Raw genomic sequence first — 115,343 nt, 5'->3', positions numbered from 1 at the left:
CTACTCCGTATGCTGCTTATACTCAGATGTATGTAAAAGATCATGAAGACGGTACATACTCTATCCAGTCTCGTGAAGCTACAACTGTTGCAACTTCTACAGGTTTAAATGGCGAAACTCTAGGTGAAGCAATAGCTCCTGTATATAAGAATAAAGAAGTTCTTTATGTTGTAAAAGATGCTGCTGCCGGTGTTTATAGATTAGGCACTGACACTGTATTGTTCACTAAGTTGGATGTAGACATGGCTGACAAGAGCACTGGTTACAAGTTCTATACGAAAGAAGAAATGGGTTATGGCTCAATCGCGTTCAGATTGATCTCTAAAGCTGCAGACGATGTTTATATGTCTACAGTACAGGATTCTATCATCAACGGTGCTAAATCTACATTCGAAGATGCATTGCAATTGCGTCTGTCTTCAGATGGTTATAACAACCTGGCTGATACGGTTCTTTATGGTGCTCGTACTTTGGGTGATACTTTGATGCGTGTTTCTTATTCAATGGAAAGACCTTACAAAGCAGATTCTAAGTTCTTTGCTACAAACACAGGCGTTACTAAGATGGCTGTAGATGCAGATAGCGTACAGCGTTATTTCTTCGTAGCTGATATCAACGGTAATGGCTACCAGATTGTAAAATCAAACATCAACCCTGTAAATACTACTACTTGGTTGGCAGATAGCTCTATCGTAATGAATGCTTCTACTCTGGACGTAGCTTATGACAAGTTAGTTGCTGCTAAGCAAACAGTATTCGCTATCGAAGGTGGTCAGGCACCTACTTACGCAAAGGTTGCTCGTGGTCATTATAATATCAGTATGGGATATGACATGTTGACTAATGTGGAAGGTGCTGCTAAGTTCATGCGTGTAAACGATGAATTGAAAGCTGCTTTGACTGCTGACGACTTTGCTTTGTATATCGATACTGCTTATGTAGACAGAGGTAGCGACAATACAAACTATGGATATTATATCTATAAAGGTGCAACTGTAGACAATGACACTGTTATTGGTAATGCGTTGACAATTGGTGGAGCTGCTCAGGGATTATCAGTTGTTGGTGATAGCGCATCATTCGTAGCTACTCGTGTTGTAAAAGATTCTATCTGGTATGCTGCTACAAAGGCTAACGAACCTATCCAGGTAACTAGCGCAAACAACAAATCAGTTATGATGTTCAAGGTTGTAGGTGACGCTTATGTTATCACTCCGATGAATGTTCCTTCTAAGACTCTGTCTGTAGTAAACGGAACAGTGATCTTCTCTTCAAATGTTGCTGCTCAGCCTATCACATTCGAAACAGCTTCAACTCCAACAGGAAATGAAGGTATCGATGCTGACAACACCATCAGTGTAGTAGCTGGCGAAGGTAACGTAACTGTTTACGGTGCTGCTGGTAAGGCTGTAACTGTATCTAATGTATTAGGTCAGAAGACTACAATAGTTGCAACTTCAGACAGTGAAGTGATTGCTGCTCCTCAGGGTGTTGTAATCGTAGCTGTAGAAGGTGAAGCAGCTGTTAAGGCAGTTGTTAAATAAGAATACAAAGGATTATTCAAATAATCTAATTAATCATTCACGCGGAAAGCGTAGGGGCAATTTTTAATTGCCCCTTGATCTCCAATTACCCTGAGACAGGCGAACAAGTGAATGTTATATTAGTACTAAAGTAATAAAATTAAAAGTTCTGACTGTTTGTAGTTCCGTGAGGAGTGAAGACGGTTAAAAAGTTAAAAGCCTTCCTGGTTCAATTCAGGGAGGCTTTTTTATGATACATAAGAGAATGCTTTATTTTATACGGGCTACAATCATTACATAATCGCGTTCATGCACCTGCGGGTTATCCAGAAAACGGAGCAATTCTTGCTGGCGGGCGGAACCGGTACGTTTGACCGTTTCGCGCATTTCGGTAACACTACGGATCATATAAAGACAATCATCAGTCTGTCCGTCAGGCCAGAATGCCAGTCCGTCGTCTATGTCGTTGATGAAACCACCCGAGTTACGGGGTAAGGCGTACGTTTTTCCATCTTCTTTCAGATATACTATCCGGTGGGTCAGGGCAGGCTTGTATTCGTCGGTATGGCCTAGCCAGTTTGTTATTTCGGGTGCTCCTTTCTGGCGAAGTCCTATACATACGCTTTTCGGGTTTTCGTAGCAAGTACGGAGCCATATTTTGCCATTGGCTACCGGTTGAGTGAGCTGATCGCCGGAAATGCTCTTTTCTCCTAAATTAAGAGCATATAACGGAGAAATGGTGCGACTGTCCAATAATCGGTAGATCGTGTCGCAGAAGGGAATTATAAAGGTCATTTTATTTTGTTCGTTATTCCAGAAAAATGTCTGGAACGAAGGAATACTGTCGGTTTGCCAACGTTTGGCAGTGGAGGCCGGCTCCTTAAGAATGAACTTGCAGAGCGTATCTCCTTGCAGGTTAAAAGTGATTATGCCGTTAGGCTCTCCTGCATCGCCTTCGTAATGGCAAAGGCTATAGCCCGAGGAGGAGAAACCCAATAAACGGTCTTGTGTCAGGTGTAGAGGATACTTGATTGTTATGTTTTCCGGAAAGATATAGTTTTGTATTTTGAGCAGGGTATCCAGCGGAGGGAGTTTGCCGATGTAAGGAGCGGCTTTTTCTTTATTATTCTGATCTAATCCGCTTAAGGCGCAATACATGCGTGTTGTTTTCTTATCGTAGAACAGGTTGGTCTTATTCATATCGTTATTCCATTTATAGGCTAAGGCTTTGAAGCCGTACCGTTTGCTGGGTACATCCTGTTTGCGGTAATAGATACGCGGATAGTTGAAGGTAATGAAAGCATTGTTGTCCGGTATCTCGATTGCTTGTGTAACCGGAAAGCGGGCATCACCTACGGTATAGTATTCTAGTTGGGAGGCAATCTGGCTTAATTTTAAATTGGCCGGATGTTGTAACGATTGTTCTATCTCTATTTGTAGCGGTGCTGTAGAACGATCATAAACAGCCTCATACTGCGGGGAAGTGGGCTGGTGGCACACTTTGTTGTCTGTCTGCTTGCAACCGACAACGGCGCTTGTAAGCAGAATGGAGATAAGGACGGGTTGGTTTGTTTTCATAATTATATATTTATGGGTTCTTTTTTCGAATAAAAACAAAATTTCACGGGGCAAAGATACGTTTGCAGGGGGAAGGGATTATTTCTCTTCTCCGGTTAAATCTCCAGAGTTATCCCGATGGAGGGAAGTATGGTTCCTCCCAGATCGTTGGGCAAGTCTTGCATCAGGTAATATCCCGGACGGTTAGGATCGGGGAGGCTTTGGTTGTTGGCATCGAATTGAGGGAAGAAATAGTTTTGTCCGCGCGATTTGTAGTTGTATATGTTCTGTATGTCTACATAAAATCCGAGCCGCCATTTGTTGAAGTACCATACTTTGTCTACACGTACGTCAAGCTGATGATAGGCGGCCGTGCGTTCCGTGTTATACAGGGCATTGTTTGCGTATGGACGGCGGCGAGAGTCCCAGGCATCAATTTGCGATGACAGTTCTTTGTCGTAAGGTGTGTAGGGCATGCCTCCGGTAAGATACCATTTGGCTCCCAGCGTCCAGTTGTGCGGGAACTTGTGGATGGCCGAGATATTCAGGATATGCCGTACATCCCAACTGGATGCCCAATACTCATTCTTTATAGGGCGCAACTCTGCGTCCATCTTGTTTATTTCGGAGCGCAGAAGGGTGTATGAAAGGTTTACAACCGTGTTGAAGAAGTTCAGGTGGCGGTAAGAAAGTTCCATACCATACGCGCGCCCTTTGCCTGCGGATAATGCAGGCGCATTGCCTACAATATAGTCCGTAAGGTCTCCTGTAGAGATCGGCAGCGAATCATTAAGCGATACAGGCAGATGCCCGTATTGCTTGTAAAAGCCTTCTGCAGAAACAGACGATTCCGCACTGGGCGAGAATTTAACTCCTGCTACATACTGGTTTACATTCTGATAGGTCAGACCGTCTTTCTGGTTGAGAGTGGAGCCATCGGCAGGCGTATAACCCAATGTGGTGTATGTGGGTTCCTGATAATAACGGGCTACAGTGGCGTTCACACTCCATTTGTCTGTAAACTTATACGCCATACTCAAACGGGGCGATAGTTGCTTGAGCGGATTACTGGTTTTGCCTGAATAATTCATACCATCCATTCTCAGTCCGAATAATACCGACAGGCGGTCGTCCAGAAAATAGCGGCTCAGCGTGGCAAAGGCATCGTAGCGCCACAGGTCTACCTTGCCGTGTGTGGAATGGTCGGCATAGTTGTTGCCTGTATAAACGCGTTGCATGGCTTTGTTGTCATACGAGCCATAACCACCTCCTATACCAGCACTGAAACGGAATCCTCCCAGGTTCCAAAGATCCACAAGGGCACGGAAACGATAGTTGCCCTCTCGACTGCGGATGTCCAGCGTTTTATCTTTTGATTCGTCATTGCCGGTGTATTTAAACAGATCGTTGCGGAGGTAATCGCGGCTTAATGTCGTTTTAAACTGACCTCCTTTAAATCCGCGACGGTAACCCAAACCAAATACGTAGCTTACCTGATCGTTGTTGGGTAGGTATCCTAATATGTAGCGACGCGATTCTTCGGGGTCTTTTATGCCGAGGTTGAGGCGGTTGTTATCGAACGAACCTAGTCCGATAGCGTATATTTCGTCATCGTCACTCAGGTGCGAACTGATCTTGAATTGATAGTCGTTGTAGGTAGGAAGAAAGGTTAGTCCCAGCATATCAAACAAAAATTGCAGGTAACTATGGCGATAGGAACCGATAAAGGTGGTCTTGCCGTCTTTTGTCAGAGGCGTGTTGATAGTTGCACCTACATCGGAAGCTCCTACTATTACTTTGCCATGAAAACGATCGTCATTGCCATTCTTCATTTTCATATCCATCACTGAGCTTAAACCGTTGGATAAAGCAGCCGGGAATGCGCCTGTGTAAAAATTTACCGAGCGAAGCAGGTCTGTGTTGACCAGTGATGCGTATCCGCCCGAACCTCCTTGAACGGAGAAGTGGTTTAGTACCGGAATTTCAATATCATCCAGAAAGTATTTATTCTCATTCGCACCTCCACCTCGTACCAGTACATCGTTGCGGTTGTTTTGCGATACGGTTACTACGCCGGGGATGGATTGTATTACTTTGGATATATCGCGGTTGGCTCCGGGCGTGAGGTCTATCTCTTCCCGTTCGATACGGCGTAGGGATACGGGCGATTCTACTGTCGAACGCAATGGTGCGGCAGCCGTTACCGTGACGGCCGATAGTTGTACATCATCCAGTTGTACATTTATAACAGTCGGGATCGAGGCTATTACCTCAAAAGATTCGGAGACGTAGTTCAGGTATTCATCTGCCGATACGTTCAGTGTGCGGTAACCAGCGGCTACTTTGTTGAACTCAAAGCTTCCGTCTGCCGCAGTATAGCGAATAACCGTATCACCCAGTATGATGACTTCGGCACCTGCTACGGGCGTTTTGGCTGCCGTTGCGGTAACCACACCACGCACAATTCCCGTCTTTCCTTTTGCCGTCTCCTGGGCATTGATTGCAGCTGATGCAATGAAAAAACAAGCGAACCAAACGGTTGTGATATTATAGGCCCTTATTGTTCCTTGTATTCTGTTTTTTGAATTATCAATTATCATTTTTGTGTGTATTCTGATTTTGAGTATAAATATAGTAATTAAAATGTAGTACATAACTAGGATATTTAAAGTCTGTTTTTTACACTGCTTTCCAAGAGAGAAGGATTGTTATTTTGCCGGCAAAATAACTCAAGAAACAAAACAGCTATAGACGTGGAATTTATATCTTTACAAGATACAGAACAGGAATAAAAAACAAAAATCCCTGAAATATTTAATTTTCAGGGATCTGTTTAATTTTGAAGTCTTTTAAAAGTGGTGCCACCAGGAATCGAACCGGGGACACAAGGATTTTCAGTCCTTTGCTCTACCAACTGAGCTATGGCACCTTGTTTTGATTACGGGTGCAAAGATACGGAGTTTTTTGATATATGCAATAGGAGGATGGTTTTTTTTGAAAAATATAGAGAGTAAATGAAAAAAACGTGATGAATATTCTTTTTGCGAAAGGAATCATCACGCTTTTACTATATTAATTTAAGGAATTCCATCCTTGTGCTTTCAGTTCTATTTCTCCGCCGTCGCGCCCGATAAGATAATTGCCTAACTCGGGTTTGGTGATGTGCCCGATTACTTTTATGCCTTTCATCTGTGAAATCTTATCATGTTCGGTTAACGGTACGGTGAATAACAGTTCGTAGTCTTCTCCTCCGTTTAGAGCTGCTGTGACGAGGTTCATGTTGAATTGTTCAGCCATGGCTGCCGTTTGGTAATCGATTGGAATGCGGTCTTCGTAGACCTGGCAGCCTACTTTGCTTTCTTTTGCTATATGCAGCAGTTCGGATGAGAGGCCATCGGAAATATCCATCATGGCAGTGGGTACAATTCCCGCCTGGGCTAGCGCCTTAATGATGTCTTTGCGGGCTTCTGGCTTTAACTGACGTTCCAAAAGATATTCTTTGCCGGCAAAATCGGGCGTGAAATCTTTCTGGCCTTTAAATACGTTTTTCTCACGTTCCAGTAATTGCAAACCCATATAAGCTGCTCCCAGGTCGCCTGAAACGCATATCAGGTCGGTTTCTTTGGCACCGTGACGGTAAACCACTTTTCCTTTTTCTCCTTCGCCAATACAGGTGATGCTGATGGCTAACCCGGTCATAGAGGCTGAGGTATCTCCACCAACAAGGTCTACCCCGTAAATGTCGCAAGCCAGTTGGATACCACTGTACAATTCTTCCAGATCTTCTACGCTGAAACGTTTCGAAATGCCGATAGAAACGGTAATTTGCTTGGGTTGCCCGTTCATGGCATATATGTCAGAGAAGTTAACAATGGCAGATTTGTAACCCAGATGTTTGAGGGGTACATAGGTAAGGTCGAAATGGATACCTTCCAACAAAAGGTCGGTAGTTACCAGTGTCTGTTTATCGCCGTATTCTAGTACGGCGGCATCGTCGCCTACTCCTTTTATTGTACTTTCGTTTTTTAACTCGATTTTGTCGGTTAGGTGGCGGATTAAACCGAACTCACCTAAAGAAGATATTTCTGTTTTCTGACTCATATATTATTGTTAACGTAATATGCTGTTTCGTTGAACGGTGATAATGTGTTTTTTTATCATCTCATTAAATACATCCTGTTTGTTTGTACAAAAGTCGATAGTTATGGGCAGGCAATACAAAACTTTTTTCCATTCTTCCGGCAGATGAGGGTTGTTTTGCAAACGGGCCGCATCTTTTTCGGTAACCAGGATAAACTTACCGGTAGATGTCATTTTGTCGAATGCTGCTTTTATCCGTTTAATATCTTTTTTTCTGAAAGAATGATGATCGGCAAACGTCAGTGCAGTTACTTTATCCGAATATTTTTCTGCCTCTTTTATAAAATGTACCGGTGAGGCAATGCCTGCCAGTAATAATATTTCGTCTTCTTTTTGTATGCTGTCTTTGGTTTTCGGCATGGCTTCCGAGGGGAATACCGGTTTGATATCTGCATAATGGATACCGGTGAAGAAAAGCCATTGATGTGCCATCAACTTCATATCTTCTTCAATGATACGAAATTCTATCGGTTTTAATCCTTCGTTGCATTTGGTTACGATAACTACATCGGCACGCCGGATGCTGGTAATAGGTTCACGTAATCGTCCTACAGGCAATAACTTATCGTAATAATACAAACGGTTGTAATCCGTTAATACGATAGATAATGAAGGAGATATGTACCGGTGCTGAAAAGCATCGTCGAGTATTATAACATTAGGCCGCCCTACTTCGGGTAAGGCCAACAGATTCTGTATTCCGCGACGACGATTTGAATCGACAGCTACAAGTATATTGGGAAATTTTGTTTTTATCTGATATGGTTCGTCTCCTATTTCGGCACTGGTGCTTTCCGGTCTGGCCAGTATGTAACCGGACGTTTTCCGTTTATATCCCCGGCTTAGCACTGCCACTTTGTACTGATTGCTGAGTAGTTGGACAAGGTATTCCGTATGCGGGGTTTTTCCCGTACCCCCAGCGGATAGATTGCCGACGCAAATGACAGGTATTGGATATTGTTCTGACGGAAGCAAGCCCCAACTGAATAATTGATTCCTTAATCTTACTCCTAAACCATACAGGAAGGCAAAAGGAGAAAGCAGGTGATTTAGCTTTATTGCATTGTCTGTCGGCATGTTTTAACTATATCGTTTGTATTTTGAGTGTATTTAGGTGCAAATATAGGTAACTTATTATTGATGACCACTTTTTTTACCTGTTATTTGTCTGTTGGGCTATGTTGAAAGCGATTGTTTCAATTTCTTTGTCGTTAAAACATACCTGGTTGAAAACATTGCAAAGCAAATCCGCATTTATCTTATCGAAATCTTTTTTTAAAGGAGTAATGAAAAGTCCGCCTATATCGGCTGCCCCCGGGCTGGACAGAAGATGCTGTTCGCCTTCTGCTTTATATTGCCACGGACGGTGCTGGCGGCGCGGTATGATGATGATAGTCCAGATACCTTTTTTGTAATGGGCGAAAAGATTCATACGCGGTTCTGTTTCATTCGGTTTGATTTCCAGATTACTATATATTTTCCCAAATAAGGATTGGGCGGCATTTAATGTCGCTGCTTTAATAATAAAGCCGTTACGCAGGTAGCCGGATAACAGGAAAAGGGTGCCATCCTTTTCTTCATGGAGTAGGCGGGTAAATTTAATGGGGTAAGCATCCAGTTCGTTGTCCATAGGCATGAAGGAACGGGTGCCTGCCTGAAAATGGGCGTGATCGGGGGCTGAAGCTCCGCATCCCGGACCATTATAAAATACGGTGAAATCATCCAGCCGACGGGCCAATTCCAGAAAATCCAAGAAACGGCATAGAATACTTTGCGGCGTGTGTTCGCGCGAAGGAATAGTGAAATGCTGCGGGAAGATGGGATAAGGATTACTTAATACCAGATAATTGGCGCCGAATGGCAAACGTTCTTGTTCGGCCGGGAGATTATCAGGGCATAAGAAGCATTTGCGCTCTTGTATGGAGGTTGCATCCGTTTTGGCAGCCGATGATACGATACGGGAAGGATTATATTGTACACGTATAGTGAATCCTCCCATGTCGAAAGACTTTATCTGAGCTTTTTCCAGTGCTTTATAGTTGGCTTCAGCCAACGGCCATGTAGCTAATTGTTTAGCCAGTAGTTCGGAGGCCTGCGATGAACTGACCCATGCGTTTGGTTTCATTATTTGCCAAGTTGTAAACGGGCTTCTAATTCCCAGGTTCTTATTTTGTCTTTGTACGTGTTGTAGCTGTTCATCTTCACAATATCGAGGGATGCGTCGGAATTGTCTTCCCAACGGCGGCAAAGGTAAAGGACATCGTAAATCCGTCCTATCTGATATTCCCTGCTTATGCGCAATCCAACGGCATAATCTTCCCCATAACTGGTATTGGGCAGGTTTAGTTTTCGGAGGAGCGGGGTGTAAAAAGCACGTGGTGCACCCAAACCGTTTATACGAAGGGCATTATTGCGTCCGTTTTCCGGTGTCCATTCTTTATGGTCTATGATGCCCGGCGGAATCATTTCCATCCCGAAGTTGGTCATCATATATGTGCCTACTACCATTGCACATTGTTGGGCGTAAAAAGCATCTACTATTTTTTGTAAGGTGTTTTCGTCACTATATACATCATCGCTGTCCAGTTGTACGGCAAACCTGCCGCACAACGGATGATGCACACCCAGATTCCAGCAACCTCCTATGCCCAGGTCGTCTCGCCCGGGCAGGATGTGGATTAACCGTTTGTCGTGCCCGAAACTTCTGATCTTTTCCGTTGTACCATCTGTGGAATGATTGTCTATAACAATGAGGTTGAATGGAAATGATGTCTGTTGTTTTAATACCGAAAGGATCGCATCTTCAATTGTGCGTACCCGGTTGCGTACCGGGATGATAACGGACGCTTCGGTTTCGAAATCGTACTTGCCGAAGTCTATCTTTTTGAAATGTGGCGGCAGATAGGCACCAATCATCTTGAGATGGTCGGTACAGGCTGCTTCCATTTCCAATTGCACGGCTCTGTTTTTCGGATCTACGTAATCAAATATCTTTTCTCCCGATTTACGGAGATCGTTTTCTGCTTCGGTATATAGATATTCGTTGATGTGTACTAACGGGTATTGTTGCGATACTTTGAGGCGCAAGTCATAGAGCCCTGCAAAATGGTAAGTATCGGCCATGCTTGAGACGGAATTTTTTAGCGCATCGCTTTTGTAGAATAACAGAGAGCCAAAATTAAAATCATCCCGTAAACTTCCCTTTTGGTAGTCGATGACAGGATGAGGTGTCCGTTTGTCTTCCTTTAATTGGTAATAGTCTGAATATACCATACCTGCTCCGGTGTCTTCAGCAATAGCAACGAAACGTTCCAGGGCGAAAAGGCTTGTTTGTAAAGTTCCGGTTTTTGTATAGATCAGCGAATAACCGGTACTGGCATAGCCGGCAATCAGACGTATTGTTTCGGTGCTCCATAATTCGGGAGTAAGTAGGTTATGGCACGGGTGAATCTCTTTTGCATGCGGATCGCTTGTCAATAAATAGATTTTATCTACTAAGGCAGACTGGCTCAATTGGGAAATAGTTTGCCGGGTAGTTTCCGGTTCGCCGTATGGAATAAAGCAGTTAATTTGTGTCATAACCTAATTTTTTCTCTTTACGCAAATATACTTCCTTTCGGAAGAAGTTTCAATCCCTTTCGAAAGAAATTCCATTTTCTTCCGGAAGGGTGTTTTTTTCATCCCGATCATTTCAGGAAATGATCGGGATGATTTATTACCTTTGTGAAAAATAGGGTGTGACAGCAAATTAGGTAAAAAAGCTCGTCTTAACCTTCCCTGAATAGTATGGTATGGTATTTAAAAAGAAGAGTTAAGACGAAACTTTTATAAATCTTCAGTTTTAGTTATTGGAAAGGGTAATGTCTTCTACGTGATACACAGCCGACCTGTCAAGCGGCAGATAAACATACATCTTGTTTTTTATATTGATGATAAAGTATTTTTTGTCTTCTATAGCTACGTCTATAATATCTTTGTATATGATCTCTAAACCATTTATTGTGCAACAGGTTGATTTGCAACGTATTTTTACCTGGGGGGAAAAAGTTGGTAAAACAAATTTGGTAGTTTTCCAGCATTGTTTTGTAACCCTCTAACGACATAGTTTGCACTGTTTTCATAATTATAGTAATTAAGCGTAAATAAAATTTAGAAAGATTGGTGATTGTCTTGGTTTTCATATGAATATCCAAATCGTCCTTAAGCAACAAAAGGGCGCAGAAACTGAACTTTATCATAGTAAAGGCCTGCAACAGCCCTGGATAAATAAAGTCAGCTCTACACCCCCTTTACTGATTATGTAAACAGGATATGTGTAATAGTTACACATATAACCATTTTGCACGCAAAGGGTTTGCAGAACCTTCTTATATATTCTATCCAAAGTAATGTGTTGCAGTTCTTACCACGAATATATAATATGTTCTACAATCTAAGGTTGTCCGTGTGGCAACCATACCGTTTGCAAAGGTATATAATAATTGCGGATGTGCAAACTTGTCGCTTTTTATATGCTTCTTAACATATAGGTCAGCCTTGTTGTTACCGAAGAAGATAGCTATCTTGATGCCGTCTTTTACAGATATAACCTTACGAACAGTAAGCGCAATTTTAAACTAAAATATTATGAAAGTTCACCTTAGTAATTGCTTGCCGGAGTATCCTTCGTTTGTATCCGGCATTCGTCGGGCACCCGACCGTGGTTATACCTTGACACCTGCACAAACAGAAACAGCATTGAAAAATGCGCTTCGATATATACCGGAGGAATTGCATGCAACGTTGGCCCCCGAGTTTATGGACGAATTGTTGACCCGCGGGCGAATCTATGGTTACCGCTACCGTCCCAAAGGCGATCTGAAAGCTAAACCCGTTGATCAGTATAAAGGCAATTGTCTGGAAGGTAAAGCCTTTCAGGTAATGATTGATAATAACCTCAGTTTTGATATTGCATTGTATCCGTATGAGTTGGTTACTTATGGCGAGACAGGGCAGGTTTGCCAGAACTGGATGCAATATTGTTTGATAAAGCAGTATCTTGAACTTCTTACAACAGAGCAAACTCTGGTTATTGAATCCGGCCATCCGCTGGGGTTATTTAAATCCCGCCCGGATGCACCGCGTGTGGTTATTACCAATGCGATGATGGTTGGCATGTTTGATAACCAAAAAGACTGGCACATTGCCATGCAGATGGGTGTTGCCAATTATGGGCAGATGACGGCCGGAGGCTGGATGTACATCGGGCCGCAAGGCATTGTGCACGGTACATTCAATACATTATTGAATGCAGGACGCCTGAAGCTGAATCTTCCGCCTGCCAAAGATTTACGGGGATATATGTTTGTCTCTTCCGGACTGGGAGGAATGAGCGGTGCACAGCCAAAAGCTGCAGTGATAGCAGGAGCAGCCTGTATTATAGCGGAAGTGGATATATCGCGCATAGAAACCCGCAAAGAGCAAGGCTGGGTAGAGCATGTTACAACAACCCCGAAGGAAGCTTTTCTATTGGCAGGAATGGCTTTGCAGTCTTATAAGCCGGTTTCGGTGGCTTATCATGGAAATATAGTTGATCTGCTGGAATATGCCGAAACTTACCGGTTGCCTATCGACCTGTTGAGTGACCAGACTTCGTGCCATGCCGTTTACGACGGAGGATATTGTCCGGCAGGTATAACGTTTGAAGAGCGTACCTATTTGTTGGCGCATGATCGTGAAAAGTTCCGTTCTTTGGTGGACCAGTCGTTACGCCGTCATTTTGAGGTGATTAAAAAGCTGGTGAGACGAGGTTCCTATTTCTTTGATTATGGAAACTCGTTTATGAAGGCTATTTATGATTCGGGTGTGAAAGAAATTTCCCGGAATGGAGTAGATGAAAAGGATGGTTTTATCTGGCCTTCATATGTAGAAGACATCATGGGACCTGAATTGTTTGATTATGGTTACGGGCCTTTCCGTTGGGTATGCCTTAGTGGTAAACACGAGGACTTAATCAAAACAGATCAGGCTGCGATGGAATGTATTGATCCTGGCCGGCGAAGCCAGGATATGGATAATTACAATTGGATTCGTGACGCGGAGAAAAATCAATTAGTGGTTGGTACACAGGCGCGTATTTTGTATCAGGATGCAGAAGGCCGCTTGAAAATAGCACTGCGTTTTAATGAAATGGTTCGCGAAGGAGAAATTGGCCCTGTCATGTTGGGGCGGGACCATCACGATGTGAGTGGTACTGATTCACCTTTCCGTGAAACATCAAATATCTATGATGGCAGTAACATAATGGCTGATATGGCTGTGCAATGTTTTGCGGGAAATGCAGCCCGGGGAATGAGCCTGGTTGCTTTGCATAATGGCGGCGGCGTAGGGATCGGTAAAGCTATTAACGGAGGCTTCGGAATGGTTCTTGATGGCAGCAGGCGAGTGGATGAGATACTTCGTTCTGCGATGATCTGGGATGTTATGGGCGGGGTAGCCCGCCGTTCGTGGGCGCGTAATAAGCATGCTGTTTCGACTTGTGCCCTTTTTAATGAAGATCATGAAGACGGCTATCACATAACAATGCCTTATATTCCACAAGATAACTTAATACGCGAAATAGTGAATACATCATTAAACCAAAAGATATGAGTAACTGGAATAAAATTATGGAATGTGTCCCCAACTTCAGTGAGGGCAGGGACATGGCAAAAATAGAAAAGATTGTAGAATCGTTTCGTGCAAAACCGGATGTGAAATTGTTGGATTATAGTAATGATGAAGATCATAACCGTCTGGTTGTAACTGTGGTTGGCGAACCCGAAGCCTTGAAGAAATCTATAATTGAAGCGATTGGTTGTGCTGTTCAACTTATCGACCTGAACAAACATGCCGGACAGCACCCTAGAATGGGGGCGGTGGATGTTGTTCCGTTTATTCCTATTAAAGGTTGCACAATGGAAGATGCCGTTGCTTTATCGAAAGAAGTGGCTCGTGAGGTGTCGTTCCGTTATAACCTGCCTGTCTTTTTATATGAAAAATCGGCTTCGGCTCCGCATCGCGAGAACCTGGCGGCTATTCGTAAAGGTGAATTTGAGGGAATGGCAGAAAAGATAAAACAGCCCGAATGGAAACCTGATTTCGGTCCTGTAGAACGTCATGCTACAGCCGGAGCAGTGGCTATCGGTGCCCGTATGCCGTTGGTTGCCTATAATGTTAATTTAGGGACAAACAAACTGGATATAGCCATCGATATAGCAAAAAAAATTCGTTTTATAGGCGGTGGTCTCCGTTATTGTAAAGCAATGGGGGTGGATCTGCGGGAACGGGGTATCGTACAGGTATCTATAAATATGACAGATTATACCCATACTGCTTTGTATCGTGCCTTTGAACTGGTACGGGTGGAAGCCCGCCGTTATGGTGTACCGGTTATCGGAAGCGAAATTATCGGATTGGTGCCTATGGAGGCATTAATTGATACGGCTTCTTATTACCTGGGATTAGAAAATTTCTCAATAGATCAGGTTCTCGAGTCAAGGATAATGGAATGAGCAGGGAAAGGGAAAAAATACTGATACGGAACGCTTCACAGGTTGTGACCTGTTCCGGTTTTGCCGCTAAAAAAGGAACCGAGATGTCCGATGTCGGTATAATAGAAGATGGTGCGGTTGTGATTGAAAATGGTATTATTACACAGGTAGGGACAACAGAAGAGGTTCTGAAACAATTGGATATTAATGATTACCTGGAGATAGATGCTCGCGGGCGGGCTGTACTTCCCGGTTTTGTGGATAGCCATACCCATTTTGTTTTTGGCGGTTATAGAGAGGAAGAGTTTAGCTGGAGAATGAAGGGAGACAGCTATATGTCGATTATGGAGCGGGGCGGCGGCATTGTAAGTACAATGCAGGCAACGCGCCGTATCCGTTATGATCATTTGTATGATATGGCTTATGACCGCCTTGATACAATGATGGATATGGGAGTGACTACGGTGGAAGGCAAAAGTGGTTACGGGCTGGATTTGTCTACGGAACTTATTCAACTCAGGTTAATGAATGAATTGGATGGAGAGCATCCGGTAGATGTGATTCCTACATTTATGGGAGCGCATGCCGTTCCACCCGAATTTAAAGGTAGAACAGACGAATATATAGATTATATAATAGAAACGGTTCTTCCCAGTATTCGGAGTGAGCATTGTGCTGTGTTTTGTGATGTGTTTTGTGAACAAGGCGTTTTCTCGATTGAACAAAGTGAACGGTTGCTGAAGGCAGCCAGAAGTTATCGCCTTAAACTCAAACTTCATGCCGATGAAATAGTTTCTTTAGGTGGTGCCGAACTGGCTGTTAAGATGAAAGCTGTAAGTGCCGATCATCTGTTGCATGTATCTGATGCCGGAATCAAACGCCTGGCCCAGTCGAACACGATTGCTACGTTGTTGCCGTTAACGGCCTTTTCTTTAGGCGAACCTTATGCTCCCGCACGTAAAATGATAGATGCAGGTTGTGCAGTGGCTCTTGCTTCCGATTTTAATCCGGGAAGTTGCTTCTCATGTTCTGTTCCATTGCTGTTTTCTTTAGCCTGTATACAGATGAAAATGTCTCCCGAAGAAGCATTGACGGCTCTGACGATTAATGGAGCTGCTGCCGTAGGCCGTGCTAATAAAATTGGTAGTATTGATGTTGGGAAAAAGGCGGATATGATATTGCTTCAGTTTCCATCGTATAAATTTCTTCCCTATCATGTAGGAATGAATATAGTGGGAACTGTTATTAAAGATGGTATGCTTTATATTGTTTAAAAGCGTGCCTTCTTTGAATCACAATTAAGATTTGACCAGAGATATGTAAGGAGAAGAATAAGATAAATAACTTAAAGATTAAAAGACTATGTTAGCAGACTTGGCAATTAAAGAATTTTTGGCAGAGACGGCCGGTAATGCTCCGGTTCCCGGAGGTGGTAGTATCTCTGCGCTGAACGGAGCTATAGCAACAGCTCTTACGGAAATGGTGGCTAACCTTACGATAGGGAAAAAGAAGTATGCCGAAGTGGAGGGGCAAATGAAAACTATTGCCGTAGAAGCAGCTATGATCCGTGAACGTTTAACTGGTTATATCGATGAAGATAGCGAAGCGTATGACCGTGTTTTTGCCGCCTTTAAACTTCCAAAGGAGACAGAAGCCGAAGTTGCGGAACGTAACCGTGTTATTCAGGACGCGACGAAGGAGGCAGCTCTTGTCCCGATGAAAGTTGCCGAAGAGGTGGGATCGGTGATGGAAACGATAATTTATGTGGCACATAAAGGAAACCGTAATGCGGTAACAGATGCTTGTGTCGCGATGATGACGGCACGCACATGTGTGTTGGGGGCCATATTGAACGTGCGTATTAATCTGTCGTCTATACAGGATGAGGCATTTGTAAAACGAATGACGCAAAAAGCCGATCATCTGGAGGCGGAAGCTATCCGGATTGAAAAGAAGTTGATGGATTGGGTTAAAACGGTATTATGATATGGGGAATGTCTATTATGTGGGTTCGGAGCCGTTGACGTTTGAAGGGATCGAGAAGATACTCACGCAAAATATGAAACTGGAACTATCAGCCGACGTAAAGGATCGCATCCAGCGTTGCCGCGATTATCTGGATCGGAAAATACAACAGGCAGACGAGCCTATTTATGGTATCACGACAGGTTTTGGTTCTTTATGTAATAGGAATATCTCATCAGATGAACTGAGTACGTTGCAGGAGAACCTGGTGAAGAGCCATGCTTGTAGCATAGGCGATGAGGTAAGTCCGGTTATAGTACGCCTGATGATGTTGCTCAAGGCGCATGCCTTGTCGTTGGGGCATAGCGGTGTGCAAGTGATCACGGTACAGCGCATTCTTGATTTCTTCAATAATGATGTTCTGCCTATTGTGTACGACCGCGGATCGCTTGGGGCAAGTGGCGACCTGGCACCGTTGGCGAATTTGTTCCTGCCTCTTATTGGTGTTGGCGATGTCTATTATAAAGGAAGGAAACGTGAAGCAATCAGCGTTTTGGATGAATTTGCCTGGAAGCCTGTCCGTCTGAAAAGCAAGGAGGGGTTGGCGTTACTTAACGGCACGCAGTTTATGAGTGCAAATGGCGTGTTCGCCTTAATGCGTGCCTTCAGTGTTTCCAGGCGCGCCGATTTGATTGCGGCTCTTTCCCTTGAAGCATTCGACGGCAGGATAGATCCTTTTATGGATTGTATTCAGCAGATGCGTCCGCACCAGGGGCAGATCGAGACGGGTACGGCTTTTCGCAAGTTGTTGGAAGGTAGTGAATTGATTAGCCGGAAGAAAGAACATGTACAAGATCCGTATTCGTTCCGTTGTATTCCGCAGGTGCATGGTGCAACAAAAGATGCAATTCGATATGTTTCCGGCGTACTGCTTACCGAAATTAATTCGGTGACGGATAATCCTACTATTTTCCCTGAGGAAGATAAGATCATTTCCGGTGGCAATTTTCACGGACAACCGCTTGCTATCTCTTATGACTTCCTTGCTATAGCATTGGCCGAACTCGGTAATATTTCCGAACGTCGTGTGGCGCAGCTAATTATGGGATTGCGCGGTTTACCCGAATTCCTTGTGGCTAATCCGGGATTGAATTCCGGGTTTATGATTCCGCAATATGCCGCCGCCAGTATGGTGAGCCAGAATAAGATGTATTGTTATGCTGCCAGTAGCGACTCTATTGTTTCCAGTAACGGACAGGAAGACCATGTGAGTATGGGCGCTAATGCAGCCACGAAACTATTCAAAGTTATGGATAACCTCGATCATATTTTGGCTATCGAACTGATGAATGCGGCACAAGGTATCGAGTTTCGTCGTCCGGCTAAAACATCGCCTGTTTTGGAGAAATACTTGAAACAGTACCGTAAGGAGGTCCCCTTTATAGACGAGGATATTATAATGTATACCGAGATACATCGTACGGTGGCGTTTATCCGCCGGAATGATTGTACGTATTGATTCATTCCAAAGAGTTTGGAGTTGTGCTTGCAGAGTGTTGAGAGTTATGCTTCCAAACTCTTTAGAGTTATGCTTGCAGAGTGTTGAGAGTTATAACTCAGGACTCTTTAGAGTTATGCTAGCAAGGTCTTTGAAGTTATAACTCCAAAGTGTTTGGAATTATATATGGGTATTTTTCCTCTTATATCGGGGAAAAGTGCCTGCAAAAGAGGTTATTTCCTTGTAACCTGTACCCGCTGCGTGGGGGCAAGGTTTTCGTTGCGGAAATTGATCTGTTCAACAATATTTTCAGCCAGCCGGCGGAAAGCGTTTCCGGTGATGCTATCCGGGTTCAATGCTACCGGTTCGCCGTTATCTCCGCCTTCGCAGATGCTTTGCACAATAGGTATTTGTCCGAGTAGTGGAACATTCAGTTGTTCGGCCAGGCGTTTGCCGCCTTCTTTGCCAAACAGGTAGTATTTATTTTCCGGCAGTTCGGCCGGCGTAAACCATGACATATTCTCTATCAATCCCAGTACAGGCACATTAATCTTCTCGCCCATGAACATACTGATACCTTTACGTGCATCGGCCAGTGCTACTTCCTGTGGAGTGGAAACAACGACTGCTCCTGTAATAGCCAGTGTTTGCACCATTGTAAGGTGAATATCACTTGTTCCGGGCGGCAGGTCGATTAAAAAATAGTCCAACTCTCCCCAGTTTGCATCTGCAATCAATTGTTTTAAAGCGTTGCTTGCCATGGCACCGCGCCAAAGTACGGCATCCTCCTTGTTTACGAAGAAACCGATTGAAAGAAGCTTGACACCGTAATTCTCTGCCGGCTGGATCAACTCGCGTCCACCTACTTCTTCCAATACCGGGCGGGCGTCTTCAACATGAAACATTTTAGGTTGTGATGGACCGAAAATATCGGCATCCAGCAATCCTACCTTATAGCCAAGTCCGGCTAATGCTACTGCTAAGTTGGCAGCTACCGTACTTTTACCAACGCCACCTTTGCCGGAAGAAACGGCAATGATATTCTTCACCTGCGGTAAAAGCTTGTCCGGTTCGGGACGTGCTACCTGGCGGGTGATAACTTTGATGTTGCCTTTGATGTCTACATCCTTATCTACATAAGTGAGGATTGCTGTCTCGGCTGCTTTTACAACGGATTTGATAAACGGGTCGCTCGGTTTTTCAAACAAAAGTGAAAAGCTCACTTTGTTGCCTTCGATGCGGATGTTGTCTTCCACCATTCCCATATCCACCAGATTCTTTCCGGTTCCGGGATAACGCACGGTGGCGAGTGCGTCCATAATCAGTTTAGGATATATTGCCATAGCTTCTATGTTGTATTTTATTCTTAACTACTTATCTGCTTTTTTTCTTCCTCATTTTCCCGATGCCAGCGCACTGCGTTTACTACGGTTGAAACTGCGGTACGGATCGTATTCGATTTCTACGTCCGGTTCAATGAGATTCGCCCGTTCTTCACAAACAAATTTGATATATTTGATGTTCAGTCCACGATCCAGCCATTGTTGTTCGTAATAAGTCTGGATGGAAAGGATTTCGTCGGCCAGACCGGAATGGTAAAGGTCGTCTGTGGAGAACAATACCGGATAGTGGTTGGCTTTTACCATTTCACAGGTATAGGTATACATAAAGTTGCTGTCCGTTTTGAGGTGAACAATCCCATCGCCTGACAGAATTTCGCGATACATTTTCATGAACCGTGTAGAAGTAAGCCGTTTGTTTACTTTCTTCATTTGCGGATCAGGGAAGGTAAGCCATATCTCTGCTACTTCTCCGGGGGCAAAGAAGTGGGCTATCAGTTCGATGCTGGTGCGTAGAAAAGCTACGTTTGTCATTCCGTCCTCCAGGGATTCCTTTGCGCCGGTCCACATACGTGCCCCTTTTATATCTACACCGATAAAGTTTTTGTTTGGGAAGAGTTTGCCCAAACCAACCGTATATTCGCCTTTGCCGCAACCCAATTCCAGTACAATCGGATTATTATTATTGAAGAACCGCTCATGCCAATGCCCTTTCAGGTCAAATCCTTTTTCCTGAAGCGTGGCAAACGGATATTGAAAGACATGCGGATAACCCGCCATGTCGTCAAACTTTGCTAATTTATTCTTTCCCATGCTGCAAAGATATTACAATCTCTCCATCTTAGCAACGAACTGGTCGAAGAAGATATCCCGGTAATTTCTTTGGATAGAAATGAAAACAGGAAGTAAAGCTATTCTATCGGTTTCCCCGTACTGTCGAAGTTTATTTTTGTTCCATCGCTTAGTTTGAATACAAATCCTTCCCATGATAGATACTGAATGCCTATATCTTTGGGATAGGTATAGCGAACGTATGTATATGCCTTGTCGTAAGGAGCAGGGCTATGTTGTCCGTCGTAGTTACCATCCGCATCATATTGGAGATAGTAATTACCGATGAGGTTTATATAATAACCGTTTTCATCACGGCGAATAGCTGTGATGTATTTCTTGATCCTGCTGTCGGTAAGAATCTTTTCGGGAACAAGTGCAAGCAGTTTTGTTGTGAATGGATAACCGTGTCCGTCTATCAGGTCCCATTGTAATGTATTGTCCAAACGGAAGTCGAAACCATTCGGGAGCCGAACGTGATAATAAGGGTCTGCTACATGTGCAGGAACGGTGAGCCTGTAGCTGCTTTCTGATTCGAAGTAGGTATCTATGAATTCTTTAACTTCCTTTTGATGCAAGTCGGTAGGAGGTATTACTTCTGTGGTATAAGTTTTGATGTCGGTGCGACTGGTTCCTATCTCGTACAGTGTTTCATTTTTTTTGTAGATAGTGACCAACTTGGTTATACTTGCCACTTCTTTTCGAATTTTTTCCGGTAAAATGTTGATAAGATCAAGTGGAAGCGAATTGTCAGTTTCATTGGAAAGGCTGGTTATGTATTTCCAGTTGCCATCCACATCAAACCATGCTTTGTAACCTTTGTCTAATGATATCCGGTATTTATAGACCGATGTTTCATTAGCTTGCTGGTCTACTGTGACATATTTGTAACCTGCACCTATGAAATACTCTTTGATAAAGGATTGAATGCCTGGGGGAAGAGAAGAATATCCTTCCTGACCTAGTTCTTCTCCAAGATAGAACTCTTCACTGAATGCCACTGTTTTTTCGTTATCTAATGTGGCAAACTGCCCATAATCGGTACGGGTAATGCTTTTTATACGGTTTGTTTGATAAACAGTATTTGTATAGTGTACCATTTCTTGAAAATGCTTACTTATTCCTTCCGGTGTTTGTTCGCCTGGAATATTGATTAGTTTCCACCCACCGTTTTCATCAAAGCAGATTGCAACATCATCGGGATAGGTTACCCGGAAACTGTAATTATTTTCTTCTTTACTTGCTTTTTCTACCAGGACAGGTTCTTGGTTGGGGAAGATATCAAGCAGGAAGTAACCAGCCTTGGAAGGCAGTTCGCTCAGTGAAATTTTGTTTGGGTTTGCTTCGTTGTCTTTTGTACATCCGCTTAAAGTTAACATGGTGAGTGCAGAAAATAAAAGGCACAATATTAAATAGATAGGTTTCATCAAATTCTATTTTAAGATTATTGGCGGTAAAAATATGAATCCTTTTTTTATACATGAAGCTATAATCGTTAATTAAGGCTAACTTAATCGTGTTGTAATAAAAAAGAGATACCCCGAATGAAGTATCTCTTTTTCTAAAGCTCTTCCTCTTGGACTTGAACCAAGGACCCTCTGATTAACAGTCAGATGCTCTAACCAACTGAGCTAAGGAAGAAAATATGTCTTTCAGTCTTTCCCGATGTCTTTTTGAGCTCTTCCTCTTGGACTTGAACCAAGGACCCTCTGATTAACAGTCAGATGCTCTAACCAACTGAGCTAAGGAAGAATATGTTTTTCAGTCTTTCCCGATGTCTTTTTGAGCTCTTCCTCTTGGACTTGAACCAAGGACCCTCTGATTAACAGTCAGATGCTCTAACCAACTGAGCTAAGGAAGAATTTTGTTGCATCTTCCGGAGTATAACTTATACCCCTTCTGAAATTGCACTGCAAAAGTAGAGGATGTTTTTGAAATATGCAATATATTTGCAGAAAAAAATGAAAAAATGAATACGATCGGTTTAGGAAATGCATTGGTAGATGTACTGTTGAAATTAGATAATGATAATGTACTCAGTGAAATAGGAATTAAGAAGGGAGCGATGGATATGATAGATCAGCAACAAATGCTTGCTATTCGTAAGGCTCAGGAACACTTGGAAAGAAGCCAGGCTCCCGGCGGTTCGGTTTGCAATACTATGCGTGCCATGGCCTTTTTGGATGCAAAGACTGGTTTTATTGGTAAAATCGGTTCAGACTCCGTAGGTAAATTTTATGAAAAGGCATTGGAAGAAGCCGGTGTAACTCCATACTTTATTAAGGTAGACGGTGTGTCCGGCAGTTGTACTGTTCTGATATCTTCTGATGGCGAACGTACTATGGGTACGTTTCTTGGCCCGGCAGCAACTATTACTCCCGACGAAATCAGTGAAGAAATACTTTCCGGATATCAATGTATATATATAGAAGGCTATTTGTTAGTGAATGAACCTTTGGTTCGCACCACTATGCAAAAGGCAAAAAAGCTAGGTTTAAAGGTCGCTTTGGACTTGTCTAATTTTAATATTGTAAATGCCTTTAAAGGTTTCCTTGAAGATATTATACCTAAATATGTGGACATCCTGTTTTCAAACGAACCGGAGGCTGAAGCTTATACAGGGCTGAAAGCATGTGATGCAGTGAAGGTACTTTCCGAAATGGTAGACGTTTCTATTGTAACTTTAGGTAAAGAAGGCGCTATTGTAGGCTGTAAAGGACAGTTTTTCACAGTTCCGGCCGAAGGAGGAAAGCCGCTTGATACAACGGGAGCCGGTGACAACTTTGCTGCCGGGTTCCTGTATGGCTGTTCTGTTGGGGCAACTTTGGAACAATCCGCACGCATAGGGTCTATGCTGGCCGGATATGTTATTGATGTGGTTGGCCCACAAATACCGATGGATAAATGGGAACAAATAAAGTTAAAAGTAAAAGCAATATTGGCATAAGACGCTGTATTATGCATACATTTACATCGTTAATTAACTAAATAATTCTATGTGTAGACTGATTCAACGAAAGAGAATTATAGGATTGCTAAGCTTGCTACTCATTGCCGGAAGTATATTTCCGGGGCAGGCACAGAATGATAATCGTTTTGAAGTAAGTAAGAATCTTGATATTTTCAATGCTCTTGTGAAAGAGATGGAGATGTTTTATGTAGATTCTGTGGATATAGATAAAACAGTTCGCCGCGGTATAGATGCGATGTTGGGTGGCTTGGATCCATACACCGAGTATATTCCCGAACAGGAAATGGAAGGATTGAAGCTTATTACTACGGGCGAATATGGTGGTATAGGGTCTTATATACGTCAGCGTGATAAAGACGGAGGCGTAATTATTGTTGAGCCGTTTGAAGGAATGCCGGCGGCATTGGCCGGACTGAAAGCGGGCGACCGTATTTTGGCAATAGATACGATAGATGTCTCTAAAGCTACGAATGATAAAGTAAGCGAATTGTTGAAGGGCGTTCCCAATACAAAAATTACATTAACCATTCAGCGTCCGGGCGAAAAGAAACCCCGCAAGATCGATATCGTGCGTAAACAGGTTGTTGTAGACCAGGTTACCTATTATGGAGTTCGCAATGATAGTGTAGGTTATATCTACTTGAAAGGTTTTACAGACAAGAGTGCTCAGGAAGTGAAGGCTGCTTTTGAAGATTTACGGAAGAACCATAACATCAAATCCCTGATAATCGATTTACGTAATAATGGCGGCGGTGTATTGGAATCTGCAGTTCAGATAGTAAGCCTGTTTGTACCGAAAGGCAGCGAAGTAATCTCTACGAAAGGCAAGATAAAACAATGGGATCGTACTTATCGTACTTCGAGCGAGCCTTTGGATACGGTAATGCCTCTGGCTGTTTTGATTAATGGCAACTCGGCTTCGGCATCAGAAATCGTTTCGGGTTCTTTGCAGGATTTGGACCGTGCCGTATTGATTGGTCAGCGCTCTTTTGGAAAAGGTCTGGTTCAGACTACCCGTGATTTGCCTTATGATGGCAAGTTAAAGGTGACTATGAGCAAATATTATATACCAAGCGGCCGTTGTATTCAGCAGTTAGACTATACGCACCGTAAAGAAGACGGTAGTGTGAACGCTATTCCTGATAGTTTGACTTCTGTGTTTTATACATCCAAAGGCCGTCCGGTCCGTGATGGCGGTGGCGTTCGTCCGGAATTTGAAATGAAAGAAAAGAAAATACCTTCATTGATGTATTATCTGGCGGCAGACTATGTTCTGTTTGATTTTATAACAGATTGGGTACAGAAACATAAGACTATTGCACCAGTAGAAGAATTTGTGGTTACGGATGAAGATTATGAAGCTCTGAAGCAATATGCAAAGGAGAAGAATTTTACATACGACCGACAGAGTGAAAAAGCATTGAAGAGTCTGAAAGAAATAGCAGAGTTTGAAGGCTATTTGGATGGCGACTCTACCACTCTTAAAGCGTTGGAAGAGCAGTTGACTCCGAATCTTGATAGGGATTTTGACCGTAACAAGGATGAAATCAAGAAGTTGATGGCAGCAGAGATTGTAAAGCGTTACTATTATCAGAGAGGCGAGTTGCTGCAAAACCTGAAAGAGGATGAAGTCCTGGATAAAGCATTGGAGGTTCTTGCCGATCATGAGTTATATACTAAAACATTGAGTGCTCCGGAGAAGGAGAAAGAAACACCTGCGGAGAAATAAAAGCTGTTCCGTCGGATAACGATATACCGGAGAGGGCTGAATGACAATCAAAGTTATTCAGCCCTCTCTCTTTATGTTTTTCAAAAGTCATAACTATGAGTTTCAGGAATCATAACTATGAGTTCACGAATCAGTAGTTAAAGTAGTTATCAGTCACCTTACGCTGACTTAGCAGTCAGGCAGAAATAGCCTGTTGTTCTTAACTTCAAACCAATACTTGCCTTTATACGACATCGGTTCAAGGGTTATACCCGGATAATAAATTACTTGCTTGATGTTTTAAACTTTACATGTATAACCACCAGTTCCGATTGTGTGCCAACCCGGTAAGGAGGACCGGCTATTCCTATGCCCGAAGATACGTAAAATTGAGTCGGTCCTTTCCGGTAGTAACCGTAAGCACATTCATATACGAATTTCAATACGAGAGGATAAGGCCATAGTTGGCCGTTGTGTGTATGCCCATGTAGTCCCAGGTCGGCTCCATTCATTTCCATTTCTGCAAACGACCAGGGTTGATGGTCTAAGACAATGACAGGTTTATTTTTATCCACTCCTTTTATAAGTGCCTGCAGAGGTTTGCGTTTCTTGTTTATATTGTCATCACGGCCAATCAGATAGAACGAAGAATCGGGCATGGCTATAGAATCGATAAGCAATGTAGCTCCTGTTTTTTTCAGCCAGCGGTATTTGGCATTACGGTTGGCTCGATATTCGTGGTTACCATAAACAATGTAGACTCCTAGTGGAGCTTTTAACTGTTGTAGATCTTCTTCTATATGCGCTTTTTCGGCAAAACGGGATTCGTAGTCTATAACGTCACCCACAATGACGACCATGTCCGGATGTTGGGCATTGCTGAGTGCTACATATTTTTGTACAAGTTTTTTGCCTATTACTTCACCGATATGCAGGTCGCTCATCATAACGATAGTAAGACTGTCCCGGTTATTTCCTGCTTTTTTGTCTAATGTTACATAGACGTTCTTTACAACCGGATTTTGTACTTTATGGTAAGCATGGAACATAAGAGCAGCAACGCCTATAAGTATGATAAAGAAAAGAGAAAGCTTGGTCTGTTTCCAGTATGTTGTAACTATTTTAGGAAACCAATGCCGCCAATGGTTAGAGAGTCGCAAGACTTCCAATGTTAATAAAGATAAGGTGATATAGATCATCGAGATGTACCATGTATTACAATAATATTGAATGGCAATCATCAGATCGTCCGGTAGTTCATTCCGGAAGAAAAAACCGAAAAGGTAAACGGCCAGCTCTATTATGAAGAAGAGGGTATATGGTATCCGCCAACTTTTCCTGGCTGGTATGGCCTGATATCCCCGCCAAAAGATATATGGATTTAGTAATAGCTGTGCTACTATAGACTGGATGAATACTTTCATGTCGTTCTTATTTGAATGTAATATTGAATACTACAAGCTCGCTGTCTGTTCCGATTCTGAAAGGCGGTCCCCAAAGCGATAAACCGGAGGAAACATAAAAATGAGTATTCTTTATCTGTTTGTAACCGTAACTTAATTCAAACAAATGGTCGGTAACAAGGTTCATAGGCCATATTTGCCCCCGGTGTGTATGGCCACTGAATTGCAAATCGACATTAGTGGAAGCTGTTTTGTCCAATTCGTAAGGCTGGTGGTCCAGCAAAAGAACCGGTTTTGTAGGATTGGTTGTGTGAATCAGTTCTTCAATCGGTTTTCTGTTTTTGTTATGCCGGTCGTCTCTTCCTGCAATTTGGATGCCATTGGGTAGTGTGACAATACTATCCTGCAGAAATACGATAGGAGTTGTCTGAACAAATGCTTTACTTTCTGTTATACCGCTTATATATTCATGGTTGCCCGGAACCATATAAATGCCGTAAGGCGCATTTAGCCGGGACAGTTCTTCATGCATTTGTTCGGAATACAGAGGAACTACACTATTATCTATCAAGTCGCCTCCAATTAAAATAAGGTCGGGTTTCTGGTCGTTTATTAACTTTACATATTTTTGAAGCATATCTTTGTCAGTTGCATATCCCAGGTGAATATCGCTGACGGTAACCACTTTTAATTGCTTTTCCTCACTGTTTACCGGTTTGTTGATAATTATGTTGATAACTTTTATATCCGGATGTTGATAATTATAATATCCATATCCCAATAGGCTGAGTGTTAATCCGATTGCTAAATAAAATGCTCCCCGTACCCGGATGTGGAAAAGCCGTAGCAAATCGCAGATTCCTAACAGTATTACCATATATAAGGTAAACACTAACCAGCCGTTTCCTATTTCCTGCATTGTGTGGGCAAGGAAATCCGGCATAGCTACGTTTCGTAACAGGAAGCTGGAGAAAAAGGATAATGCACATCCCCAAAAGATGATGGATAGTAATACTTTAACTCCGGTTGATTGGGCTTTTAACGTATTTTTCCCCCAAGTGAATATATATAGATTACCTAATAGGTATAATGCTATAATAATGATAAAGAAAGTAGGCATCTCGTCTATTTTTCGGCAAAAGTAAGAATTATTACCAGATAGTCTGATATATTATTTACAAAGATGCATTTTGACCTGCCGTATAGGATAACCTACCGGATTGTTCATCATTGGAATTTGATTATCCGATAATTTTAGTAGTTTCGACATTCGTTTCATAAGCCGTATGTGTTGATAATTTGTACAAAAATAAAACAATCGACTGTTTGTCATGTATCTAAATGCTTCTTTTTAGACTTCTTTAAAACAAAATTAGCTGTAGAAAGTTTTTATTACATTATATTTGCCACATTTACGAAAGCATCGTAAATGTAAATTATGTATATATTATATAGTTAGATCAATGAATAGAAAACTTTTATCCTTATTTCTGGTGCTAATCAGTGCACTTCCTTTATGTGCTCAGGTAGATAATACCAGTCCCCTTGTTATTAAAGGGCAGGTGGTGGACACGCTAACGAACGAAACAGTTCCGTACGCCACGCTTAATATTGCTTTACAGAGTGCTCCTCAGAAAGCAGTTAAGATGTTAGCATGTGATGTTGATGGTAAATTTGAGACTACGCTGAAAAGTGCCGGTAAATACATCATCTCTATGCAATCTGTTGGAAAAACTCCGGCACAGAAAACGTTTTCCATATCGGAAAAGAATAGTCCGCTGAACTTGGGTAAACTTTACATGAAAGATGATAACCAACGTTTGGGCGAAGTTACCGTTACGGCACAGAAACCTTTGGTAAAAGTGGAAGTTGACAAGCTTACCTATAGCCTGGAGGATGATCCTGAGGCACAAACCAACAATACCCTGGATATGCTTCGCAAGGTTCCGATGATTACGGTGGATGGCGATGATAAAATACAATTGAAAGGTTCTACCAATTATAAAATTTATATGAACGGAAAGCCTTCTAATCTGTTGAGTGGCGAAAATGCATCGGATGTATTGAAAAGTATGCCGGCCAGTTCTATTAAAAATGTTGAAGTTATAACCGATCCGGGAGCCAAGTATGATGCGGAAGGAGTAGGTGGTATTATTAATATTATTACGACAAAGAATGCTTTACAGGGCTATACCGGAACAATCCGTGCCAATGCCAGTACCTTAGGCAGTTTTGGTGGTGGAGGTTATGTCTCACTGAAAGCCGGTAAGTTTGGTATTACAGCCAACTATGGTTATAACAACCGTAATTCTCCATGGAATGATTCTTATGCATTACGTGATAAATCGGGGTATGATTTGGAAATAGACGGTTATGATTCCCGCTTTGAAGAAACAGGCCGCAGTAAGCGCAAAGGTCCTTTTCAATATGGAAATTTGGAAGGCAGTTATGAAATAGATTCGCTGAATTTATTGAGTGTGGGTGTAAACTTGTTCCGGGGCAAATCTAAACGCTTTTCGGAAGTTTCAGGAGTAATGACGGGATTGCCGGAAGCTGAATCTGCTTCTATGGAAAAGTATTACTGGTATGATCGTAACAGTAATACCGAAGGTACTTTTGGCTCTACCGATGTGAATGTGGACTTTCAGCATTCTACCCACAAAAAAGATGAATTGCTGACACTTTCATATCGTTTTAGCCAATCTCCTGATGATAGTGAAAATCATACAGACTTACTGAATGTGGAAAATTATCCTCTTGCCAAAGATTATCCGCAGTGGAATAAAAATAAAGCATCTACAGTAGAGCATACGGCACAGGTGGATTATACAACACCGACGTGGAAAGACCAGACATTGGAGGCTGGTGTAAAATATATCAACCGTCAGAGTAAGAGTGAAACACTAGAGCAGGTTTATCGCGATTCGTTGAATGTCTGGGAAGATGTATCGTCTGAAAATAGCAGGTTCCGTCATATCCAGCATATATATTCGGCTTATCTGAGTTATCAGGTGAAATTTAGCAAGTTTGGAGCAAAAGCCGGTCTTCGTGCGGAAGGAACCAGCTTAAATGCGGAGTTTGCAAAAGTACCGGATATGAACTTCGATGCAAACTATTTTGATCTGGTGCCGAATGCTACGTTAACTTACCAGTTGGATATGTCTACTCAGTTACGTTTAGGGTATAATATGCGCATTCAGCGTCCGGGTATCTGGTATTTGAATCCGTATATAGAAGATTCAAATCCGCAGAATGTTTCCCAGGGGAATCCGAACCTGGACTCAGAGAAGAGTAACAGTGTCAACTTGAATTATAGCAAGTTTGCCCAGAAGTTCAGTGTTAATGCCAGTCTGAGCTACACGTTTGTAAATAATGCGATCGAACGTTATAGCATGATTGCCGATTTTCCGAAGAGTGACCCGCGTTCGCAGTATAATGGTGCGTTATGGAATACGTATGGCAATGTAGGTAAGCGCCAGCAAGTTGGTTTGTTTTTATACGGAAACTGGAATCCGGTTCCTTTGTTCCGTATTTATATGAATGCCGGCCTGGACTATACCGACCTGGAAAGTAAAGCGTTGAATATAGAGAAAGACGGAATAAGCGGCCGTATCTTCATGGGTACGCAGTTTAACCTGCCGAAAGATTTCCGTATTAATGCAAACGGCGGTTATTTCAGTCCATGGATCCAGTTGCAGAGTAAATATAATCCGTTCTATTTTGCAGGCCTGAATGTCAGCAAGGATTTCTTGAAAAAGAAACTGACTGTTTCTTTGGCCGCACAGAATCCGTTCTGGAAAACGATGAAAATGGAGACTACAACTGTTGGAAATAATTTCAAGGATGTTTCTACGGTATGGCGGAGCGCCCGTGAGTTCCGTTTAAGTATATCTTATACCTTCGGCAACCTGAAAGGTGGAGTTAAGAAAGTACGTCGCGGTATTAATAATGATGATATGAAAGGTAATAATAGCGGTAATAGCGAGGGAGGACAATCCATGTAAATTCGGTTTCTCCCGGAAGAAAATTCAAAAGCATTCGGATGAAATCTAAATTTCATCCGAATGCTTTTTTTTATGCTAAAACCTATATCTTTGCTAAAAATAACTCGGTATATAGAATGGATAAAGAGATAACTCCCGAAGTTGTGCTAGGTGATTTGCGTTATCTGCAATTGCTGTCGCGTAGCTTTCCTAATGTGGCAGAGGCCAGTACAGAAATTATTAATCTGGAAGCTATATTGAATTTACCAAAGGGTACGGAACATTTCCTGACGGATATTCATGGCGAACATCAGGCCTTTAACCATGTGCTGAAAAACGCTTCCGGTGCGGTTAAACGTAAAGTGAATGAGATATTCAGCAATACATTGCGGGATTATGAGAAGAAAGAACTTTGTTCCCTTATTTATTATCCGGAAGAAAAACTGGAACTGATTAAATCGAAAGAAGCCGATTTGGACGATTGGTATCTTATTGCATTAAACCAGTTGGTGAAAGTTTGCCGGAATATTTCCTCGAAATATACCCGTTCCAAAGTTCGTAAAGCTTTGCCGAGGGAGTTTTCATATATTATTCAGGAGTTATTGCATGAGTCGTCGATGGAACCGAATAAATCGGCTTATATAGATAAAATTATCAGTACGATAATATCTACAGGCCGGGCTAACGATTTTATCATAGCGATGTGCAACCTGATTCAGCGCCTAACGATTGACCTGTTGCATATTGTGGGCGATATATATGACCGGGGCCCCGGAGCACATATTATAATGGATACGTTATGTGATTATCATAACTTCGATATACAATGGGGCAACCATGACATTCTTTGGATGGGTGCTGCAGCCGGCAATTTGGGAAGTATTGCCAATGTGATACGCATGTCGTTGCGTTATGGTAATCTGGCAACACTGGAAGATGGTTACGGCATCAATCTTTTGCCTTTGGCCACATTTGCAATGGAAGTATATGGAGATGATCCGTGTAAGTTGTTTGTGCCTCGTACCAAGTTTTCGGATAATGTATTTGACGAAAAAACAATCCGGCTGATCTCTCAGATGCATAAAGCGATCACAATCATACAGTTTAAGTTGGAAGGCGAAATAATCCGCCGTCGTCCGGAGTTTGAAATGGATGACCGGATGCTGTTGCATAAGATCGATTTATCGCGTGGAACGGTTCATCTGAATGGTAAAGACTATGAATTAAAAGACAAGAACTGGCCGACAATCGATCCTAAAGATCCGTATGCTCTTTCGGTAGACGAAGAGGATTTGATTCGACGTATCCATCATTCTTTCCAGAGTAGCGAAAAATTGAAGAAGCATATGCGCTGTTTCTTTACGCATGGTAGTATGTATCAGGTATGTAATTCCAACCTGTTGTTTCATGCTTCAGTGCCTTTAAATGAGGACGGTACACTGAAAGAAGTACGTGTGGACGGCAAAATATATAAGGGTAAATTATTGCTTGATAAAGTAGACCAGTTGATCCGCACGGCTTATTTTGATTCCGAAGATACACCCGAGAAGCAGTTTGCCATGGATTATATCTGGTATTTATGGTGTGGAAAAGACTCTCCGTTGTTTGATAAAGGACAGATGGCCACCTTCGAACGCTGCTTTGTGGAAGATAAGGAAATACAAAAGGAAGAAAAAGGAGCTTATTATGTTTTGAGAAAAGAGGAGAAAATATGTGATATGTTGCTGGATGAGTTTGGTGTAACCGGACAGCACAGACATATTATAAACGGACATGTTCCGGTTCGCTCCATCCAGGGAGAGAACCCTATCAAGGCAAATGGTAAGATGCTTGTTATCGATGGTGGTTTCTCAAAAGCTTATCATCCGGAAACAGGTATTGCGGGATATACATTGGTTTATCATTCCCGTGGTTTTCAGTTGGTTCAACACGAACCGTTTGAATCGACTGCAAAAGCGATAGAAGAAGGTCTGGATATTAAATCGACCACTATAGTTGTTGAACTGAGCTCGCATCGCCAGATGGTTCGTGATACGGATAAAGGAATGGAGCTTCAGAAACAGATCTGCGATTTGACGAAATTATTATATGCTTACCGGAATGGATTTATTAAAGAAAGGGAACGGATCGGAAGAAGATCATAATCAGTAAATACACCAGCCCGTTTGTTGTATTTTCCGAAACAGAAACAGGCATTGGTTTGCTTATTTCCGCATATCATGTTTCAGGACACCGGAATCAACAATACTGCCGAAAACGATAACAACCAGAGCTAGCGACGAAAGCAGTATTCGCCAGATACAAGTGTCTGTATTTCAGGATGGAGAATATAGATACAGGTCTGCCGGATTATCGATTCAAAGCAGTGGAACAACAACCAGTTTTAATGCTTTACTGACATCATCGTCTTCACCTTTGAAGCTTTATATTGTGGCGAACGCTACAGATGCAGTTCTTGTAAATGAACCTCAGGCAGGGGATAACGAGGCTTTGGTGAAGGCTAAAATTCTTCAGACTTATGCACAGATGCAGCCAGGCTTATGGCTAATTTGTGGGCATGGATGGTCGAAACAGCACTTTCGAAACCATAAATCAACTGTTTCCGCAAAAAACTTTATATTTTTGCGAGATGAACAGACAGGTGTTGATTTATTATCCATTGTTAAGTACCATTCTGATTTTTCTTTTTATTGGAAGCTTGGTATATGGAGCGGTATCCATACCGGTAGATAGTGTGATGGATATTCTTCTGGGGAAAAATATAGAAAAGATAGCGTGGCAAAATATTGTCTTACAATCTCGCTTACCCCAGGCTTTTACGGCTTTGTTTGCCGGTTCTTCGCTGGCTATAAGCGGATTGTTATTGCAGACGCTTTTCCGCAATCCGTTGGCAGGACCTTCTATATTGGGTATAAGTGATGGCGCAAATCTGGGAGTAGCTGCCGTTATGTTGTATTTTGGGGGTTCCTTAAGCCAGATAACCGATTGGCCGATTAATGGCTATCTGGCTGTCATTCTTGCGGCTTTTCTGGGGGCTTGTGTGATTCTTGGAATCATTATCTATTTTTCTTCTAAGGTGAAAAATAATGTAATGTTGCTGATTATCGGTATTATGATAGGTTACCTGGTCTCTTCGTTTATTTCTATTTTGAATTATTATTCTTCGGCCGACCGTGTGCATGCTTTTGTGATGTGGGGATTAGGCAATTTTTCCGGAGTATCGTTGGAGCAGCTTCCTTTCTTTGGTTGTTGTACATTGTTCGGGTTGTTATTTGCCATTTTGCTGATAAAACCGCTTAATGCGCTTTTGTTAGGAGAATTATATGCGGCTAACTTAGGCATAAAGATAAAACGTACACGTATTTTGATATTATTATGCACAGGTGTATTAACGGCCACAGCTACGGCCTTTTGCGGGCCTATTTCTTTTATAGGTCTGGCCGTTCCTCATATTGCGCGTTTAATGCTGGGCACTTCCAATCATAAGATGCTGGTTCCCGTAACAATACTTTCCGGTGCATGTGTAGCTCTGCTTTGCAATATGTTGATGGTGATTCCCGGAAGTAATAATATACTTCCCTTGAATGCCGTTACTCCTATGCTGGGTGCCCCGGTGATCATTTATGTGATTATTAATCGTAAAAATATCCAATACTTTAACTAAATATGGCTGATAATGCAACAATAGAAACAACAAACCTGAGTATTGGATATGTGCTGAAGAACGGGCGGCGAAAAAAGGTACACGAGCAATTGGATTTAGTCCTGCATCCCGGAGAAGTTACATGCCTACTTGGATTGAATGGGGCAGGCAAGTCAACCTTGTTGCGTACGCTTTGTGGCTTTCAACCGCCATTGGCTGGTTCTATTCGCTTGATGGGTAAACCGTTGGAGGAATATTCCCAACATAAATTTGCTTTAACTGTCGGTGTTGTGCTTACAGAGAAAACGAATGCCGGCGGTATCACTGTATATGAGTTGGTTTCTTTAGGGAGACATCCTTATACAGGTTTTTTCGGACAATTGAAACCTCATGATAAAGAAATAATTTCACAGTCGCTCGAATCTGCCGGTATTGCCCATAAAGCGAATAATTATGTGTCGGAACTGAGCGATGGAGAACGGCAAAAGGCAATGATTGCTAAAGCTTTGGCCCAACAATGTCCGGTTATTTTATTAGATGAACCCACTGCCTTCCTGGATGTGACGAGCCGTATAGAGACGATGGTATTACTTCATAAACTTGCAACAGAACAAAAGAAGACAATTCTATTATCTACGCATGATTTGGATCTGGCTATCCAAATGGGAGATTGCCTTTGGTTGCAGGAAAAAGGACGCCCTATGGCGTGCGGTACACCGGAAGATTTGATTTTGAGCGGAGCTTTTGGAACCTTTTTTGGAAAGGAAGGCATTATATTTGATCCATCTACAGGAAAGTTGAATGTAGAAGCGCCAACTTGCCCGGTTGGGGTCGAAGGGGACTTTCAGACTTCTTATTGGGTCGGAAATGCTTTGGTACGTAATGGGTATCGCCCGGCTCCGGTAAATGAGAAATATGTAAATATTAATTGTAAATCATCGGACTGCATGATGATAAACTGGCCGGATGGAATGCAGAAACAGGCTGGAAGTGTTGCTGAATTGATCAACGAAATCAGAAAATAACAGGTATTATATATGACTAATGAAATTACGTGGCGGCTTGAACATGAAAAGGTAAGCCGGCTCTTATTGCACTATGCTATCCCTGCCGTAATCGGTACGATGGTAAATGCTTTGTATAATATTGTAGACCGGATTTTTATAGGCCAGGGTGTGGGAGCTCTGGCAATTTCGGGCCTTACGCTTACATTTCCTATAATGTTGTTTATGCAGGCCTTTGGGATGTTGGTCGGTATAGGGGCTGCTACGCGGGTCTCCATATTTCTGGGACGGAAAGAACTTGGGCAAGCTGAGCATGTTCTGGGAAATGCCTTGACCATGACTTTGCTGTTTGGTGTGCTGACCATTGTGCCGGCTATGATTTTTATAAAAGACCTTTTGCTTTGGTTTGGTGGCAGCGAACAAACCATTCCTTATGCCGAGGCTTATTTATATATTGCTATTCCGGCTAATTTACTGGCTTCATTAAGCTTTAGCTTTAATGCAGTGATGCGTGCATCGGGCTATCCCAAGAAAGCCATGTTCTATATGTTACTGGGAGCTGTGCTGAACGTAATTTTAGATCCGGTTTTTATTTTTGTATTTGATCTGGGGATTCGCGGAGCTGCAATTGCCACCGTTATTTCTATGGCTATCAGTGCGGCATTCGTATTAAGCCATTTTTTGAGTAAAGAGAGCCTGATTCGTTTCCGGAAGAAGTACATGGCACTGGACTGGAAAACCGTCTGGATTATATTGACAATAGGAGTTTCTCCTTTTGCTATGCAATTGGCAGGAAGTATGGTCAGTGTATTTCTTAATAATGCATTGTTACGTGAAGGTGGAGATTTGGCGATAGGAGCTGTCGGTATTATCAATAGCGTAGGTATGTTGTTGGTTATGCTGATTATCGGTATAGCCCAGGGAACACAACCGATTGTGGGCTTCAATTATGGTGCCGGACTGCACCAGCGTGTTCATGATACGTTACGTTTAGCTATTATTACGGCCACATGTATTACTACTTCGGGCTGGTTGTGCTGCGAGTTGTTTCCGTCAATAATAGTGAAGGGCTTTACCTTGGATCCTGAGTTGATAAAGATTGCCTCTAATGGTTTACGTTTGAACCTGATGGGCTTTTTGGTTGTTGGTTCGCAGATCGTTATTAGCCAGTTCTTTCAAAGTATTGGCTTTGCGTGGAAAGCAATGTTTTTAAGCCTGAGCAGGCAGGTGTTGTTTTTGATTCCTGCCATATTGGTTCTTTCTTCCATATATGGATTAGACGGTGTATGGCTAACAGGCCCTTTTTCAGATATACTGGCTGCAATAGTTGCTTGGGGATTCTTGATTCATCACGTTAAAAATGCAAAAAAGTGAATTGCGGAAATGAACATATATGTTTCTTTACATGTATATTAGTTGAGTGGTAGTTCACTAAATATAAACAATAAAATAATGAGACGTATGAAAAAAGTATTGTTATTACTTGCAGTCTTGATATTCGGGGCAGGTTCAATGATGGCACAACAGGATAAAGCTGCAGAAAGAGCTGCAAAAAAAGCTGAAAAGGAAGCAAAAAAAGCTGCAGAGGAAGCAGAAAATAATGCCTTGTTTGAGCAAGCCATTCAAGCACTAAACGATAAGAATTTTGTATTGGAAGCTGAAAGAGTAGAATTTAAACGCGGCAGCTTTGCTTATGTTACCCCTTCAACTAATTTTGTTTCTTTGAAAGGTAATAAAGCAACAATACAATTGGCATTTAACGGTGCATTTTCCGGACCGAATGGGATAGGTGGTATTACGGTAGATGGAAATGCATCTAACATAGAAATGAAAACAGACAAAAAAGGTAATGTTACTTTTAGCATGATGGTACAGGGGGTTGCCGTTTCTGCTAACGTTACTTTCCGCATGATAAAAGGTTCGAATAAATGTACCGCAACGGTAAGTCCGAACTTTAATAGTAATAGAATATCATTTACCGGTAATTTGTATCCTACCGAACAATCAAATGTATATAAAGGACGTGCTTTATAATCATTTTGATATATAGAATGAAAGAGACGTAGTGTTGCTGCGTCTCTTTTTTTATATCTTTGTACATTATATAAATTTTATACGTTATGCAATTATCCATAGATCAGAAAGACATTGACAAATTCTTAATGATAGGAGATAAGGTGCTGATTAAGCCTAAGAATCCGCAAAGTCAGACCAAAACAGGATTATATTTGCCTCCATCAGTACAAGAAGGCGAAAAAATACAGGTTGGATATATCATCAAAACCGGGCCTGGTTATCCTCTTCCTTCTCAAACAGAGGAACCTGAAGTTTGGCAAAAGAAAAAAGATGAAGAAGTCCATTATTTGCCTTTACAGGCACATGAAGGAGATCTGGCTGTTTATTTGCAAAATGCCGCTTATGAAATCAATTTCAATGAAGAGAAATTTCTTATTGTACCTCATTCCGCTATTTTAATGCTAATGAGAGATGAGGGATTGTTTGAATAATGCCTTTTTGTTTAACAAAATAGTTACAGATTAACTTTTTTGATGTATTTTTGCAACCTAAACAAGATGACAAACTATCAACTGTAACGATTATAATGAATAAAATTGTAAGTAAAGAACATTTCTCTGCAAATGTAGTAAAGTTGGAAGTGGAAGCTCCTCTGATTGCCCGCTCACGTAAAGCAGGCCACTTCGTGATTGTAAAAGTTGGCGAAAAAGGCGAGCGTATTCCTTTAACTATAGCGGGTGCAGACACAGAAAAAGGTACGATAACTCTGGTGATTCAGACGGTGGGTGGTTCTTCCCGAAAGATATGTGACCTGAATGTAGGCGATTATATTACAGATCTTGTGGGTCCGCTTGGACAAGCTACACATGTTGAGAAAGTAGGGACAGTAGTTTGTGCCGGTGGCGGTGTGGGTGTTGCTCCATTGCTTCCTATTGTAGAGGCTTTCCATAAAGCCGGAAATCGTGTGATTGTTGTATTGGCAGCCCGTACGAAAGACTTGGTTATTTTAGAAGAACAGATGCGTGCAAATGCTGATGAAGTTATTATTATGACAGATGACGGGTCTTATGGTGCTAAGGGCTTGGTTACAAACGGTGTTGAAAGTGTCATCAACCGTGAGAAAGTGGATATGTGTGTGACGATAGGTCCGGCTGTTATGATGAAATTTGTTTCTGCTCTTACAAAGAAATATGAAATACCTACAGTAGCCTCTTTAAATACAATCATGGTAGATGGCACAGGAATGTGTGGAGCTTGCCGTATTACAGTTGGAGGAAAAACTAAGTTTGTATGCGTAGACGGTCCTGAATTTGATGCTCATCAGGTCGATTTTGATGAGATGATAATGCGTCTGGGTGCTTATAGAAATATTGAAAAGAAGTAACAAAACGGTTTTATATAGAATCATGACAACAGAAGAAATGATTGCAGCCCGTCGTGCTGAGCCTTGGAGAGAAGCATTGCGTAAAAGCAAAAAAAATAAAGAGCGTGCGGATATTCCCCGCGTAAAAATGAATGAGCTGGATCCTGAATACCGCAGCCATACCCGGTTGGAAGAAGTTAACCTGGGTTTGACAAAAGAACAGGCAATGCAGGAGGCTCAGCGTTGTTTAGACTGCCCAAATCCTACATGTATGCAGGGTTGCCCAGTGAGCATTAATATCCCGACATTTATAAAAAATGTAGAACGTGGCGAATTTCTTGAGGCTGCTAAAGTTTTGAAAGAGACAAGTGCCCTTCCTGCAGTTTGCGGACGTGTTTGTCCACAGGAAAAACAATGTGAAAGCAAATGTATTCATTTAAAGATGGGCAAAGAAGCTGTTGCTATTGGTTATTTGGAACGTTTTGCGGCAGATTATGAACGTGAGAGCGGTAATATATCGGTTCCGGAGATTGCGGAGAAGAAGGATATTAAGATTGCTGTTATCGGTTCTGGCCCTGCCGGTCTTTCTTTTGCCGGAGATATGGCAAAGAGGGGATATGATGTCACCGTGTTTGAAGCATTGCATGAAATAGGAGGCGTATTGAAATATGGTATTCCTGAATTTCGGTTGCCAAATAAAATTGTAGATGTCGAGATTGACGGCCTTCGTAAGATGGGGGTTCATTTTTTCTCTAATTGTATTGTTGGCAAAACAATCAGTTATGAAGATCTGCATGCCGAAGGTTTCAAAGGCGTTTTTGTTGCCAGTGGAGCAGGACTTCCTAATTTTATGAATATTCCGGGCGAGAATTTAGTTGGTGTTATGTCTTCAAATGAATATCTTACTCGCGTAAACCTTATGGATGCAGCTAACCCGGAAAGTGATACGCCTGTGTTGCAAGGGAAGAAGGTTGCTGTTATAGGTGGAGGTAATACTGCAATGGACTCTGTCCGTACAGCCCGCCGCTTGGGTGCCGAACGCGCTATAATTGTATATCGTCGAAGTGAAGATGAGATGCCGGCACGTTTGGAAGAAGTAAAGCATGCCAAGGAAGAAGGTGTAGAGTTTATGACTTTGCATAATCCGGTTGAATATATCGGAGATGATAAAGGATGCGTTAAGCAGATGAAATTACAGAGGATGCAACTTGGCGAACCGGATGCTTCCGGACGCCGTAGTCCGGTTCCTGTAGAAGGGGCTATAGAGACTATTGATGTGGATGAAGTAATTGTAAGCGTTGGTGTTTCACCTAATCCACTTGTTCCTCGTGCCTTTGAAGGTTTAGAGGTTAGCCGTAAGGGAACTATTGTGGTGAATGAAGAATCCATGAAATCTGCTTTAGGCGATGTCTATGCAGGTGGAGATATTGTAAGAGGCGGTGCTACCGTAATATTGGCTATGGGTGACGGACGAAGAGCCGCTGCAGCAATGGACGCTGATTTACAGTCATTGTAATTTATATAATATATGAATGCTTTCCTTAACATAAAGGTTTAGGGAAAGCATTTTTTTTTGAGTAAAACCACGTATATGATAAACATAAGCACCAACTACTATGAATCGTCACACATGTTTCATGGAAATATGTCCATTATTATGGGGACGAGATTGGATGTTATTCTTTTAGGGCAGGAGAAATACAGGTTGGAAGCTGCCTGGAATCGAATGCAAGAAGAGGTAATAAGGCTTGACAAGATGCTCAACCGTTTCGATCCGGAGAGTGAAATTTACGTCTTGAACCAAACCGCCTCACATAATCCAGCCAAAGTTAATGATGAATTATGGCATATTCTGCTTCATTGTAAGCAATACTACACTTTGACCGAGGGCTATTTTGATATTAGCTTGAAAGATTATTCGCGTGTTGTGCTGGAGCAAGCAACTCAAACAGTTTTATTTGATATACCGGATATTTATTTGGATTTGGGTGGGTATGCCAAAGGGTATGCACTGAATAAAATGCGTGAAATATTGCAACAAGAAGGCATAACGCAAGCGCTGATTAATTTTGGTAACAGTTCTGTTCTTGGCATAGGAAGCCATCCGTACGGAGACTGTTGGTCTGTGGGAATTGATAATCCGTATTGTCCGGGTGAAATATTAGGTGAAGTGCAGCTAAAAGACAGTGCTATGTCTACTTCGGGAAATATGCCGAGTCATCCGCAACATATTGTAAACCCTATGACGCATGAATATATCACCGAACATAAGTTGGTCACAATTATTGCATCCGATGCCGTGGATGCTGAAGTCCTTTCTACCGTTTTAATGGCTGCGGATACCGAACAAGCCGAACGAATAAAACAAAGATTTACTATAGATTATAGCCGGATATTTATTTTGCCCGGATAATTATTTGTCCTTATGATTTTTTTGAATCATAAGTATGATATTTTAAAACCATAACGATGAACCGGAAAAGAGAAAAGGTTGATTTTTATCCCTGATGAACAATTCAAGTTGAAACTTTTATTGTTTTTTTATGGTTTATATAAAAAAAGGTTTTATTTTGGGGCAGTAAAACCACGTTGAAATTTTTTATGAGTAAAATCAAGCATAATGACATTGATGCGTTCTTGCTGGATCGAATTGCCGATAATGATGAAAAAGCCTTTTCTTCATTATTTTCAGAATATTATGCCGATTTTGTAGTATTTGCCGGTTCATTTTTGGGAAAAAGAGAAGATTCTGAAGAAATTGTACAAGAAGTTTTTGTTGAATTATGGGAATCAAGAAAACGGTTAAAACGCGATCGCTCCTTAAGATCATATTTACTGACCATAATTCATAATAAATGCATGGATGCTCTCCGGCATGATCAGATAAAACAGAATTATGTGGAATATATCATTAAAGAGGATGCAGAGAATCCGTATGATGTGGAGTCTTCCGTTTTTTTATCCGATTTACAATATCGGTTAAAAGAGGCATTTGCTAAATTGCCGGCAGATTTGTTAATCCCTTTTAAAATGAATCGTTTCGATGGAAAGAAGTATCAGGAAATATCTGATGAATTAGGACTTCCCTTGCGTACTATTGAATTTCGTATCTCCAGGGCACTTAAATTGATCCGGATGTATCTGAAAGAATATTTTATATTTTGCCTGCTTTTGGGTCTCATATAACCTGTTTTTCGTAATCATATATATTTTTTGAAAAAAGTGTACATTTTTACTGCGATAAAAATGTGCCCAAACGTATTATATATGTAAAACAGAATCTGATGGAACAAAATAAAGATATAGAATTGCTTTTAAGTAGGCTTTTTGCAAATGAAGAACTTACTTCTGATGAAAAACTGTTCATCGATGAATGGTTTAGTATGTCCGAAGAAAACAGATACTATTATAATGAACTACGGTTAATATGGGGAAATGCGAATCCTGCGTTTCCCAGAGATGAAATAGATGTGGAAAAAGCAAAACGACGTGTGTTGCAAACAATTCGCAAACGGAGAAGTAAAATAAATGTAGTGGTTCATATATTTCGTACGGTGGCGGCTATATTGTTTATTCCTTTGTTGTTAACTCTTGGATATATGTATAATGCGACAGACAAAGAGGAGAATGAACAGGTTGTGTATAATGAAGTTTTTGCTGATTCATTTACACGCTCTGCCGTAATATTGCCTGACGGTTCGAAAATATGGCTGAATTCGAAGAGTTCGTTGATATATCCGCTTAAATTTAAAGATTCTCGGCGTGAAGTGGAGTTAAAAGGTGAAGGTTATTTTGAAGTTCATGCAGATAAAAATTCTCCTTTTATTGTAACCTGTAATTCTCAAAAAATAGTTGCAACAGGAACGAAATTTTCGGTACAAGCCTATAATCCGGAGAATATGATCGTATCATTGGGCGAAGGGGTTGTGACTGTGAAACGGCCGGATGATAGCAATTTAGCCCAATTGAAACCAAACCAAACACTTAAATATAATTCCATACAGGATGCATCGGTGGTTATAACGGAGGATGTTTATAAACGTTATGCATGGAAAGATGCTAAAATAGTATTCCGTAATGACCCCTTGGATGAGGTTATGGAGCGTTTGAGCCGGATATACAATGTGAGAATAATAATCAGTGATCCGGAAATTAAGAAATATACCTTGAGAGCCACGTTTGAAGATGAAACCATTAATGACATTTTATTTCTTATAAAAGCTACTTCTCCTATTATGTATAAGGAGTTACCACGTAGTATAGATGAAAAGACCGGAAATATAAATCAGAAAACCTTTGTGATATCTAAGCGTAAGTAATGTAAAACCACAAAAAAGAATATGTATATGGAGTAAAAGAAAACAGTAAAAAAAGTGGGTAAAAGTATTAGATACCTTTACCCAAAACCAAAGTATTTTAGGAATAACATTCTTCTAAACGCAACCGGCAAGAAGCAAAAAGAAGAATGTAGTTTAAAACTTTAATTCAGTACAAAAATATGAACAAACATGGAAAACCACGAGGAAAAAGATGTTTTTTTTCTCTTGACCGAAAATTGTTGACTATTATGAAGCTTACACTGTTCTTTCTATTTGTTTTTTTGCTTCCTGTTTGGGGAGAAAGCACATATTCTCAGTCCGCCAGAATTTCCTTGGATTTGAATAATGTGTCAGTGGAAGAATGTCTTAACGCGATTGAACAAAAAAGTGAATATTATTTTATGTACAATGGCAAACTAGTTGATGTGTCGCGTAAAATATCTGTAAAAGAGAAAGATGCAAGTATTAAAGATGTTCTTTCTGTCCTGTTTGGAAATACAAATGTTAGTTACCAAATTATTGACCGGCAGATTATTTTGGCTCCTTCGGAAGTTGTAGCTGCTATTCAACAACAATCCAAGAAGATTACAGGCCGGATATTAGATCCTTTAGGTTTGGCTGTTATCGGGGCGAACGTAATTGAAAAAGGTACAAGCAACGGTACTGTTACGGATATAGATGGAAATTATTCGATTACAATCACGGGTGATAATGCAATCCTTCAATTTTCTTCAGTTGGTTATGTTCCCATAGAGAAGCATACGGGTAACCAATCTGTAATAAATGTAACATTGGCAGAAAATGTTGAAAATTTGGATGAAGTAGTCGTTATCGGATATGGCGTACAGAAGAAAAGAGATGTGTCTTCCGCAATTTCATCTGTGGGCTCGGAGGCACTTCAGGATAAACCGATTGCAAACTTTGCCCAGGGTATTGCCGGAAAAATGGCTGGTGTACGCGTCTCAAATACAAATTCGGCTCCTGGAGGAGGACAAAATATAGTGATACGTGGTACAGGTTCTGTAAATGCCAGTAATTCTCCGCTCTATGTGATAGATGGTTTCCCTATGCAGGATGGATTTAATTCAGCTGAATCACCATTGAACTCGATTAATCCTGCGGATATCGAGTCCATAGAGGTACTAAAAGATGCTTCTTCAAGTGCAATTTATGGTACACGTGCTGCTAATGGTGTCGTTTTGATTACTACAAAGAAAGGTAAACAGGGAAAACCGAAAATTAATGTGAATGTGAGCGGTGGCGTACAGAATGCAATGCGTAAAATGAAAGTATTAGGACGGGAAGACTTTTTGACGTTCATGAATGAATCGAGGGCGAATGCTTATCTTGTGGAAGACCCGAATTTTGGAACGGATAATCCCAACCTGCCTCAATGGTCATATTATGATGATTTTAATACAAGAATAGAAAACTGGCGGAAATATTCCCAACATTCGGCTTCAATGGTTCCAGGAGCAAAGCAGGAACGCTGGATAACGGTGATGGATACATGTTATAACTCTCCGTATGATACGGATTGGCAAGATGTATTGCTGGGAGATGGTAGTGTCGTTGATGTTCAATTATCGATGAACGGAGGAACGGATAATATGAATTATATGATTTCCGGCGGTTACTACAACAATCAAGGTATTGTGAAGAATACGGATTATGAACGTTATTCTTTACGTGCTAATGTAGAGGGTAAGGTAAACAATTGGCTTAAAGTAGGTTTAAATATTGCTCCTTCTCTCGAAAATACAAGTGTGTTATCTAATACGAATGTTTCGGGAAGTGCTAGCAACAATCCATTCTTCAATGCATTATCATTGCCTCCTATTTTAACTCCGACAGATGCCGACGGCAATCCTATTTATTATGGAACTGAACTGGATAATCCGTGGGACTGGAACTTTGCACCGTTTGTGAATCCTCTTCAGACAGTAAAAATTACCGATAAAAGACGGACTGCTAAAGTGGTAAGTGCATTATATGCCGAGGTTAAGTTCTATAAAGATTTGACATGGAAAACAGACTTCCATAATGAATACCGTATGTGGGAAAATAATTACTATATGCCTAGCTATATACCTACTACAGCATTGCCAACTTCACGTTCGACAGGAACTTATCAAAATGCAAACCGGATTTATTGGGATGTACAGTCAGTATTGACTTATAATAAGAGGATAAAAGAACATTCACTGACTGCAATGGTTGGTATTTCATTTGAAAAGGTAAATAATAGAAGTGCCTATATAAAGAAATATGATTTTCCTCAGGATTTGATTACAACATTGAATCAGGCAACGACAGTCGCAAATCAGCTGACGGATGCGCGTACGAACCGCTCGGCAGAGAGTATGATCGGAACATTTGCCCGTGTGATGTATAATTACAACAGCAAATACTATTTGACAGCATCTGTCAGACGAGACGGGTCTTCTAAATTTGGAGTCGATAACCGTTGGGCTATATTCCCCTCTTTTTCTTTGGCTTGGCGCGTTTCTGACGAAAAGTTCTTCGATATGTTCAGGCCATATATAAATGATTGGAAACTACGTGGCGGTTGGGGACGTATCGGTAATTCAGGAATTACGAATTATCTTCATTTGGCAACATTAGGTTCCAGTTCCTATGTATTTGGTAGTGGTTCGGATGTTACGGCAGCATATTCGGATAATCGTATTGCTAACAGATTGTTGGGATGGGAGACGACTTCCGATATAAGTGTTGGTACGGATGTTTCATTTTTGCACAACCGTATTGGTTTGTCTGTCGATTATTTTGACCGTAAAACGTCTGATATGCTATTTAATCTGCCATTGCCATCTATAACAGGTTTTGCTAATGTAATGCAAAATATCGGTTCGATGAGAAACCGTGGTTTTGAGTATGCCTTGAATACACAAAACTTTATTGGTGAATTTAACTGGAATACTTCTGTTACATTATCTTATTACCGTAATAGGGTAACGGATATTGGTAATGACAAGCGCCCGTTAATCAGTTATAACTGTTATACTACAGAAGGTAAACCTCTGGCGGGCATTTATGGTATGGTTAGCCTGGGCCCGTATAAAGATTGGGCAGACGTAAAGTCTTCTCCGATATTCAATGCAAACAGAACAGTGTGGAGAGAACGTTCGAATCCGGGAACTCCGAAAGCAGCGGATGTTAATGGTGATGGTATCCTGGATGCTTCCGATAAAACGATTCTGGGAAATGCAATTCCTGATTTTATCTGGAGTATGACAAATAACTTTGCCTATAAAGGCTTTGACCTTTCATTCCAGCTATCAGGTGTTGTAGGTGGCGAAATATCTATGTTCGGATTCCAGGATATGGCTTTCCGCGCTTCGGGTATGAAGAATATTACCCAGGATTATTTTGATAATTATTGGAGACCGGATAATACAGATGCAAAATATCCGGCACCTTCCCGTAAGAACTATGACGGTTCGGTATTGGATGGAGGTTTGACTTATAGCGCTTCCTATGTAAAGATGGATGACATAACGCTGGGATATACCATACCCGGTAAATTGACACGGAAATTTGATGTCGGTTCAATACGTGTTTACCTTAATATCAATAATGCGTTTATGATTACTAAGTTCCCCGGCTATAATCCTGAAACAAATTATCAAGGAGATTCGGCTTTATCTCAGGGCATAGATCAAACAGCATCTTATCCATTGGCAAGAACGATCTCTTTTGGTATAAATCTGGGTATCTAACGAATAAAAACTTAATGTTATGAAGAAGATTCTATATATACTATTATTAGCTTATACATTGACAGGATGTGAAGATTTCCTTAATCAATTACCGGAAGACACCTTGTCGCCCGATGCATATTATAATGATACGAAGGAGCTAATGACTGGATTGTCAGGATGCTATAAGTTGCTTCAGAATATTTATAGCCCAGTCGAAATGACGAAGGTGCTTGAGCTGATGTCCGACGATGCTAAAGACCCTCGTAATACGGATGTTTTCCATGTTTTCCGGAAAACAAATGCTAATTCTCAAACAAACATCTGGACACATAATTACAAAATGATATATAATTGTAATGCCCTTTTGAATATACTTGCTACATATAATGGAGCGACAGAAACCGATCGTCGTGAAGCACAGGCAATAGAGGGAGAGTGCCACTTTTTGAGAGCTTTGGCTTATTTTAATTTAGTTCGTATCTATGGAGATGTACCTATGGTTACGGAATTGTTTGCTAACCCGACTGATGCTTTTGGAATAGGCCGTACACCTGTAAATGAGATTTACACGAAAGTGGTTATTCCTGATTTGGAAAATGCAATAGCTAACTGTTATCCGAAAGGGGCTAAAGAACTTATCGGTTCTGAAGCCAGAGCTACAAAAGGCAGTGCTTTAATGATGTTGGGTAAAGTTTACATGACTATGAATAATTATGCGGAAGCAGAAAAGGTGCTGCAAAGATTAATCATTAATAAAGAAGGTGGAGAATATGGGTTAATGCCAACTATGCATGACGTATTCCAGCCCGAGAACAAATTTAATAAGGAATCTATCTTTGAGGTCAATTTCAATGTATCCGGAGGACAAGCCTGTTATTATTTCCAGATTATGATTAATGACATAGCCATACGTTATGGTACTACTTATAATAGCGCATACCAGGCGGAGCATAACTTGATGCGTGAGTTTGTAAAGTATAATGAAGACGTACGTTATAAATCTACTTTGGATTCCGGCTATGTACCTAATGCATCCCCTTACATCCAGGCTTTCCCTGTAAAGTTTGCTCCTGAAGGTAGTATGAGGGCTGCTGTGAAAAATACAGGTACGGACAATAATTTTATGGTATACCGTTATGCAGATGCTTTGCTTATGTATGCAGAATGCCTGATGAAATCCGGCAATAAAGTGGAAGCTATAAAGTATATCAACATGGTTAGGAATCGTTCGGAAATGGAGTCGTTGCCAAACGATCATCCTCTGGATATCTATTGGATATTGCATGAGAGGAGAATGGAACTGACTTTTGAAGGACATCGTTATTTTGATTTGGTTCGTACGGGTAAAGCCATTGAGATAATATCAAAAGACCTGATGACAGTTTGCGATTTGGACGATAAACCTACTTTGGAACCTATACAGGAATATCAGTTGCTCCTTCCTATACCGACAGCTCAGATAGAGATAGACCAGACATTGGTTCAAAATAAAGGTTACTAATATGTTAAATCAATAAATATACTAAAGATGAAAAGGACTGCATATTTTTTAGTGTTTGTGTTTTTGACGACTGTGCTTATGTCTTCTTGCCTGAATGAAGATGATGTTAAGAATCCAAAGGTCTACAGTTTGAAATTCTATACAGTAAATGAGAATAAAGAATTTGTTGAAGTTGGAGAGCCTGTAAAAGGGGTAACATACACAATCGGAGTAGAAACAGATGCGGATATTTGTTCTGTGTGGCCCGGCGGAATCCGGCAGATAGTAAAGAAAGTTGGTTCGGATGTCGACTCTACCGATATAAATGGAAATGTAGTACTGTCTAAAAGCGACTGTTATCAGGACTATGGACTATTGAAAGCTCAGGGATTGAAGACTTCTTTGAATTCTTCTATTGGCTGGACTACTACTTATCAGTATCCTCAATCAGGAGATTTTGAATTTACAGTTGTCGTGACAAACCATGGCTATGATTCTCCCGAATACAAACAGGTCGCTGTTCCGTTTACGGTGAAAATCAGATGATAAATTAATTGATAGGATATTAAAGTATACACAAATGGGAATAAAAAATATTGGTAGACGAGATTTTATTAAAAGTATGGGTACAATCGGCGGTAGCGGCCTATTGTTGTCTTCATTGCCTCAGTTGCATCTCTTCGCTCAGGAAAGAGCGAAGCAGGTGAAGGGTCAAAAGGCACGACTCGCCGTAATCGGAACAGGCTCCAGAGGTATGTATCATATAAATCATCTGCTACAGATACCTCATGCAGAGGTAGTTGCTTTGTGTGATATTTATCAGCCTCATTTGGATAATGCAGCCAAACAGTACCCCAAGGCAAAGTTGTATAAGGATTACCACCAGGCCATATCCGATCCGAATGTGGATGGCATCTTAATAGCTACTCCATTGAACATGCATGCCCCTATTTCAATAGCAGGCTTGAAGGCCGGCAAACATGTTTTTTGCGAAAAGTCTATGGCCCGGACAATGGATCAGTGTAAGGAGATGTATGATGTTTATAAAGAATCGGGTAAGGTTCTTTATATCGGCATCCAGCGTTTGTTTGATCCGAAGTATTTGAAGGCTATCGAATTAATAAAGAATGGAACAATCGGTCAAATCGTCGGTCTTCGTAACTTCTGGTATAGAAATAATGATTGGCGCAGACCTGTTCCGGATCCATCCTTGGAAAAACTGATAAACTGGCGGTTGTATAAAGAATCTTCCGGCGGTTTGATGACGGAGTTGGCCGCTCATCAGTTGCAGATGGGAACCTGGGTCAACCATTCGTTGCCTGATTACATCACCGGCTTCGGCGATATCATTTATTGGAAAGACGGCCGGGAGGTTTATGATAGCGTAAGCGTGATCTACCATTATCCAAACGGTTTGCGTATGACCTTCGAATCAATCATTTCGAATAAGCGTTACGGTATGGATGAACAGGTTCTGGGTCATGAAGGAACATTGGAGTTGGCTCAGGGTTTGTTGTATACGGAAAACCCGAAACCGGCTCCGGGTATCCAGCAGTTGATAAATCAGATAGAGCATAAGGTGTTCGACAATATCTCGTTCGCGGGTCCGAGTTGGGTGCCGGAAACGGCCTCCTCTACAAAGGGTGAACCTATAATGGATCATATCCAGACTCATGATGGCTCTAATACTACCGGCGCTACAGTAGATGACGGTTCAAAGGGTCTTGTCTCAGCTTATTGTTCATCAGTCATTACCGGCGAGCCGATACCAAATCTGGTTGAGGAAGCGTATTATTCGTCCGTTCTGGCTTTGCTGGGCAATAAGGCAATGGAAGAACGTTCGGTGATAGAGTTTCCTGAAGAATACAAAATACCTTATTCATTTGATGCATAATTATGAGAGACTTAAATATAACAATAACAACAAAAAGGCAACGCACTGAATTATTGATCTTTGGTGTCTGTTTTGTACTGGCATTTGTGACGAATATTGTTTCTATTGCAGTATTTGATACGAGGTGGATAGAATTATGTACTCAATTACTCTGGGTCCTGGCAATTAGTATCCTTTATTATTTTATTGTTTTGGTGTTCCGCATGCTTTATTACGGAATACGAAGAATAATTGCACCTAAGAGATAAAAGCCAGTTGATAAGAAAGGAGCTGTATTATGTCAGAAATAGTACAGCTCCCTGAAAGTTAACTTCCAATAAATAAAAATTATGATTAATACTACACGTCGTGATTTCATAAAAAAATCATCGTTGGCTGCTGCTGGTTTGACAGTGGGGATGGGATTTCCGACTATTGATGTAAAGGGAAGTATCATCGGTGCTAATGAGCGGATTCGAATGGGCTTTATTGGTGTTGGTAACCGGGGAAGTCAATTGCTGGAGGCATTCTTAAAAGTGCCCGGCGTAAAGGTTACGGCATTGTGCGATTTGTATAAACCTTATTTGTACCGCAACTATAGCCAGGTTGATCCTCGCTATTTTTTACCCAAAGGCCGTCCGGTTCCGCAAATGAAGGAACAATTGGGCTCTGATGTTGCCCGGTATGAAGACTATCGGAGATTGCTTGATGATAAGAATGTGGATGCAGTATGTATTGCTACTCCCGACCATTGGCACGCGTTGCAGGCAATAGATTCGGTAAATGCGGGAAAAGATGTATATCTGGAAAAGCCGGTGTCTATGACTATCCATGAAGGACGTAAAATTGTAGATGCTGTAAAAAGAACGAACCGGATAGTGAGTGTTGGATATATAAGACGTTGTTCTGCACTATATAATAAAATTCCGGAAATTATAAAAAGTGGAAAACTTGGAGAAATATCGATGATTTCGTCTCATTATTATAGTAATATGACTCCGGATGGCATTGGAAGGATGAAACCGGAAATTCCCCCGGAAGATTTTAATTGGGATATGTGGTTGGGACCACGTGCTTATCGGGAATATCAGTATAATATAGCACCTTATATGTTTAGGTGGTGGAAGGATTATTCTTCTCAGATAGCAAACAACGGGTCTCATTATATTGATGTTGTACAATGGCTGATTGGAGAGAATGCACCTTCTGCAATTACGGCTGTCGGTTCGAATCATATAATAAAAGACGACCGCGATATTCCTGAGAATATGGAAATAACATACGAATTTGCTTCCGGTAAATTATTTAACTTCAGGGTTTGTGAAACAACTACGGTTCCCGGGCTAAAATATGGAAATATAGAAATAATAGGTACAAAAGGCAGTTTATATATAAGCGACACAGGATACCGTTTATATCCGGCCAGATCCGGCCAGTTTCAAAGTTGGGATAAACCTTATGAGGCAGAGGAGTATGACAGTCCGAAAGAAGACCTTGCATTTAAACATGTAAGCAATTTTATTGATTGTGTAAAGTCAAGGCAAACACCGGTTTCTTCTATCGAGCAAAGTTTCCGCTCTTCATCGTTTGCATTACTGGCTAATATAGCGTTGGAAGTAAAACAAAGAATCATATGGGATTCTATAAATGAGCGGGTTACAAACTGTGATGAGGCTAATAAACTCTTGCATTATGAGTATAGGAAACCTTGGTCTTTATGAATGAACCGGAAGGACAAATTTAATTCTTTCCTACTAATTGGAGATATAGTCGGGCTATGAGAGTGTTCGCTAAAAAATTTAATACTATCTTTACCGTATCAATTGAATATTGATACCACTGTGAATATAGTTATTGTTTTGTAGCAGAGTAAAAACGAAGTATGCCCCGACTATCGGGCAGATGACTAATGGCTAATACTTGATCAGGGACGGAGGTCTTTGATCAATGAATAAATTACATATATATGAGAACACCATTAAATGAATTAGAGTTAGATGAGTTGATTGCCCAGCCTTCCGGGCGATTGGTAGAGTTTTTTAAAAGGTTACCTGGCGATTTGTCCATACTAGGCGCCAATGGTAAAATTGGTTTGTCTTTATCCTTGATGGCTAAAAGGGCTGTTGAGAAGGCAGGAGTAAATAAAAAGATTTATGCGGTATCGCGTTTTTCGGACCCGGCCGGGCGGAATAAACTGGAAGAATGGGGAATCGAAACAATAGCCTGTGACTTGAACGACAGGGAACAACTTCTGCGATTGCCACTTACAGAGAACGTAGTGTTTATGGCGGGACGAAAATTCGGAACCGACGGCTCGGAAGCTCTGACTTGGGCAATGAACGTGCTGATGCCCTCTTATTGTGCAGAGTATTATAAAAATTCCAGAATTGTAGCTTTCTCAACGGGTTGTGTATATCCGCTAGTGTCTAAACTTTCGGGTGGATCTGTGGAAACGGATCATCCGGAACCAGTGGGCGAATATGCCCAGTCGTGCCTTGGCAGAGAAAGAGTTTTTGAATATTTCTCTCAAAAGAATAATACTCCGGTATTACTATTGCGTCTGAATTATTCTACAGACCTTAGATATGGCGTATTATCAGACATTGGCAGGAAGATATGGCAGGAAGAGACGGTTGTTTCCGGAGTAGAATACTTTAATATTTTGTGGCAAGGCGACGCTAATAATTATACGCTTCTGGCGTTAGACCACTGTACTTCTCCTGCAAACTATTTGAATATTACCGGCACAGAGATACTGTCTGTAAAAGATGTTGCCGAAGAAATGGCCCTGATAATGGGGAAAAAGCTGGATTTGCAGATTCCTTCGGCCGATACATCTTATTTGAATAACTCCGGAAAAGCTTTTGGCTATTTCGGAACGCCGTCTATACAGGCAAAAGAACTTATACGTATGCAGGCCGAATGGATTATGCAAGGCGGACGTGAATTGAATAAACCTACACATTTTGAAGTAAATAACGGAAAATACTAAAAGCTATGAAGATACAAGACATTGATAAAGATATACTAAGCTCGTTTAGAAAAGGATGCGTAATACCGGCCGTGCCGTTAGCGCTGGATGAGAAACGGAAGTTTGATGAAAAACACCAAAAAGCTTTGATTCGTTATTATATAGATGCAGGTGTGGGTGGTTTGGCTGTGGGAGTACATTCTACCCAATTTGAAATACGCGAACACGGAATGTTCGAGCAGGTTTTGTCTACCGTATCTGCCGAGATTGATTCGTGGGCTTCGGGACGGAAAATACTGAAAGTAGCAGGCGTTTGCGGAAAAACAGAACAAGCCGTGCGTGAGGCTGGCTTTGCTGTATCTGCCGGATATCATGCCTGTTTATTGAGCCTGGCAGCATTGAAGGAGTCTTCGGTGGAAGATCTTCTTTCTCATTGCCGGCAAGTTGCGGCTGTTATGCCGGTGATAGGTTTTTATCTTCAGGCATCGGTTGGTGGTATGGTGTTACCTTATGAATTTTGGAGAGAATTTGCAACGATACCGAATGTGCTTGGTATAAAGATGGCCCCGTTTAACCGTTACAGAACATTTGATGTTGTTCGCGCCGTATGTGATGCCAATAAGGAAAACGAAATAACGCTTTACACCGGCAACGACGATAATATTGTTCCGGACTTGTTGACGGAATATGCTGTCTCTTCCGGAAATGAGGTGAAAAAGGTGCGGATAAAAGGCGGTCTTTTAGGGCATTGGTGTGTTTGGACCCGTAAAGCTGTAGAATTGCTGGATGAGATACATGCTCTGCTCGATTCCGGCAAAGATATTCCACATGAACTGCTTACCAGAGGTATTCAGATAACGGACACGAATGCTGCATTCTTTGATACGGCTAATAACTTTGCCGGATGTATTCCCGGTTTGCATGAAGTGCTAAGACGCCAGGGATTGTTTAAAGGCACATGGTGTCTGAACCTTCAGGAAGTGTTGTCTCCCGGACAATACGATGAAATAACCCGGATATATAAAGCTTATCCTCATTTGAATGACGATGCTTTTGTAAGTGAGCATTTGTCCGAATGGTTGAAATAACTACAGGTATGGATATAGGAAAGTTTAGCTTTAAGAGAATATTCGAGATACTGGGTCCCGGGCTCATAACGGCTGCAATGGTTTTAGGGCCGGGCACCCTTACTGTTTGCAGTAAGGCCGGTGCTACAATGCAGTATTCTACTCTGTGGGTAATTGTGGTTTCTGTCTTCTTCATGATTTATTTTACCCGGATGGCTGCCAGGGTGGGTTGTATTTCTTCCAAATCATTATTGTCTATTGTTGAACAAAACTATGGACGGACGCTCTCCATACTCATGGGCTTAAGCGTATGTTTCAGTTGTGCCGGTTTTCAAACAGGCAACACAATAGGTGTAGGCTTGTCTATGGATACTCTGTTTGGAGGTGGCATTGCTATATGGGCTGTCTTATTCCTGATAGTTACATTATTGTTTATATGGACTTCTTCCAACTTTTACAACTTGCTGGAGAAGGTAATGGTGTTCCTTGTAATTCTGATGATTGTTGCGTTTGCCGGAAACTTATTCAGGGCCAGGATAGATGGCGTTGAATTATTGAAAGGCTTTATTCCCTCTGTTCCTTCTGATGTAAGTATTCTGATAGCAATTGCTTCCACATCATTTAGTGTTGCAGCGGCAGCAGGTCAGGTTTATATGGTACAGGGCAAGAATTGGCATCTTTCCGATTTAAAAAAAGGATTGCGGGATGCCGTTATCGGGATAGTAACACTTGGCTTGTTAAGTGCCATCATTATTGTAACTTCGGCTGCGGTACTGGCACCTAAAGGCATTCAGGTGAACAGCGCTATCGATATGGCATTACAGTTGGAACCCTTGTTGGGCCCATTAGCTAAATGGTTGTTTCTGATCGGGTTGTTTGCCGCTTCATTTTCTTCTTATGTAGCCAATGCTGTAATGAGCGGAATCTTTCTGGCAGATGCTCTGCATTTAGGCCAGTCCGTTAATGATAAATGGGTGAAGATATTTGCTTCCGCCGTATTGGCATTGAGTACGCTGGTTGCTGTGTTCTTTGATTCTAACCCGATACAACTCATAATTTTTGCGCAGGCAATGACTGTTCTTGGGGCACCATTGGTGGCAGTTGTGTTATGTTTCCTCTCCAATAATAAAAAGATAATGGGAGTACATAAAAATACACTGTCCGAAAATATTATACTTAATATTGCAACTGTCTGGGTTATTTTTCTATCATCCAAACAATTACTGTCGTTGGTGTAGAAAGATAGAATGTACAGATTGTGAGATTTGGAAGCCTGAATGGTAATATAGCTATATACTGGCTTTGAAAGAAGCACAATTTAATAGTAAATACAGGTACTTTTATTCTTTTGGCCTAGCTGAAAATTGATTTTTACCTAGGGGAAAATTAATTACTACCAAGCTCAAAATTAATTTCGTCCTTGGTCAAAAGAATAAAACTACAGTACATTAAACTTAAAAATCAGGAAGAAAAATTTAATATAAATAAGGAAACAGATTAGCCTATAGCCTTATAAGCTAGTTCTGCATACCGGTTTTTATACAAAAGTTTTTTTGATGGCATAAATCAATGAACACAGAAGAATTAAAAAGAATACTTATAAATGAAATAGACCGCTGTTCTGAAGAAGTTTTAGAATTGGTGAAGGATATTGGATATCATCCCGAATTAGGATTTAAGGAGGTACGTACTTCCGGTTTAGTGGCCGATTATCTGCGGTCATGCGGATATGAAGTGAAAGAGAATCTAGCTTTGACTGGCGTAAAAGCTAAGTTGAAAGATACAAATGAACCAATACATAATATAGCTGTACTGGGTGAATTAGATGGAATTGTTTGCCGTGAAAGCCCGTATGCCGATGCTGTATCGGGTGCTACCCATACCTGCGGGCATAATTTACAACTCGGAATTCTTATGCTGGTTGCCAAGGCTATGAAATTGTCGGGAGTAGCTGATTCTTTGAATGGTAATGTCACATTCTTTGCCGTACCTGCAGAAGAATATATAGAGTTGGGATACAGGGAGGCATTGAAGAAGGAAGGAAAGATAAAATACTTCGGAGGTAAGCAGGAACTGGTACGTCTGGGCGAGTTTGATGATATAGATGCTGCCTTGATGGTACATGCCGAATCCGATTTGCCGGGGCCGGCCATTGGTATATATGATACTGGCAGTGGATTTAACAGTAAGCAGGTGCAATATATTGGAAAGGCTGCACACGCGGCTGCCTATCCCCACGAGGGCGTCAATGCCTTGAATGCTGCCGTGTCCGGTATTAATGCGATTAACGCTATGCGCGAGACCTTTAAGGATGAAGAACATAGCAGGGTTCATTTTATCATAACAAAAGGTGGAGAAAGTGTGAACAGTGTTCCTGCCGATGTCAGGCTGGAAGCTTATGTCCGCTCATCTACTGTAGGTGGGGTTCGGGATGTATCGCTGAAATTCGACAGGGCTTTTAAATCAGGAGGTGAGGCTGTGGGGGCAACAACCCGTATAAAGACTTTGCCCGGCTATCTTCCTTTAATTTGTAACTCCGCTATAAATGATTGTTTTGCTGCAAATGCCCGACAGTTTATGCCGGAAAAACAGATCATAAGAATGGGACATTTCAAGGCTTCTACCGACATGGGGGATATTTCTCATTTAATGCCGGGTATACATGCTACAGCCGGGGGAACAAAAGGATTCCTGCATGCGGCAAACTTTGAAGTAACCGATTATGAATCGGCAGTTGTTACTCCGGCAAAGATTGTAGCGCAAACATTAGCCGATTTATTAACCGAGAACCCCGCCAATTTGTCCGATATATTAAAAGACTATGTGCCGGTTTTATCTAAGAGTGAGTATCTTAATTTATTAAATTCATTTATATCCGAATAATACAAAATATAAATATCATGACAACAAGACGTAATTTTTTGAAAAAAGCAATGATGGGTACGGCATTAGTTTCTGTGGGAGGTGTGCTACCCGGGTTTAGTGCAAAGAGCTATGCACGGATAGTAGGAGCAAACGACAGGATTCGTGTGGGAGCTGCCGGCGTAAATGCACGTGGTTTTGCACTGGCCAATAACTTCTGTAAACAGAAAAACTGTGAAGTTATCTATGTATGTGATGTAGACAAAAGAGCTATTGAAAAAAGTATTGCATCCATCGAAAAGATAACAGGCAATGCTCCTAAACCGGAAGGCGATATCCGTAAAATGATAGAAGCTCAGGACGTAGATGCCGTAATGATTGCTACCCCCGACCATTGGCATGCGTATGCTGCATTGATGGCAATGAAGGCCGGAAAAGATGTATATCTGGAAAAACCATGTAGCTATTGCCCGGAAGAAGGGGAGATTCTGGTAAAAGCTGCAGATAAATACAAGCGGGTTGTGGCGATGGGTACACAACGTCGTTCGTGGCCGAATGTGATTCAGGGAATCAACGAAATAAAAGAAGGCGCAATAGGCAATCCTTATTTTGGAAAAGCGTGGTACACAAATAACAGACCTTCGATTGGTATAGAGAAGGTGACTGCGGTTCCGGAATGGCTGGATTGGGATTTATGGCAAGGGCCTGCTCCACGTGTTGGCTATAAACCTAATTTTCTGCATTATAATTGGCATTGGTTCTGGCATTGGGGCACATCCGAGTCGGCTAATAACGGTACGCACATGATTGATCTTCTTCGTTGGGGAATGGGAGTGGACTATCCAACAAAGGTAAACTCTTATGGAGGACGTTATCGTTATCAGGATGATTGGGAAACTCCCGATACACAAGTGATTAATCTTGAATTTGGTAATAATAAAAGTATGGTATGGGAAGGCCGTAGCTGTAACGGACGCACAATTGAAGGCAGTACCGTAGGCGCTATGTTTTATGGCGAGAAAGGCAGTATGGTGATTACCGGAAGTGATGGCTATATTATTTATGATCTGGACAATAAGAAGGTAAAACAAGTATATAGCAAGATTGATATTGATGCCCGTAACCTGGTCGATCCGGCTAAGGAACTAGACGGTTTCCACATCCGCAATTTCTTGGATGGAATCTTGAAGGGAGAAAAGTTGAATGCAGATATTCTTACCGGGCATAAAAGTACTTTGTTGATGCAATTAGGCAATATCTCTCATCGGGTTGGACATTCGTTGGAAATAGACAGCAGTAATGGACAGATTTTAAATGCCCCTGATACTAAGAATCTCTGGACCAGGGAATATCAAAAAGGTTGGGAAGTGAAATTATAAAAGTAAAATAAAATGGACAGACGAAGCTTCATGAAGAATTTAAGCATGATGGCTGCTTCTTCTGATAAAGTGATAGATATGTTGGGATTACAGAAGTGTGCAAATAAGATTACCGGACGAAGCATCAAAATTGCTGATGTCGGATTAAACTTTGAACGTGAACCGTTGATCCGTCCGTTCGGATTTAAAGGCGGTTATCTTAGTGAGCTGTGGCAATCTATCTGCTTATTGGAGAGTGAATCCGGTATCCGAAAAATAGGAGTTGGCACGCAAAGTATTTTGTGGAGCGATTCGTCTGTTTTTACCGAACATTCGGAAAGTGCAGGAAATGCGTTAATGTTAGCTCTTACAGAGAAAGCTTTAGGCACAATAAAAGGAAAAACGTTTTATTCGCCTATGGAGTTGCTGGATGAGATATTTGAAGAGGTTTACGAATATGGTAAGGTGATAACAGGAAACCATCGTTTGAGAAAAACGTTTGTGTTGAATGCTTTAGTTGGTGTGGATAATGCAGCCTGGTTATTGTATGCAGCTGAAAATGGCATTAGTAGCTTTGATGATATGGTGCCTGAAGTATATAGAAAAGCTTTGTCGTTGCAACATAAGCAGGTAGCTTGCATTCCTTTGATATCATACAATGTTTCTCCTGAGGAGATGAAGCATATGGTTTCGGAAGGATATTTCTTTCCGAAGATCAAAATAGGCCAACCCGGTACTCAGGAAGATATGCTGAAAAAGGATTGCGACCGGCTGACTGAAATTCATCAGACAATAGGCCATATTACAACACCTCATACAGAAAATGGAAAGATTCTTTATTATCTGGATGCCAACGGAAGGTATGAAAAGAAAGAAACCTTACTTCGTTTCATAGATCATGCCCGTAAAATAGGGGCATATGAGCAGATTGCTATAATAGAAGAACCTTTCCCCGAGGAGTATGACATTGATGTGAACGATGTGGATATACGTATAGCGGCTGATGAAAGTGCCCATACCGATAGAGATGCTTTGATCCGTATTGAAATGGGATATAAGGCTATAGCATTGAAAGCTGTTGCCAAAACAATGAGTATGACGATGAAGATAGCCCAAATTGCTTATGAGAACAATATACCGTGTTTTTGTGCTGATCTGACAGCTTCTCCGTTTTTGGCAGAATGGAATAAAAATATTGCAGCCCGTCTGCTGCCTTTCCCTGGCTTAAAAGTAGGACTACTGGAAACGAATGGAAACCAGAATTATAAAAACTGGAAACAGATGCAAACTTACAGTCCTTCGTCTGGCGAAGAATGGACAACGGTCAAAGATGGTATATATAATTTGAATGAAGAATACTATGCAAGGAGTGGTGGTCTTTTTGAACCTTCTGCCTATTATGACCGGTTATTAGAAAGTAAAAAGCCCCGCAATTCCTAAGAATTACGAGGCCTTTTGGAAGCGAGCGGAAGACGGGACTCGAACCCGCGACCCTAACCTTGGCAAGGTTATGCTCTACCAACTGAGCTACTTCCGCAACAAATAAACAGTACTCGAAGCGGGACTTGAACCCGCACAGCTGCAATAGCCAAAGGATTTTAAGTCCTTCGTGTCTACCGATTCCACCATTCGAGCATCCCTTTCTCTTAAGAGATGAGCGGAAGACGGGACTCGAACCCGCGACCCTAACCTTGGCAAGGTTATGCTCTACCAACTGAGCTACTTCCGCATTGTTATCGTTTGCGTGTGCAAAGGTAGATAAAAGTTTTACACATGCAAATGTTTTCCTGAAAAAGTTAAGTTGAGAAGCTGATTTTTTTAGTTTCTTACAATCAATTCCTGACCGTTCATGTATACGTTATATCTCCTTAAAGCAAACTTGGATGGACCTTTCATCGGATTTCCTGCTCCATAAGAAATATCATATTCTGTCCCGCATTTAGGACATTTGGCTATACCTGCATTTGTTGAAACTATTTTTGTGCTTTGTTCCGCTTCGTAGGGACAACACAGATCGTATGCATAATAATTGTCATTGCCATGAACTACGAGTACCCCGGAAAATCCTGTCATTTCGCCTGCATAACGGGGTTTCGTATATTCTTTGTAACTAAATAGGGTCAATAATTCTTTGTCCTGGAAAGCTAAGTCTAACTTTAGGAAGACATTGGCAAAAGGAATACTGGATTCTTCTATTTTTGTACAAGATAGAACCATAAATGTCAAGAGGCAGATAAGGATTCGCTTTGTCATATTATTTTCCTTCTATTAATTTCTTTTCCGCTTCATTCATACGTTCGAAAGAGAAGCCGTCCACTACTTTTTGCATAAGTGCCGAAATGTAATCATTGCATAGATTACCGATACTGCCTTCGTGTGTGTGATGTACTTCTTTGTTCGGAGTAAATTTACCGGCTTCGATGTTTAATCCTACTTGTTTGTATGCATCCCGGAAAGGTACACCTTCCAGTACAAGACGGTTTACTTCTTCCACACTGAATAATAAAGCGTATTTGTCGTCATCAAGGATATGTTCGTTTACTTTTACTTCACGCATCATGTGAGTCACCATACGGAGACAATCTTTTAGTTCGTCAAATGAAGGTAAAAATACCTCTTTGATGATTTGAAGATCACGGAAATATCCGGAGGGAAGATTGTTGCTTATCAACGTAATCTGTTGCGGAAGACCTTGTATTTTGTTGCATTTGGCTCGTGTCAGTTCAAAAACGTCCGGATTTTTTTTATGTGGCATAATACTGGAGCCTGTTGTAAATTGGTCCGGCAGTTTAATAAAACCGAAATTCTGACTGTTGAACATACATGCGTCAAAAGCAAGTTTGGATAAAGTTGCGGCTATACCTGCCATAGCAAAAGCTACTGTTCTCTCCATTTTGCCTCTGCCCATTTGCGCGTATACAACGTTATAATTGAGAGAATCGAAGCCGAGAATATCTGTTGTCATCTGTCGGTTTAGCGGGAAAGATGAACCATATCCGGCTGCAGAGCCTAACGGGTTGCGGTTGCATACCTTGTAAGCTGCCTGCATCAACTGGAGGTCGTCTGCCAGGCTTTCTGCATAAGCTCCAAACCATAAACCGAAAGAGGAGGGCATCGCTACTTGAAGATGGGTATATCCCGGTAATAAAATATTTTTATACCGGTTGCTTTGTTCGATCAGCACATCAAACAGCTTGGTAACAAGTGCAACTAATTCTTGTATCTGTGCTCTTGTGTATAACTTTAGGTCAAGTAATACCTGGTCGTTACGTGAACGTCCGCTGTGGATTTTTTTACCAATGTCCCCTAAACGGCGAGTCAGCATAAGTTCTACCTGGGAATGAACATCCTCTATTCCTTCTTCTATGATAAACTGTCCGCTTTCGGCTACGGTATAAATGTTCCTGAGTTCAGCTAATAGGATATTCAGTTCTTCTTTTGTAAGCAGACCGATACTCTCCAGCATGGTGATGTGTGCCATCGAACCCAATACATCATATTTTGCAAGGTAAAGATCCATTTCGCGGTCTTTACCTACTGTAAAAATGTCCACTTCATGGTCTACCCGGACATTTTTTTCCCAAAGTTTCTGAGACATAATAAAAAGAAATTAATAAGGTAAGGAAGCTATCACTGTTGATATTTTCTCTAAAGCATCCTGTAGGGGTTTTGAAACCATTGGCTTGATAAATGGATTCAATTCAGCGCGGATTGTCATTTTCAACTTTGTGTCGTTTTCTTCAACCTGTTTTAACTGAATCCACAGATTTAACGGAACGGGCGAATTGGTTGTTGTAAATTTAATAGTTTTGTTCGGCTCACGATCCACTATCTGAAATGTAATCTTGCCAACAGGATCGACAGCGAAGCTGCATGAATCGCTGTCGAACTCAAAATTTTTTATCTTATCTTGCGGAATACGATCCTTGATCTTTTCCAGGTTGGAAAGATCGGATAGCATAGCAAAGATGCGATCATCATTATGTGGGATTGTTTTGATCTCACTAACAAATTCGGTCATCAGTACCTCCGTATTTTAGATTTGAGGATTCCAGTTACCCGGATCTTTACGCCAATCCTGGAGAATTGCGATTTCCGATTCGTCAATATAGTCGGTACGTACGGCTTCTTCCAATACGGCATCGTAGTTACTTAATGTTGTCAATGTAACTTTTGCATCTTTGAATGCTTGTACGGCAACAGGAAAACCATAAGTAAAGATAGCAACCATACCGACAACGTCGCAGCCAAAATTCCGTACAGCCTGTACTGCTTTCAAACTGCTGCCGCCTGTAGATACCAGATCTTCTACGATAACTACTTTTGATCCCGGTTTCAATTCTCCTTCAATCAGGTTTTCCAAGCCATGATCTTTGGGTGTAGAACGGATGTATACGAACGGAAGGCCTAGTAAATCTGCAACTAATGCTCCCTGGGCGATAGCTCCTGTAGCCACACCGGCAATAGCATCTGCATTTTCGTACTTTTCGCTGATAGTACGGGCTAATTCTAATTTGATGAAACTTCTGATTTCCGGATAAGACAGTGTCTTTCTGTTATCATTGTAGATCGGAGATTTCCATCCTGATGCCCATGTAAAAGGATTTGCGGGCTGCAATTTGACAGCCTTAATCTTTAATAATCTCTCTGCTACTAATCTTTCCAGTGTTTTCATACAACCTAATAAATGTGTTTATACCAGTTTGCAAATTTAGTTAAACCCTATGACATAACCTTGAATATTGTGTATTAATTTTTTGTTAATATTCAGGCTATGGCAACAGAAAACACACTAATTTGTAAGCCCGGGACAACGTGTAAAGCTTTAATACATCCGCTAATCGTTGACCCCGTGGTTATTACGTCGTCTATCAAAAGAATGTGTTTGCCTTTTAATTCATCTGTATTTTGTACGGCAAAAATGTCTTTTACGTTTATCCATCGGTTATATGTGGTTCTATGGGTCTGGGTATCGGATTCTTTGGTTCGTTGTAATACAGACATGTTGATAGGTGTATTCCAGACGGAACTTAATCCGAGTGCAATCCATTCAGACTGGTTATACCCTCTTTGTTTTTGTTTTCTTGGATGTAGAGGAACGGGGAGAAGTAGTTCTGTTTTACATAACGGACTGTTTACCTTTTGCAGTTCAAGTGCGGCTTGTCTTCCCAGTAAATAACCAAGTTCTTTATTATCGTAATATTTAAGAGAGTGTATGAGTTTTTGTACGTTGCCGCCTTTCCCGTAATATAAAAACGAATAAGCATGGACAATGTTTGGATTATCCATAAATAATTGTTCTGCAGGGTTAAGAGCCTTGATTTTATGGAAATTGGTGCGAGGCAGGTCATATAGGCAATTCAAACATATTTGATTTTCTCCGTCTATAAGGGGCTTTTTGCATAATCTGCATAAATTGGGAAAGAAAAGGTTTAATATGTCATTCAAAATCGTCGGCATAGTTACTCCCTTTAAATAACTGTTGCAAACAAATGACAGCTTCTCTGCTTTCAAAACCTCTTCCGGAAGCAAAACGAAGTAATTTGTTAAATAGTTCGCGCTCGTCTTTTCCTTTTGTTGTTTTCTTTTTATTTTTTAATAAAGAATGAAGTATATCGCGATATTCTTCATCGTCAATATTATTTAAAGCTTCGGCCCGTTTGGAAGCGGAGATTCCTCTCTTTTGTAATTCATAAGCTATTTTGATGCGTCCCCATTTGTTGAAGCGCAGCTTGTCGTTTACAAAACTCCGGCAAAAACGTTCTTCATCAATAAATTTCTCTTTGAGTAAACGATCTATGATGCGTTGTGCTGCTTCGGTTGGTAATCCTGCTGCGTCTATTTTCTTTTTCACATCTTGTATACATCGTTCGGCTGATGAACAATAAGCCGCTGCACGGTGCAGTAATTCAGGTTCGGTTATTTGTTTCATATCTGTGCTTTTATAATCCGGTCTTTACCGTAAAAATCTTTTGTTAGTTCAATGTTTTTATATCCTTCTGTTTTTAGCATTTCTTTTGTTTCCTTTCCGCACCGGGCGTTTATTTCAAAATAAAGGAATCCGTTTGGGGATAACCATTGCTTACCCAGGTGTGCAATGGTTCGATAAAACAGAAGTGGGTCATCGTTTGATACGAATAAGGCAAGGTGGGGTTCGTAGTCCAGTACATTTGCATCCATTTCTGCTTTTTCTTTTTCCATTACATAAGGCGGATTGCTTACAATTATATTAAAGCCCCAATCGGAAGAATTTTGGTTCTCTCTCGAAAGAAATTGAAATTTCTCCCGGAAGGATTCAAAAACAGACGGCGATAAAATGTCGGCTTGAACAAACCGGATTTCTGCTTGTAATTTCTTTGCATTTTGCTTGGCGATGGCTAAAGCATTTTCTGAAATATCTATTGCATACACTTCGGATTGTTTTAGTAGTTTTGCCAATGAGATGGCGATACATCCGCTTCCTGTTCCGATATCAAGTATACGGAGCGGCAGTGCTGTTTTTTGATCTTCCCTTATTTTGTTTACCAACTCGGCTGTTTCCGGCCGGGGTATCAATACCGAAGAGGTTACGTTGAATTCATATCCTGAAAAATCGGCAATACCTAATATATATTGGATAGGTTCCGATTTTTTTAGCCGTTCAACAATCTCCTTGATTTCTGCCTTCTCCTTGTCGGATAATTCATTACCTTTGCCAAGCAAGAGCTGGTAAGGCTGAAGTCCGCAAACACGCTCCATAATCAATCTGGTGAAACCTTTGATTTCGCTCGCAGGATAGTAGTCTTTAAGAGAGTTGTTTATATAGGATACGGTCTCAGTCATGCTTTTTATTTTGGTGCAAAAATAGTGCAAAAACCATTTATATGCAAAGATTATGATAGAGGTTGAAGATAAGTATATGGCGCGTTGCATTGCACTTGCCCGGAACGGGGAAGGCTATACAAGCCCGAATCCTATGGTTGGTGCTGTTATTGTACATAACGGTAAAATTATAGGTGAAGGGTTTCACCGGAAATGTGGGTTGCCTCATGCCGAAGTAAATGCTATTGCTTCGGTAAAGGATGAATCATTGTTGCAGAACGCAACGATGTATGTGAGTCTTGAGCCTTGTTCTCATTATGGGAAAACGCCTCCATGTGCGGAACTCATTACCCGCAAACATATTCCCCGGGTGGTAATAGGATGTCTTGACCCTTTTCCTGAAGTTTCGGGACGAGGAGTTAAGATGTTACGTGAGGCCGGAATAGAAGTCGTAACCGGTGTTTTGGAAAAAGAGGCTTATGAGCTGAATCTTCCGTTTATGACTTCGCAGATTTGTAAACGTCCGTATATTGTATTAAAATGGGCTCAGAGTGCGGATGGATATATGGACCGTATGCGGGCAAATGTATTTGACCCCCCGGTTATTCTATCTTCTTCCGGAACACTGATGCGCGTACACAAACTTCGCTCCGAAGTAGCATCTATTATGGTAGGAACGCGTACTGCCTTATTGGATAATCCTTCGTTAACCGTTCGCTATTGGACTGGTAAGTCTCCGGTACGGGTTGTGTTGGATAGGGATTTATCGATACCTGCCGATTATCATTTGCTGGATGGCTCTGTACTTACGCTTGTATTTACGGAAAAAGAAATGCAGGGCATTCCTAATGTAGAATATGTACGGATTGATTTTTCCCAAGATGTATTGTCCCAGGTATTAAATAATTTATATAAACGTAAAATAGATTCTTTAATGGTTGAAGGCGGCCCTTTCCTTTTGGAACAATTTATTCGTGCCGGCTTATGGGATAAGATTCGTATAGAGACAGCTCCGGTTTCTCTGGGTGGTGGAATAAAAGCTCCGGATGTGACTTGGATGCAGGCCTCGGCTTCGCAGGAAATCATCGGGATGTTTTCTGAAAATCATCGAGGCCATTTTCCGAAATCATCGGGACGTTTTATTACGGAGTATATTCATAAAAGGCCGGATATATTATAAAGACTTGGCACTAAAATATTATAAATATTAGCATGTATTAGGTATAAAGCCAAAAATGTTTCTACTTTTGTGCCTTTATATGCAACAAACTTATGTTTTTGATGAAAAATAAAATAATACTATTTCTAGCAGGATGCTTAGTTTTGTTGATGAATTCCTGCTTGGGGTCGGATGATGTGGAGTATACCATACCCAAAAATTGCCAGATTACTTCTTTTACTCTGAAAAACGATTCGGTACCCGAGCTGTCGAAAGTCGATTTTACAATAGACCAGTTGGACGGACGTATTTTCAATATAGATTCAATGGCTTATGGAACCGAAATTGAAAAAGTTGTTTGTACCGTTAACTTTGCTTCCGGTACGGCTCAGGTTCAGGTTATACAAGAAGCTGTAGGAGATACTATTCCTTGGAATGGAACAGATTCTCTTGACTTTTCCAAACCGGTGAAGTTTATTACCTATTCTTATGACGGACAGTTTTCTAAAACATATTTGGCTCAGGTCAACATTCATCAGGTCGTTCCCGATTCAATGGTTTGGTCTTTGTATGCAGATAAGGTAACCGGTCTGAGCATTGACGAAGAAAAAGTTGTTGCTTTTAATGTGAATAGTTCCGATTATTATTATATGTATGTGAAGCCGGCAACGGATAAAAGCTATAAATTATATCGTTCGGCAGCTTCGGATGCAAAAAAATGGGACGAACTTTCTTTGTCCGGATTGCCTGATAATGAAGTACGTCTTTCTCAGATTACTGAATATGAGGGCGTTCTGTATGCTCCTGGAACAAAAGGTGTTGTTTATCAGTCTGTAGATGGGCAAAATTGGTCTGTGCTGGATAATACACCGGTTGTGAAGTATTTGTTGGGTGGTGTAAAAGAAGGTGGCGTAAGCCAGCCGTCAGCATTAGCTACCATTATTGATAAGGATGGAACATTGAAGTTTGCTGCAATGGATAAATCTCAAAATTGGACGGAAGGAAACATTGTTCCGGTCAATTTCCCTGTTACAGGTTTTGGTTCGGCAACGCATAATATTATGTATAAAGAGCGTTTAACAGTTGCATGTGGTAGAACAAGCAACGGTCAGCTGAGTAATACTGTTTGGGCAACAATGAATGCTACTTCATGGGCTATTCTTTCGGACGAAGGAACAGATGTTTTAGTGCCAAGCGAAGGCACTATGTTATCGCGCTATGATGATAAATTCTTCCTGATAGGAGGAATTGACGCTGCTGGTAAGCCCTCTAAAACAATATATAATTCAATAGATAACGGCGTGACATGGTCTGAAATAGATTCGATGGTTGTGTTGCCCGAATCATATAAGGCCAGAGGCTTTTCTTCAGTATTGGTAGATAAAGAAAAATATATGCTTATTTTCGGCGGAAAAACAAGCAACAATTCGAAAGTGTTGGATGAAATCTGGCGTGGTCGCATAAACCGGCTGGGATTTAAGGACTAGAAAGTTCCTTGGAGAAAAGTATAATTTTATCAGGCTTTTATCGTTAGAAAAGAGATGTAGTATATATAACAGTAAAGCGTATGACTTCTACTTTCTTTCAACGTATATTGATAATTATCCTTTTAACCGGTTCATTTCCTGTACTATATGCTCAGGAATACAAATATGAAATTGGCGGAATGGCAGGCGGAGCCTATTATATGGGGGATGCAAACAAGAATGCCTTTTTTAAAGGCTTGAATCCTGCATTGGGTGCTGTGTTTCGTTATAATGCTAATTTCAGATGGGCTGTAAAAGCCGATTTGTTATGGGGACGTATTTCGGGGAGTACCGCAGGGTTGGATAATGTTTTTCCTGATAATGCGCAGGTTTCTTTCAATCGGAACCTGATAGAATTGGGTGGACAAATGGAGTTCAACTTTTTTCCGTATAGCGATAAGTTTGCTTATGCAAATGCTAAACGGTTTTCGCCTTACGTGTTGTTAGGGCTTGGAATGACGGTTGCCCCAGGTAATGGAAGCACTATGGCCAGTGTAAATGTGCCTTTGGGCGTTGGCGTAAAGTATAAATTAAAGAACCGGATTAATCTGGGATGCGAATTTTCTTTCCGGAAATTGTTTGGCGACAATCTGGAGGGAAATGCAGTTTTGGATAATCCGTATGGAATAAAGAGCAGCTTTTTGAAGAATAAAGATTGGTATTCTTTATTGTTGCTTTCTGTTACATGGGATTTCGGACCTCGTAACAGACCATGTAATAACAAGAACAGTATAAGTGGTTATTAAGATACGAAATAAAAAATGTCGTTGTTTGAAGAAATAGACAGAAAACGCTTGCCACAGCATGTGGCTATTATAATGGATGGAAACGGACGCTGGGCAAAAGCTCAGGGTAAAGACCGTAGTTTCGGTCATCAGGAAGGTGTCGTTTCTGTTCGTAAAATTGTGGAGGCGGCAACTGCTATCGGCTTGAAATATCTGACGGTGTATACCTTTTCTACAGAGAATTGGAATCGTCCGGAACAGGAGGTACAAGCCTTGATGAGTTTGTTAGTATCGGCTATTCACAGGGAAACTCCTGATTTGATGAAAAATAATGTACGTCTGATGGCTATTGGCGATTTATCCCGTTTGCCGGAAGATGCACGTGTAACTTTACAGGAATGTATTGATAAAACTTCAGTTAATACAGGAACCACATTGGTGTTGGCCTTAAGTTATTCTTCCCGTTGGGAAATTGTACAGGCTGTTAAAACGCTTGTTGGAGAAGTGGCAGATAAGAAAATAACCCCCAACGATATAACTGAGGCTGTTGTCTCAGACCATCTAACGACAAAAGGCATCCCCGATCCGGATTTATTGATTCGTACCGGTGGAGAAAAACGCATCAGTAATTTCCTGCTATGGCAGTTGTCGTATGCAGAATTATATTTTACAGATGTGTTCTGGCCTGATTTCAGAGAAGAAGAATTGTATGGAGCTATATTGTATTATCAACAGCGTGAGCGCCGTTTTGGTAAGACAAGTGAGCAATTAATCTTATAAACAATTAGCTGTTATATGTACAAAAGAATAGTGCTGTTTTTTATTTTTCTGGGCTTTGCATGCGGAGCATTTGCTCAGGAAACTGACACTACCCAGGTTGAAAAACCGGCAGAGTTACCGGTTTTTTCTTATTCGTTGCCAAAGAAGTATAAAATTGCAGATATTAAGGTAACGGGCATTAAGAATTATGATGATTTTGTGTTGATCGGTTTCTCCGGATTATCCGTAGGAGATGAAGTTACTATCCCCGGAGATGAAATAACGACAGCCATAAAACGTTTTTGGAGGCATGGATTGTTTTCTGATGTAAAGATATTGGCTACTAAGGTTGAAGGAGACCAGGTGTGGCTGGAAATACAATTAAAGCAACGTCCTCGTATTTCGGAAGTTAATTATCACGGCATTAAGAAAGGGGAAAAACAGGATATTGAAGCTAAACTAGGCTTAAAGAAAGGCTTTCAGGTAACGCCGAACGTGATGGACCGTGCCAAGATATTAATCCAGAAGTTTTTTGATGGTAAAGGATATAAGAACGTGGATGTGGAAATTCTTCAGAAAGATGATATTTCCCATGAAGGTGAAGTTATAGTGGATATATTCATTAATAAGCATGAAAAGACCAAAATTCGTAAAATTCACTTTGATGGGAATAAAGCGTTGACGGATCGCGACTTGAAAAAGGCTATGAAGAAGACGAATGAAAAATTCAACCTTCAGAATGACTGGAAATCCAGTGTCCTTGAGATGTTCAGCACAAAGAAGTTTACAACGGAAGAATACGATAAGGATAAGAAAAATATTATTGATAAATATAATGAACACGGTTATCGTGATGCTGTAATTCTGGAAGACAGTGTTGTGAATTATAATGATAAACGTGTTGATGTTTATATAAAGGTTGACGAAGGTGATAAGTATTACTTGCGGGATATTTCTTTTGTAGGTAATACAAAATATCCTACGGAGCAGTTGAACTTCTTGTTAGGAATGAAGCCCGGCGACGTATATAACCAGAAGAAATTAGGAGAACGTTTGCAAAGTGATGAAGACGCTGTGTCGAACCTGTATTTCAATAACGGTTATTTATTCTTTAACGCCGATCCTGTGGAAGTAGATGTAGATAATGATTCTATCTCTTTGGAAATCCGTATTCAGGAAGGTCCTCAGGCCTCTATTAATAAGATTATAATTAATGGTAACGACCGTTTGTATGAAGATATCGTTCGTCGTGAACTTCGTACTAAACCGGGTATGTTATTCAGTCGTGAAGATTTGATGCGTTCTGTTCGTGAAATTGCACAGATGGGACACTTTGACCCGGAAAACCTGGTTCCGCAACCAATACCGGATGCCGAAAATGGAACTGTGGACATCCAGTATAATCTGGTATCTAAAGCTAATGACCAGATCGAATTCTCTGCCGGTTGGGGACAAACAGGTGTGATCGGTAAATTAAGTTTGAAGTTTACCAATTTCTCTGTAAAGAACTTATTTAATCCTTCTACTTATAAAGGTGTCATACCGCAAGGTGAAGGACAGACTCTGACTCTGAGCGGACAGACCAACGGACGCTATTACCAGGCATATAGTATTTCGTTTATGGATCCCTGGTTTGGCGGTAAACGTCCGAATACGTTATCGTTAAGCGCTTATTTCTCAAGGCAAACCGATATTAGCAGCAGCTATTATAATAATAATTACTATAATAGTTATAATCCATATAATTATTATGGCGGATATGGTGGTTATGGTGGCTATGGATATGGAAATTATGGTTATGGTAATAATTATAACTATGAAGCTGCATTGAACCCGGAAAAATATATCATGATGTTTGGTCTTTCTGCCGGTTATGGTAAGCGTTTAAATTGGCCGGATGATTTCTTCCAGTTCATGGCAACACTGAATTATCAGATGTACAAAATGCATGATTGGGATTACTTCCTTGTAAACAATGGTACATGTCATAACATCAACTTGGAATTGATGTTGCAACGTAACTCTATAGATAACCCGTTGTATACTCGTCGCGGTTCTCAGTTCTCTTTATCAGTGAGTGCAACTCCTCCGTTCTCTTTGTTCGATAATAAGGATTACGGATCATTAAGCGATCAAGACCCGACCAAGTTCCGTTTTATCGAATACCATAAATGGAAATTCAAAGCTAAGATATTCTCTCCGTTAGCTCCGTTGACAGTAAAACGCACACCGGTATTGATGACACGTGTTGAATATGGATTCTTGGGTTCTTATGATAAGAATAAGAGGTCTCCGTTTGAAACATTCTATATGGGCGGTGACGGTATGAGCGGTTATTCAAGTACTTATGCAACTGAAACAATCGGATTGAGAGGATATGAAAACGGAAGTATTGCCGGTAATGGCGGTTATAATTCTTATGGTTATGCTTACTCACGCTTGTCAATGGAATTGCGCTATCCGTTCTTGTTGGAACCTTCATCAACAATCTATGGTTTGGTATTTGCTGAAGCAGGTAATGCCTGGAGAACTTTGAAGGAATTTAATCCGTTTGATCTGAAACGTTCGGCTGGTGTGGGTGTCCGCATCTTCCTTCCGATGATCGGATTGATGGGTATTGACTGGGCATACGGATTTGATACTCCCGACTATTCAAGCAAGCGTGGTGGTAGCAATATCCACTTTATTATTGGACAAGAATTCTAAATTAACGTAATTTAGATTCTATATTATAAACCCTCTGCTATATTTGCAGTCATAAGATGAAACATGAAAGGTAAAAGTATGAAAAAGATAATTGCTTTAAGTTGCTTTATATTCCTTTGCTCTTTTGCGGGAATGGCTCAGAAGTTTGCTTTGATCGATATGGAATATATTCTGAAGAATATACCGGCATACGAAATGACTAACGAGCAGTTAAGCCAGGTTTCAAAGAAATGGCAGAATGAGGTAGAGGCAATCCAACAGGAAGCCCAGAATATGTATAAAACTTATCAGAGCGATTTGGTATTTCTTTCGGCCGAAATGAAAACAAAGCGTGAAGAAGAAATCGTGAAGAAAGAGCAGGAAGCTCAGGATTTGAAACGTAAATATTTTGGACCTGAAGGGGAACTGTATAAAAAACGTGAAAGTCTGATGAAACCTATTCAGGATGAGGTTTATAATGCAGTAAAAGAAATTTCAGAAGATAAGGGGTATCAGTTGGTAATGGATAGAGCTTCAGCTATGAGTATTATTTTTGCATCTCCAAAAATTGATATTAGTAATGAAGTGCTGATAAAATTAGGATATTCAAAATAAATGCTTACATTTGTGCGCTTTAAGCACGGCAAGTAATTGAATTGATTAATAACAAAGTAATATAAAGAAAAATGAAGAAACTTATTGTCTTATTGTTTATGATTCTCCCTCTGGGAGCTATTGCACAGGAAGTGAAAATTGCTTATGTGAATACTCAGGATATATTTTTGGCATTACCTGATGCTGGCGATATGGAAAAGAAAATGGCAGACTTGAATGAAAAATATAAAGGTGAATTGAAGACGATGCAGGATGAATACACAAAGAAGTATTCAGATTTTGTTGCTCAGCAAGATTCATTGACCGAGAATATCAAATTGCGCAGAATGCAGGAAATTGAAGATATCCGCGGACGCATAGATAATTTCATGCAGGTAGCTCAACAGGATATACAGAAGAAACAGGGTGAATTGCTTCAGCCTATCCAGGATAAGATCCAGAAAGCAATCAAAGCTGTAGGTGACGAAAAAGGTTATACTTATATTGTAGACCCTCAGGTATTGCTTTATACAGGAACGAATGCAATTGATGCTACTTCTTTCGTGAAGTCTAAATTAGGTATTTAATATATTATCTGAATAAAAGGAAAGGATGCCCTTCTATAGAAAGGCATCCTTTGTTTATTATAAATGGAAGCAAAGAATAAATACTATTCGCAAAAACCGGGTCCGATCGGTGTATTTGATTCCGGTTATGGTGGCTTGACAATCTTTGATAAGATACGGTCTGTCATGCCGGATTATGATTATATTTATTTGGGCGATAATGCGAGAACACCTTACGGCACTCGTTCTTTTGAGGTAGTTTATCAGTTTACGCGACAAGCTGTAATGAAGTTGTTTGAAGAAGGTTGCCGGCTAGTGATACTGGCTTGTAATACGGCTTCTGCTAAGGCCTTGCGAACTATTCAACAACGTGATTTGCCTGGCTGGGATGCAGAAAGGCGTGTTTTAGGGGTTATTCGTCCTACTGTTGAACTAATGGATACTATTAGCAAGACAAAGCATATAGGGATTTTAGGAACTAACGGGACAATATCGTCCGGTTCCTATACGATGGAAATAGGAAAAATGTTTCCGCATATAAAGGTTACCGGAGAAGCTTGCCCGATGTGGGTCCCTTTGGTGGAAAATAATGAATTTGATTCTCCCGGCGCCGATTATTTTGTAAAGAAACATTTGGAACACGTACTTTCTGCCGATCCTGAAATAGATACTTTGGTTTTGGGCTGCACACATTATCCTTTGTTAATAAATAAAATCGAAGCCAATTTGCCTAAAGGGATAACGCTTTTTTCTCAGGGCGAATATGTCGCAAAGAGTTTACAGGATTATTTAAGACGCCATTCTGAAATGGATGCGAGACTGACGAAAGAGGGTAGAAGCCGTTTCTTAACGACAGAGTCGGCTGAAAAGTTTTCTGAAGCTGCGTCCTTATTTTTGAGTGATACAATCCAAGTGGAACAGATTTCTATTGATCGATGAAATATAGCTGGATTATAGTATTTCTGGTTCGGTTTATTTGTTGTTTTGCCGTACAACAAGGAGACTTGGATAGCTTATTGTCTTCGAAAGGATTGATTAATATCAGAACATTAGATAGTACTATCTGTGTAGAATTGAAGTATGCCCAACAGGATAACTTTATGAATCAGGCTGTATATAAAGGATTATCTCAAGCTTGGTTACGCTTCGAAGCTGCCGGTATGTTGGTAAAAGCCCAAAGGTCATTGAAATTGGAACATCCTGCGTGGACAATTGTAGTGTATGATGCTGCTCGTCCTATGTCCGTCCAGCGTAAAATGTGGAGCTTGGTTAGAGGAACAGATAAAACGAATTATGTGAGTAATCCTGCTAATGGCGGTGGTCTGCATAATTATGGTATGGCTGTAGATGTTACAATACTGGATGAAACAGGCATACCTCTACCTATGGGAAGCCCGTTCGACTATTTCGGCGAAGAAGCACATACTTCCAATGAAGAAGCACTATTGAAGCAAGGTAAAATAAACCAACAAGAATATAATAATCGCCGTTTGCTTCGTCGAGTTATGACGAAAGCCGGTTTCCGCATTATATCCTATGAATGGTGGCACTTTAATGCCTGTTCACGTACAGATGCTCGTAGGCTGTATCCGGTGATAGATTGATCAATGAATGTTTTTTCCAAAAGGTGCTAATGCCAGTGCTGCCAGTTTGAAGTGCTGACGGCCGAAAGGGATTCCGATAATAGTAATACATAACAAAATGCCGAAACCGAGATGCGTCAGACAAATCCAGATGCCGCCTATGAATATCCATATTACATTCATGATCAATGAGAGACAACCTCCGGAATTGCCATTGTCTGTAACCTGGCTACCAAATGGCCACAAAGCCAACATGGACAACTTCAATGTTTGTAATCCGAATGGTATACCTATGATAGTAATCATTAACAGCAGACTGGATATTAAGTATTCTATACTGGTAATAATACCTCCGCAAAGTAACCAGATAATGTTTCCGAGGAATTTCATAAGCCTTTTTGTTTTATAGATGCAAAACTATCTATTTCTGCCAATACTTGTTGCTTTATAATCTTAAAACTGTCTGTTAATTCCGGTTTTATGGGTTTAGACGGGGGAGCATCCATTTGAAGAGGATTGATTGGCTGTCCGTTCTTGTGTACGCGAAAATCGAGATGGGGTCCTGTTGAAAGCCCGGTAGAACCTACATAAGCAACTTCTTGTCCTTGCCTTACATGACTTCCAACCTTAATTCCCGGAGCAAACTTGCTAAGATGCATATAAGTTGTGGTATAAACGGAATTGTGCTTAATCTTTAAGAAGTTCCCTCCTCCTCTCTGATAACCTTTTGCTATAACGGTACCGTCTCCGATACTTTTAACCGGAGTCCCGACAGGAGCGGCGTAGTCTACGCCGTGATGTGCCCTGTATCTTTTTAAGATAGGATGAAAGCGGGCATTGGTAAACCGGGAAGTGATACGGAAGAAATCCAATGGCGCTTTCAAAAATGCTTTTCTGAGGCTGTTTCCCGCTTCATCAAAATATTCAGAGATGCTATCCTGGGTAAATGGAATAGCAACAAAATCTTTTCCCCGGTGAGTAAAGATTGCCCCTTCGACGGATGCTATTTTGAGCGCCGTTGTATCATCGATATAAGCAACGTCATATAATACTTTAAACGAATCCCCTTCCTTTACATCAAAGAAGTCTATCTGCCATGCGTACACATTATTAGACAGCTCCAGTGCAAGAAGCGGATCTGCACCTGAAGCCTTTATCACATTCCAGAGTGAAGAGTTTAAAACGCCTTCTGCATATTTACGTTTCAGGATGATGGGTTTTGAAAATTCGTAAGCGCATATAGTATCATTGGTAAAGTCTATAATAGCATAGTCGGTTAACGACTTGGCAAAGGCAATATAACGTATGGCAGCAACACTATCATTTGTGGTAAAGGTGCAATAATGCATTCCGGCACGTAGTTTGGTTGGGTCTAATACATGCCGGGAAGACTTGCTTATACTATCTGCCTGCAGAGCCGAAAAGCCCAGACCTGAAAAGATTGTAGCCGGATTATCTCCGCTTTTTATCATGTATTCGTTTACATTCAATGAGTCAATACATATTCCGTATTGGTAGATATGTTGCAGACTGTCTATCCATTCACTGTCAACTTTTTCTTCCGTTTGTTTGACATGTGTACAGGAAAGACTGCTTACCAATAAAACCAGTAAGATATAAATAATACTTTGTTTCTTCATACATTCTTTTTAGTATGGCAAATTTAAGGAAAATAATCTAAAGACAGAACTTGTTTTGTACCTTTGCGCCCCGGTAAGAAGATTGTTTTATGAATATACACAGACTATTCCGCCGCCCGGAAGGATTGAAAGGCAAGTTGTTTAAGCTGACCGGCCCTATCTTTTTAGAGACTTTGCTGATACTGACTTTAGGTGTGGTTGATACCTTAATGCTCAGTCAGTATTCTGATAATTCGGTGGCTGCAGTTGGCGTGGTAAACCAATTGCTCAATATGGTTTTTTTACTCTTTAATATTACTACTACAGGAACAGCAGTTATGTGTGCCCTCTATTTCGGGGCGAAGAATAACAAAAGCTTTATTCAGGTAGTAGGAACATCTTTGTTGTTCAATGCGGCGGTTGGCTTAATCATTAGCTTGATACTTACTTGCTTTGGCGGGCGGATGCTTGTAATGATGGATATTCGTCCGGACCTGATGTCTGATGCTTCCATATATATGAAGATCGTAGGTGGTTTTGGCTTCTTTCAGGCAATTACGTTTACCGTATCTACAGTATTGCGTGCAGCCAATAAACCAAACTATTCTATGCAGGTTGCATTAGTAATTAATATACTGAATATTTTAGGAAACTATACATTGATATTCGGTCATTTCGGTTTCCCGGCTTTGGGTGTCGAAGGAGCGGCTATTTCTACTTCTGTTTGTCGCGGTATAGCTATGGTTTTCCTTTTTATCGTGCTGTTTAAGCGATTGATTCACCGGATGCCTTTGGCCTATTTCCGTCCCTTTCCTTTCAGGATGCTGAAAGACGTTCTCAAGATAGGAGCCCCTTCTGCTGTCGAACAAATCTCGTACGATGCGTCACAGGTGGCTATTGTTTACTTTATTAATATGCTGGGTAACGAGATATTGGCGACCAGGGTATATGTGATGAATATTGTTATAGTGGGTTATCTTTTCTCCCTTTCCATAGCTCAGGCAACGGCTGTTTGTACCGGAAATCTGGTGGGGGCCGGAAAGAAGCGTGCTGCTTATACGCTGAGCTGGTATGCGTGGAAACGTTCTTTGTTTATAACTTTTGTTGCAAGTTCGAGTGTTTATCTGCTTGGCCGCCCATTGTTGGGAATATTTACAGAGAACGAAACGATTATAAATGTAGCAATGGGAGTATTGCTGGTTGATATTTTCCTGGAGCAAGGACGTGCTACGGTGTTGATGTTCCTTTTCAACCTGCGCTCGGTGGGAGACGTCATAGTGCCGGTGTTGATAGAATTGGTTTGCATGTGGTTCTTTGCAGTCTTCTGCGGCTATATGTTTGGTATTGTGTTCGGATTGGGTTTGGCCGGCATGTGGGTGGCTTTTGCAATGGACGAAAGTTCACGGGGTATAGTTCTGGCTTTAAGATGGCGTACGCAAAAATGGAAGCGACGAAACTTGATTCGCCACGATGTTAAGGTTGGTTAAATCAAGGGCTGGCTCGGAACATTTTACCTTTTAATACCGTCATATCTTTACGAAGTATATTTTATAAATGATATAAGTTATGAAGAGAATTATTATGTATGCATTGCTGATTCCTATGTTTGTAGGAATAGCTGTTTCTTGTTCGGAAGCTAAAACAGATGCGAAGAAACTGGAAGGTAAATGGAAAGTAGTAGAAGTAAAAGGTAAAAAGATTCTGGAAGAAGGTTTGCCTCAGATGGATTTTAATATGGCGGAAAACAAATTGCATGGTAATGGCGGTTGCAATATTTTTAATACGACCATTGAGTTAGATCCTAACGATGTTTCATCTATAACTATTAAACCGGCGGCAGCTACAATGATGGCTTGTCCGAATATGGAAACCGAAGACGCTGTATTCCAGGCTATGAATGATGTTAAAGCGGTTAAGGCCGGACAGAACGATGAAGAAATGTTGCTGGTTGATGCCAATGGGGATGTATTGTTGGTTTTAGCTAAAAATTAATTTGAATGAAACATTTATTCTATTTAGGTTTGCTCGTAGCAGGTGTAGCTTTATTGGCCGGATGTAAAGCTAAAAAAGCAACTGTTGCATCATACTCGGACTTGGACGGGGAATGGGAGGTCGTTGAATTAAACGGTACAAAGCTGAATCCGGAAGTAACCAACCAGATGCTGGTGATTGATGTGGCACGTAATCATTTGTCCGGAAACGCCGGCTGCAACCGTATTATGGGGCAGATAGAGTATAATGATATGTATAAAAATATCATTAAGTTCCCTCAAGTGGCAACAACACGTATGATGTGCCCTGATATGAGTGGTGAAACCGAATTGTTGCAAGCGCTCAACAAGGTGGTGCGTTTTGAGGCTGTAGGCGAAGAGAAGCCAATTAAAGAAATTGCCTTGTACGGAACCGACAATGGTAAATTGTTGGTGATGAAAAAGAAAAGCAAAGATATCAATGAATAGCTATTTCTTTCTTTTCCCGGTTGGATAATCCGGATATAGCAGATACTTTTTACGTATTTGTTTGTATTTCTCAAGCTCCGGCTGCCAACTATCGCGTATTTCCTGCTCGGATAATCCACGTACTATCTGGAAACGAAGTTTCTTTGTTCCGGCCAATAGGTCGAACCAGTGCGGCCGGGCAAAGAAAAACGCCTGGTCTTTTCCTGCTTTATTATAAAAGTCGAGGAAGAAACTTAATGATAATCCTCCCTGATATGGATATTCACGAAGGTCTACTCCATAACATTCTTTGTTTTTCTGTAATGGATTCTTATCAAAGCCTTCCAGAGGAACGGGCGTAAAGCTGAAGTCTCCGTATTTTTTATCCGGATAACCTATTACCTGAAAAGGATAATAGGTGCCGCGTCCTATGCTGATATTAGTTGCTTCGAAAAAGCATAAAGACGGATATAAACGAATAGCCTGGTCGTTAGGCAGGTTAGGAGATGGTTTTACCGGTAACCAATAAGGATCTCCATGTTTCCAGTTCTCCATTTTTATTATTTTAAGATGGCAAGTATCTGGCGTGCTGTTCAACCAACCTTCACCATTGATCATCCAGGCCAGTTCTCCCACTGTTAAACCGTGCAATAATGGAATAGGATCTACGCCAACGAAAGACTCGAAGCCCTTTTCACGCATTGGCCCGTCTACAAAGTCGTTAGGATTGGGGCGATCCAATACTACGAATTCTTTGTTATTTTCGGCACAGGCTTCCATTACATAATGCATTGTGCTAATGTAAGTATAGAAACGGGCTCCGACATCTTGAATATCGAATACAATAACGTCCAGGTCGCTTAACTGCTCGGCTGTGGGCTTCTTGTTTTTTCCGTAAATGGAAATGATCGGGACTCCGGTTTTAATATCTTTACTGTCGCTGATTTCGGCGCCGGCATCGGCAGTTCCTCTGAAACCATGTTCAGGGGCAAATACTTTTTTTACGTCAATACCGTTTTCCAGCAAAGCGTCCAAAAGATGTTTTTGTTCACTCTCCAGAATAGAAGTTTGGTTGACAACAAGCCCAACCCGTTTGTTTTTTAATAACCGGGTGACGACATCCATGCGTTCGGCACCTAATTTTAATGGGGCTTGTGATAAAGTGGCAGCTTGAATTTCGGGGGACAAACACAGGTAGAACACCCAAAAGGCAAGCCAAATAACAGCTTTCATAAATTTTTCCTCTTTATATATGATGCAAAAATAGCGAATCTTTTCTGTTTTTCCTCGTGTGGTTTTATCCTTTTCTTGCTTAATGTTTATCCTTTTCAATATAAAGATGTAGCCGTTCGCCGTTCGTCGGACAATCGTTCTTGGTACAGCGAACGACTGTCCGACGATCGGTGAACGATCGTCCTGCGGGCGGCGAACGGTTATAGGCTCCCGTTGAAATGTTTAGGCTACAAAGACAAAACAACTACTTCGTCTTATTGTTTAATAAAAATAGTATATTTGCAATTAAGAAATTTGTATGGCATGAATCCATTAGATATAATAAAAAAATATTATCCCTTAGAATCGGAAGCTTTCCGGATATTGGTTACGCATAGCAGAAGTGTGGCTGATAAGGCTTTATCTATTGCCCGAATGCATCCGGAGATGAATTTGGATTTGACTTTTATCGATGAGGCTTCTATGTTGCACGATATTGGTATTTTTAAATGTAATGCTCCGGATATAGCTTGTTATGGCGAGGCCGAATATATATGCCATGGCTATTTGGGTTCCGATTTAATGCGCGAAGAAGGTTTTCCCAGGCATGCCTTGGTTTGCGAGAGGCATACAGGAACAGGGATTTCGTTAAAAATGATAGAGGAACGTAATCTTCCCCTTCCGCAGAGAGACATGCAACCGGTGTCTATGGAAGAGCAGTTAATTTGTTTTGCAGATAAATTTTATAGTAAAACGAAGTTGGAGAAAGAGAAGTCAATAGATAAAGTAAAACAAGGTCTTTCCAAATACGGCGCCGAAACTGTGGGACGCTTTGATTCGTGGTGTAAACTCTTTTTAGGGGAATAAAAACAGTAAGGCTCATTTATTTATTATACATTTGCACGCTGTAACTGAGGAGTAGGACAGGTTACCGGTTATGTCGACACTGGCTCTGCTATCAATTGTTATTTTAATGAAATACAGACTACTAATAATCTTTATACTTTCTTTTTTAGGAGGTACTTCTTTGTATTCTCAGAGAGCGGTAGCTCCGGGGGATAGCATTCCGGGCGCTGTTTCCGAGACGGCGCAACAAGATAGTACCGCCTTGGCAGATTCTACTGCACATAAAAAACAAGGCCTGGATGCTGTGGTAACTTATTCGGCTGCAGACTCTATTGTAATGACGGCAGGTAATTGGGCTTATCTTTTCGGAGACGGAAATGTAAAGTATCAGCAAATAGAACTTACGGCCGAGAATATAGAGATGAATATGGATAGTAGTCTTGTATTTGCCAAATTCGGCTTGGACTCTATTGGCCAGGAGTTTGGCTATCCACTGTTTAAAGATGGGGGAGAAGAGTACGAATCGAAGACGATGCGTTATAATTTCGGTACGAAAAAAGGGTATATTACGGATGTAATTACGCAACAGGGCGAAGGTTATGTAACGGCCGGCCGTACTAAAAAGATGGATAATGATGTGCTTAATATGGTGGGTGGCAAATATACTACCTGCGACGAGCATGAACATCCGCACTTTTATATCCAGATGACAAAAGCTAAAGTTCGTCCGAAAAAGAATATTGTAACCGGACCTGTTTATCTTGTTTTCGAAGACGTTCCGCTATATCCGTTAGGACTTCCGTTTTGTTTCTTCCCATTTTCGACTACCTATTCTTCCGGTATTATCATGCCTACTTTCGGAGATGAAAATGCGCGTGGTTTCTTCTTGCGGGACGGTGGATATTACTTTGCCTTAAGCGATTATATCGATTTGGCATTGACTGGCGAAATTTATACAAAGGGTTCATGGGGATTGGCTGCACGTTCTTCTTACAGGAAAAGGTATCGTTTTTCCGGTAATTTTGATGCTTCTTATCTGGTAACACGTTTGGGTGACAAAGGTTTGCCTGATTATAGTTTGGCAAAAGACTTTAAAATAAGATGGACGCATACGCAAGACCCGAAGGCTAATCCGTACCAGAATTTCTCTGCCAGTGTGAACTTCTCAACCAGTAGCTATGACCGTAATAATACGAATAGCTTGTTTAATATGGATGCTACCCAGAATACGAAAGGTTCCAGTGTCAACTTTACACAGCGATTTCCGAACAATCCGTTTACACTTTCGGCAACAATGAATATTAACCAGCGTTCGAGTGACTCTTCTATTTCTGTAACATTGCCTGATATTTCAGTAACAATGAGCCGTATTTTTCCGTTTAAACGTAAACATGCTGTAGGTGCAGAACGTTGGTATGAGAAGATTTCAATGAGTTATACCGGCTATTTACGAAACAGTATCGATACGAAAGAAAACCTGTTGTTTAAGTCGAATATAATTAAAGACTGGAAGAATGCCATGCAACATCAGATTCCTGTCAGTGCAACATTCTCGGTTCTTAAATATCTAAATATTTCTCCTTCTTTTAATTATACGGAACGTTGGTACACAAGCAAGACGGAGCAGGAGTATGATTTGCAACAGAAGCGCATGGTAGCCCGTGACACGACGTATGGTTTTTACAGGGTATATAATTTTGACGCATCCGTTTCTGCATCAACTACTTTATATGGTTTTTATAAACCATTACCTTTTCTGGGAGATAAGGTGCAGATGATCCGTCATCGCTTTGAACCTTCCGTTAGTTTAAGTATTGCCCCGGATTTTGGTTCTTCCCGTTTTGGTTTCTTCAAGGACTATACGTTTAGGGATGAATATGGCCAGAATCAGACGGTAACTTATTCTCCTTTTGACGGACAAATGTTTGGTGTGCCATCCAGAGGGAAACAGGGACTTGTTAGTTTCTCTGTCAATAATAACATAGAAATGAAAATCCGTACGGATAAAGATTCGACGGGAGTTAGAAAGATAAGTCTCATAGACAAGTTGTCTTTAGGCATGAATTATAATATGGCGGCAGACTCGTTTAAATGGAGTGACCTGACTGTAGGATTGCGTCTGAAATTCTCTAAAAGCTATACATTGAACCTGAACATGGTGTTTGATACATATACTTATGGTTACGATGAAACGACCGGCAGGCCTTATAAGATAGATAAAATGCGTTGGAGCTCGGGTAAAGGAATAGGCCGTTTACGTACGACGGGGACGAGTTTCTCTTATACGTTTAATAATGAAACATTCAACAAATTGTTTGGGGGAGGAAAAAGTAAATCGGATAGCCAGAACAATTCATCCGGTACCGGAACCGAGGACGGCTTGAATCCTGAAGAAGATGGAACATCGGAAGACGGACAAAAGAGTGGCGGACGTTTACTTGGAAAAAAGAAAGAAGCCGGAGAAACGGATGCGGACGGATATTTGGTATCTAAAATACCTTGGAGCCTTTCGTTTAACTATGGTTTGAATCTAAATTACGGGACGTTTAATCCTAAGAAGATGGAATATAACTATAAACTGACTCATTCGCTTAGTTTTAATGGAAATATTCAGCCAACAAAGAATTGGCGTTTTAATTTTAATGCAACCTATGACTTCGATACAAAGAAGATATCATATATGACTTGCAATATTACGCGCGATTTGCACTGTTGGCAAATGACAGCCAGTTTTATACCGGTTGGCCCGTATAAATCTTATTCGTTCTCTATTGCTGTAAGTTCTTCTTTACTGAAAGATTTGAAATTGGATAAGAGAAGCAACTATCGTGACGGACAACAATGGTACTAAATAAAACATTGAGGACTGAAAATTAAATACCGTTAGCCGGTTTAATTTTCAGTCCTCAATGTTTTATCTCCGTTTTGCTTCTTACCAGTCTATCGGTTCTTGTCCGGTTGCAATTAAATAATCATTTGTTTTGCTGAAATGTTTGTTGCCAAAAAATCCACGGAATGCAGATAGTGGAGACGGGTGGGCGGATTTAAGGATAAGATTGCGTGACGAATCTATAAATGCCCCTTTACGCTGGGCGTAAGAACCCCAAAGGATATAAACAATATGGCTGCGTTCGGTGGCCAGGCTATGTATGACTGCATCTGTAAATGCTTCCCAGCCTTTGTTTTGATGGGAACCTGCCTGGTGTGCACGAACCGTTAAAGTTGCGTTTAGCAAAAGAACGCCTTGATCTGCCCATCGTAGTAAATTACCGTTTGTTGGTATCGATTTACCCAGGTCGTCTTGTATCTCTTTGAATATGTTAATGAGTGATGGAGGAAATGGGGTTCCGTCCTGCACAGAAAAGCATAATCCGTGTGCTTGTCCGGGCTCATGGTAAGGATCCTGACCAAGAATTACGACTTTCACTTTGTCGAACGGACAATGCTCAAATGCGTTAAAAATATATGGTCCCGGAGGATAGACAGTTGTTTGTTTGTATTCCGCCTTTACGAAATTGATTAGTTGTTCGAAATAGTCTTTTTCAAATTCGGGCGCTAAGCGCTCTTTCCAACTTTGTTCTATTTTTACATCCATGGCTTTATAAGTTGACAGGTGACAATCGACAGGTGATAGGTGGAAAATGTATTTTACCTGTCAACTGTCAACTAAATTAAGTACATTCCTGCATCATTAGCTTCTTTGCGCATTTCTTCAGGCCATATGCTAGCCTGGATTTCTCCGATATGCGCTTTACGGAGATAGAACATACATAAACGGCTTTGACCGATGCCTCCGCCGATACTTTGAGGAAGCTCTCCGTTCAGAAGGCGTTTATGGAAGTATAGTTCTTTTTTTTCTTCTGCATTGTTAATGGCTAGCTGACGCAATAATGCTTCTCTATTGACGCGGATTCCCATTGACGATAATTCCATGGAACGGTTTAACACATCGTCCCAAACCAATAAGTCTCCGTTTAATCCGGTTTGTCCGTTCTCTGCTATTGTAGACCAGTCGTCATAGTCGGGAGCACGCCCGTCATGTTTCTTGCCATCACTTAAACGGCAACCGATGCCAATAATGAATACGGCGCCGTATTCTTTTGCTATGGCATCTTCGCGTTCTTTTGCTGTAAAGGTAGGATATTTTTGTAATAAATCCTCGGAATGTATAAAATGAATATATTGAGGAAGTGTCGGTTTGATTTGTGGAAACATTTCGTATACCAGATATTCTGTCCGTACCATAGCGGCATAGATGCGGCGCACAGTTTCTTTTAAGAATTCGATGTTTCGTTCATTTTTATTCATTACGCGCTCCCAGTCCCACTGGTCTACGTATAAAGAGTGTAAGTTGCCGAGTTCTTCATCGGAACGGATAGCGTTCATATCCGTATAAATACCGTAACCTTCTTCTATTTGATAATCGGCCAAAGTGAGCCGTTTCCATTTGGCCAGAGAGTGTACAATTTCGGCTTTAGAATCGTTTAAGTCTTTGATTGGAAACGTAACAGCTCGCTCTGTCCCGTTTAAGTCATCATTAATACCCATACCTTTCAGGACAAATAAAGGTGCGGTGACACGACGTAAACGTAGTTCGGAAGAAAGATTTTGCTGGAAAAAGTCTTTGATCTTTTTTATACCCATCTCTGTTTGAGCTAAATTCAAAAGTGCTTTATATCCAGCCGGTTTAATTAAATAACTCATATTCTGCTGTACTTTTTGTTTATTAAATGTGCGCAACAAAGATAATTATTAGTTGCAAAACATCAATACGGATTGATATTTTATTTGCAAAATGGTAGTGTAATTACTTTTTGTGTGTGCAAAATATCAGAATTGTGTGTGAAAGAGATAATATGAAGATAATAGAAACTCTTTGCCCGTACAGTTTGCTTAACTGAGAGATTATATTTACTTTTGCGCAGTCTTTGGCTTGGTAGCTTAGTTGAATAGAGCGTCAGATTCCGGTTCTGAAGGTCGTGGGTTTGAGTCCCACCCGAGTCACATTAGAGAAAGCCTGGTGATTCTTGTGAGTCAAGAATTACTGGGCTTCTTGCATATTTGCATATTTCTACCTTTTTCTGCTATAAAGACAAAACTTTTCATCTCTTTGCATTGTTTTTTAATTAAACATTAAAACGAAAAAAATTATGTCAGCAATTTATAGGTTTTTATTCCCGACTAAGCCGGATGGTGCGGCTATATCATTGTTATTATTGGCGTTCAGAATATTATTTGGCGTGTTGCTTATGTCGCATGGCTTGCAAAAATTGAATCATTTTTCAGAAATGGCTGCCACTTTTCCTGATCCCTTGGGAGTTGGTCATTCTGTTTCGTTGGGATTGGCAATTTTCGGAGAATTGTTTTGTTCATTGGGATTTATATTCGGTATATTGTACCGTTTGGCAATGATTCCGATGATTTTTACTATGTGTGTGGCATTTTTTATAGTGCATGGATCGGATCCGTTCGCAGTAAAAGAACTGGCATTCGTGTATCTGGTTGTATTTGTTATAATGTATATGGCCGGGCCGGGCAAATTTTCTGTGGATAGATTGATTGCAGTAGCCTTGTCAAAGAAGCATTGATTCGACTCCAAATCGAATCAATGTATTTTTATGCCAAAAGAATAAAGTAATTGTATTGCATCAGGCAGACTGAATATTGCATCTTTTACTTGGTTCTCCGAAAGGTTGAATTGGTAATTAACGGCAGTGCTGAAATCTGCCTTCTTAAGATTACAGTGAATGAATGTAGTGCCTGATAGATTTGTGTTGTTAAATTTACATTTACATAGATTGGCTTCGGTAAAATCTACTTCTGTGGCATGAACATCTTCGAAGGAACATTTTTGTAAATCCAGCTTGTAAAAACTGGAATAATCAATAACAGTTTCTTTGAATTTTATGGATAGGGTAAAGCTCTTTTGCCGGCATTCATACCAAAGTATTCCGATAAGTTTGCAGCTTGTGAATGTCGTATCTCTGAAAATACAGTCTTTTATACGTATATTGCTGAGGTTGCAGTTCTCAAAAGAGCAGTTTTCAAAAGAACATGAAAGAAATTGGGTCGAGCTAAAATCGCAATTTGTAAAGTGGCAATGATCAAATTGGATTTTGAAAAAATCTTGGTTGCTTTCAATTATATTTTTGAATATTTCGTCTTGGTAATCGGTGTCGTTTTGTAGTAGCATATAGATAGAAGAATTAGGTTTAAACAAAAAAAGGAGAGTTGAAAAACTCTCCTTTTTATTGGGTGGGCGTTGACGGATTCGAACCGCCGACCCTCTGCTTGTAAGGCAGATGCTCTGAACCAGCTGAGCTAAACGCCCGAATTGAAAATATTGCGTGAAAGTGGTGGGCGTTGACGGATTCGAACCGCCGACCCTCTGCTTGTAAGGCAGATGCTCTGAACCAGCTGAGCTAAACGCCCTTTCACTATTTTTTCGTTCTTTCGGTATGTCTTATCTCTTTAAGACGGTGCAAAGATACGTGTTTTTTAATTACCTCCAAATTTTTAATGGGAAAAATTAAAAAAAACATTCTCTCTCTCTATTATTCAGGATAAATGCATTACATTTGCAACTCTATATTAATATATGTATATGGTATTTTCGACACTTACAGCAATTTCGCCCGTAGATGGGCGCTATAGAAGCAAAGCTGAGAATCTGGCAGCTTATTTTTCAGAATATGCACTCATAAAATATAGAGTGCGGGTAGAGGTAGAGTATTTTATAACTCTTTCTGAATTTCTTCCGCAATTAGAAGAATTGAATACTTCGGAAATTAAAGCGGAACTCAGAAAAATTTATATGAATTTTTCTGCAGAAGATGCACTACGTGTAAAGGAGATTGAAAGCGTAACAAACCATGATGTAAAGGCTGTAGAATATTTTATTAAAGAAAAAACAGATAATTTCCTTGCCGAAAAATATCATGAATTTATACATTTCGGCCTGACATCCCAAGATATAAACAATACGTCTGTCCCTCTTTCGTTGAAAGATGCAATGAATGAGGTTTATTATCCCGGCATACAGGAAATAATAGATACATTGAAAAAGTATGCAGAAGAATGGATGAATATTCCTATGTTGGCAAAGACACATGGCCAGCCTGCTTCTCCTACACGTCTTGGAAAAGAGATTATGGTCTTTGTATATAGATTGGAACAGCAATTGGCTTTGCTTAAAGCTATCCCGGTTTCTGCGAAATTTGGAGGAGCAACAGGCAATTTTAATGCTCACAGAGTCGCTTATCCTGAATATGATTGGAAAACTTTCGGTAATAGATTTGTGAATGAAGTATTGGGCTTAAGCCGTGAACAATGGACAACACAGATTTCAAATTATGATAATCTGGCTGCTATTTTTGATGGAATGAAGCGTATCAATACAATAATGATCGATCTGAATCGTGATTTCTGGCAATATATTTCAATGGAATATTTCAAGCAGAAGATAAAAGCCGGAGAGGTTGGTTCGTCTGCTATGCCTCATAAAGTGAATCCGATTGATTTTGAAAATGCTGAAGGCAATTTAGGTATGGCTAATGCTATTTTGGAGCATCTGGCAACAAAGTTGCCGGTATCCCGCTTACAACGCGATTTGACGGATTCTACTGTGCTTCGTAATATAGGAGTACCTATGGCACATATCGAAATTGCATGTAAAAGCTTAACAAAAGGTCTGGGTAAATTGTTATTAAATGAAAATGCTTTATCAAGGGACTTGGATAAATGTTGGGCTGTTGTTGCAGAAGGAATACAGACTATATTACGTCGTGAAGGTTTTCCGAAACCTTATGAAGCGTTGAAGGCTCTGACTCGTACGAACGAGGCTATTACGGAACAGTCTATTTCTGATTTTATAGATACATTGGAAGTTAGCGACAATATTAAAAGGGAATTAAAGGCGGTAACGCCGCATAATTATACAGGTATTTAGTGAAATGTTTAGGTGGCCGTGAGGCTACCAATTAGTTAATTATTATTTAATATACAACAATGAGTACAGAAGAAAGAGATGAATCTCAGCCGCGTCCAAGAAAAGTGATACCAAGTATCAGACGGGAAAACACAGACCAGGAAGGTGAAAGAAGACCTTACAATCAGGGATATAACAGACCTGAAGGTAACAACTATGAACGAAGATCATATAATCGTCCTACTCGGGATGACCGGGGTGGTTATAACAGACCTTCTTATGGAGATAACCGCTCTTCGTATGGTGATCGTCAAAATTCGTATGGCGATCGTCCGAGTCGTCCACGCATGTATGACAATCGTGATGGAGGGTATAACCGCGAAGGTAATTATTCCCGTGGAGGAGGATATAATCGTCCTTCTTATGGAAATAACAGACCATCTTATGGTGGTGGCGAACAGCGTCAGTACAATCGCCCTTCGCGTCCGAATTATGATGATAACAGACCGTCGAGAGCCTATTCATCAGGTCCTTTAGGGGATACTGAAGGAGATGGAATGAAAAAGAGAAGACCACGCGTTGGTGATGTTCGTGTAAATTCGTATGATAATCGCGATAATCGTGGAGGCAGACCTTCTTACGGGAATAATAATTCTTATGGAGGTGGCCGTAATGGTGGTTATAATAATAGACGTCCCAATAATAACTACCGTTCAAATGATTATAATCCGAATGCTAAATACAGCTTCCAGAAACAGCTAAAATACAAGGAAGTATTAGCTGACCCGAATGAACCTATTCGTTTGAATAAATTCTTGTCCAATGCCGGTGTTTGCTCACGCCGTGAAGCTGATGAATACATCCAGGCTGGTGTTGTAAGAGTTAATGATGTGGTGGTTACGGAATTGGGAACAAAGATTACCCGCCAGGATAAAGTTATGTTCCATGATCAACCGGTACAGATAGAAAGTAAAGTATATATTGTACTGAATAAGCCGAAAAATTGTGTAACAACATCGGATGATCCTCAGGAACGTTTAACTGTTATGGATTTGGTAAAGAATGCTTGCCAGGAACGTATTTATCCGGTAGGCCGTCTGGACCGTAATACAACGGGTGTATTGTTGTTGACAAATGATGGTGATCTTGCATCTAAACTGACTCATCCATCATTTAAGAAAAAGAAGATATACCATGTATGGCTGGATAAGAATGTATCTATTGAAGATATGGAAAAGATTGCTAATGGCTTGGAACTGGAAGATGGCGAAATTCATGCAGATGCTATCAGTTATGCAAGTGAAGATGATAAGAGCCAGGTTGGTATTGAAATTCATTCAGGACGTAACCGTATCGTTCGTCGTATATTCGAATCTCTTGGCTACCATGTAACAAAGTTGGACCGTGTTTATTTTGCCGGTCTTACTAAGAAGAATTTGGGAAGAGGGAAATGGCGCTATCTGAACGAAAGAGAAGTAAATGCTCTCCGGATGGGAGCTTTTGAATAAAGTTACAGAAGTTAGCCGGTTTCTAGCCGGCTAACTTGTTTTGATTACTTAAGAATAAAAATATAAACATGGAAACAATTACTAGAACAAAAATTGTAGATGTACTGAAAAGCGTAGCTTTCGGTTCGACCGTTAACGTAAAAGGTTGGGTACGTACCCGCAGAGGTAGTAAGCAAGTTAATTTTATTGCTTTGAATGACGGCTCTACAATAAATAATGTTCAGATCGTTGTGGATGTGGAAAAGTTGGGTGAAGAATATCTGAAACCAGTTACTACAGGTGCATGTATTAGTGTAAATGGTATTTTGGTTGAATCGCAGGGAAAAGGCCAGAATGTTGAGATTCAGGCTACGGAGATTCAGATATATGGTTCGGCGGATCCTGCTACTTATCCTTTACAGAAGAAAGGACATTCATTGGAATTCTTACGTGAAATAGCTCATTTACGTCCGCGCACGAATACTTTCGGAGCAGTTTTCCGTATTCGTCATAATATGGCAATAGCTATTCATAAGTTTTTTCATGAAAGAGGATTTTTCTATTTTCATACGCCTATTATAACAGCTTCGGACTGCGAAGGTGCAGGACAGATGTTTCAGGTAACAACGATGAATCTGTACGATCTGAAAAAAGATGAGAATGGCTCTATTATTTATGATAATGATTTCTTCGGAAAACAGGCTAGTTTAACAGTTTCAGGACAGCTCGAAGGCGAATTGGCTGCAATGGCATTGGGGGCGATTTATACATTTGGTCCTACGTTTCGTGCAGAAAACTCTAACACACCCCGTCATTTAGCTGAATTTTGGATGATTGAACCCGAAGTGGCTTTCAATGAAATTGCTGAAAATATGCAGTTGGCTGAAGACTTTATTAAATACTGTGTTCAATGGGCTCTGGATAATTGTCATGACGATATTCAATTCCTGAATGATATGTTTGATAAGGGCTTGATTGAACGTCTGGAAGGTGTATTAAAAGAAACTTTTGTCCGTTTGCCATATACAGAAGGTGTAAAGATACTGGAAGAAGCTGTAGCCAAAGGACATAAATTTGAATTCCCTGTATACTGGGGAGTTGATTTGGCTTCTGAACACGAACGTTATCTGGTGGAAGAACATTTCAAACGCCCGGTTATTCTGACAGATTATCCGAAGGAAATAAAAGCATTCTATATGAAGCAGAACGAAGACGGTAAGACTGTTCGTGCGATGGATGTTTTGTTCCCTAAGATTGGTGAAATTATTGGAGGTTCACAGCGTGAAGAAGATTTTGAAAAGCTTCGTACGCGTGCAGAAGAAATGGGCGTTCCGGTGAAGGATATCTGGTGGTATCTTGATACCCGCCGTTTTGGTACGGCCCCTCATTCCGGCTTCGGATTAGGATTTGAACGTTTACTCTTGTTTGTGACAGGAATGGCTAACATCAGAGATGTAATACCTTTCCCGCGTACTCCTAAAACTGCCGATTTTTAAAAGATAAGCAGGAGAATTAAATATAAAAAGAGAGCGTCTCAATTACATTTGGGGCGCTCTCTTTTTTGATGCGTATCTGATTTGATTAGGTTGCATACTTAAATTAATCAGGATGCGGATGTATTTATTCGTCGTCGTTCAGATCAATTGGAATTTGTCTTTTAAAAGCTTCCTTAAATGAGATAAGCGATTCTGTACGAGCCAATCCTAAAGGTTGAAGTTTATTATGGATAATACTCAGCAGGTGCTGGTTGTTCTTTGCGTATATTTTTATGAAAAGATCATATTGACCGGTAGTGTAATGGCATTCTACTACTTCAGGTATTTCTTTCAAAGCTTCCGTTACCGTTGGAAACTGGCCTGGAGACTTGAGGAAAAGACCCATGTATGCACATGTTTCGTAACCAACTTTCGTGTTATCTACGATAAACTCAGAACCTTTGATAACTCCGATATTTGTCAGTTTCTGAATCCGCTGGTGAATTGCAGCTCCTGACACATTACATTCCCTTGCCACTTCAAGAAATGGCATGCGGGCATTTCCAATAATCAGTTTTAGGATTTTCTCGTCTAATTCATCCAGTTGATGGTGTGCCATAAATTCGTTGTGTTTATATGTATTAAACTGTTCCTTACAATTTGATACAAATATAAGTAATAAATAATAAACTGCCTATGTTTTTGATTTTAATATTTAACTTTGTAAGAGGTCTTTATTAACCAATTAAGTATATAATTTTATGGATGTTGATCAAGTTATAGTTTGTGAGTTTGTCGAAGATTTTAAGAATCCGGTTTTAAATCAAGTGGAAAAAACATATAATGATTCTTTTCCGGAAGGTGAAAGACGTGCTTTTTCTCTAATTCGTGATTTAGTAAAGGATAATTCAAATTTTCATGTATTTGCTGTTTATCGGGAAGATGTTTATGTTGGATTTATTACGGCGTGGACATTTGATGGTTTTACATATATAGAACATTTTGCAATAGATGAAGCCGCCCGTAACGGAGGAATAGGAGGGAAGGTTTTAGGTCGGTTTCTTTCCGAGATAAAGACTCCAGTTGTTTTGGAAGTGGAATTACCAACTGAGGAGATGAGCCGGCGCAGAATAGGCTTCTATGAGCGTTTAGGCTTTAAACTGGATAATCATGTGTATTTTCAACCACCTTATCGTCAAGGTGAGTCTTTTATTGAAATGCGTTTGATGACCCATGGTGATATAGATTTAGGTAAATCTTTTGAATTGGTAAAGAATAATATTCATAAGCAGGTTTACGGACAATAAAAAAGGCGGGGTTTCAAACCTCGCCTTTTTTGTATTGTTGCATTAGTTTTAATCTACACGCTGAGCAGCAGAATAACTAATCTTCAGTGCATATGCTTCACGAAGTGCCTGCTTAATATCAGTTATAACACCCATCTTGGTCGATTTGTCTGCCTTGATGGATACTGTCATAAACGGCTGATCTTCTTCTTTCATACTTGACTTTTCCTGTGCGATATAATCCTGAATTTCTGATGTTTCAGCAAATGCGTCATTTAACTGAATACGAGTTTCAGAACCCATCTTTGCTCTTAAATCCGGAGTTGGTTGACCAACATAGATGAATGTCACCAATGATTTCTTTTCCAACTTTTGGAGTTCTGTAGCCTGAGGAGCTTTGAATACTACTTTCAAAGTTACTTCACGCATGGTTGTTACCATCATGATAAAGAACAAGAAGGCAAATACTAAGTCAGGTAATGATGATGTATTCAATTCAGGCATTTCACGACCGCCTGCTTTACTAAACTTTCCCATTACTTTTTGTCTCCATAATTTTTAGGTTCTGCTTCAGATATCTTTTGAGGATATATCATCTGCACAGCCTTTTGTTGTTCTTCATCCAAATCTGCAAAAGCTTTTCCGAATTTTTTCTTGGAAATGTCATCTCTTAATTCATTATAAGCTTTTGCAAGCTCATTCTGAACATTAATGTATGCCTGATACTCGGTACCACGGTCATTCATTAATGAAATGATATGGTTTTTTGTTACCATTTGTTTTCCGAAGAAAGGAACATCAACTTCTACCTTTTCAGGTTTGTGTTCGTCATTGTATGCATTTTCTACGAACTCTTTAACCTTTTCTTTCAATTGCTTGATATCAATAAACTGATCACCGCACAAAATCTGATTACTACTGTTAATCAAGATTGGCAGCAAGTTTCTCTTTTTGATATCAATATCTTCATTCTTTTGATCTTTAGGCACAGGGGGTGGCAAACGTCTTGCCAAACCTTTATCTGTATCCATAGAAGTGGTAATAAGGAAGAAGATAAGCAACATGAAAGCAATATCGGCTGAAGAAGTCGCGTTCATTGCGGGAACTTTTCTCTTTTTCTTTGCCATAATGCTTAATGTTTTATCAAAATCTTTATTACTTATCTATTTAATATTTTCTTTACAGAACCACCAAGTACAGCAACGATGATCAATATGAATAATGCAATTGCAGATTGAATCCACATATCTGTTACTTTCAACCAAAATGGAATATTGTAGCTTTGTGAGTCTGCATTCAAACCTGTTAAAGGTGTTCCGTCACCCATTGAGTATGTAATGATAAATAGAACGGCAAATAATGCAATGACCAAAAGCGACATTAATGCTGATTTGGGGTTTGATTTTAATATGGATATAAATTGCCAAATAGCAAAAAAAGCCATACAAATAATTGTTACTATAAATATAACGTATGTCCAATCCAGAAGTAATCCGGTATATACGTATTCTTTATTGTCAGCGGTGGGATCAACCACGCCTCCTCCGAAAAACATACCCAGAACAATAATTGTGATGACAGAGCATACCAATAATGTCCAACTGGATATTTTTCTTATCTTAGTTACTGCCATAATGCTTATTATTTTTTGAATTTAAGGTTGTATTTAATAACCAAGTCAAGCAATGTGATAGAAGCGTCTTCCATCTGGTTCAGGATAGCTTCCAATTTGCTCAATAAATAGTTATAGAATATCTGAAGGATCAAAGCAACGATCAAACCACCTACAGTTGTGATCAAAGCCACTTTCATACCACCAGCAACAACCGTCGGGCTGATATCACCAACCTGTTCGATTTTATCGAACGCCATAACCATACCAACAACTGTACCCAAGAATCCTAATGACGGAGCCATTGCGATAAACAATGTGATCCAAGACATGTTCTTTTCCAAAAGACCACCCTGAACACCACCGTAAGATACGATAGATTTTTCTACAACATCGATACCCTGGTCAATTCTCATCAAACCTTGGTATGCGATAGAAGCGATAGGACCTCTTGTGTCACGAGCGATTGCTTTTGCAGCTTCTACGTCACCTTTATCCAAAGCATCTTCAATACCTTTCAATAATTTAGTAGCGTTTGTTTCAGCTAAGTTTAAATAAATGATTCTTTCCAAACAGAAAGCCAAACCTAAGATCAAAGCAATGGCAACTGTACTCATGAAGTCTGCACCACCTTCGATAAATTTAACTTTTAATGCTTGATACAAACCACCTTCAACTGCTGGTTGAGCAGCGCCTGCTGCTTCCTGCGCGAATGCTACGGTAGAAGTTCCAAGGGCACATAGTCCCAAGAATGCTTTTGCAAATAACTGTTTCATTGTGTGTTTAATTTTTAAGATTAATAATTCTCTTATTTGTTTTTATTTTTATTATTAATAATCATGGTATCATTTGCGGAGAGAGCGGGATTCGAACCCGCGAAACCCTTTAGGGGTTTACACGCTTTCCAGGCGTGCCTCTTCAACCACTCGAGCATCTCTCCAATCGGAGTTTTCTCCCTTTTCAAAACGAGCGCAAAATACGAAAAAATTCCCACATGCAAACGTTTCAGTGCACAAATCTATAGTTTTTGCTTGACATTTACGCAATATCAGAGAAATAAATTTTGATTACTTGCAAAAATATATAACTATATTAGCTTATCTATGCTTTTAAATAATTCCAGCGCATTTTTGCGGGTTGTCAAAACTACTTCATTTATTGATATATTGTATGTTTCAGCCACCTTTTCCGCGGTCTTCCAGATGTAGGCCGGTTCGTTTCTTTTGCCTCTGTAAGGTACCGGGGCAAGATAGGGGGCATCTGTTTCTAAAACGATATGATGAATGCTTGTTTGCTTTATCGTATCGGCTAATTTGGCATTTTTAAATGTGATAACACCATTGATGCCAATCATGAAGTTGGGTAATCTTTTTATTTCTTCAAGTTCCTTATCGTTTCCTGTGAAACTATGGAATACACCTCGCAACTTATCTGCTCCTACTTTATGGATACAATCGAAAACTTCCTGGAAAGCTTCACGGGTATGAATAGCTACCGGAAGATTTAAATCCAAGCTCCATTTGAGTTGTTCTTCGAATACTATTTTTTGTTCATTCAGATATGTTTTATCCCAATATAAATCAATCCCGATTTCTCCAATTGCACAATATGACCTTTTCCCTAAATAAGATTCTGTCTTTTTAAGTGCATCGATATAGTTTTTATCTACACTTGTCGGGTGTAATCCCATCATAGGGAATGCGAAATCCGGATATTTATCACATAAACCATGCATACGGTCTATCGTTGTTAAATCCACATTCGGTAAAAGAAGTGTGTCAATACCTGAATCCTGTGCGGCTTTGACTAAAGTGTCTTGCTCAGGATCAAAATCGTCTAAATATAAATGATTGTGGGTATCTATTATTTTCATACTAAGACTGGCGGTTCATTAAACGGTCGCAAACATCTTTCAATACATATAATTTCTCGTCGGAAACACTAAGTTGGTCTAGGCATTTCATTGCTTCGTCATAATAAGATTGAATTTTGTTTTCAGTCAGAGTTTTTAGGTTCAGTTGATCATATATATGTGTAAAAGATGCGATTTTTTCTTCCGGTTTATATGTTTTTTTACCAAACCATAGATTCATCGTTTCCTTTTGTTCTTTAGAGGCAAGATGCAGGGCATTGACAAGTAAAAATGTTTTCTTATTGCAAAGAATATCTCCTCCGATGTTTTTTCCGAAAGTGGCTGTGTCGCCATAAACGTCAAGTAAATCATCTTGTAATTGGAATGCAAGTCCTATATAGATACCGTATTGGTATAAGTTGTTTGCATCACTCTCGGTGGCACCTCCTAAAATAGCTCCTGTTTTTAAGCTGCAAGCTAACAAAACGGCTGTTTTTAGCCGGATCATTTCAATATATTCGGCTTCGCTTACATTCATCCGCGATTCGAATTCCATATCATATTGTTGCCCGCCGCATATTTCGAGAGCGGTAACAGTGAATAAGTCCAATATCTCTTTTAAGTGTCTGGCTTCGGTTTCTCCGATTAACTGGTAGGCGGCAATCAGCATGGCATCTCCCGAAAGGATTGCTGTATTTGCGTTCCACACTTTATGGACGGTCGGTTTGTTTCTTCTTTTGTCTGCTTCATCCATCAAATCATCATGTAGTAATGTAAAGTTGTGAAAGACCTCAAGTCCCAGAGCTGGTTTTATTGCATTCTCGATAGAGGCATTATATATATTGCACGCCATTAATGTCAGTGCCGGACGTATTCTTTTCCCTCCAAGTGATAAGATGTATTCTATCGGATCATATAAACTTTTGGGAGGATAATTGAATTGAAGGTTTGATATTTCTTCTTCAATTCTCTGTAATATGTCTTTAAATGATAGCATGGATTGATCTTTGTTTTGTGATAAGATGAAATATAACAAAAAAGGCTGCATATTGTCCGCAGCCTTTTCTGATAATACTATTTGTATACTAATTCAATCTGAATGTGATAGGTACGGTATACTTAACACGTACTGGTTTACCTCTCTGCTTACCCGGTGTCCATTTAGGCATTGAGTTTACCACGCGGATAGCCTCTTTGTCCAATGCTGGGTCTACACCGCGAACTACTTCTGCGTCAACAACAGAGCCGTCGCGGTTGATAACGAATGAGCAGATTACACGTCCCTGAATACCATTTTCCTGTGCAATAACCGGATATTTAACCGATTTGCCGAGGAATTTCAATAATTCGGCATCACCACCCGGGAACTTTGGCATTTCTTCTACAACAGTAAAGATAGTCTGTGCAGACTCTTCTTCTTCTTCAACTATTGCTGGAGGTGTATATGTTTGATGCTGAGCTTCCTTCTGGTTGTCTTCAGAGGTTACGATATCTTGTTGCTCCAGATCGGTGTCGTCATCAACAACGGTTAAAACTTCGGCTACTACTTGCGCTGGAGGAGGTGGAGGAGGTGGAGGAGTATTCTCCGGTCTTGTAATCTCAATTTCCTCTTCTGCGATTACGTCAGCAACCTGATCGCTCGCTGTAGCTACCTGAATGTCGCGGTTTCCCCATTCGAAACCTACGAACAGAATGGCTAAACCAACAACAAGTCCCATAAAGGTACTGATTGTCTTGCCTTTTTCCAGGTCCGCTTTCGGTGATTTCTTAATTTCCATATGACTATTTAGTTATAAAATATGTGTTTTCCAATACTGCAAAAATACGAATTATTTTATATGTTGTATACCTTTTTGATATTTTTTCCGTTTCTGATAATGGGAAACCGTATATATGGGAAATAAGCAGGGCTTTTTCCTGATTTGCGGGTGTAAAGTAAAGACAATTTTCTGAATTAATGTATCTTTGGATGCTTTTTGTTGAAAAAATATGAGAAATATATTATTCGTGTTATTCATCTTTGTTTTCGCCGGAACTTCTTCGGCGCAGAATGGCGATGAAGTATTTGATTTTCTTCGGATTCCTAACTCTGCCAGGGTGAATTCCCTGGGTGGGCATAATATATCTATAATAGAAAGAGACCCGTCACTGATTTTTCATAATCCTGCATTATTGGGTGCGGAAATGGATAAAATGGTAAATCTGAATTATATGAACTATATTTCGGATGTTAATGCCGGAAGTGCCCTTTTTACAAAAGCTCTGAAAGAACATAGCGCATGGGGAGTTGGTGCTTCTTTTTTCAGTTATGGTAATTTAAAAGAGACAACCGGAGAGAATCAGATAATAGGCGATTTTTCGGCTAAAGACATCAGTGTGGTAGGATTTTACTCTCACGACCTGAATGACAGATGGCGCGGAGGTCTTTCCTTAAAGTTTTTATACTCGTCTATTGCAGACTATACGTCTATAGGTTTGTGTGTGGATGCCGGGTTGAGCTATTATAACTCCGAAAAAGAATTTTCGGCGGGTATTACGTTGAAAAATATAGGCGCGCAATTAAAGCCCTATGATAATAAGCGCCAGAAAATGCCGTGGGATATTCAAGCCGGTATAAGTAAAAAAATGACGCATGCCCCGATCCGTTTTTCTTTAACGGCAATGTATTTAAACCGGTGGAAGTTTGATTATGTGGATGATTCCGATCAGGAATATAAGGGGGATAACTTCTTTAAAGCTTTAGTAAAGCATTTTGTTATAGGCATCGATTATATTCCTTCCGACAATTTTTGGATTGGGGTGGGCTTTAATCCCAAAACAAGTTTGGATATGAAGCTACGTGATGGCGGCGGAGCCTTGTCCGGTTTTTCTGCCGGGGCGGGAGTGAAAATAAAAATGTTTGATGTGGGAGCTTCTATTGCCAAATATAATCCTTCCGCATTGTCGCTGATGATCAGTGTTTCTATGACTTTGGACGACTTTAAGAACTAGCCGAATCATTTTTTATTCTTCTTGACGGTCTTGTTTTCAAGGTGAAATTAACTGGGCATACTTTGTCAATTAAAGAAATTGATAAGGCTGTGCCTTTTTTTATGCTTGAAACTTAGTGAATTGGATGTTAGCTGTTAAGTTTATCATGCCTGTTTTTTATATAAAAGATCCTGTACATTTATTCTTTTGACCCTGGTCAAAATTAATTACTACCTAGCTAAAAATTAAATTTTAGCTAGGACAAAATTGATTTTTAGCTAGCTCAAAAGAATATATGTTCCTAATGTTTCTGATAAAATAGTGCTTGTTTCAAAATAAGAAAAAGCTATTTTGATATTAGTCGATAGAAAGGTTGCTTTTTGTAGACGCTTGCATTTTGCAATATATTCCGGACCCTTTCTTACATATTTATATATATGTACGCGTGTACATACATGATAATAATCAATCGCCACGTCGTTTGATTCTACAAATGTCATTATTGTCTGAGGATTGTTGTGAGCGAAGGCTTTGGGTAAAATTAGTATTATTATATTATTTCTTTAATTATTCAATACAAGAAGAATAATACAGGTTTTATGTTATGTAATTAGTTGATTATTAGTATATATATCAAGGTATTGGAGTGACTAGGGAAAACGTTCGTTTTCGTTAGTCATTGCAAAGGTACATGTTTCTTCCATTCCTGCAACCCTTTTCGAATATTTTTTTATCATCCTATCTGCTTTCTTATCAAGAATATAAGCTATCAATTACAAAACAATCGCTTCAGGTTACGAATTGCCTGAAAACAGCTAAAAAAATGACTAATCTAGACCAACGTTTTCCCTAGTCATATTTTATGCGTTCGGAATGATGAAACGCTTTGATTTATAGAACTTTTAATGAACACTATTATTAATATTAATTAATTAGATTATGAACAAAAGATTTTCTACTCTTTTGGCTGCCGCTCTGGTAGCCGGTGGACTATCAGCAAGTGCGCAATATGTTCCTACAGGCGGACATGCAACTGCTATTAAACCCACTGTGAACTATTATCACATTCAGATTAAGGACGCAGCAGTGAATTCTTATTTGGGAGCTACAACTCGCGATGGTAAGGATAGTCTTTATCTAATGTCTCCTGTAAAAGGTGATTTCCAGAATGCTTCTGCATTGGATTCTGCTATGTGGCAGGTTGATCTGTCTGTAGAAACAGACTCTGTATTTTCTTTTGTGAACAAAATTACAAATGCTAAATTAAGTTTTGCAAAAGAAGGAACAGGTATGGTTGCTGATGGCATTTCTAAATGGGCTTGGAAAGGTACTGATGGCGGTTATATCACTAATGGTAGCTCTTTTAGACTGGATACTTTGAGCTCTGATATAAAAGGCATTCCTGCAGGTACTGTAATTTTGTCAAAAGACGGCAAGTTTAATGATAAAGTAGACGGTGTTGTAGCTACAGAATGGATGATTGTGGATGCTGGTACCGAAGTTAAATTGAGTGCCGATGATTTGAATTCAAATGATGGCGGTTATTTTAAATTGGCATTTGGTGCAGAAGTTGCCGGTAATGTGTTTACTGCTAATAAATTGGAAGCTGTTGCAGTAAGCGGAACGCAAGCAAAAGCTGCTAACGTAGCTAATAACGAATGGGTTGCTTCTAATGATGGGTTTACGCCGTCAGATTCAGTTATGTTACGTGTAATAGGAGCAAAAGGTGAAAATAGCCAGTGGACTGGTAAGGCAAATGACACTTTGTTTGTTGTAACAGATACATTGCATTATGCTCCTAATGGCGGTTCAAATTGGAGTGCACAGTCTGGTTATAAATTTGTTTTAGATACATTAACAAATGAAACGAATGAAAAGGCTCAGTTGACGGCAGGTTCTGATACAATTGCTGCAGAAGGACGTAATATCTCTTCTTATTTGTTCGCATTTAAAGTGTATAAGAACAGAATTGCAGGTGATTCACTTGTTATTGGTAGCAACGCTTCTGTAACGTATGAAAAAGATAATGAAGGTCATACGGATTATATTTATAAGAAGGGAACACAACCTGTCTTGGTAAATGTTTCAACAGATAATACGGGTGCTAAGATTGTTACTACTTTAGGTGGTACAAGTGCAGCTTCTCTTCCTTTGATTGAATTTCCTCAAGGAACTAAGTTTACAGGTTTGGATGCAACTAAGAAATATTTTATTCTATATACAGGTGGCAACAATAAGGATAAATATTATGTAGTTGTTCCGTCTGCTGATAATGAAGGTGCTGTAAAATATGAGGCAGCGGCTTCTCCATTAGTACCTTCTACTCAATGGGCTGTTAAGAAATTGGCTTCAGGAAATTATACAATTTTCAATCGTGAGTTTGATGGTGTTAAATTCTTAAATGGTAAAGCTATTTATGAAGCTGGTGATGCTGGTTATAAGATTTCTGCAGATGACAAGAATACATTTAAGTTTGTTGAAGTAGGTGCAACAGACGAATATGTAGGTTATAAGTATTTCAAAGATGCTGATTTGGCCAACTTGTCTGTTTCTTTGAACTTTAATACAACATTCGGAGATGATGTTCCTGTTTATATGAAAGATAAAGACTCTATTCTGTATGCTGCCAAAGGTGAAACTGCTATATCATTTAAGCTTGCAAAAGCTAATGCTGGTGCAGCTACTTATGGCGATGATTTGAAACGTCAGTCTTATATCTTGAAAGAATTCTTAGGAAATCGTGTCTTAGGTATAGATGCTGCCGGTAACTTAAAATTGACGAATCGTACAAAACAATATGTTGCCAATGATATTGCAAATCGTGATACAGTTGCCGTATTATTACGTGCTACTTCTGTTGCTAACAAATATCAGTTGGTTGTATTGAAAGGTAAAGGACAAACTACAAATGATGCATTAACGTTTGAATCTGGTGTTCTTGGCTCAGACTCTCTGGTTGCAACTGCTGGTGGTACAGAAGGCAAATTGTTTACTGATAAATTAGGTTCATTGTTGACAGGTTCATTCTCTGTAGAATTCCCGGATCTTCCTGATTTCGTAAATGTAACAAAAGACAAACCTGCTCATATGGTTATTCGTTCTACAGCTAATAATTCATTGGCTATCACAATGGGTGCTAAGGGTGCTGCATTGTTGAAGAGTACAAGCGATTTGAAAGCTGATTCTTATTCAGAAGATAATTTGAAAATGTATGTTGATACAGCTAAAATGACGGATGCTGCTAAACCTACTTATTATATCCGCACAACTCAGGGTGTAGATTCTGAAGATGTAGAAGCTGGTGTTGCCAATTACTTATCTATTAAAGACGGCAAAGTATCATTCGTTGCAGGAAAGCAGTTTGGTTTGAACGGTGTTGACAGCCTGTTGGTTGGTAACGACAAAGAATATGCTCCTAAAGCTCAGTTCTTGTTTGCTAACACAAAGACAGAAGGTCAGTATAAGATTTATAATGCAGCTTCTAATAAATATTTAGCTCAGAAAAATGGTGTAATCGTTGTTGCAGATGTAGACGATGCTCTTCCTTTCACAACAGAAGTAGTTGATACCCCAACCGGCAACGAATCAACAGAAGCTAACACTATCAGTGTAGTAGCTGGCGAAGGCAACGTAACAGTTTACGGTGCTGCTGGTAAGAAAGTAATCGTATCTAACGTATTAGGTCAGAAGACTACAATCGTTGCAACTTCAGACAGTGAAGTGATTGCTGCTCCTCAGGGTGTTGTAATCGTAGCTGTAGAAGGTGAAGCAGCAGTTAAGGCTGTTGTGAAGTAAACAAGACGATTTTTATTTAAAATAATTTTAATGCTTCATGCGGGGTTAACTCAAGTATCTTGTGATAGGGGAACAAATGAAGCGATATTAATACTAAAGTAATAAAATTAAAGTTTTGGCTGTTGGTACTTTCGGGAGAAAGGAAGACAGTATGACAAACAAAGGCTCCGGTGGTGTAAGCTGCCGGGGCTTTTTTATCGTTGGGATATTTCGTATATTTGTACTTCATTTAAAGGTGAATACAAAATGAAAAAGATAGTTATTGCAATAGACGGATTTTCTTCTTGCGGCAAAAGCACAATGGCAAAAGACTTGGCTAAAGAAATAGGATATACATATATTGATACGGGAGCTATGTACCGGGCTGTCACTTTATACAGCATTCAGCAAGGTTTTTTCTCCGGCAACCGGCTTGATGAAGAAAAGTTGAGAACTTCGATGGATACAATTCGTATTACCCAACGTTTCAATTCTGAAACAGGACGTTCCGATACTTTTCTGAATGGGGTAAATGTAGAAAATGAGATCCGGAGCATGGAAGTGGCAGGTAAGGTTAGTTTGATAGCAGCACTGCCGTTTGTGAGACATGCCATGGTTCCGTTGCAGCAAAAAATGGGAGAGGAGAAAGGTGTTGTAATGGATGGCAGGGATATAGGGACAGTGGTATATCCTGATGCCGAGTTGAAGATATTTGTAACGGCCTCTCCTGAAATACGTGCTCAGCGCCGTTTGGATGAATTAAAGGCAAAGGGTGATACCAAATCTACCTTCGAGGATGTATTGCTTAATGTCAAAGAGCGTGATGAAATAGATTCAACCCGTAAAGAAGGTCCGTTGCGTCAGGCCGAAGATGCTTTGGTTCTGGATAATTCTTACATGACTATTCCTGAGCAAAAGCTATGGTTGTTGCAACAATTCCATAATGTTGCCGGTTCTTAACAATCAATTGTCTGCAAAAATGTTGGAAGTAGAGATAGATAAGAGTTCCGGTTTTTGTTTTGGTGTGGTTACTGCCATAGAAAGTGCTGAAAGGGAATTGAACAATACGGACATTTTGTATTGTTTGGGTGATATTGTGCATAATAGCCTGGAAGTTGAACGTCTTCGTGAGATGGGATTGCAAACGATAGAACATGACGAGTTTGCCCGGCTGAAAGGGAAGAAAGTATTACTTCGTGCCCATGGCGAGCCTCCTTCTACGTATGAAATGGCTGTGCAAAACAATATAACGATTGTAGACGCTACTTGTCCGGTAGTATTACAATTACAACGTAAAATCCATAAGTATTATATTGAGACGCGGGCCGATAATATTCAGCTGGTAATTTATGGAAAAAAAGGCCATGCCGAGGTGAACGGTCTGGTTGGTCAAACTGAAGGAACGGCTATTGTTGTTGAAAAGGTGGAAGATTTGGATAAACTGGATTTTGACCGGGGCATTTGTTTGTTTTCGCAGACTACCAAATCTTTGGATGGTTTTCGCAATGTGGTGGCCGAAATACAAAAACGAATAGCCGACGGAGTGACCTTTAAATATTTTGATACGATTTGCCGCCAGGTAGCCAATCGTTTACCCAATATAAAAGCATTTGCATCCAGCCATGATTGGGTTTATTTTGTTGCCGGAAAGAAAAGTTCAAACGGAAAGATGTTGTTTGAAGAATGCCGGAAGGCAAACCCTAACTCATTGTTTATATCCGAAGCGGAAGAGATTACAGAACCGTTACCGGAAGGCGTGAAACGTGTAGGCGTATGTGGCGCCACATCTACACCTAAGTGGTTAATGGAAAAGGTAGCCGAAAGGATCAAGGAATTGAATGCTAAGGGATGATAAAATGATTAAGATTATATGAAGTTTCGTGGAAAAGGATAGCATGTTGGCTTTTATTTATTACTTTTGCCACGAACAATTAAAATAAAAAGACGCTATGTCTACAGTTAAGTGTATAGGTATTTTAACATCCGGAGGCGATGCTCCCGGAATGAATGCAGCCATTCGTGCAGTAACACGTTCCGCTATATATAATGGAATGGCTGTGAAAGGCATATATCGTGGATTCAAAGGATTGATAACAGATGAAATCGCAGAGTTTAAGACTTCCAATGTAAGTAATATCATTCAGCGGGGCGGTACAATTCTTAAAACAGCCCGTTGCGACGAATTTAAAACTCCGGAAGGCCGTAAGCAAGCATATGATAAATTGAAAGAACATGGCATTGAAGCATTAGTGGCTATCGGTGGTGATGGAACATTGACTGGTGCACGTATCTTTGCCCAGGAGTTTGATTTGCCGGTTATCGGTTTGCCAGGTACTATTGACAACGATTTATATGGTACGGATGTTACCATCGGTTATGATACAGCCTTGAATACTATCATGGAGTGTGTAGATAAAATACGTGATACAGCTACGTCACATGATCGTTTGTTCTTTGTTGAGGTAATGGGCCGTGATGCGGGTTTCCTTGCATTGAACGGGGCTATAGCTTCAGGTGCGGAAGCGGCAATTATACCGGAAATATCTTTGGAAAAAGACCAGTTGGCCGAAATGATAGAGACTGGTTTCCGTAAATCTAAAAACAGTAGTATTGTGCTGGTTGCCGAAAGTGAAGTAACGGGCGGTGCTATAGGTGTTGCAGAGCGTGTCAAAAAAGAATATCCTCAGTTTGATGTGCGTGTTTCTATTCTGGGGCATTTGCAGCGTGGCGGTTCCCCTTCTGCACAGGACCGTATTTTGGCAACACGTATGGGGGTAGCTGCTATCGATGCTTTGTTGGACGATCAGCGTAATGTTATGATGGGTATCCAGAATGACCAGATAGTCTACGTTCCGTTCTCGAAAGCTATTAAAAATGATAAACCAATAAACCGCGACTTGCTGAATACGTTGCGGGTTGCATCAATCTAAATAAAAAAGCCTCAGGGTAAATCCTGAGGCTTTTTTATTTGGTATCTGAACTTGTCTTATTTATTTGTCCCTTTCAGGTTGTCTAAGAATAAATCCATCATCTTTTTTGCTGCTATGAAAGAACTGATTTTATTATTTAATACCTGCTTTTCCGTTGTTTCCAGCATGCTTTCTACAGCCGGGTTGTGATAGAATGTATCCCGTAATGTATCATTGATACTTTCATACATCCAATACTTCGCTTGCTCGTTTCGCTTGAAATAGAAATATCCGTTCTTTTTAGTGAAAGCCATATATTCGCCTACCATATCCCAAATCTCTTTGATTCCTAAATTATAATAACCGGAATAGGTCAATACTTTGGGAAACCATCCTGATTCGGCTGGCGGAAAAAGATGTAAGGCATTGCGGAATTGTGCGGCTGCTAAGTTTGCTTTGTCAATGTTGTCTCCATCCGCTTTGTTGATAATAATACCATCTGCCATTTCCATGATACCGCGTTTAATACCCTGAAGTTCGTCGCCTGTACCTGATAACTGGATTAACAGAAAGAAATCTACCATGGAGTGAACGGCTGTTTCACTTTGGCCAACCCCGACTGTTTCTACAAAGACTGTGTCGAAACCGGCAGCCTCGCATAAAACGATTGTTTCACGGGTTTTACGGGCAACTCCTCCTAACGAACCGGCCGACGGTGAAGGACGGATGAATGCGTTTTTCTCTCTGGATAGAGCTTCCATGCGGGTTTTGTCTCCTAATATACTTCCTTTGGAGCGCTCGCTGCTTGGGTCGATGGCTAGTACCGCCAGCTTGCGCCCTTCGTTTATCAGGTGCATTCCAAAAGAATCGATAGACGTGCTTTTTCCGGCTCCCGGTACTCCCGTTATACCGATACGAACTGACTTTCCTGCGTGGGAAAGACATTTCTCAATAATTTCTTGCGCTATCTTCTGATGTTCGTGTTTTGAGCTTTCAACCAAGGTTACTGCCTGGCTTAATATGGTGATATTTCCTTTTAGGATACCTTCTACATATTCGGATACGGTATATTGTTTACGTTGCAAACGTTTCTTCATATAAGGATTTACAGTCGGAACGTCGGCTACGCCTTGGTTTACTTTTAATCCTTTATATAAATCGTTGTTTTCGGGATGTTCCATATAGATAATTATTTAATGTGTCGCAACACATTGTTTTATTATTTCTGAGCTGTTATTTTAATCAGACGTACCGGACCGTTCGGGTCGTTACAAACGATATTGATAAGGGCTTCCAGCTTCGCTTTTATTTCACGGGGACGAATTGTGACTTTATAGGTTGCCGTTTCTCCCGGTTTAATTTCTTTTTTACCTCCTGATATGTCTATCAACTCGTCATCGCAGCTTGCGCTATAAATAACAAGAGTGGATTTACCATTGTTCGTAATATCGAATGTTCCGGTTATTTTAGCTTTAATCAGAGGTAGAATGCTCCCTTTCTCCGGAAGTTTACCAAAATCCAGCAATGTTCCTGAAAGTTGGGCTACGGGAGCCTGTGCTTTTTCTGCTGCGGAAAGCTTTGTGAAATTGTCAACAATGTTTGCTGCAATATGAATTTTGTCGGAAACTTCTTTTTGGCCGATAGAGGCTACTTCCAATGGAATATCGGTTGTGATACGTCCTTTTCTTTTGGCTGCACCGGCATTCAGAAGGAAGGTGATCTCTCCGGTCTCTTCGGGTTGCAATGTTGCCGGCTGAACGTTTACTGTTAAATAATGAGGCACTTTGCCTACATGTATTGTCAGTGATGTTTTACCGTTATTTGTAATATTGATTTTTTCTCCCAATATTTCTTCCGGCCGTACGGTATTATACAGGATTGTTTTGGAAGTTAATTTCAAATCTCCTATTGAATACGGATAAGAAAAGACAGGATTTGAAGGTTTAGGCGTAACATTTCCTTTGATAGCAAGGGAGTAACTGCCTTTCTTACCATTGCTGAATATCGAAATTGTTTTGTAAAACGGACCCGGACGGCCTTTGGGATTGTAGGTTACTTTTACTTCTCCTGTTTTGCCCGGGGCGATAGGTTCTTTTGTCCATTCAGGTTGGGTACATCCGCAAGATGCAGTTATACGGGTGATAACGAGCGGGCTGTTTCCTGTATTTTTTATAGTAAAAATATGACTTGCCAACCCTTCGGCTTCGGCTATTGTCCCGAAGTTGTAGGTTAGCTCGTCTGCGCTGATAATTGGATTATTCTGGGCTTTGGCCGAGACAAAAAGCAGCGTACTGATAAAAATAAGAACAATCTTTTTGACGTTCAGCATTTCTTGCTTTTGGTTTAACTGGTTTTATTATTCTACATTACCCCGGATAGTTAGTATATAACTACCTGTTTTGCCATTGCTGTAAACAGAAATTGTTTTTGCAAAAGGACCGGGACGTCCGGCCGGATCGTATGTGATTTTAATGTTGCCAGACTTACCGGGAGCAATCGGCTCCTTTGTCCATTCAGGGGTTGTACATCCGCAAGATGCTATTACGCGAGTGATTACCAGAGGGGCATCTCCTGTATTTGATATCTGGAAGGTATGGGAAACCTTTCCGTTGGCTTCTTTTATGTCTCCGAAATCATGTGTTGTTGTTTCTGCTGAGATGACAGCTTTCTGCTGGGCAGAAGCTATACCTGTAGCTAGCAAAATCGCCATAAAAATAAAAATAATCTGTTTCATCTTTCTTTTTACTTTAATGTTGTTTATGGGGCAAATATAAAGATTTAATGGTTAATGGCGCACCATTAACCATTAATATTAATTATAGACTGTTATCATTTCCCCTTCGGTGCGTGATATGAATTCGGGTGCGTAGAGACATTGAATAGTACTTATGCCTCCCGAATATTGTCCTTCACGCACTACATATACTGCATATTCCAGTACAAAAGTACCTTGCGGCAGATGATCGAAGAAAAAGTTTTCAGAAACATCTTCAGGCGAACGGTAGAACCAGACGCCGTCACGATACTCTGCTCCCGACAATTGTTGAGCAGGCTCGAAACATCCTGCACGCAGGTCTTTTAAGGCAACATAATCCATACTCTGATCATTACGGATTACCAGCCGTACTATTACTTTGTCTCCTACATGTAACTTTTGGTTATTGTTTACCGGTGTGATTTGTAAACCATCTCCGCTGTTGGATTCGATGAACAATTTTTTTTCTATATTTAATACACCTTTCTGCTTTGTGACTTTATCAATAGACTGGAAGTACTGATTGTATACCGCACCCCAGGCAGGCGTATCTCCTTCTTTCTGAATAGTAATTGTATTCATAGACGGAGTGATGTCGTTTTGCGGGATTACTTCTTTGATATATCCGAGAGCTGTAACGCCATTGGTTGTATCGAATGATTTTCCTCCCCATTGAACGGTGCATGTATTATTTTCATTTAGCCAGTCACTGCCTGTCAATAGTAATGCATAGATTGCGTTGACAGTAGATGGAGCAGATTCCCAGTTCTGAGTGCGTTTTTGGTTCAGAAGCCATTGTTTCATCCGATCAGTTTCCTTTGTGTTTGGTGAAATCTCATAGAATGCAGACATCAACATGCAGTGCGTATCAATCGGAGATGTGAAATAGTTGCTTGTCGTCCGGTTATTTGCCCAATACATACCTTTTACTTCGGAGCTTGTGGCTGTTTTACGTAACCAGGCAAGAATATCGTTTGCAACATCTTTTTTCCCATTACGATACATTAGCAATGCAATTTCCCCTTTATTATATAGCGATTCTTTGTTCCAGTATTTAGCCGCTTGAGTTGTATAAAAGCGGATTGCTTCGCGGGCACTGCCCAGTTCCGGGATGTCACGGTAGCTACTGCGTACGAATAAATAATCTATTTGTTCCGATGAAGGGCGACTATTCTGCCAGCTCTTTTCTGTTTTTATCAGTTGGTTGTAGTCTTCTTCCATTCGTTGATCCAGGAAATTCAAGGCTTTTATTTGCATGCGTTTTTCCTGCTCTTCGTATTGGATAGCATTCATCTGTGTCAGTTGTGACATGCCTTTCAGTATTGTTAACGTTATATTCCGGCTTCCGGGGAATCCTTTAAACCAACTCCATCCGCCGTCCGGATTTTGTTCTTGCAATAAATGTTGTAATGCAGCTTCACGTTGTCCTGCAGCACGGTTTAAATCGAATAGTACGGAAAGGCGTTGCTTCTGTTCTGCCTCGTTATTGGCAGCAAGTACCCAGGGAGTTTCTTCCAGAAGGATGTTTTTCAGTTCCTGATTCTTCTCCAGATTGGAAAGCAGGGTGGAGGCATCTCCTCCTTTTGCCGTCCATTGGCTGATAACCTGCTGGATGCGCGGATGCGACCGGGCAATGTAGCTTGCTAATGTATTGCTATAATAAGAGGCAAACCAAGAGAGAATATTGTCGTTATCCGGTTCTGTCAATGTTGGCAGAGCTTGCACAGCGTACCAAACAGGGTTAGCGCTAAGCTCTAATGTGTAACGGAAAGGTTTTACATCCTTGCTCTCAGTAAGTTGTATTTGTTTTTTACCATTGCCTATCAGATAGAAAGGAGTACTTTCAGTCACCAGTATTTGATTGGAAAGAATCGGGACGAGGTGTTGTTCTCCATCGCTGCCGTTATTTGATTCGGCTACAATACGACAACCTAGCAAGCTGATATGTTTAGGTACAGGTACAGTCCATTGTACAGCCGTAATGCTGTCTGCCGATAAAGTGAACGGTTTTTGTGCCTTTGTAAGACAAACAACCGGCTGATCATTTTCCGGATCGAATAATTCCAGGCTGACGCGTCCTGTTATTTCCTTATTCGATTGGTTGATAACTTGCGTACTGATTGTAACCTGGTCGCCTTGCCGCATGAAACGTGGAAGGTTGGGCAATACCATCAGAGGTTTGCTGGTCACCACTTCTTTAGACAGGTAACCATATTTCAAGCCCTCCGTCTGTGCCAGTAATTGCAGTTTCCAGGTTGTATTGCTTTCCGGCATGGTAAAGCCGAATGCAACATTGCCGGCAGCATCGGTAACCAATGCAGGATAGAAAAATGCAGTTTCGGCAAAATCGCTTCTAATACTAGCCTTATTTCCTTGGGCGGGGGCTGAACTTTCATTAGAGAGATTTTGATGGACTGGTGCATCTTCGCTTTCGGCTACGATTGCATCAGTAGCTATGACAGCTTGTTCTGCCATTGGAGCCGACTTCATAACCGCACCTCCAAATGCAGCACGTGTCGAATATAACCGGTTATATCTGAATCCCATGTCCAACACTCCTTGCCAGTTCAGGCGGTCGTATATATATTCGGGAACCGTTTGCCAGACTATTTTAGCCGAACCGTAACCTGTATCTGTGCCGAAACCATTTCCTGCGACGAACCGGGGAGCTTGTAAAGATATGTAAGGAACCGGCCGGAATGCCCAGTTAAACGGTGTGAGTTGATCTAGCGAAGCATCATACATGCTGGCTAAAACTTCCGCTGATACAGCGATAGAATCGGCATCCAGAATACGGAATTTCCAGTTTTCCTTACTTCCCGGCAACAAATGATCCCGGAATGTTTCTGTCAGGATTGTGAGTTGCCGGTTGGGCTGATAACGTTGTATCTGAACCTGAGTTGTGTACATCTTTCCTTCTTTTATAAAGGTGAGAGAAACTACAATCCCATTTCCATATTCGGTTTTGAATGGAATACGGAAGTCACGATTCTCATCGCTCATCTCGATTAACCTGCGTTCTATACATTTACCATTGTTGTATATTTCATACAAAACTGAAGCTTTCTGGTCGGATGTGCCAAATATAAAACGGGCATCTTCTCCGGGCAGGCAACTTGTTTTCTCTGTAACCAGCCAGGTGTGACTGAATACAGGAGGACGTTTATCATGTTTATCATACAAGACAATGTCTTGCTCCATTTTTACCGCTTGCCCGTTTTTGTCGATAGCTTTCACTTCCAGACGATAACGCCCGGAGGGTAATTGGCTGAATACAGACTTTGGCAATGGTTCGCCGGATGTAAAATTACCGGAAACAATTTGTTTACCCGTTTTTAAGTTGTCAATATTTTGTTGACCGTCTGACGGTTCGCCAAGCAAAGTATAAATAGTGAATGTCCCATTTGTCGAAACTTCTCTATTGTTGACTGTGCGGGCAGAGATCGCTACTTTGGCGGAATCTTTATCCATTTTAGACGGCATATCGATAAGGAGTAATATGCCTGTATCACCTACTGAGAAGGTATACCGGGCTTCTTGTGTTTCTCCTTTGCTGTCGGTCAGTGTTGCAATTACTTCGTAGCTTTGGTAAGATGGGCGTCCGCTATAATTTTTTTCGGGAACGAACGGAATAGAGAAGTTCCCTTTGTCATCCAATTGAGCTGTACCATTGGCAACCTGGTCGGATGAATAATTAAAATAGCCATACATGCTACCACGCAACCAGAACGGGCGGTTATTGATACGCCATGTGATTTGTCCGTTTTGTAAAGCTACACCTGAGTAGGTTTGTGCTTTGCCTTGAATGGTGATTGGATGTCCGAAAGACACTTCCTCTTTTAAAGGTTCTATTTCTACTTCAAAGGTCGGCCGTTTATATTCTTCTACCTGGATATAAGTATTTACATTATTGCAATTGACGGTAAATGTTCCGCTCAACCCTTGTTTAGGAATGGTAAATTCTCCATTGAAAGAGCCAAACTCATTTGTTTTATATGCTTTGTTTGTAATTTCTTTATTGTTTGCATCCCGGAAACTAACTGTAAATGTTTGTCCGGCAACCACATGTGGATTGTCCGTGCTTTCTACGTAAGCAATGCCTTTAAAGAATACGGTTTGTCCCGGACGATAAATTCCCCTGTCTGTAAAAAGAGACAATTTTGTGGCACTTTTATCATTTGAACGATAAGTGCCTCTCGGATAAACAAACGTAGGAATTGTTTTTGTGTCGTTTGAAAGAATTGCACGGTAAGCGGCAATTTGTTTGTTTAAAGGTAAAGTTGCCAGGCCATCTTTATCTGTTTTGATAGTTCCTAACGAGACTAGTTTATTATTAGGCTGGCTGTAATAGATGACGGAAGCATCCTTTACAGGTTTGCCGGATTCATAATCTGTTACCCATATTTCCCGTTCTCCCGAAGGTGAGTTGCGGTGAACTGTAGCCAGGCGGCTTACACTGAATATATTCTTTATTTTGAATTGGCCGGTTGTTTTACTTTTAGCTATAATTTCACATTCGTAAAGCCCCGGTTTATCCATTGGGATAGATAATGTAGTATCAGCACTTCCATATGGTGTATAAACAGGAAGTGTATAGCTTACTTCTTTCACCAGTTGTCCCATATTCTTCTTGTTTTCCGAATATAAATAGACTTCTTCGGGAGTACGTAAACTTTGATATATTTTGATTGAAACCTGCGGGACGTTTGTATAACGTAAAGCGACTTGCAGATTCTTACCGGGATAGACCGTTTTGTTTACTTCTGCGTTCATTGTAGGTAAGGTTAGCTGATCGAGTGAATTTTTTAGCGAACCGGTACGATTATAATTAGGGAATTCGCTGATCCCCTGTTTACATATGATATATTGTAAAGCTTTTAATGAATCGGCATACATATTGTTTTGGGCATACCTGTATGGTGTTTGCTGTAGCAGGGCAACTTTGGCTATGCGGATTTCGTTGGATATATCCTGACCGGCATATATTTTCATTAAACTATCAAGACTGGCTTCGTATTGGTTGCGGTTCTGAACACCATATTGATCGTATTGGTAACGCAAATAATCTAATTCATCCAGCAAAAGTGCTTTTTTATTTGCTTGATTGCGACGGAACGCCAGTAATTCCTGGTAAAGAGCATCGGACGGCTGTATCTCAATAGCACGGAAAATCAGGAAATCGTATAATGTTGGCCGTAAAATGCTTGAATTTTTACCTGTAATCAGAATGGTTTTATATTTATCTATAGGTGTCTGTTGTAGTAAAGAGGCTGGTTGTAAAGATGTTGTCAGCTCTTCTTTTATTTTGTTTGTGAAAAGATTTGCCGTCCATTCACGAATGTCTTCGGGAACATAGCCTGCCAGGTCTGTGCGCTGATTAATGTTCCATTGGTTTTGATTATAATAATGATTGTACATTTCCGCTACCATTGAATGAAGAATGGCAGATGAGGCTGAATCGTTGCAAGCCTTTGTATACGTTTCTACTTCTTTTATTAACTCGGGAAATGTATCATCGTTTTTCTCCAGCTGATTCTTCATTTTTGTTATCAATGATTGAATCAGCGCAGCAGTGTTTTTTGATTGGATTGCTTCTGTAATTGCCTTCTGGTTAGTCGATTGTTTAGTTGCTCCGGCATATAGTATGCCGGCTGTTATACCGCAAACGATCAGGATTGAAACAACAAATGCTCTTATCTTCATATCTTTACTTTTTTAATTGACAATTATGCATTGTCAACAGTTTCCTATTATATATAGATACAAAGAAAGAGCAAAAAGTTGTAAAACGTACGTTAATGTTTACTTTTTACGCACGTAAGTTAAAAATGTATATGGGTAGGGATTCTTTTTATCCGCCGGAAATTCCTGGCGTTCTACTTCTTCCCATAAATCCCAGTTTATTACCGGGAAGAAAGAAGTAGCATCTTCAAATTCATGATGAATGCGGGTAATATACATTTTGTTTGCAATGCGTAAAGCCTGGCGATACACCAAGGCGCCGCCGATAATAAATATTTCGTCTTCTTTTTCGCAAATATCTAATGCTGCACCCATAGATTCGCAAGCGAAGCAATCTACGAAGCCTGCTTCCGGTAAAGTTGTCAATACAATATTTTTTCGGTTGGCAAGTGGCTTGGAAAGAGATTCGAATGTTTTACGTCCCATAATTACGGCATGTCCGGTAGTCAATTCCTTAAAATGTTTCATGTCTTCCGGCATGTGCCACAACAATTGCTGGTTTTTCCCGATAGCATTGTTGTCTGCGATAGCTGCGATGATAGAAATTGTACTCATAAGCTTATCGATTTTTGTGTATTAAACTGTTTTGTTATCATTCTATAAACGGAACTGTTTTGTCAAACAGCCACGTCTCCTTTTATGTGAGGATGCGGATCATATCCTATTAAGGCAAAGTCTTCGTATCTGAAATCAAAAATGCTTTTAATTTCAGGGTTGATCTCTACTTGTGGCAATTGGCGCGGTTCGCGGGTAAGCTGCAATTTTACCTGTTCCAAATGGTTACTATAAATGTGTGCATCTCCTAAAGTGTGTACGAAGTCTCCTGCTTTTAGTCCTGTAACCTGTGCCATCATTTGTAATAACAGTGCATAAGATGCTATGTTGAAAGGGACACCCAGAAATATATCGGCGCTTCGTTGATATAATTGCAGG

At 40.6% G+C, this 115,343-nt stretch carries 94 protein-coding genes and 11 tRNA genes (2 of these 105 only partly in view); 56 read left to right on the top strand and 49 right to left on the bottom strand.

The window, feature by feature from the left end; all coding sequences use genetic code 11:
• On the top strand, positions 1-1,544 hold the 3' portion of the coding sequence (locus ACYIB7_RS13310) for a DUF6383 domain-containing protein (protein WP_480337396.1). Its footprint begins 1,117 nt before the window's first position; the window shows 1,544 of its 2,661 coding nt (coding positions 1,118-2,661); its start codon lies beyond the left edge, outside the window; it ends in the stop codon at positions 1,542-1,544.
• Between the two features lie 249 nt (positions 1,545-1,793).
• Here ACYIB7_RS13310 and ACYIB7_RS13305 read toward each other — a convergent pair whose 3' ends face one another.
• The 8 genes from ACYIB7_RS13305 to ACYIB7_RS13270 form a co-directional block, all read right to left on the bottom strand.
• Positions 1,794-3,101 carry a DUF4933 domain-containing protein gene (locus ACYIB7_RS13305; RefSeq protein WP_480337394.1) on the bottom strand — a complete coding sequence of 436 codons (1,308 nt, stop codon included), beginning with the start codon at positions 3,099-3,101 and terminating at the stop codon, positions 1,794-1,796.
• A 95-nt stretch (positions 3,102-3,196) separates the two neighbouring features.
• Positions 3,197-5,680: a TonB-dependent receptor gene (locus ACYIB7_RS13300; RefSeq protein ID WP_480337393.1), complete on the bottom strand. Its 2,484-nt coding sequence runs from the start codon at positions 5,678-5,680 to the stop codon at positions 3,197-3,199.
• A gap of 256 nt (positions 5,681-5,936) precedes the next feature.
• Positions 5,937-6,009, bottom strand: a tRNA-Phe gene (locus tag ACYIB7_RS13295).
• 143 nt (positions 6,010-6,152) lie between these two features.
• Complete coding sequence (gene thiL, locus ACYIB7_RS13290; protein WP_099464371.1) at positions 6,153-7,181, bottom strand: thiamine-phosphate kinase; 1,029 nt, start codon at positions 7,179-7,181, stop codon at positions 6,153-6,155.
• Between the two features lie 9 nt (positions 7,182-7,190).
• Positions 7,191-8,297, bottom strand: a complete 1,107-nt coding sequence (gene lpxK, locus ACYIB7_RS13285; protein ID WP_480337391.1) for a tetraacyldisaccharide 4'-kinase — start codon at positions 8,295-8,297, stop codon at positions 7,191-7,193.
• Between the two features lie 76 nt (positions 8,298-8,373).
• Positions 8,374-9,345: a DUF4922 domain-containing protein gene (locus ACYIB7_RS13280; RefSeq protein WP_480337389.1), complete on the bottom strand. Its 972-nt coding sequence runs from the start codon at positions 9,343-9,345 to the stop codon at positions 8,374-8,376.
• Positions 9,345-10,799, bottom strand: coding sequence for a glycosyltransferase family 2 protein (locus ACYIB7_RS13275; protein WP_480337387.1), 1,455 nt, complete (start codon positions 10,797-10,799; stop codon positions 9,345-9,347). Before ACYIB7_RS13275 ends, ACYIB7_RS13280 begins: the two co-directional genes overlap by 1 nt.
• A gap of 311 nt (positions 10,800-11,110) precedes the next feature.
• The gene (locus ACYIB7_RS13270; RefSeq protein ID WP_480337385.1) at positions 11,111-11,341 is read right to left on the bottom strand and encodes a hypothetical protein; all 231 of its coding nucleotides are present in this window, start codon (positions 11,339-11,341) and stop codon (positions 11,111-11,113) included.
• A gap of 505 nt (positions 11,342-11,846) precedes the next feature.
• Between ACYIB7_RS13270 and ACYIB7_RS13265 the strand changes: the two genes are divergently transcribed.
• The 5 genes from ACYIB7_RS13265 to hutH all read left to right on the top strand — a co-directional run bounded on the left by ACYIB7_RS13265 (position 11,847) and on the right by hutH (position 18,215).
• Positions 11,847-13,850, top strand: a complete 2,004-nt coding sequence (locus ACYIB7_RS13265) for a urocanate hydratase (protein ID WP_480337383.1) — start codon at positions 11,847-11,849, stop codon at positions 13,848-13,850.
• Positions 13,847-14,752 carry a glutamate formimidoyltransferase gene (gene ftcD / locus ACYIB7_RS13260; RefSeq protein ID WP_103982679.1) on the top strand — a complete coding sequence of 302 codons (906 nt, stop codon included), beginning with the start codon at positions 13,847-13,849 and terminating at the stop codon, positions 14,750-14,752. Before ACYIB7_RS13265 ends, ftcD begins: the two co-directional genes overlap by 4 nt.
• Positions 14,749-16,005 carry an imidazolonepropionase gene (gene hutI, locus ACYIB7_RS13255; protein WP_480337381.1) on the top strand — a complete coding sequence of 419 codons (1,257 nt, stop codon included), beginning with the start codon at positions 14,749-14,751 and terminating at the stop codon, positions 16,003-16,005. The genes ftcD and hutI overlap by 4 nt, the downstream gene beginning before the upstream one ends.
• Before the next feature lie 88 nt (positions 16,006-16,093).
• Positions 16,094-16,717 carry a cyclodeaminase/cyclohydrolase family protein gene (locus ACYIB7_RS13250; protein WP_103982677.1) on the top strand — a complete coding sequence of 208 codons (624 nt, stop codon included), beginning with the start codon at positions 16,094-16,096 and terminating at the stop codon, positions 16,715-16,717.
• A gap of 1 nt (position 16,718) precedes the next feature.
• On the top strand, positions 16,719-18,215 hold the full coding sequence (gene hutH, locus ACYIB7_RS13245; protein WP_103982676.1) for a histidine ammonia-lyase: 1,497 nt from the start codon (positions 16,719-16,721) through the stop codon (positions 18,213-18,215).
• Between the two features lie 212 nt (positions 18,216-18,427).
• On the opposite strand, the gene ACYIB7_RS13240 is transcribed toward hutH, so the two are convergent.
• The 6 genes from ACYIB7_RS13240 to ACYIB7_RS13215 form a co-directional block, all read right to left on the bottom strand.
• Positions 18,428-19,537: an Mrp/NBP35 family ATP-binding protein gene (locus ACYIB7_RS13240; RefSeq protein WP_103982675.1), complete on the bottom strand. Its 1,110-nt coding sequence runs from the start codon at positions 19,535-19,537 to the stop codon at positions 18,428-18,430.
• A gap of 51 nt (positions 19,538-19,588) precedes the next feature.
• On the bottom strand, positions 19,589-20,347 hold the full coding sequence (gene trmB / locus ACYIB7_RS13235) for a tRNA (guanosine(46)-N7)-methyltransferase TrmB (RefSeq protein ID WP_103982674.1): 759 nt from the start codon (positions 20,345-20,347) through the stop codon (positions 19,589-19,591).
• Positions 20,348-20,445: 98 nt separating this feature from the next.
• A complete protein-coding gene (locus ACYIB7_RS13230; RefSeq protein ID WP_480337378.1) occupies positions 20,446-21,792 on the bottom strand; it encodes a PepSY-like domain-containing protein in 1,347 nt (448 codons plus the stop codon).
• A 140-nt stretch (positions 21,793-21,932) separates the two neighbouring features.
• A tRNA-Asn gene (locus tag ACYIB7_RS13225) sits at positions 21,933-22,006 on the bottom strand.
• 37 nt (positions 22,007-22,043) lie between these two features.
• Positions 22,044-22,117 (bottom strand) — tRNA-Asn (locus ACYIB7_RS13220).
• A 35-nt stretch (positions 22,118-22,152) separates the two neighbouring features.
• A tRNA-Asn gene (locus ACYIB7_RS13215) sits at positions 22,153-22,226 on the bottom strand.
• Positions 22,227-22,334: 108 nt separating this feature from the next.
• Here ACYIB7_RS13215 and ACYIB7_RS13210 point away from each other — a divergent pair.
• Positions 22,335-23,312: an adenosine kinase gene (locus tag ACYIB7_RS13210; RefSeq protein ID WP_103982672.1), complete on the top strand. Its 978-nt coding sequence runs from the start codon at positions 22,335-22,337 to the stop codon at positions 23,310-23,312.
• Between the two features lie 49 nt (positions 23,313-23,361).
• The gene (locus ACYIB7_RS13205; protein ID WP_103982671.1) at positions 23,362-25,065 is read left to right on the top strand and encodes a S41 family peptidase; all 1,704 of its coding nucleotides are present in this window, start codon (positions 23,362-23,364) and stop codon (positions 25,063-25,065) included.
• Between the two features lie 263 nt (positions 25,066-25,328).
• Here the strand turns inward: ACYIB7_RS13205 and ACYIB7_RS13200 are convergent, their stop codons facing one another.
• Together ACYIB7_RS13200 and ACYIB7_RS13195 are read right to left on the bottom strand one after the other, a co-directional pair.
• A complete protein-coding gene (locus tag ACYIB7_RS13200) occupies positions 25,329-26,468 on the bottom strand; it encodes a metallophosphoesterase (protein ID WP_103982670.1) in 1,140 nt (379 codons plus the stop codon).
• A gap of 7 nt (positions 26,469-26,475) precedes the next feature.
• Positions 26,476-27,567 carry a metallophosphoesterase gene (locus ACYIB7_RS13195; RefSeq protein ID WP_103982669.1) on the bottom strand — a complete coding sequence of 364 codons (1,092 nt, stop codon included), beginning with the start codon at positions 27,565-27,567 and terminating at the stop codon, positions 26,476-26,478.
• A 343-nt stretch (positions 27,568-27,910) separates the two neighbouring features.
• Between ACYIB7_RS13195 and ACYIB7_RS13190 the strand changes: the two genes are divergently transcribed.
• The 23 genes from ACYIB7_RS13190 to ACYIB7_RS13080 all read left to right on the top strand — a co-directional run bounded on the left by ACYIB7_RS13190 (position 27,911) and on the right by ACYIB7_RS13080 (position 59,548).
• Complete coding sequence (locus tag ACYIB7_RS13190) at positions 27,911-30,451, top strand: TonB-dependent receptor (protein WP_480337374.1); 2,541 nt, start codon at positions 27,911-27,913, stop codon at positions 30,449-30,451.
• 116 nt (positions 30,452-30,567) lie between these two features.
• Positions 30,568-32,574, top strand: a complete 2,007-nt coding sequence (locus tag ACYIB7_RS13185) for a fructose-1,6-bisphosphatase (protein WP_480338480.1) — start codon at positions 30,568-30,570, stop codon at positions 32,572-32,574.
• Positions 32,575-33,059: 485 nt separating this feature from the next.
• Positions 33,060-34,094 (top strand): iron chelate uptake ABC transporter family permease subunit, encoded by a 1,035-nt coding sequence (locus ACYIB7_RS13180; protein ID WP_480337372.1) that lies wholly within the window; start codon positions 33,060-33,062, stop codon positions 34,092-34,094.
• A 2-nt stretch (positions 34,095-34,096) separates the two neighbouring features.
• Entirely contained in the window at positions 34,097-35,098 is a 1,002-nt protein-coding gene (locus ACYIB7_RS13175; RefSeq protein WP_480337370.1) for an ABC transporter ATP-binding protein, read from the top strand.
• A 12-nt stretch (positions 35,099-35,110) separates the two neighbouring features.
• Positions 35,111-36,451 carry an MATE family efflux transporter gene (locus ACYIB7_RS13170; RefSeq protein WP_103982664.1) on the top strand — a complete coding sequence of 447 codons (1,341 nt, stop codon included), beginning with the start codon at positions 35,111-35,113 and terminating at the stop codon, positions 36,449-36,451.
• 87 nt (positions 36,452-36,538) lie between these two features.
• Entirely contained in the window at positions 36,539-37,111 is a 573-nt protein-coding gene (locus ACYIB7_RS13165; protein WP_103982781.1) for a DUF4251 domain-containing protein, read from the top strand.
• An 86-nt stretch (positions 37,112-37,197) separates the two neighbouring features.
• Entirely contained in the window at positions 37,198-37,584 is a 387-nt protein-coding gene (locus ACYIB7_RS13160) for a co-chaperone GroES (RefSeq protein ID WP_103982663.1), read from the top strand.
• Between the two features lie 95 nt (positions 37,585-37,679).
• Positions 37,680-38,477 carry a sulfide/dihydroorotate dehydrogenase-like FAD/NAD-binding protein gene (locus ACYIB7_RS13155; RefSeq protein WP_103982662.1) on the top strand — a complete coding sequence of 266 codons (798 nt, stop codon included), beginning with the start codon at positions 37,680-37,682 and terminating at the stop codon, positions 38,475-38,477.
• Positions 38,478-38,499: 22 nt separating this feature from the next.
• Positions 38,500-39,972, top strand: a complete 1,473-nt coding sequence (gene gltA / locus ACYIB7_RS13150) for an NADPH-dependent glutamate synthase (protein WP_099464346.1) — start codon at positions 38,500-38,502, stop codon at positions 39,970-39,972.
• Between the two features lie 75 nt (positions 39,973-40,047).
• Positions 40,048-40,869: an FAD:protein FMN transferase gene (locus tag ACYIB7_RS13145; protein WP_103982661.1), complete on the top strand. Its 822-nt coding sequence runs from the start codon at positions 40,048-40,050 to the stop codon at positions 40,867-40,869.
• A 188-nt stretch (positions 40,870-41,057) separates the two neighbouring features.
• A complete protein-coding gene (locus ACYIB7_RS13140) occupies positions 41,058-41,642 on the top strand; it encodes an RNA polymerase sigma-70 factor (protein WP_103982660.1) in 585 nt (194 codons plus the stop codon).
• A 98-nt stretch (positions 41,643-41,740) separates the two neighbouring features.
• Positions 41,741-42,775 carry a FecR family protein gene (locus ACYIB7_RS13135; protein ID WP_103982659.1) on the top strand — a complete coding sequence of 345 codons (1,035 nt, stop codon included), beginning with the start codon at positions 41,741-41,743 and terminating at the stop codon, positions 42,773-42,775.
• A gap of 248 nt (positions 42,776-43,023) precedes the next feature.
• On the top strand, positions 43,024-46,515 hold the full coding sequence (locus tag ACYIB7_RS13130; protein ID WP_160034630.1) for a TonB-dependent receptor: 3,492 nt from the start codon (positions 43,024-43,026) through the stop codon (positions 46,513-46,515).
• A 19-nt stretch (positions 46,516-46,534) separates the two neighbouring features.
• On the top strand, positions 46,535-47,998 hold the full coding sequence (locus tag ACYIB7_RS13125) for a RagB/SusD family nutrient uptake outer membrane protein (RefSeq protein WP_099464341.1): 1,464 nt from the start codon (positions 46,535-46,537) through the stop codon (positions 47,996-47,998).
• A 27-nt stretch (positions 47,999-48,025) separates the two neighbouring features.
• Positions 48,026-48,523 (top strand): hypothetical protein, encoded by a 498-nt coding sequence (locus ACYIB7_RS13120; protein WP_103982657.1) that lies wholly within the window; start codon positions 48,026-48,028, stop codon positions 48,521-48,523.
• A 34-nt stretch (positions 48,524-48,557) separates the two neighbouring features.
• Complete coding sequence (locus tag ACYIB7_RS13115; protein WP_480337365.1) at positions 48,558-49,871, top strand: Gfo/Idh/MocA family protein; 1,314 nt, start codon at positions 48,558-48,560, stop codon at positions 49,869-49,871.
• A 329-nt stretch (positions 49,872-50,200) separates the two neighbouring features.
• Positions 50,201-51,571 (top strand): Gfo/Idh/MocA family oxidoreductase, encoded by a 1,371-nt coding sequence (locus tag ACYIB7_RS13110; RefSeq protein ID WP_103982533.1) that lies wholly within the window; start codon positions 50,201-50,203, stop codon positions 51,569-51,571.
• 245 nt (positions 51,572-51,816) lie between these two features.
• Positions 51,817-52,842 carry an NAD-dependent epimerase/dehydratase family protein gene (locus ACYIB7_RS13105; RefSeq protein WP_103982534.1) on the top strand — a complete coding sequence of 342 codons (1,026 nt, stop codon included), beginning with the start codon at positions 51,817-51,819 and terminating at the stop codon, positions 52,840-52,842.
• Between the two features lie 5 nt (positions 52,843-52,847).
• The gene (locus ACYIB7_RS13100) at positions 52,848-53,909 is read left to right on the top strand and encodes a dihydrodipicolinate synthase family protein (RefSeq protein WP_103982535.1); all 1,062 of its coding nucleotides are present in this window, start codon (positions 52,848-52,850) and stop codon (positions 53,907-53,909) included.
• A gap of 8 nt (positions 53,910-53,917) precedes the next feature.
• The gene (locus ACYIB7_RS13095; RefSeq protein ID WP_480337362.1) at positions 53,918-55,126 is read left to right on the top strand and encodes an Nramp family divalent metal transporter; all 1,209 of its coding nucleotides are present in this window, start codon (positions 53,918-53,920) and stop codon (positions 55,124-55,126) included.
• A 331-nt stretch (positions 55,127-55,457) separates the two neighbouring features.
• Complete coding sequence (locus tag ACYIB7_RS13090; protein ID WP_480337360.1) at positions 55,458-56,771, top strand: amidohydrolase; 1,314 nt, start codon at positions 55,458-55,460, stop codon at positions 56,769-56,771.
• Between the two features lie 17 nt (positions 56,772-56,788).
• The gene (locus ACYIB7_RS13085; RefSeq protein WP_099464333.1) at positions 56,789-58,129 is read left to right on the top strand and encodes a Gfo/Idh/MocA family protein; all 1,341 of its coding nucleotides are present in this window, start codon (positions 56,789-56,791) and stop codon (positions 58,127-58,129) included.
• A 12-nt stretch (positions 58,130-58,141) separates the two neighbouring features.
• On the top strand, positions 58,142-59,548 hold the full coding sequence (locus ACYIB7_RS13080) for an enolase C-terminal domain-like protein (RefSeq protein ID WP_480337358.1): 1,407 nt from the start codon (positions 58,142-58,144) through the stop codon (positions 59,546-59,548).
• Between the two features lie 24 nt (positions 59,549-59,572).
• Here ACYIB7_RS13080 and ACYIB7_RS13075 read toward each other — a convergent pair.
• From ACYIB7_RS13075 to prmC, 10 genes are all read right to left on the bottom strand, one after another.
• Positions 59,573-59,645 (bottom strand) — tRNA-Gly (locus ACYIB7_RS13075).
• A 13-nt stretch (positions 59,646-59,658) separates the two neighbouring features.
• A tRNA-Leu gene (locus tag ACYIB7_RS13070) sits at positions 59,659-59,743 on the bottom strand.
• Between the two features lie 21 nt (positions 59,744-59,764).
• Positions 59,765-59,837, bottom strand: a tRNA-Gly gene (locus ACYIB7_RS13065).
• 89 nt (positions 59,838-59,926) lie between these two features.
• Complete coding sequence (locus ACYIB7_RS13060; protein WP_234999277.1) at positions 59,927-60,361, bottom strand: Rieske (2Fe-2S) protein; 435 nt, start codon at positions 60,359-60,361, stop codon at positions 59,927-59,929.
• A gap of 1 nt (position 60,362) precedes the next feature.
• Entirely contained in the window at positions 60,363-61,706 is a 1,344-nt protein-coding gene (argH, locus tag ACYIB7_RS13055) for an argininosuccinate lyase (RefSeq protein WP_103982539.1), read from the bottom strand.
• 12 nt (positions 61,707-61,718) lie between these two features.
• Complete coding sequence (locus tag ACYIB7_RS13050) at positions 61,719-62,129, bottom strand: SRPBCC family protein (RefSeq protein ID WP_099464329.1); 411 nt, start codon at positions 62,127-62,129, stop codon at positions 61,719-61,721.
• A 15-nt stretch (positions 62,130-62,144) separates the two neighbouring features.
• On the bottom strand, positions 62,145-62,783 hold the full coding sequence (gene pyrE, locus ACYIB7_RS13045) for an orotate phosphoribosyltransferase (protein WP_099464328.1): 639 nt from the start codon (positions 62,781-62,783) through the stop codon (positions 62,145-62,147).
• A 92-nt stretch (positions 62,784-62,875) separates the two neighbouring features.
• The gene (locus tag ACYIB7_RS13040; RefSeq protein WP_234999278.1) at positions 62,876-63,472 is read right to left on the bottom strand and encodes a ComF family protein; all 597 of its coding nucleotides are present in this window, start codon (positions 63,470-63,472) and stop codon (positions 62,876-62,878) included.
• 76 nt (positions 63,473-63,548) lie between these two features.
• Positions 63,549-64,040: a regulatory protein RecX gene (locus ACYIB7_RS13035; RefSeq protein ID WP_480337356.1), complete on the bottom strand. Its 492-nt coding sequence runs from the start codon at positions 64,038-64,040 to the stop codon at positions 63,549-63,551.
• Positions 64,037-64,930: a peptide chain release factor N(5)-glutamine methyltransferase gene (gene prmC / locus ACYIB7_RS13030; RefSeq protein WP_480337355.1), complete on the bottom strand. Its 894-nt coding sequence runs from the start codon at positions 64,928-64,930 to the stop codon at positions 64,037-64,039. Before prmC ends, ACYIB7_RS13035 begins: the two co-directional genes overlap by 4 nt.
• 52 nt (positions 64,931-64,982) lie before the next feature.
• On the opposite strand from prmC, the gene ribD reads away from it, so the two are divergent.
• The 9 genes from ribD to ACYIB7_RS12985 all read left to right on the top strand — a co-directional run bounded on the left by ribD (position 64,983) and on the right by ACYIB7_RS12985 (position 74,527).
• Positions 64,983-66,089 carry a bifunctional diaminohydroxyphosphoribosylaminopyrimidine deaminase/5-amino-6-(5-phosphoribosylamino)uracil reductase RibD gene (gene ribD, locus ACYIB7_RS13025; RefSeq protein WP_103982543.1) on the top strand — a complete coding sequence of 369 codons (1,107 nt, stop codon included), beginning with the start codon at positions 64,983-64,985 and terminating at the stop codon, positions 66,087-66,089.
• A 101-nt stretch (positions 66,090-66,190) separates the two neighbouring features.
• A complete protein-coding gene (gene bamI, locus ACYIB7_RS13020) occupies positions 66,191-67,555 on the top strand; it encodes a BamI family beta-barrel-assembly machinery protein (RefSeq protein ID WP_234999279.1) in 1,365 nt (454 codons plus the stop codon).
• Positions 67,556-67,635: 80 nt separating this feature from the next.
• The gene (porG, locus tag ACYIB7_RS13015; RefSeq protein ID WP_099464322.1) at positions 67,636-68,340 is read left to right on the top strand and encodes a type IX secretion system protein PorG; all 705 of its coding nucleotides are present in this window, start codon (positions 67,636-67,638) and stop codon (positions 68,338-68,340) included.
• Between the two features lie 15 nt (positions 68,341-68,355).
• Positions 68,356-69,099 (top strand): isoprenyl transferase, encoded by a 744-nt coding sequence (locus tag ACYIB7_RS13010; protein WP_099464321.1) that lies wholly within the window; start codon positions 68,356-68,358, stop codon positions 69,097-69,099.
• Between the two features lie 15 nt (positions 69,100-69,114).
• Positions 69,115-71,784: an outer membrane protein assembly factor BamA gene (gene bamA / locus ACYIB7_RS13005; protein WP_103982545.1), complete on the top strand. Its 2,670-nt coding sequence runs from the start codon at positions 69,115-69,117 to the stop codon at positions 71,782-71,784.
• Positions 71,785-71,862: 78 nt separating this feature from the next.
• Complete coding sequence (locus ACYIB7_RS13000; protein WP_099464319.1) at positions 71,863-72,378, top strand: OmpH/Skp family outer membrane protein; 516 nt, start codon at positions 71,863-71,865, stop codon at positions 72,376-72,378.
• Positions 72,379-72,449: 71 nt separating this feature from the next.
• Positions 72,450-72,944, top strand: a complete 495-nt coding sequence (locus ACYIB7_RS12995; RefSeq protein ID WP_103982546.1) for an OmpH/Skp family outer membrane protein — start codon at positions 72,450-72,452, stop codon at positions 72,942-72,944.
• A 63-nt stretch (positions 72,945-73,007) separates the two neighbouring features.
• Entirely contained in the window at positions 73,008-73,862 is an 855-nt protein-coding gene (gene murI / locus ACYIB7_RS12990; protein ID WP_103982547.1) for a glutamate racemase, read from the top strand.
• On the top strand, positions 73,859-74,527 hold the full coding sequence (locus ACYIB7_RS12985) for a M15 family metallopeptidase (protein WP_480337351.1): 669 nt from the start codon (positions 73,859-73,861) through the stop codon (positions 74,525-74,527). Before murI ends, ACYIB7_RS12985 begins: the two co-directional genes overlap by 4 nt.
• Here ACYIB7_RS12985 and ACYIB7_RS12980 read toward each other — a convergent pair whose 3' ends face one another.
• Both ACYIB7_RS12980 and ACYIB7_RS12975 read right to left on the bottom strand, forming a co-directional pair.
• Positions 74,528-74,896 carry a YccF domain-containing protein gene (locus tag ACYIB7_RS12980; protein WP_103982549.1) on the bottom strand — a complete coding sequence of 123 codons (369 nt, stop codon included), beginning with the start codon at positions 74,894-74,896 and terminating at the stop codon, positions 74,528-74,530. It abuts the gene before it with no gap.
• Positions 74,893-76,146 (bottom strand): M23 family metallopeptidase, encoded by a 1,254-nt coding sequence (locus ACYIB7_RS12975; RefSeq protein WP_480337349.1) that lies wholly within the window; start codon positions 76,144-76,146, stop codon positions 74,893-74,895. The genes ACYIB7_RS12980 and ACYIB7_RS12975 overlap by 4 nt, the downstream gene beginning before the upstream one ends.
• 89 nt (positions 76,147-76,235) lie before the next feature.
• On the opposite strand from ACYIB7_RS12975, the gene ACYIB7_RS12970 reads away from it, so the two are divergent.
• From ACYIB7_RS12970 to ACYIB7_RS12960, 3 genes are all read left to right on the top strand, one after another.
• Positions 76,236-77,612: an MATE family efflux transporter gene (locus ACYIB7_RS12970; protein ID WP_480337348.1), complete on the top strand. Its 1,377-nt coding sequence runs from the start codon at positions 76,236-76,238 to the stop codon at positions 77,610-77,612.
• 79 nt (positions 77,613-77,691) lie between these two features.
• Positions 77,692-78,117, top strand: a complete 426-nt coding sequence (locus tag ACYIB7_RS12965; protein WP_103982551.1) for an META domain-containing protein — start codon at positions 77,692-77,694, stop codon at positions 78,115-78,117.
• A 5-nt stretch (positions 78,118-78,122) separates the two neighbouring features.
• On the top strand, positions 78,123-78,584 hold the full coding sequence (locus tag ACYIB7_RS12960; RefSeq protein WP_103982552.1) for an META domain-containing protein: 462 nt from the start codon (positions 78,123-78,125) through the stop codon (positions 78,582-78,584).
• Here ACYIB7_RS12960 and ACYIB7_RS12955 read toward each other — a convergent pair whose 3' ends face one another.
• Positions 78,585-79,796: an exo-beta-N-acetylmuramidase NamZ family protein gene (locus tag ACYIB7_RS12955; RefSeq protein ID WP_480337346.1), complete on the bottom strand. Its 1,212-nt coding sequence runs from the start codon at positions 79,794-79,796 to the stop codon at positions 78,585-78,587.
• A 303-nt stretch (positions 79,797-80,099) separates the two neighbouring features.
• On the opposite strand from ACYIB7_RS12955, the gene ACYIB7_RS12950 reads away from it, so the two are divergent.
• The gene (locus tag ACYIB7_RS12950) at positions 80,100-80,642 is read left to right on the top strand and encodes an HD domain-containing protein (protein WP_103982554.1); all 543 of its coding nucleotides are present in this window, start codon (positions 80,100-80,102) and stop codon (positions 80,640-80,642) included.
• Positions 80,643-80,748: 106 nt separating this feature from the next.
• Positions 80,749-83,472: a putative LPS assembly protein LptD gene (locus ACYIB7_RS12945; protein ID WP_480337344.1), complete on the top strand. Its 2,724-nt coding sequence runs from the start codon at positions 80,749-80,751 to the stop codon at positions 83,470-83,472.
• 81 nt (positions 83,473-83,553) lie between these two features.
• On the opposite strand, the gene ACYIB7_RS12940 is transcribed toward ACYIB7_RS12945, so the two are convergent.
• Positions 83,554-84,216, bottom strand: coding sequence for a uracil-DNA glycosylase (locus ACYIB7_RS12940; RefSeq protein ID WP_103982555.1), 663 nt, complete (start codon positions 84,214-84,216; stop codon positions 83,554-83,556).
• A gap of 71 nt (positions 84,217-84,287) precedes the next feature.
• Positions 84,288-85,325 carry an aspartate--ammonia ligase gene (gene asnA, locus ACYIB7_RS12935; RefSeq protein ID WP_480337343.1) on the bottom strand — a complete coding sequence of 346 codons (1,038 nt, stop codon included), beginning with the start codon at positions 85,323-85,325 and terminating at the stop codon, positions 84,288-84,290.
• 226 nt (positions 85,326-85,551) lie between these two features.
• Between asnA and ACYIB7_RS12930 the strand changes: the two genes are divergently transcribed.
• Both ACYIB7_RS12930 and ACYIB7_RS12925 read left to right on the top strand, forming a co-directional pair.
• A tRNA-Arg gene (locus ACYIB7_RS12930) sits at positions 85,552-85,625 on the top strand.
• 146 nt (positions 85,626-85,771) lie between these two features.
• Positions 85,772-86,209, top strand: coding sequence for a DoxX family protein (locus ACYIB7_RS12925; protein ID WP_103982557.1), 438 nt, complete (start codon positions 85,772-85,774; stop codon positions 86,207-86,209).
• Positions 86,210-86,226: 17 nt separating this feature from the next.
• On the opposite strand, the gene ACYIB7_RS12920 is transcribed toward ACYIB7_RS12925, so the two are convergent.
• The 3 genes from ACYIB7_RS12920 to ACYIB7_RS12910 all read right to left on the bottom strand — a co-directional run bounded on the left by ACYIB7_RS12920 (position 86,227) and on the right by ACYIB7_RS12910 (position 87,053).
• On the bottom strand, positions 86,227-86,814 hold the full coding sequence (locus tag ACYIB7_RS12920) for a pentapeptide repeat-containing protein (protein ID WP_103982558.1): 588 nt from the start codon (positions 86,812-86,814) through the stop codon (positions 86,227-86,229).
• Positions 86,815-86,877: 63 nt separating this feature from the next.
• Positions 86,878-86,952, bottom strand: a tRNA-Val gene (locus ACYIB7_RS12915).
• Positions 86,953-86,975: 23 nt separating this feature from the next.
• Positions 86,976-87,053 (bottom strand) — tRNA-Val (locus ACYIB7_RS12910).
• Between the two features lie 172 nt (positions 87,054-87,225).
• Between ACYIB7_RS12910 and purB the strand changes: the two genes are divergently transcribed.
• From purB to asnS, 3 genes are all read left to right on the top strand, one after another.
• Positions 87,226-88,569 (top strand): adenylosuccinate lyase, encoded by a 1,344-nt coding sequence (gene purB, locus ACYIB7_RS12905; RefSeq protein WP_103982649.1) that lies wholly within the window; start codon positions 87,226-87,228, stop codon positions 88,567-88,569.
• Positions 88,570-88,628: 59 nt separating this feature from the next.
• Positions 88,629-90,056, top strand: a complete 1,428-nt coding sequence (locus tag ACYIB7_RS12900) for a pseudouridine synthase (protein ID WP_480337342.1) — start codon at positions 88,629-88,631, stop codon at positions 90,054-90,056.
• Between the two features lie 68 nt (positions 90,057-90,124).
• Positions 90,125-91,531: an asparagine--tRNA ligase gene (gene asnS, locus ACYIB7_RS12895; RefSeq protein ID WP_103982560.1), complete on the top strand. Its 1,407-nt coding sequence runs from the start codon at positions 90,125-90,127 to the stop codon at positions 91,529-91,531.
• Positions 91,532-91,655: 124 nt separating this feature from the next.
• Here the strand turns inward: asnS and ACYIB7_RS12890 are convergent, their stop codons facing one another.
• On the bottom strand, positions 91,656-92,129 hold the full coding sequence (locus ACYIB7_RS12890; protein WP_099464305.1) for an Lrp/AsnC family transcriptional regulator: 474 nt from the start codon (positions 92,127-92,129) through the stop codon (positions 91,656-91,658).
• Positions 92,130-92,271: 142 nt separating this feature from the next.
• On the opposite strand from ACYIB7_RS12890, the gene ACYIB7_RS12885 reads away from it, so the two are divergent.
• Positions 92,272-92,817, top strand: coding sequence for a GNAT family N-acetyltransferase (locus tag ACYIB7_RS12885; RefSeq protein ID WP_099464304.1), 546 nt, complete (start codon positions 92,272-92,274; stop codon positions 92,815-92,817).
• A gap of 48 nt (positions 92,818-92,865) precedes the next feature.
• Here the strand turns inward: ACYIB7_RS12885 and ACYIB7_RS12880 are convergent, their stop codons facing one another.
• The 8 genes from ACYIB7_RS12880 to ACYIB7_RS12845 form a co-directional block, all read right to left on the bottom strand.
• Positions 92,866-93,333, bottom strand: a complete 468-nt coding sequence (locus ACYIB7_RS12880) for an ExbD/TolR family protein (RefSeq protein ID WP_099464303.1) — start codon at positions 93,331-93,333, stop codon at positions 92,866-92,868.
• Positions 93,333-93,923, bottom strand: a complete 591-nt coding sequence (locus ACYIB7_RS12875) for a biopolymer transporter ExbD (protein WP_099464302.1) — start codon at positions 93,921-93,923, stop codon at positions 93,333-93,335. Before ACYIB7_RS12875 ends, ACYIB7_RS12880 begins: the two co-directional genes overlap by 1 nt.
• A 32-nt stretch (positions 93,924-93,955) precedes the next feature.
• Complete coding sequence (locus ACYIB7_RS12870) at positions 93,956-94,429, bottom strand: hypothetical protein (protein ID WP_103982561.1); 474 nt, start codon at positions 94,427-94,429, stop codon at positions 93,956-93,958.
• A gap of 8 nt (positions 94,430-94,437) precedes the next feature.
• Entirely contained in the window at positions 94,438-95,184 is a 747-nt protein-coding gene (locus ACYIB7_RS12865; RefSeq protein WP_099464300.1) for a MotA/TolQ/ExbB proton channel family protein, read from the bottom strand.
• Between the two features lie 76 nt (positions 95,185-95,260).
• Positions 95,261-95,348 (bottom strand) — tRNA-Ser (locus tag ACYIB7_RS12860).
• A gap of 147 nt (positions 95,349-95,495) precedes the next feature.
• Positions 95,496-96,281, bottom strand: a complete 786-nt coding sequence (locus ACYIB7_RS12855) for a TatD family hydrolase (RefSeq protein ID WP_480337340.1) — start codon at positions 96,279-96,281, stop codon at positions 95,496-95,498.
• A 1-nt stretch (position 96,282) separates the two neighbouring features.
• Positions 96,283-97,257, bottom strand: coding sequence for a polyprenyl synthetase family protein (locus ACYIB7_RS12850; RefSeq protein WP_103982563.1), 975 nt, complete (start codon positions 97,255-97,257; stop codon positions 96,283-96,285).
• A gap of 88 nt (positions 97,258-97,345) precedes the next feature.
• A complete protein-coding gene (locus ACYIB7_RS12845) occupies positions 97,346-98,038 on the bottom strand; it encodes an energy transducer TonB (protein WP_103982564.1) in 693 nt (230 codons plus the stop codon).
• Between the two features lie 211 nt (positions 98,039-98,249).
• Here ACYIB7_RS12845 and porQ point away from each other — a divergent pair, with 211 nt between their 5' ends.
• The 5 genes from porQ to pfkA all read left to right on the top strand — a co-directional run bounded on the left by porQ (position 98,250) and on the right by pfkA (position 105,934).
• Positions 98,250-99,251, top strand: a complete 1,002-nt coding sequence (gene porQ / locus ACYIB7_RS12840) for a type IX secretion system protein PorQ (RefSeq protein WP_480337337.1) — start codon at positions 98,250-98,252, stop codon at positions 99,249-99,251.
• Positions 99,252-100,169: 918 nt separating this feature from the next.
• The gene (locus ACYIB7_RS12835; RefSeq protein ID WP_480337335.1) at positions 100,170-103,025 is read left to right on the top strand and encodes a DUF6383 domain-containing protein; all 2,856 of its coding nucleotides are present in this window, start codon (positions 100,170-100,172) and stop codon (positions 103,023-103,025) included.
• A gap of 246 nt (positions 103,026-103,271) precedes the next feature.
• Positions 103,272-103,964: a (d)CMP kinase gene (gene cmk, locus ACYIB7_RS12830; RefSeq protein WP_099464293.1), complete on the top strand. Its 693-nt coding sequence runs from the start codon at positions 103,272-103,274 to the stop codon at positions 103,962-103,964.
• 19 nt (positions 103,965-103,983) lie between these two features.
• Positions 103,984-104,856 carry a 4-hydroxy-3-methylbut-2-enyl diphosphate reductase gene (locus tag ACYIB7_RS12825; RefSeq protein ID WP_103982650.1) on the top strand — a complete coding sequence of 291 codons (873 nt, stop codon included), beginning with the start codon at positions 103,984-103,986 and terminating at the stop codon, positions 104,854-104,856.
• A gap of 97 nt (positions 104,857-104,953) precedes the next feature.
• Positions 104,954-105,934 (top strand): 6-phosphofructokinase, encoded by a 981-nt coding sequence (pfkA, locus tag ACYIB7_RS12820; protein ID WP_103982568.1) that lies wholly within the window; start codon positions 104,954-104,956, stop codon positions 105,932-105,934.
• A gap of 56 nt (positions 105,935-105,990) precedes the next feature.
• Here pfkA and meaB read toward each other — a convergent pair whose 3' ends face one another.
• The 6 genes from meaB to ACYIB7_RS12790 form a co-directional block, all read right to left on the bottom strand.
• Positions 105,991-107,094: a methylmalonyl Co-A mutase-associated GTPase MeaB gene (gene meaB, locus ACYIB7_RS12815; RefSeq protein ID WP_103982569.1), complete on the bottom strand. Its 1,104-nt coding sequence runs from the start codon at positions 107,092-107,094 to the stop codon at positions 105,991-105,993.
• Between the two features lie 38 nt (positions 107,095-107,132).
• Complete coding sequence (locus ACYIB7_RS12810) at positions 107,133-108,242, bottom strand: DUF1573 domain-containing protein (protein ID WP_103982570.1); 1,110 nt, start codon at positions 108,240-108,242, stop codon at positions 107,133-107,135.
• Between the two features lie 27 nt (positions 108,243-108,269).
• Complete coding sequence (locus ACYIB7_RS12805) at positions 108,270-108,647, bottom strand: DUF1573 domain-containing protein (RefSeq protein ID WP_099464288.1); 378 nt, start codon at positions 108,645-108,647, stop codon at positions 108,270-108,272.
• A 78-nt stretch (positions 108,648-108,725) separates the two neighbouring features.
• Complete coding sequence (locus ACYIB7_RS12800; RefSeq protein WP_480337333.1) at positions 108,726-114,371, bottom strand: alpha-2-macroglobulin family protein; 5,646 nt, start codon at positions 114,369-114,371, stop codon at positions 108,726-108,728.
• A 99-nt stretch (positions 114,372-114,470) separates the two neighbouring features.
• A complete protein-coding gene (locus ACYIB7_RS12795) occupies positions 114,471-114,965 on the bottom strand; it encodes a dihydrofolate reductase (protein WP_099464286.1) in 495 nt (164 codons plus the stop codon).
• Positions 114,966-115,027: 62 nt separating this feature from the next.
• Positions 115,028-115,343 carry the end of a thymidylate synthase gene (locus ACYIB7_RS12790; protein ID WP_103982572.1) on the bottom strand. It continues 479 nt past the right edge of the window, so only the last 316 of its 795 coding nucleotides appear in the window; the start codon falls outside the window, past its right edge; it ends in the stop codon at positions 115,028-115,030.

Source organism: Parabacteroides sp. KHUB-03 (assembly GCF_056640975.1).
This window is presented reverse-complemented; position numbering and strand designations above follow the sequence as displayed.

What these genes read in the sequence shown, in the direction of transcription:
- ACYIB7_RS13305 (WP_480337394.1), bottom strand. Translation starts at nt 3,101, where the DNA reads ATGAAAACAAACCAACCCGTCCTTATCTCCATTCTGCTTACAAGCGCC.
- ACYIB7_RS13300 (WP_480337393.1), bottom strand. Translation starts at nt 5,680, where the DNA reads ATGATAATTGATAATTCAAAAAACAGAATACAAGGAACAATAAGGGCC.
- thiL (WP_099464371.1), bottom strand. Translation starts at nt 7,181, where the DNA reads ATGAGTCAGAAAACAGAAATATCTTCTTTAGGTGAGTTCGGTTTAATC.
- lpxK (WP_480337391.1), bottom strand. Translation starts at nt 8,297, where the DNA reads ATGCCGACAGACAATGCAATAAAGCTAAATCACCTGCTTTCTCCTTTT.
- ACYIB7_RS13280 (WP_480337389.1), bottom strand. Translation starts at nt 9,345, where the DNA reads ATGAAACCAAACGCATGGGTCAGTTCATCGCAGGCCTCCGAACTACTG.
- ACYIB7_RS13275 (WP_480337387.1), bottom strand. Translation starts at nt 10,799, where the DNA reads ATGACACAAATTAACTGCTTTATTCCATACGGCGAACCGGAAACTACC.
- ACYIB7_RS13270 (WP_480337385.1), bottom strand. Translation starts at nt 11,341, where the DNA reads ATGAAAACAGTGCAAACTATGTCGTTAGAGGGTTACAAAACAATGCTG.
- ACYIB7_RS13265 (WP_480337383.1), top strand. Translation starts at nt 11,847, where the DNA reads ATGAAAGTTCACCTTAGTAATTGCTTGCCGGAGTATCCTTCGTTTGTA.
- ftcD (WP_103982679.1), top strand. Translation starts at nt 13,847, where the DNA reads ATGAGTAACTGGAATAAAATTATGGAATGTGTCCCCAACTTCAGTGAG.
- hutI (WP_480337381.1), top strand. Translation starts at nt 14,749, where the DNA reads ATGAGCAGGGAAAGGGAAAAAATACTGATACGGAACGCTTCACAGGTT.
- ACYIB7_RS13250 (WP_103982677.1), top strand. Translation starts at nt 16,094, where the DNA reads ATGTTAGCAGACTTGGCAATTAAAGAATTTTTGGCAGAGACGGCCGGT.
- hutH (WP_103982676.1), top strand. Translation starts at nt 16,719, where the DNA reads ATGGGGAATGTCTATTATGTGGGTTCGGAGCCGTTGACGTTTGAAGGG.
- ACYIB7_RS13240 (WP_103982675.1), bottom strand. Translation starts at nt 19,537, where the DNA reads ATGGCAATATATCCTAAACTGATTATGGACGCACTCGCCACCGTGCGT.
- trmB (WP_103982674.1), bottom strand. Translation starts at nt 20,347, where the DNA reads ATGGGAAAGAATAAATTAGCAAAGTTTGACGACATGGCGGGTTATCCG.
- ACYIB7_RS13230 (WP_480337378.1), bottom strand. Translation starts at nt 21,792, where the DNA reads ATGAAACCTATCTATTTAATATTGTGCCTTTTATTTTCTGCACTCACC.
- ACYIB7_RS13210 (WP_103982672.1), top strand. Translation starts at nt 22,335, where the DNA reads ATGAATACGATCGGTTTAGGAAATGCATTGGTAGATGTACTGTTGAAA.
- ACYIB7_RS13205 (WP_103982671.1), top strand. Translation starts at nt 23,362, where the DNA reads ATGTGTAGACTGATTCAACGAAAGAGAATTATAGGATTGCTAAGCTTG.
- ACYIB7_RS13200 (WP_103982670.1), bottom strand. Translation starts at nt 26,468, where the DNA reads ATGAAAGTATTCATCCAGTCTATAGTAGCACAGCTATTACTAAATCCA.
- ACYIB7_RS13195 (WP_103982669.1), bottom strand. Translation starts at nt 27,567, where the DNA reads ATGCCTACTTTCTTTATCATTATTATAGCATTATACCTATTAGGTAAT.
- ACYIB7_RS13190 (WP_480337374.1), top strand. Translation starts at nt 27,911, where the DNA reads ATGAATAGAAAACTTTTATCCTTATTTCTGGTGCTAATCAGTGCACTT.
- ACYIB7_RS13185 (WP_480338480.1), top strand. Translation starts at nt 30,568, where the DNA reads ATGGATAAAGAGATAACTCCCGAAGTTGTGCTAGGTGATTTGCGTTAT.
- ACYIB7_RS13180 (WP_480337372.1), top strand. Translation starts at nt 33,060, where the DNA reads ATGAACAGACAGGTGTTGATTTATTATCCATTGTTAAGTACCATTCTG.
- ACYIB7_RS13175 (WP_480337370.1), top strand. Translation starts at nt 34,097, where the DNA reads ATGGCTGATAATGCAACAATAGAAACAACAAACCTGAGTATTGGATAT.
- ACYIB7_RS13170 (WP_103982664.1), top strand. Translation starts at nt 35,111, where the DNA reads ATGACTAATGAAATTACGTGGCGGCTTGAACATGAAAAGGTAAGCCGG.
- ACYIB7_RS13165 (WP_103982781.1), top strand. Translation starts at nt 36,539, where the DNA reads ATGAAAAAAGTATTGTTATTACTTGCAGTCTTGATATTCGGGGCAGGT.
- ACYIB7_RS13160 (WP_103982663.1), top strand. Translation starts at nt 37,198, where the DNA reads ATGCAATTATCCATAGATCAGAAAGACATTGACAAATTCTTAATGATA.
- ACYIB7_RS13155 (WP_103982662.1), top strand. Translation starts at nt 37,680, where the DNA reads ATGAATAAAATTGTAAGTAAAGAACATTTCTCTGCAAATGTAGTAAAG.
- gltA (WP_099464346.1), top strand. Translation starts at nt 38,500, where the DNA reads ATGACAACAGAAGAAATGATTGCAGCCCGTCGTGCTGAGCCTTGGAGA.
- ACYIB7_RS13145 (WP_103982661.1), top strand. Translation starts at nt 40,048, where the DNA reads ATGATAAACATAAGCACCAACTACTATGAATCGTCACACATGTTTCAT.
- ACYIB7_RS13140 (WP_103982660.1), top strand. Translation starts at nt 41,058, where the DNA reads ATGAGTAAAATCAAGCATAATGACATTGATGCGTTCTTGCTGGATCGA.
- ACYIB7_RS13135 (WP_103982659.1), top strand. Translation starts at nt 41,741, where the DNA reads ATGGAACAAAATAAAGATATAGAATTGCTTTTAAGTAGGCTTTTTGCA.
- ACYIB7_RS13130 (WP_160034630.1), top strand. Translation starts at nt 43,024, where the DNA reads ATGAAGCTTACACTGTTCTTTCTATTTGTTTTTTTGCTTCCTGTTTGG.
- ACYIB7_RS13125 (WP_099464341.1), top strand. Translation starts at nt 46,535, where the DNA reads ATGAAGAAGATTCTATATATACTATTATTAGCTTATACATTGACAGGA.
- ACYIB7_RS13120 (WP_103982657.1), top strand. Translation starts at nt 48,026, where the DNA reads ATGAAAAGGACTGCATATTTTTTAGTGTTTGTGTTTTTGACGACTGTG.
- ACYIB7_RS13115 (WP_480337365.1), top strand. Translation starts at nt 48,558, where the DNA reads ATGGGAATAAAAAATATTGGTAGACGAGATTTTATTAAAAGTATGGGT.
- ACYIB7_RS13110 (WP_103982533.1), top strand. Translation starts at nt 50,201, where the DNA reads ATGATTAATACTACACGTCGTGATTTCATAAAAAAATCATCGTTGGCT.
- ACYIB7_RS13105 (WP_103982534.1), top strand. Translation starts at nt 51,817, where the DNA reads ATGAGAACACCATTAAATGAATTAGAGTTAGATGAGTTGATTGCCCAG.
- ACYIB7_RS13100 (WP_103982535.1), top strand. Translation starts at nt 52,848, where the DNA reads ATGAAGATACAAGACATTGATAAAGATATACTAAGCTCGTTTAGAAAA.
- ACYIB7_RS13095 (WP_480337362.1), top strand. Translation starts at nt 53,918, where the DNA reads ATGGATATAGGAAAGTTTAGCTTTAAGAGAATATTCGAGATACTGGGT.
- ACYIB7_RS13090 (WP_480337360.1), top strand. Translation starts at nt 55,458, where the DNA reads ATGAACACAGAAGAATTAAAAAGAATACTTATAAATGAAATAGACCGC.
- ACYIB7_RS13085 (WP_099464333.1), top strand. Translation starts at nt 56,789, where the DNA reads ATGACAACAAGACGTAATTTTTTGAAAAAAGCAATGATGGGTACGGCA.
- ACYIB7_RS13080 (WP_480337358.1), top strand. Translation starts at nt 58,142, where the DNA reads ATGGACAGACGAAGCTTCATGAAGAATTTAAGCATGATGGCTGCTTCT.
- ACYIB7_RS13060 (WP_234999277.1), bottom strand. Translation starts at nt 60,361, where the DNA reads ATGACAAAGCGAATCCTTATCTGCCTCTTGACATTTATGGTTCTATCT.
- argH (WP_103982539.1), bottom strand. Translation starts at nt 61,706, where the DNA reads ATGTCTCAGAAACTTTGGGAAAAAAATGTCCGGGTAGACCATGAAGTG.
- ACYIB7_RS13050 (WP_099464329.1), bottom strand. Translation starts at nt 62,129, where the DNA reads ATGACCGAATTTGTTAGTGAGATCAAAACAATCCCACATAATGATGAT.
- pyrE (WP_099464328.1), bottom strand. Translation starts at nt 62,783, where the DNA reads ATGAAAACACTGGAAAGATTAGTAGCAGAGAGATTATTAAAGATTAAG.
- ACYIB7_RS13035 (WP_480337356.1), bottom strand. Translation starts at nt 64,040, where the DNA reads ATGAAACAAATAACCGAACCTGAATTACTGCACCGTGCAGCGGCTTAT.
- prmC (WP_480337355.1), bottom strand. Translation starts at nt 64,930, where the DNA reads ATGACTGAGACCGTATCCTATATAAACAACTCTCTTAAAGACTACTAT.
- ribD (WP_103982543.1), top strand. Translation starts at nt 64,983, where the DNA reads ATGATAGAGGTTGAAGATAAGTATATGGCGCGTTGCATTGCACTTGCC.
- bamI (WP_234999279.1), top strand. Translation starts at nt 66,191, where the DNA reads ATGAAAAATAAAATAATACTATTTCTAGCAGGATGCTTAGTTTTGTTG.
- porG (WP_099464322.1), top strand. Translation starts at nt 67,636, where the DNA reads ATGACTTCTACTTTCTTTCAACGTATATTGATAATTATCCTTTTAACC.
- ACYIB7_RS13010 (WP_099464321.1), top strand. Translation starts at nt 68,356, where the DNA reads ATGTCGTTGTTTGAAGAAATAGACAGAAAACGCTTGCCACAGCATGTG.
- bamA (WP_103982545.1), top strand. Translation starts at nt 69,115, where the DNA reads ATGTACAAAAGAATAGTGCTGTTTTTTATTTTTCTGGGCTTTGCATGC.
- ACYIB7_RS13000 (WP_099464319.1), top strand. Translation starts at nt 71,863, where the DNA reads ATGAAAAAGATAATTGCTTTAAGTTGCTTTATATTCCTTTGCTCTTTT.
- ACYIB7_RS12995 (WP_103982546.1), top strand. Translation starts at nt 72,450, where the DNA reads ATGAAGAAACTTATTGTCTTATTGTTTATGATTCTCCCTCTGGGAGCT.
- murI (WP_103982547.1), top strand. Translation starts at nt 73,008, where the DNA reads ATGGAAGCAAAGAATAAATACTATTCGCAAAAACCGGGTCCGATCGGT.
- ACYIB7_RS12985 (WP_480337351.1), top strand. Translation starts at nt 73,859, where the DNA reads ATGAAATATAGCTGGATTATAGTATTTCTGGTTCGGTTTATTTGTTGT.
- ACYIB7_RS12980 (WP_103982549.1), bottom strand. Translation starts at nt 74,896, where the DNA reads ATGAAATTCCTCGGAAACATTATCTGGTTACTTTGCGGAGGTATTATT.
- ACYIB7_RS12975 (WP_480337349.1), bottom strand. Translation starts at nt 76,146, where the DNA reads ATGAAGAAACAAAGTATTATTTATATCTTACTGGTTTTATTGGTAAGC.
- ACYIB7_RS12970 (WP_480337348.1), top strand. Translation starts at nt 76,236, where the DNA reads ATGAATATACACAGACTATTCCGCCGCCCGGAAGGATTGAAAGGCAAG.
- ACYIB7_RS12965 (WP_103982551.1), top strand. Translation starts at nt 77,692, where the DNA reads ATGAAGAGAATTATTATGTATGCATTGCTGATTCCTATGTTTGTAGGA.
- ACYIB7_RS12960 (WP_103982552.1), top strand. Translation starts at nt 78,123, where the DNA reads ATGAAACATTTATTCTATTTAGGTTTGCTCGTAGCAGGTGTAGCTTTA.
- ACYIB7_RS12955 (WP_480337346.1), bottom strand. Translation starts at nt 79,796, where the DNA reads ATGAAAGCTGTTATTTGGCTTGCCTTTTGGGTGTTCTACCTGTGTTTG.
- ACYIB7_RS12950 (WP_103982554.1), top strand. Translation starts at nt 80,100, where the DNA reads ATGAATCCATTAGATATAATAAAAAAATATTATCCCTTAGAATCGGAA.
- ACYIB7_RS12945 (WP_480337344.1), top strand. Translation starts at nt 80,749, where the DNA reads ATGAAATACAGACTACTAATAATCTTTATACTTTCTTTTTTAGGAGGT.
- ACYIB7_RS12940 (WP_103982555.1), bottom strand. Translation starts at nt 84,216, where the DNA reads ATGGATGTAAAAATAGAACAAAGTTGGAAAGAGCGCTTAGCGCCCGAA.
- asnA (WP_480337343.1), bottom strand. Translation starts at nt 85,325, where the DNA reads ATGAGTTATTTAATTAAACCGGCTGGATATAAAGCACTTTTGAATTTA.
- ACYIB7_RS12925 (WP_103982557.1), top strand. Translation starts at nt 85,772, where the DNA reads ATGTCAGCAATTTATAGGTTTTTATTCCCGACTAAGCCGGATGGTGCG.
- ACYIB7_RS12920 (WP_103982558.1), bottom strand. Translation starts at nt 86,814, where the DNA reads ATGCTACTACAAAACGACACCGATTACCAAGACGAAATATTCAAAAAT.
- purB (WP_103982649.1), top strand. Translation starts at nt 87,226, where the DNA reads ATGGTATTTTCGACACTTACAGCAATTTCGCCCGTAGATGGGCGCTAT.
- ACYIB7_RS12900 (WP_480337342.1), top strand. Translation starts at nt 88,629, where the DNA reads ATGAGTACAGAAGAAAGAGATGAATCTCAGCCGCGTCCAAGAAAAGTG.
- asnS (WP_103982560.1), top strand. Translation starts at nt 90,125, where the DNA reads ATGGAAACAATTACTAGAACAAAAATTGTAGATGTACTGAAAAGCGTA.
- ACYIB7_RS12890 (WP_099464305.1), bottom strand. Translation starts at nt 92,129, where the DNA reads ATGGCACACCATCAACTGGATGAATTAGACGAGAAAATCCTAAAACTG.
- ACYIB7_RS12885 (WP_099464304.1), top strand. Translation starts at nt 92,272, where the DNA reads ATGGATGTTGATCAAGTTATAGTTTGTGAGTTTGTCGAAGATTTTAAG.
- ACYIB7_RS12880 (WP_099464303.1), bottom strand. Translation starts at nt 93,333, where the DNA reads ATGGGAAAGTTTAGTAAAGCAGGCGGTCGTGAAATGCCTGAATTGAAT.
- ACYIB7_RS12875 (WP_099464302.1), bottom strand. Translation starts at nt 93,923, where the DNA reads ATGGCAAAGAAAAAGAGAAAAGTTCCCGCAATGAACGCGACTTCTTCA.
- ACYIB7_RS12870 (WP_103982561.1), bottom strand. Translation starts at nt 94,429, where the DNA reads ATGGCAGTAACTAAGATAAGAAAAATATCCAGTTGGACATTATTGGTA.
- ACYIB7_RS12865 (WP_099464300.1), bottom strand. Translation starts at nt 95,184, where the DNA reads ATGAAACAGTTATTTGCAAAAGCATTCTTGGGACTATGTGCCCTTGGA.
- ACYIB7_RS12855 (WP_480337340.1), bottom strand. Translation starts at nt 96,281, where the DNA reads ATGAAAATAATAGATACCCACAATCATTTATATTTAGACGATTTTGAT.
- ACYIB7_RS12850 (WP_103982563.1), bottom strand. Translation starts at nt 97,257, where the DNA reads ATGCTATCATTTAAAGACATATTACAGAGAATTGAAGAAGAAATATCA.
- ACYIB7_RS12845 (WP_103982564.1), bottom strand. Translation starts at nt 98,038, where the DNA reads ATGGAAATTAAGAAATCACCGAAAGCGGACCTGGAAAAAGGCAAGACA.
- porQ (WP_480337337.1), top strand. Translation starts at nt 98,250, where the DNA reads ATGAGAAATATATTATTCGTGTTATTCATCTTTGTTTTCGCCGGAACT.
- ACYIB7_RS12835 (WP_480337335.1), top strand. Translation starts at nt 100,170, where the DNA reads ATGAACAAAAGATTTTCTACTCTTTTGGCTGCCGCTCTGGTAGCCGGT.
- cmk (WP_099464293.1), top strand. Translation starts at nt 103,272, where the DNA reads ATGAAAAAGATAGTTATTGCAATAGACGGATTTTCTTCTTGCGGCAAA.
- ACYIB7_RS12825 (WP_103982650.1), top strand. Translation starts at nt 103,984, where the DNA reads ATGTTGGAAGTAGAGATAGATAAGAGTTCCGGTTTTTGTTTTGGTGTG.
- pfkA (WP_103982568.1), top strand. Translation starts at nt 104,954, where the DNA reads ATGTCTACAGTTAAGTGTATAGGTATTTTAACATCCGGAGGCGATGCT.
- meaB (WP_103982569.1), bottom strand. Translation starts at nt 107,094, where the DNA reads ATGGAACATCCCGAAAACAACGATTTATATAAAGGATTAAAAGTAAAC.
- ACYIB7_RS12810 (WP_103982570.1), bottom strand. Translation starts at nt 108,242, where the DNA reads ATGCTGAACGTCAAAAAGATTGTTCTTATTTTTATCAGTACGCTGCTT.
- ACYIB7_RS12805 (WP_099464288.1), bottom strand. Translation starts at nt 108,647, where the DNA reads ATGAAACAGATTATTTTTATTTTTATGGCGATTTTGCTAGCTACAGGT.
- ACYIB7_RS12800 (WP_480337333.1), bottom strand. Translation starts at nt 114,371, where the DNA reads ATGAAGATAAGAGCATTTGTTGTTTCAATCCTGATCGTTTGCGGTATA.
- ACYIB7_RS12795 (WP_099464286.1), bottom strand. Translation starts at nt 114,965, where the DNA reads ATGAGTACAATTTCTATCATCGCAGCTATCGCAGACAACAATGCTATC.